Source organism: Thiomonas sp. FB-Cd, assembly GCF_000733775.1.
GTDB lineage: Bacteria > Pseudomonadota > Gammaproteobacteria > Burkholderiales > Burkholderiaceae_C > Thiomonas_A.
Map to the genome: position 1 here is coordinate 1 of NZ_JPOE01000005.1, position 115,343 is coordinate 115,343.

At 61.3% G+C, this 115,343-nt stretch carries 95 protein-coding genes, 3 tRNA genes and 2 pseudogenes; 57 read left to right on the forward strand and 43 right to left on the reverse strand.

Going from position 1 to position 115,343, the window contains the following annotated elements:
* Window positions 1-717: 717 nt before the first annotated feature.
* Entirely contained in the window at window positions 718-1,509 is a 792-nt protein-coding gene (locus tag CD04_RS0113610) for a metallophosphoesterase (protein ID WP_031407658.1), read from the reverse strand.
* 679 nt (window positions 1,510-2,188) lie between these two features.
* Between CD04_RS0113610 and CD04_RS0113615 the strand changes: the two genes are divergently transcribed.
* From CD04_RS0113615 to CD04_RS0113625, 3 genes are all read left to right on the forward strand, one after another.
* Window positions 2,189-2,470 carry a hypothetical protein gene (locus CD04_RS0113615; RefSeq protein ID WP_031407660.1) on the forward strand — a complete coding sequence of 94 codons (282 nt, stop codon included), beginning with the start codon at window positions 2,189-2,191 and terminating at the stop codon, window positions 2,468-2,470.
* A 199-nt stretch (window positions 2,471-2,669) separates the two neighbouring features.
* Entirely contained in the window at window positions 2,670-3,722 is a 1,053-nt protein-coding gene (locus tag CD04_RS0113620) for a replication-relaxation family protein (protein ID WP_081858019.1), read from the forward strand.
* A gap of 57 nt (window positions 3,723-3,779) precedes the next feature.
* Entirely contained in the window at window positions 3,780-4,109 is a 330-nt protein-coding gene (locus CD04_RS0113625; RefSeq protein ID WP_031407664.1) for a single-stranded DNA-binding protein, read from the forward strand.
* Window positions 4,110-4,186: 77 nt separating this feature from the next.
* Here the strand turns inward: CD04_RS0113625 and CD04_RS22715 are convergent, their stop codons facing one another.
* Window positions 4,187-4,996, reverse strand: a complete 810-nt coding sequence (locus CD04_RS22715; protein ID WP_051849295.1) for a type IV toxin-antitoxin system AbiEi family antitoxin — start codon at window positions 4,994-4,996, stop codon at window positions 4,187-4,189.
* A 299-nt stretch (window positions 4,997-5,295) separates the two neighbouring features.
* Window positions 5,296-5,925, reverse strand: a complete 630-nt coding sequence (locus CD04_RS0113635) for a helix-turn-helix transcriptional regulator (RefSeq protein ID WP_031407668.1) — start codon at window positions 5,923-5,925, stop codon at window positions 5,296-5,298.
* Window positions 5,926-6,168: 243 nt separating this feature from the next.
* Between CD04_RS0113635 and CD04_RS0113640 the strand changes: the two genes are divergently transcribed.
* The 5 genes from CD04_RS0113640 to CD04_RS0113660 all read left to right on the forward strand — a co-directional run bounded on the left by CD04_RS0113640 (window position 6,169) and on the right by CD04_RS0113660 (window position 13,321).
* A complete protein-coding gene (locus CD04_RS0113640; protein ID WP_031407670.1) occupies window positions 6,169-6,378 on the forward strand; it encodes an AlpA family transcriptional regulator in 210 nt (69 codons plus the stop codon).
* On the forward strand, window positions 6,371-7,360 hold the full coding sequence (locus CD04_RS0113645) for a helicase RepA family protein (RefSeq protein ID WP_081858020.1): 990 nt from the start codon (window positions 6,371-6,373) through the stop codon (window positions 7,358-7,360). The genes CD04_RS0113640 and CD04_RS0113645 overlap by 8 nt, the downstream gene beginning before the upstream one ends.
* A complete protein-coding gene (gene repC, locus CD04_RS0113650) occupies window positions 7,357-8,406 on the forward strand; it encodes a replication protein C, IncQ-type (protein ID WP_051849296.1) in 1,050 nt (349 codons plus the stop codon). The genes CD04_RS0113645 and repC overlap by 4 nt, the downstream gene beginning before the upstream one ends.
* A 269-nt stretch (window positions 8,407-8,675) precedes the next feature.
* Complete coding sequence (locus CD04_RS0113655) at window positions 8,676-9,932, forward strand: DNA repair exonuclease (protein ID WP_031407676.1); 1,257 nt, start codon at window positions 8,676-8,678, stop codon at window positions 9,930-9,932.
* 5 nt (window positions 9,933-9,937) lie between these two features.
* Window positions 9,938-13,321 carry a YhaN family protein gene (locus tag CD04_RS0113660; protein ID WP_031407678.1) on the forward strand — a complete coding sequence of 1,128 codons (3,384 nt, stop codon included), beginning with the start codon at window positions 9,938-9,940 and terminating at the stop codon, window positions 13,319-13,321.
* Between the two features lie 251 nt (window positions 13,322-13,572).
* Here CD04_RS0113660 and CD04_RS0113665 read toward each other — a convergent pair whose 3' ends face one another.
* Both CD04_RS0113665 and CD04_RS0113675 read right to left on the reverse strand, forming a co-directional pair.
* Complete coding sequence (locus CD04_RS0113665) at window positions 13,573-14,097, reverse strand: hypothetical protein (RefSeq protein WP_031407680.1); 525 nt, start codon at window positions 14,095-14,097, stop codon at window positions 13,573-13,575.
* A gap of 334 nt (window positions 14,098-14,431) precedes the next feature.
* The gene (locus CD04_RS0113675; RefSeq protein WP_051849297.1) at window positions 14,432-14,911 is read right to left on the reverse strand and encodes an AAA family ATPase; all 480 of its coding nucleotides are present in this window, start codon (window positions 14,909-14,911) and stop codon (window positions 14,432-14,434) included.
* A gap of 573 nt (window positions 14,912-15,484) precedes the next feature.
* On the opposite strand from CD04_RS0113675, the gene CD04_RS0113680 reads away from it, so the two are divergent.
* Window positions 15,485-16,627 (forward strand): DUF3883 domain-containing protein, encoded by a 1,143-nt coding sequence (locus tag CD04_RS0113680; RefSeq protein WP_031407684.1) that lies wholly within the window; start codon window positions 15,485-15,487, stop codon window positions 16,625-16,627.
* 122 nt (window positions 16,628-16,749) lie between these two features.
* Here the strand turns inward: CD04_RS0113680 and CD04_RS0113685 are convergent, their stop codons facing one another.
* Window positions 16,750-17,064: a PepSY domain-containing protein gene (locus CD04_RS0113685; protein WP_031407686.1), complete on the reverse strand. Its 315-nt coding sequence runs from the start codon at window positions 17,062-17,064 to the stop codon at window positions 16,750-16,752.
* A gap of 316 nt (window positions 17,065-17,380) precedes the next feature.
* Between CD04_RS0113685 and CD04_RS0113690 the strand changes: the two genes are divergently transcribed.
* From CD04_RS0113690 to CD04_RS0113725, 8 genes are all read left to right on the forward strand, one after another.
* Window positions 17,381-19,207: a class I SAM-dependent DNA methyltransferase gene (locus CD04_RS0113690; RefSeq protein WP_031407688.1), complete on the forward strand. Its 1,827-nt coding sequence runs from the start codon at window positions 17,381-17,383 to the stop codon at window positions 19,205-19,207.
* Window positions 19,204-20,457, forward strand: coding sequence for a restriction endonuclease subunit S (locus CD04_RS22720; RefSeq protein ID WP_051849298.1), 1,254 nt, complete (start codon window positions 19,204-19,206; stop codon window positions 20,455-20,457). The genes CD04_RS0113690 and CD04_RS22720 overlap by 4 nt, the downstream gene beginning before the upstream one ends.
* Window positions 20,454-21,641 carry an HNH endonuclease gene (locus CD04_RS22725; protein ID WP_051849299.1) on the forward strand — a complete coding sequence of 396 codons (1,188 nt, stop codon included), beginning with the start codon at window positions 20,454-20,456 and terminating at the stop codon, window positions 21,639-21,641. Before CD04_RS22720 ends, CD04_RS22725 begins: the two co-directional genes overlap by 4 nt.
* Window positions 21,642-21,700: 59 nt before the next feature.
* On the forward strand, window positions 21,701-22,501 hold the full coding sequence (locus tag CD04_RS0113705; protein WP_231480640.1) for a GIY-YIG nuclease family protein: 801 nt from the start codon (window positions 21,701-21,703) through the stop codon (window positions 22,499-22,501).
* Window positions 22,502-22,525: 24 nt separating this feature from the next.
* Window positions 22,526-25,627 carry a type I restriction endonuclease subunit R gene (locus tag CD04_RS0113710; protein ID WP_031407696.1) on the forward strand — a complete coding sequence of 1,034 codons (3,102 nt, stop codon included), beginning with the start codon at window positions 22,526-22,528 and terminating at the stop codon, window positions 25,625-25,627.
* A 24-nt stretch (window positions 25,628-25,651) separates the two neighbouring features.
* A complete protein-coding gene (locus CD04_RS0113715; RefSeq protein WP_156030296.1) occupies window positions 25,652-26,680 on the forward strand; it encodes a hypothetical protein in 1,029 nt (342 codons plus the stop codon).
* Window positions 26,681-26,781: 101 nt separating this feature from the next.
* Window positions 26,782-27,663 carry a viperin family antiviral radical SAM protein gene (locus tag CD04_RS0113720; RefSeq protein ID WP_197033132.1) on the forward strand — a complete coding sequence of 294 codons (882 nt, stop codon included), beginning with the start codon at window positions 26,782-26,784 and terminating at the stop codon, window positions 27,661-27,663.
* Window positions 27,664-27,747: 84 nt separating this feature from the next.
* On the forward strand, window positions 27,748-27,942 hold the full coding sequence (locus tag CD04_RS0113725) for a hypothetical protein (RefSeq protein WP_031407701.1): 195 nt from the start codon (window positions 27,748-27,750) through the stop codon (window positions 27,940-27,942).
* Between the two features lie 102 nt (window positions 27,943-28,044).
* Here the strand turns inward: CD04_RS0113725 and CD04_RS0113730 are convergent, their stop codons facing one another.
* The 10 genes from CD04_RS0113730 to CD04_RS0113775 all read right to left on the reverse strand — a co-directional run bounded on the left by CD04_RS0113730 (window position 28,045) and on the right by CD04_RS0113775 (window position 39,536).
* Complete coding sequence (locus CD04_RS0113730) at window positions 28,045-29,817, reverse strand: hypothetical protein (protein ID WP_031407703.1); 1,773 nt, start codon at window positions 29,815-29,817, stop codon at window positions 28,045-28,047.
* Between the two features lie 674 nt (window positions 29,818-30,491).
* Window positions 30,492-32,213, reverse strand: coding sequence for a site-specific integrase (locus tag CD04_RS0113735; RefSeq protein WP_031407705.1), 1,722 nt, complete (start codon window positions 32,211-32,213; stop codon window positions 30,492-30,494).
* 116 nt (window positions 32,214-32,329) lie between these two features.
* Window positions 32,330-32,405 (reverse strand) — tRNA-His (locus CD04_RS0113740).
* A gap of 56 nt (window positions 32,406-32,461) precedes the next feature.
* Entirely contained in the window at window positions 32,462-34,393 is a 1,932-nt protein-coding gene (locus CD04_RS0113745) for a SurA N-terminal domain-containing protein (protein WP_031407707.1), read from the reverse strand.
* Window positions 34,394-34,514: 121 nt separating this feature from the next.
* Window positions 34,515-34,590: transfer RNA gene (locus CD04_RS0113750), tRNA-Val, on the reverse strand.
* A 34-nt stretch (window positions 34,591-34,624) separates the two neighbouring features.
* Window positions 34,625-34,897: an HU family DNA-binding protein gene (locus CD04_RS0113755; protein ID WP_031407709.1), complete on the reverse strand. Its 273-nt coding sequence runs from the start codon at window positions 34,895-34,897 to the stop codon at window positions 34,625-34,627.
* A 197-nt stretch (window positions 34,898-35,094) separates the two neighbouring features.
* A complete protein-coding gene (locus CD04_RS0113760; protein ID WP_031407711.1) occupies window positions 35,095-36,213 on the reverse strand; it encodes a tartrate dehydrogenase in 1,119 nt (372 codons plus the stop codon).
* Window positions 36,214-36,235: 22 nt separating this feature from the next.
* Window positions 36,236-36,802: a CDP-diacylglycerol--glycerol-3-phosphate 3-phosphatidyltransferase gene (gene pgsA / locus CD04_RS0113765; RefSeq protein WP_038168636.1), complete on the reverse strand. Its 567-nt coding sequence runs from the start codon at window positions 36,800-36,802 to the stop codon at window positions 36,236-36,238.
* Between the two features lie 42 nt (window positions 36,803-36,844).
* Entirely contained in the window at window positions 36,845-38,809 is a 1,965-nt protein-coding gene (gene uvrC / locus CD04_RS0113770) for an excinuclease ABC subunit UvrC (protein ID WP_081858022.1), read from the reverse strand.
* Window positions 38,810-38,819: 10 nt separating this feature from the next.
* Window positions 38,820-39,536, reverse strand: coding sequence for a uracil-DNA glycosylase (locus CD04_RS0113775; protein ID WP_051849488.1), 717 nt, complete (start codon window positions 39,534-39,536; stop codon window positions 38,820-38,822).
* Between CD04_RS0113775 and earP the strand changes: the two are divergent.
* The 8 genes and pseudogenes from earP (at window position 39,528) to CD04_RS0113815 (ending at window position 50,056) form a co-directional block, all read left to right on the forward strand.
* Window positions 39,528-40,687 (forward strand): annotated as a pseudogene (gene earP, locus CD04_RS22010) (elongation factor P maturation arginine rhamnosyltransferase EarP). The gene CD04_RS0113775 and the pseudogene earP sit on opposite strands and share 9 nt — an antisense overlap.
* Before the next feature lie 101 nt (window positions 40,688-40,788).
* On the forward strand, window positions 40,789-41,343 hold the full coding sequence (gene efp / locus CD04_RS0113785; protein ID WP_031407719.1) for an elongation factor P: 555 nt from the start codon (window positions 40,789-40,791) through the stop codon (window positions 41,341-41,343).
* 635 nt (window positions 41,344-41,978) lie between these two features.
* Window positions 41,979-42,458, forward strand: coding sequence for a Tfp pilus assembly protein FimT/FimU (locus CD04_RS22730; RefSeq protein WP_051849300.1), 480 nt, complete (start codon window positions 41,979-41,981; stop codon window positions 42,456-42,458).
* On the forward strand, window positions 42,455-42,949 hold the full coding sequence (locus CD04_RS0113795) for a prepilin-type N-terminal cleavage/methylation domain-containing protein (RefSeq protein ID WP_031407722.1): 495 nt from the start codon (window positions 42,455-42,457) through the stop codon (window positions 42,947-42,949). The genes CD04_RS22730 and CD04_RS0113795 overlap by 4 nt, the downstream gene beginning before the upstream one ends.
* Window position 42,950: 1 nt before the next feature.
* On the forward strand, window positions 42,951-44,111 hold the full coding sequence (locus CD04_RS0113800; protein ID WP_031407724.1) for a PilW family protein: 1,161 nt from the start codon (window positions 42,951-42,953) through the stop codon (window positions 44,109-44,111).
* A 29-nt stretch (window positions 44,112-44,140) separates the two neighbouring features.
* The gene (locus CD04_RS0113805; RefSeq protein WP_156030297.1) at window positions 44,141-44,566 is read left to right on the forward strand and encodes a hypothetical protein; all 426 of its coding nucleotides are present in this window, start codon (window positions 44,141-44,143) and stop codon (window positions 44,564-44,566) included.
* A 127-nt stretch (window positions 44,567-44,693) separates the two neighbouring features.
* Complete coding sequence (locus tag CD04_RS0113810; protein WP_031404237.1) at window positions 44,694-46,397, forward strand: IS1634 family transposase; 1,704 nt, start codon at window positions 44,694-44,696, stop codon at window positions 46,395-46,397.
* A gap of 281 nt (window positions 46,398-46,678) precedes the next feature.
* A complete protein-coding gene (locus CD04_RS0113815) occupies window positions 46,679-50,056 on the forward strand; it encodes a PilC/PilY family type IV pilus protein (protein ID WP_197033133.1) in 3,378 nt (1,125 codons plus the stop codon).
* Between the two features lie 236 nt (window positions 50,057-50,292).
* On the opposite strand, the gene CD04_RS0113820 is transcribed toward CD04_RS0113815, so the two are convergent.
* From CD04_RS0113820 to CD04_RS0113830, 3 genes are read right to left on the reverse strand one after another with little or no spacing between them, the layout of a single operon-like run.
* Window positions 50,293-52,773 carry an adenosylcobalamin-dependent ribonucleoside-diphosphate reductase gene (locus CD04_RS0113820; RefSeq protein ID WP_031407732.1) on the reverse strand — a complete coding sequence of 827 codons (2,481 nt, stop codon included), beginning with the start codon at window positions 52,771-52,773 and terminating at the stop codon, window positions 50,293-50,295.
* Window positions 52,774-52,784: 11 nt separating this feature from the next.
* The gene (gene rmuC / locus CD04_RS0113825; protein ID WP_031407734.1) at window positions 52,785-54,251 is read right to left on the reverse strand and encodes a DNA recombination protein RmuC; all 1,467 of its coding nucleotides are present in this window, start codon (window positions 54,249-54,251) and stop codon (window positions 52,785-52,787) included.
* A gap of 16 nt (window positions 54,252-54,267) precedes the next feature.
* The gene (locus CD04_RS0113830; RefSeq protein ID WP_051849489.1) at window positions 54,268-55,287 is read right to left on the reverse strand and encodes a D-glycerate dehydrogenase; all 1,020 of its coding nucleotides are present in this window, start codon (window positions 55,285-55,287) and stop codon (window positions 54,268-54,270) included.
* 52 nt (window positions 55,288-55,339) lie between these two features.
* Here CD04_RS0113830 and CD04_RS23855 point away from each other — a divergent pair, with 52 nt between their 5' ends.
* The gene (locus tag CD04_RS23855; protein WP_156030299.1) at window positions 55,340-55,477 is read left to right on the forward strand and encodes a hypothetical protein; all 138 of its coding nucleotides are present in this window, start codon (window positions 55,340-55,342) and stop codon (window positions 55,475-55,477) included.
* A 58-nt stretch (window positions 55,478-55,535) separates the two neighbouring features.
* Here CD04_RS23855 and pncB read toward each other — a convergent pair whose 3' ends face one another.
* From pncB to CD04_RS0113845, 3 genes and pseudogenes are all read right to left on the reverse strand, one after another.
* A complete protein-coding gene (pncB, locus tag CD04_RS0113835; protein WP_031407738.1) occupies window positions 55,536-56,756 on the reverse strand; it encodes a nicotinate phosphoribosyltransferase in 1,221 nt (406 codons plus the stop codon).
* A 192-nt stretch (window positions 56,757-56,948) separates the two neighbouring features.
* Window positions 56,949-57,664 (reverse strand): annotated as a pseudogene (locus CD04_RS22020) (nitroreductase).
* A 10-nt stretch (window positions 57,665-57,674) separates the two neighbouring features.
* A complete protein-coding gene (locus tag CD04_RS0113845) occupies window positions 57,675-58,601 on the reverse strand; it encodes a histone deacetylase (RefSeq protein ID WP_031407739.1) in 927 nt (308 codons plus the stop codon).
* A 313-nt stretch (window positions 58,602-58,914) separates the two neighbouring features.
* Between CD04_RS0113845 and phaP the strand changes: the two genes are divergently transcribed.
* A complete protein-coding gene (phaP, locus tag CD04_RS0113850) occupies window positions 58,915-59,469 on the forward strand; it encodes a TIGR01841 family phasin (protein ID WP_031407741.1) in 555 nt (184 codons plus the stop codon).
* A 340-nt stretch (window positions 59,470-59,809) separates the two neighbouring features.
* Here phaP and CD04_RS0113855 read toward each other — a convergent pair whose 3' ends face one another.
* The gene (locus CD04_RS0113855; RefSeq protein ID WP_031407743.1) at window positions 59,810-60,814 is read right to left on the reverse strand and encodes a ketopantoate reductase family protein; all 1,005 of its coding nucleotides are present in this window, start codon (window positions 60,812-60,814) and stop codon (window positions 59,810-59,812) included.
* Window positions 60,815-60,960: 146 nt separating this feature from the next.
* On the opposite strand from CD04_RS0113855, the gene CD04_RS0113860 reads away from it, so the two are divergent.
* A complete protein-coding gene (locus tag CD04_RS0113860) occupies window positions 60,961-63,129 on the forward strand; it encodes an FUSC family membrane protein (protein ID WP_081858024.1) in 2,169 nt (722 codons plus the stop codon).
* A 61-nt stretch (window positions 63,130-63,190) separates the two neighbouring features.
* On the forward strand, window positions 63,191-64,408 hold the full coding sequence (locus CD04_RS0113865) for an MFS transporter (RefSeq protein ID WP_031407747.1): 1,218 nt from the start codon (window positions 63,191-63,193) through the stop codon (window positions 64,406-64,408).
* 223 nt (window positions 64,409-64,631) lie between these two features.
* On the opposite strand, the gene CD04_RS0113875 is transcribed toward CD04_RS0113865, so the two are convergent.
* The 3 genes from CD04_RS0113875 to CD04_RS0113885 all read right to left on the reverse strand — a co-directional run bounded on the left by CD04_RS0113875 (window position 64,632) and on the right by CD04_RS0113885 (window position 67,458).
* On the reverse strand, window positions 64,632-65,918 hold the full coding sequence (locus CD04_RS0113875; protein WP_031407751.1) for an RNA-guided endonuclease TnpB family protein: 1,287 nt from the start codon (window positions 65,916-65,918) through the stop codon (window positions 64,632-64,634).
* A gap of 96 nt (window positions 65,919-66,014) precedes the next feature.
* The gene (locus tag CD04_RS0113880; RefSeq protein WP_197033134.1) at window positions 66,015-66,446 is read right to left on the reverse strand and encodes a recombinase family protein; all 432 of its coding nucleotides are present in this window, start codon (window positions 66,444-66,446) and stop codon (window positions 66,015-66,017) included.
* A gap of 178 nt (window positions 66,447-66,624) precedes the next feature.
* On the reverse strand, window positions 66,625-67,458 hold the full coding sequence (locus tag CD04_RS0113885) for an alpha/beta fold hydrolase (protein WP_038168405.1): 834 nt from the start codon (window positions 67,456-67,458) through the stop codon (window positions 66,625-66,627).
* Between the two features lie 107 nt (window positions 67,459-67,565).
* On the opposite strand from CD04_RS0113885, the gene CD04_RS0113890 reads away from it, so the two are divergent.
* The 7 genes from CD04_RS0113890 to mtgA all read left to right on the forward strand — a co-directional run bounded on the left by CD04_RS0113890 (window position 67,566) and on the right by mtgA (window position 74,292).
* The gene (locus tag CD04_RS0113890) at window positions 67,566-68,039 is read left to right on the forward strand and encodes a CBS domain-containing protein (protein WP_031407756.1); all 474 of its coding nucleotides are present in this window, start codon (window positions 67,566-67,568) and stop codon (window positions 68,037-68,039) included.
* Window positions 68,040-68,207: 168 nt separating this feature from the next.
* Entirely contained in the window at window positions 68,208-68,846 is a 639-nt protein-coding gene (locus CD04_RS0113895; RefSeq protein ID WP_369792836.1) for a YqiA/YcfP family alpha/beta fold hydrolase, read from the forward strand.
* Between the two features lie 54 nt (window positions 68,847-68,900).
* Window positions 68,901-69,641, forward strand: a complete 741-nt coding sequence (fabG, locus tag CD04_RS0113900; RefSeq protein ID WP_031407760.1) for a 3-oxoacyl-ACP reductase FabG — start codon at window positions 68,901-68,903, stop codon at window positions 69,639-69,641.
* 45 nt (window positions 69,642-69,686) lie between these two features.
* Window positions 69,687-71,768, forward strand: a complete 2,082-nt coding sequence (locus CD04_RS0113905; RefSeq protein ID WP_031407763.1) for a ribonuclease catalytic domain-containing protein — start codon at window positions 69,687-69,689, stop codon at window positions 71,766-71,768.
* 54 nt (window positions 71,769-71,822) lie between these two features.
* Window positions 71,823-72,683, forward strand: coding sequence for a TonB family protein (locus CD04_RS0113910; RefSeq protein WP_231480641.1), 861 nt, complete (start codon window positions 71,823-71,825; stop codon window positions 72,681-72,683).
* Complete coding sequence (gene aroE, locus CD04_RS0113915; RefSeq protein WP_031407767.1) at window positions 72,680-73,537, forward strand: shikimate dehydrogenase; 858 nt, start codon at window positions 72,680-72,682, stop codon at window positions 73,535-73,537. Before CD04_RS0113910 ends, aroE begins: the two co-directional genes overlap by 4 nt.
* Before the next feature lie 38 nt (window positions 73,538-73,575).
* On the forward strand, window positions 73,576-74,292 hold the full coding sequence (gene mtgA, locus CD04_RS0113920; protein WP_031407769.1) for a monofunctional biosynthetic peptidoglycan transglycosylase: 717 nt from the start codon (window positions 73,576-73,578) through the stop codon (window positions 74,290-74,292).
* Window positions 74,293-74,348: 56 nt separating this feature from the next.
* On the opposite strand, the gene hemL is transcribed toward mtgA, so the two are convergent.
* On the reverse strand, window positions 74,349-75,635 hold the full coding sequence (hemL, locus tag CD04_RS0113925) for a glutamate-1-semialdehyde 2,1-aminomutase (protein ID WP_031407772.1): 1,287 nt from the start codon (window positions 75,633-75,635) through the stop codon (window positions 74,349-74,351).
* A gap of 71 nt (window positions 75,636-75,706) precedes the next feature.
* The gene (locus CD04_RS0113930) at window positions 75,707-76,573 is read right to left on the reverse strand and encodes a bifunctional hydroxymethylpyrimidine kinase/phosphomethylpyrimidine kinase (RefSeq protein ID WP_231480642.1); all 867 of its coding nucleotides are present in this window, start codon (window positions 76,571-76,573) and stop codon (window positions 75,707-75,709) included.
* 160 nt (window positions 76,574-76,733) lie between these two features.
* Between CD04_RS0113930 and CD04_RS0113935 the strand changes: the two genes are divergently transcribed.
* From CD04_RS0113935 to CD04_RS0113960, 6 genes are all read left to right on the forward strand, one after another.
* Window positions 76,734-76,886: a rubredoxin gene (locus CD04_RS0113935; RefSeq protein WP_031407776.1), complete on the forward strand. Its 153-nt coding sequence runs from the start codon at window positions 76,734-76,736 to the stop codon at window positions 76,884-76,886.
* A gap of 70 nt (window positions 76,887-76,956) precedes the next feature.
* The gene (locus CD04_RS0113940) at window positions 76,957-77,385 is read left to right on the forward strand and encodes a PleD family two-component system response regulator (protein ID WP_031407778.1); all 429 of its coding nucleotides are present in this window, start codon (window positions 76,957-76,959) and stop codon (window positions 77,383-77,385) included.
* Window positions 77,382-77,747 carry a PleD family two-component system response regulator gene (locus CD04_RS0113945; protein WP_031407780.1) on the forward strand — a complete coding sequence of 122 codons (366 nt, stop codon included), beginning with the start codon at window positions 77,382-77,384 and terminating at the stop codon, window positions 77,745-77,747. Before CD04_RS0113940 ends, CD04_RS0113945 begins: the two co-directional genes overlap by 4 nt.
* Before the next feature lie 95 nt (window positions 77,748-77,842).
* On the forward strand, window positions 77,843-78,361 hold the full coding sequence (locus CD04_RS0113950; RefSeq protein ID WP_031407782.1) for a chemotaxis protein CheW: 519 nt from the start codon (window positions 77,843-77,845) through the stop codon (window positions 78,359-78,361).
* A 94-nt stretch (window positions 78,362-78,455) separates the two neighbouring features.
* Window positions 78,456-80,633, forward strand: a complete 2,178-nt coding sequence (locus CD04_RS0113955; protein WP_031407784.1) for a methyl-accepting chemotaxis protein — start codon at window positions 78,456-78,458, stop codon at window positions 80,631-80,633.
* 62 nt (window positions 80,634-80,695) lie between these two features.
* Window positions 80,696-87,235: an Hpt domain-containing protein gene (locus CD04_RS0113960; protein ID WP_051849304.1), complete on the forward strand. Its 6,540-nt coding sequence runs from the start codon at window positions 80,696-80,698 to the stop codon at window positions 87,233-87,235.
* A gap of 38 nt (window positions 87,236-87,273) precedes the next feature.
* Here the strand turns inward: CD04_RS0113960 and CD04_RS0113965 are convergent, their stop codons facing one another.
* Window positions 87,274-88,767 carry a deoxyribodipyrimidine photo-lyase gene (locus tag CD04_RS0113965; RefSeq protein WP_051849490.1) on the reverse strand — a complete coding sequence of 498 codons (1,494 nt, stop codon included), beginning with the start codon at window positions 88,765-88,767 and terminating at the stop codon, window positions 87,274-87,276.
* A gap of 67 nt (window positions 88,768-88,834) precedes the next feature.
* Between CD04_RS0113965 and CD04_RS0113970 the strand changes: the two genes are divergently transcribed.
* The 7 genes from CD04_RS0113970 (at window position 88,835) to CD04_RS0114000 (ending at window position 93,682) form a co-directional block, all read left to right on the forward strand.
* The gene (locus tag CD04_RS0113970) at window positions 88,835-89,410 is read left to right on the forward strand and encodes a YqgE/AlgH family protein (RefSeq protein WP_031407789.1); all 576 of its coding nucleotides are present in this window, start codon (window positions 88,835-88,837) and stop codon (window positions 89,408-89,410) included.
* On the forward strand, window positions 89,403-89,819 hold the full coding sequence (ruvX, locus tag CD04_RS0113975) for a Holliday junction resolvase RuvX (protein ID WP_038168410.1): 417 nt from the start codon (window positions 89,403-89,405) through the stop codon (window positions 89,817-89,819). The genes CD04_RS0113970 and ruvX overlap by 8 nt, the downstream gene beginning before the upstream one ends.
* 2 nt (window positions 89,820-89,821) lie before the next feature.
* Window positions 89,822-90,346 carry a bifunctional pyr operon transcriptional regulator/uracil phosphoribosyltransferase PyrR gene (gene pyrR, locus CD04_RS0113980; RefSeq protein WP_031407794.1) on the forward strand — a complete coding sequence of 175 codons (525 nt, stop codon included), beginning with the start codon at window positions 89,822-89,824 and terminating at the stop codon, window positions 90,344-90,346.
* Window positions 90,343-91,299 carry an aspartate carbamoyltransferase catalytic subunit gene (locus CD04_RS0113985; protein WP_031407796.1) on the forward strand — a complete coding sequence of 319 codons (957 nt, stop codon included), beginning with the start codon at window positions 90,343-90,345 and terminating at the stop codon, window positions 91,297-91,299. The genes pyrR and CD04_RS0113985 overlap by 4 nt, the downstream gene beginning before the upstream one ends.
* Window positions 91,300-91,301: 2 nt before the next feature.
* A complete protein-coding gene (locus CD04_RS0113990; RefSeq protein ID WP_051849305.1) occupies window positions 91,302-92,636 on the forward strand; it encodes a dihydroorotase in 1,335 nt (444 codons plus the stop codon).
* Window positions 92,633-93,433, forward strand: a complete 801-nt coding sequence (locus CD04_RS0113995; protein ID WP_231480643.1) for a 1-acyl-sn-glycerol-3-phosphate acyltransferase — start codon at window positions 92,633-92,635, stop codon at window positions 93,431-93,433. Before CD04_RS0113990 ends, CD04_RS0113995 begins: the two co-directional genes overlap by 4 nt.
* A gap of 174 nt (window positions 93,434-93,607) precedes the next feature.
* A tRNA-Arg gene (locus tag CD04_RS0114000) sits at window positions 93,608-93,682 on the forward strand.
* Between the two features lie 231 nt (window positions 93,683-93,913).
* Here the strand turns inward: CD04_RS0114000 and aroC are convergent.
* The 4 genes from aroC to mpl form a co-directional block, all read right to left on the reverse strand.
* Window positions 93,914-95,017, reverse strand: coding sequence for a chorismate synthase (aroC, locus tag CD04_RS0114005; RefSeq protein WP_031407802.1), 1,104 nt, complete (start codon window positions 95,015-95,017; stop codon window positions 93,914-93,916).
* A 36-nt stretch (window positions 95,018-95,053) separates the two neighbouring features.
* Window positions 95,054-96,844 (reverse strand): ferrous iron transport protein B, encoded by a 1,791-nt coding sequence (gene feoB, locus CD04_RS0114010; RefSeq protein WP_031407803.1) that lies wholly within the window; start codon window positions 96,842-96,844, stop codon window positions 95,054-95,056.
* Window positions 96,841-97,119 (reverse strand): FeoA family protein, encoded by a 279-nt coding sequence (locus CD04_RS0114015; RefSeq protein WP_051849306.1) that lies wholly within the window; start codon window positions 97,117-97,119, stop codon window positions 96,841-96,843. The genes feoB and CD04_RS0114015 overlap by 4 nt, the downstream gene beginning before the upstream one ends.
* A gap of 223 nt (window positions 97,120-97,342) precedes the next feature.
* Window positions 97,343-98,710 (reverse strand): UDP-N-acetylmuramate:L-alanyl-gamma-D-glutamyl-meso-diaminopimelate ligase, encoded by a 1,368-nt coding sequence (mpl, locus tag CD04_RS0114020; RefSeq protein WP_031407807.1) that lies wholly within the window; start codon window positions 98,708-98,710, stop codon window positions 97,343-97,345.
* A gap of 123 nt (window positions 98,711-98,833) precedes the next feature.
* On the opposite strand from mpl, the gene CD04_RS0114025 reads away from it, so the two are divergent.
* The 8 genes from CD04_RS0114025 (at window position 98,834) to CD04_RS22735 (ending at window position 105,344) form a co-directional block, all read left to right on the forward strand.
* Window positions 98,834-99,487: a hypothetical protein gene (locus tag CD04_RS0114025; protein ID WP_031407809.1), complete on the forward strand. Its 654-nt coding sequence runs from the start codon at window positions 98,834-98,836 to the stop codon at window positions 99,485-99,487.
* Window positions 99,484-100,074 carry a TlpA disulfide reductase family protein gene (locus CD04_RS22025; RefSeq protein WP_038168412.1) on the forward strand — a complete coding sequence of 197 codons (591 nt, stop codon included), beginning with the start codon at window positions 99,484-99,486 and terminating at the stop codon, window positions 100,072-100,074. The genes CD04_RS0114025 and CD04_RS22025 overlap by 4 nt, the downstream gene beginning before the upstream one ends.
* A gap of 30 nt (window positions 100,075-100,104) precedes the next feature.
* The gene (gene aroQ, locus CD04_RS0114035; protein ID WP_031407813.1) at window positions 100,105-100,557 is read left to right on the forward strand and encodes a type II 3-dehydroquinate dehydratase; all 453 of its coding nucleotides are present in this window, start codon (window positions 100,105-100,107) and stop codon (window positions 100,555-100,557) included.
* Between the two features lie 47 nt (window positions 100,558-100,604).
* Window positions 100,605-101,063: an acetyl-CoA carboxylase biotin carboxyl carrier protein gene (gene accB, locus CD04_RS0114040; protein ID WP_031407816.1), complete on the forward strand. Its 459-nt coding sequence runs from the start codon at window positions 100,605-100,607 to the stop codon at window positions 101,061-101,063.
* A gap of 63 nt (window positions 101,064-101,126) precedes the next feature.
* Window positions 101,127-102,476 (forward strand): acetyl-CoA carboxylase biotin carboxylase subunit, encoded by a 1,350-nt coding sequence (gene accC / locus CD04_RS0114045; protein WP_031407818.1) that lies wholly within the window; start codon window positions 101,127-101,129, stop codon window positions 102,474-102,476.
* 66 nt (window positions 102,477-102,542) lie between these two features.
* Window positions 102,543-103,451 (forward strand): 50S ribosomal protein L11 methyltransferase, encoded by a 909-nt coding sequence (gene prmA / locus CD04_RS0114050; RefSeq protein ID WP_031407819.1) that lies wholly within the window; start codon window positions 102,543-102,545, stop codon window positions 103,449-103,451.
* 76 nt (window positions 103,452-103,527) lie between these two features.
* On the forward strand, window positions 103,528-103,815 hold the full coding sequence (locus CD04_RS25315) for a zinc-ribbon domain-containing protein (protein WP_031407821.1): 288 nt from the start codon (window positions 103,528-103,530) through the stop codon (window positions 103,813-103,815).
* Window positions 103,812-105,344: a DUF3426 domain-containing protein gene (locus CD04_RS22735; RefSeq protein WP_051849307.1), complete on the forward strand. Its 1,533-nt coding sequence runs from the start codon at window positions 103,812-103,814 to the stop codon at window positions 105,342-105,344. The genes CD04_RS25315 and CD04_RS22735 overlap by 4 nt, the downstream gene beginning before the upstream one ends.
* A 21-nt stretch (window positions 105,345-105,365) precedes the next feature.
* Here CD04_RS22735 and nagZ read toward each other — a convergent pair whose 3' ends face one another.
* The 10 genes from nagZ to CD04_RS0114110 all read right to left on the reverse strand — a co-directional run bounded on the left by nagZ (window position 105,366) and on the right by CD04_RS0114110 (window position 115,211).
* Window positions 105,366-106,421, reverse strand: a complete 1,056-nt coding sequence (gene nagZ / locus CD04_RS0114065) for a beta-N-acetylhexosaminidase (protein ID WP_031407825.1) — start codon at window positions 106,419-106,421, stop codon at window positions 105,366-105,368.
* A gap of 50 nt (window positions 106,422-106,471) precedes the next feature.
* On the reverse strand, window positions 106,472-106,879 hold the full coding sequence (acpS, locus tag CD04_RS0114070; protein WP_031407828.1) for a holo-ACP synthase: 408 nt from the start codon (window positions 106,877-106,879) through the stop codon (window positions 106,472-106,474).
* Window positions 106,876-107,664, reverse strand: coding sequence for a pyridoxine 5'-phosphate synthase (locus CD04_RS0114075; RefSeq protein ID WP_031407830.1), 789 nt, complete (start codon window positions 107,662-107,664; stop codon window positions 106,876-106,878). The genes acpS and CD04_RS0114075 overlap by 4 nt, the downstream gene beginning before the upstream one ends.
* Window positions 107,661-108,395, reverse strand: coding sequence for a DNA repair protein RecO (recO, locus tag CD04_RS0114080; protein ID WP_031407832.1), 735 nt, complete (start codon window positions 108,393-108,395; stop codon window positions 107,661-107,663). The genes CD04_RS0114075 and recO overlap by 4 nt, the downstream gene beginning before the upstream one ends.
* A gap of 150 nt (window positions 108,396-108,545) precedes the next feature.
* On the reverse strand, window positions 108,546-109,466 hold the full coding sequence (gene era / locus CD04_RS0114085; protein ID WP_031407834.1) for a GTPase Era: 921 nt from the start codon (window positions 109,464-109,466) through the stop codon (window positions 108,546-108,548).
* Entirely contained in the window at window positions 109,463-110,200 is a 738-nt protein-coding gene (gene rnc, locus CD04_RS0114090; protein ID WP_051849308.1) for a ribonuclease III, read from the reverse strand. The genes era and rnc overlap by 4 nt, the downstream gene beginning before the upstream one ends.
* A 25-nt stretch (window positions 110,201-110,225) precedes the next feature.
* Window positions 110,226-110,576 (reverse strand): DUF4845 domain-containing protein, encoded by a 351-nt coding sequence (locus CD04_RS0114095; RefSeq protein ID WP_031407838.1) that lies wholly within the window; start codon window positions 110,574-110,576, stop codon window positions 110,226-110,228.
* Between the two features lie 67 nt (window positions 110,577-110,643).
* A complete protein-coding gene (gene lepB, locus CD04_RS0114100) occupies window positions 110,644-111,564 on the reverse strand; it encodes a signal peptidase I (protein ID WP_031407840.1) in 921 nt (306 codons plus the stop codon).
* Window positions 111,565-111,582: 18 nt separating this feature from the next.
* Window positions 111,583-113,373, reverse strand: coding sequence for a translation elongation factor 4 (gene lepA, locus CD04_RS0114105; protein WP_031407842.1), 1,791 nt, complete (start codon window positions 113,371-113,373; stop codon window positions 111,583-111,585).
* A gap of 362 nt (window positions 113,374-113,735) precedes the next feature.
* Entirely contained in the window at window positions 113,736-115,211 is a 1,476-nt protein-coding gene (locus CD04_RS0114110) for a DegQ family serine endoprotease (RefSeq protein WP_031407844.1), read from the reverse strand.
* Between the last annotated feature and the right edge of the window lie 132 nt (window positions 115,212-115,343).

Sequence of the window (115,343 nt, forward strand, 5' to 3'; positions counted from 1 at the left end):
GGCGAGCGCAAGCTGACACTGCACTTGCTCTTGCTTTTGGCGCGCCAATTCACGGTTGACATTAGCCTGTTCAGCGAAAAATCCGCCGGGCCCCGGCGTCAAGTAGGCAGATGAAATAGCAAACCAATTTGGTGACGTGCCACATGGATTTCCTTGAACTTGACGCGCCGCGCTTGTCTCATTGCGAGGGGATGACGCGCAGGACGAAAGCCCCAATATGGCGCCTATCACGGCAAGGCTCAGCAGCAACCTCGCTCTTCCCATTTTTTCCCCCTCTCACCTGATTCACAAAACCCATCATTCACATCAACCCGACGGCAACCGACTAGAGCCCTAACGCCGCGGAGATAGCAGTTCCGCAACGCCGTGCTAGGTTACCCGCGCGCCGAGCGCATGCAAAGGAGCAACCGCGCCCGCCCACAGAAATGCGGTGCACATACGTGGCTCAACTCTCTTCCCTCTCAACAGCTCGTCGGCGCCGTCGCGCGCCCCTAATCGCCCAGCTTAATAGCGGACGTGTAGCTCCTGCATCGTTGCTGCGTACACCGTGAGGCGCAACCAGCGGCACCCTCACCATCATACCGGCAGGCCATCAAACACACCCGGCCTGCTGACACCAAAGGTCCTCACCTCGATGGGCCCGCCGGCGGACGGTCTGCGTCCACCTGACCGCCTGTCGGTCGGCATCCTCCAGCGGGCGCATACCCACCAGGCTCGTTACACATCAATCAAGCACACCCACTGAAACTCCGGGTTCTCAAATTCGAGCTGCAGCACGCTGTCAACCCTGCTGCGATTGCGCGGATAGCCACGCGGGTTGGCTACGACACGACAGTTGCCAACCTTGTAGTCAAAGCTATCGTGCACGTGCCCGTGTAACCAGAGGTCGGCCTTGCACACGATGTCGTCGAGTTCGCTGACGAAGCCCGCGTTCAAAGGGTCGCCCAGGTAGCGTGGATGCACGGACTGCGCGCTCGGACCGTGGTGGGTGACAACCACGGTCTTGCCGTCGAATGGAAGGGCAAGCTGCTCTTCCAGCCATCGTCGCGACTGCTCGTGGTCCTGCAGCGCCATCTCGGGCGTGAAAGCCTCGGCACCGACACGAATCGCAGAGTGGTCGCGGAGCCGGGAGCCGGCCACGTCCATCAGCTGACGCTGGGTACGGTTTGCGCGCAACCGGTAGTCGGTCCACAAGGTCGTTCCGAGAAAGCGCACGCCACCAAATTCCCAAGCACCGTTGTCCAGCACCGTGACTGAGGTGCCGCGCGCAGCGCGCTGGAGCTGCCCTCGCATCGTGGGCCAGTCCGTGCCGTAGTACTCGTGATTGCCAGGCACGTAGATGACGGGGACTGGCCAGTGCGCAAACAACTTCAGGCCCAGCAGGTCATTGGCAATGTCTCCGGCGAGCACGAGCACGTCCGCGCCGTAGGCGGGGCGAATGAGAGTCTCGCCAGGAAATTGGCGAGCGATGAATTCGAGATGGAGGTCGGAAGCGAGCTGGACTTTCATGGTTTTCTTGTAACGCGTAACCACGCGACACGGTGCACCGTGGACAGAGTGATAGCACAGAGCATCACCAAGTGACACATGTGCCGGTGGCACTGCTGGAATGAGTGATGAGACACCTGTGGGCACCCTCGCCATCGACGAGTACGCCATCCAAGTACTCCAGGCCCGACGGCTCCTCACGATTGCTCTCGATAGAAGTAGCTGGCGGACGGCTCGGCGTCCAGCCGAGTCCCTGGGCGGCGCATCTGCGGCGTGCAGGGGTCCCAGTGCTCTCGATGGCGGGCCAACGAAGGCAGAGTTGCCGCGACCGGGCACGGCAAGGCGGTGCGAACCGCCGCCGGCCCAGCGCAGCCCCCTCGAAGGAACGAGCGAGCGCCGCCAGGCGCGCGGCTGCAAGCAGCTCGGGCCCCGGGCTTTCAATGACCGAACCCAGGGGAGTCATTCGGCTGGGGCGGGAGCACGATTTTCAACGTTGAAAGTCTCCGCCCCAGGAGGCACCATCGACGGCACGGCTGCTTGAAAGACCGGGCCAGCTGCGAGGAGACGGCTGCTGGCAGGACAGTTGGTGCCGACGTCGAAAGAACAGTGGCCTTGCAAGTAGACCTGGGACGGCGGCGGTTCGCACCGGCGCAGCCGTGCGGAACGAACGCAAGGCCTTGAAGAACGTCGCGACGAAGGCGTGAGCGACGCGCGCCCAAAGCGCGCGAGGCTGCATGCGGGGGAAGAACACATTGCCCAATTCCCGCAGGTGGCCGTGCGTGAAGACCTCGACCAGACGAACGTCGGCATGGCAGCAGCGTGGTGCGCAGGACATTGGCCCCTGGTGGCGCGGTCATCGCTACACATTGGAAGCCGCCGCTGCCAGCAAGCACAGAACGTGGACAGCGGCCCCGAAAACGACACCGAGGAGCCTATGCCCAATGCCAGCATCAACGAAGACCCGCCCGCACCAAGCACGTGACACCGCTACCGGCACCACTGTGCCTCCGGCGCCATGCACCACGGGCACCACCGCGGGTGCCACTGCGAGCACGCGTAACGGCGTAACTGCTGTAACGCGTACCTGTGCCCCACTGCAGCCAATAGCACCCGTTACGGCGTTACAGAGTTACGCGCAATCTGCAACTAAGTCCCCACCGCCACGCGGCGCAACCGAGCGAATGTCCAGCCTCGCGCTCCGTGACGCCATTTACGAGAGGTCCCTGTTGCTCGCAGACCGATTTCGCGTCATCAGGACCATCGACATTGCCGCCGCCTGCTTTCCCGAGCGCACCTTCAAAGCGGCACTGACTGCGGCGCAGCGCGCCGTGCGCGGCCTCGTCAAAGCGGACCTGTTACGCCGGTACCGGACCGACCGCTTTCAAACGGTCTACGGCTTGACACAGCGCGGTGTCGATTGGCTCGCGGACCATGGCCACGATGCCGCGTCATCTGTTCGCCGGGTCAGCGACATGACGAACCCCGAGCATCGGCTTTGGGCCCAGTTTCTCGTCATCTGCGCGTGGGCACGAGGCCTTGACGCCGTCACCGAGGCTGAACTGCTGCAGCGTCTCAACGCCACGGCCAGGCCGGGTTCAACGAAGAGCGCCCAGGCAGCCACAACGCAGGGCTACATCACGGTTGACGTGCATCGCCATGGCGCAGCGGTGCGCAAGCACCTCCGCCCGGACGCAATCGCGTACGAAGACCGCGGCGGCGGAGCCGCTTGGTTCGAAGTGGACCGAAGCAAGAGAGGGAGCGACCGCCAGGCTGACCTTGCTGCGCTCATTGGTGCCATTGGCAGCAAGCTCGCTGATGGCAAGGTGCTTCGGCGCGTTGTTGTCATGTGCAAATCAGAGCGCATCGAGCGTGATGCGTTGCGCATCATCGAACAACTCGCCGCGGAGGCTAACGAGAAGGTCCTCATGGAGGGCCGGCAGCACATCAGAAGGTACGACGATGGCGTGTACGAAATCTGGACCGCTGTGCCGTTCAAGCGGGCCGATGGCCGCACGGCTCTTGTGGATGAGCGCATCGGGCACGTCATCGTGCAGATGCTGCCGACGTGGCTGCCCAAGGTACGCATCGACGCGAGCAACAAGTGGAGCACGGACGGCTGGTTTGAAGACAACTACTTGCCGTACAAGCGGCCGCCAACAACGGGGCGATGGGAGGCCCCAGTGTCGCCACTGTGGTCAGTCAACGAGTCAGCGGTCGAAGGCGCCGATGGATGATGGTTGCTACACGAAGTGGCGGCAACCATGCCGTCGTCATTCGAATGAGGACAAGACATGCAGGTATTTGGAAATTTGGCGACCGAGCCAGTTCGAAAGGAATCGAAATCGACAGGGAAGGCCTATTGGGAGTACCGGCTTTGTGAGAGCCAGCGCGGGGTCGATACCGAGCCCACTTGGTACACCGTACGGGTCATGAAGGACGCCGACCCAGGGCTCGCCAAAGGTGATTTCATCAAAGTCACAGGCAAGCTCAAGACTGACTTCTATTTATCGCGTGAAGGCAAACCGACGGGAACCCTGTTGATTTTGGCGTTTGAAGCCACGAAGCTGGCGCGCCGGGCGGCCGTCGAGGAGACTGCGGACGGTGAGGGGACGGAGGGGTAACGAACGCCGCTTTTTGAGATTGTGAGCCACCCTGCGGGGTGGCTCAATTTCTTCCTGCCGCGTCAACGTGGTCATCATCATTGCGCTCCCAGTTTCACGTTGTCGAGGACGAGCCAGGGGTGGATGGCGGCAGTGCGGGGTAGGTGCATCGACGCATGGGTCTGCAATGCGGTTATCGCGGCACGCGCGGGCAGTACCTTCCGCACCTCAGCCGCCAGCCGTTCCAAGCCCACGACCTCGAGAACATACCCCAGACGCTGTTTGAGCGCGACCTGCTGCTCTGCGGCCAAGGCTGTGCGCATCCCCGCAATCGTGAGTACAGGCTTCATCTCGGCAATGACTTCAGCTGCGCGGCGAATGCCGCCGATGCGTGTGTTGAAAGCGATGAGGTTGAGCGCTGTGGCCTCAGGAGTACTCACTGCCAAAAGGGCCGGAAGACCGGGCAACTCGGTCAATGGCGTCGACGCTGCGTGATGCTTGACATAGAAGTCCAGGTGGATACGGCCAACGTCGATGGGCCGAACGGCAAAGTCCGCGATGACCTGCGTGGCCTGGAGGGCCTGCTGCGTGGCTCCATGCAGGGCTGCGGCCGACAGCAAGCCGACGTAATAGCGCGTGTCGCGAAGCCGCAGATACGCATCAAGCCAGGCGGCCACGGGTGGCGCTCCTCGTGGCTGATGCTCAGGGGGTACGATGAGCACGCTGGATGGGCGACCTGGCAAGCGCACCACGCGAGGTGCGAGGCGTTCGAGTTGGCGGCGGGCGGCGAGGTAGGTCAAACGACAGCTCAACGTGACCTCTTCGACCGTGGTGACTAGGCGTCCTTGGGCTTGCAGCCGGTCGAGCTGGCGGGCGACGACACCATGCTCTTTGGATTCGGTTGACATCCAGATTTGTGGTGGACTTATGTCTGCAAAATGTACCGATAAACGGTACTCATTGCAAACAGTCCGATGCGCGCCCGCGCGTCATCTGTTGGTGTCATAGCGCCCGAACGCGCCCATAAAACCGGCCGCAGCGGAAGTTTGCCATGACTTGGCGGTCGCCCGCAACACAACGTCGGACCCTAGGGTACTTCGCCATCGGGCAGGCATTCATCATGCGATGAAGCAGCAATTGGAAAGGGGAGCTGAACCTTGCAAAATGGGGCGACCCCACCTCATCGGCGGGGTCGCTGCAATCAATATCAAACCTGGTGTCGACACTTCTTCGGCGCCGCATCTTCGCTCGCTTTCTGCGCGCGCATAGCCGCCATCTGACTGACAACATCCTCTGCATTCAGCTCATCTGCGAGCAATTTCCTGCCGGTGGCCTGCTCGTACATCTTGACCACGCAGTACTTCGACTGCGCTGACGCGGACCGCAGCTGAGCTGTAAGCAGCCCGGACCACTGAGGGTCATTGGCGATGTACTGCATCGCGGGCTCCAGCATCCTGGCGCCGAACCGGCCCATTTCAAAAAAATCGTCCGGCTTCAGCCGCCCCGCCATCATCAAAACTGTCAGCCGCGGCACGCGTAAATAGACCGCGCAGGCTCCGGCAAAGTCGTCAGAAATCTGGTCAACCTTGCGCAACCCGGACATCAATAAATTGATATAGGGGTAGCTGTAGCCGAGCTTTTCGGCCAGTTGCGAAATCGACTGACCGCGCTCTGCGGCACACCGCACCAGCGCTGCCATCAGCACACCACCAGGGCGCTTGAGCTGCTTCTCGTCAACTGTGCCGCTCCATGCGTCGCTGAAACGCGGTGTCTCACTGGTCACCTCACCTTGAGGGTCCGTGCCAACCGTCACTTTTTTGCTCGCTATTTTTGCCATTTCCTCGTCTCTCCTATGTCCTGGTTGCTCATCTCCGCTTGAGGGCGGCCCGTATTCCTCCTTCGTGTAGGAAGCGGCGCTCCATAGACGTTCCCGGTAGCGGATTGCAGGGGATAGGGTTGCGAGTGAATAAACGGGGTGCCTACACATGCCAGCTGAAGCCGAAGAGCGGTCTCAGCCGGCAGGAGCGGTCGGGGTCGGTCGACGTGTATGCCACTAAACGACCGGCCTGGGAAGCACGAAATGGAAGTACAAAAGTTGTTGGACTTGGCTGAACTGGCTGAGGTGCTGGGAAGGAGTCCAGAAACCATCAAGAAGGATTTGAAGCGGAACCCCCTGGCGGTACCGCCGCGACTGCAACTGCCGGGCACGCGACTGCTGAGGTGGCGCGCCCGCGACGTTGGCGCATGGCTTGGGCAATACGTGCAAGCCGTGGGAGGTCGCCATGATTGAGGCTGTCACTCCCCACACGGCGCAACCGGCATTCTCGGAATCCCTCGATGTGCGTGCGCTGCTCTCGACACCGCCGGCACCGCTCGACCACGTCCTTCCTGGTCTGCTGGCTGGTACCGTGGGCATGCTTGCGGGGCCCGGCGGGTCTGGCAAGACGATGCTTGAGCTGCAGCTTGCCATCGCCCTGGCGACCGGCACTCCGCCCTGCGCCGGTCTGTTCTCTGGGTTGATGCCGGCCAGCAAACCAGCCTCGGTGGTTCTCATTGCAGCTGAGGAGTCGAAGGAGGTACTGGCGCACCGCCTGCACGCCATCGCCGACACCCTCTTCGCGCGGCGAGAGCAGTTCGGCATCATCCTGCGGTTCGAGGAGTTTCTCGAGCGGCTACAGAAGAACCTGCGTCTGTACGCTGGGGGAACGCAGCCCTATGCCCTGCTCAACGCTGACAAGAGTCGCACCAGCGCGCTCAAGGACCTGGTCCGGGCCTGCGAGGGCGCTCGCCTGGTGTTTATCGACCCCGTGCGCCAGTTTCACGACTGCGACGAGAACGACTCGTCTGCGATGAACAAGGTGGTGCTGGCTTTGCGAGACCTTGCCGGGAATGTTGGCGCGGCGGTGGTCTTTGCCCACCACGCGAGCAAGGCGGCGACCTTTTCGGGGCAAGGCGATGCGGCGGGTGCCGCACGTGGCTCCTCTGCCTTGACCGACGGCGTACGGTGGCAGCTCAACCTCAGCCGGCTGTCGCGGGAACAAGCTCAGCGTGCGGGCGTGTCTGAGGACGTGCGCGGCCAGTTCCTGTTACTCGACGTCGCCAAGGCGAACTACATGCCCGCTCAGCCGACCGCACGTTTGCAGCGCCTGGCTGGTGGTGTCCTGGCGGTCATGGAGGGCACTGGCGGTGCGTTGACCCCGATTCGCTCCAAGACGCCCGGTGACGCTGCGCTCCGGGCGCGACAGCTCAAGCTTGCGGGGGTGCCCGCATGAGCTCGACTGCTCCCCAGCGCATCGTGCGCTATGACCCGGCGACAGGTTTGAGTCATCTGTTTCGACCGCTCGCAAAAACCAAGACACGTCCAACCCTTCATGTCGAATATTGCCCGGTTCCAGGCGGGATGAGGCTAGGCTTCAGTGCCCGCGAAGCGCTCGGCATGCCTGAGCAGACATTGCTGCTGGCGCTTCTGGAACTGGCTCAGGAGCAATATGCACACGTTGCGCGCGACGCGGTCGTCATTGACCGGCGTGCAACTGGCATTGGACAGGAGTTGTGGCGTGCCATGCATGGTGGTCCAGCTGCCATGGACGGCGAGACTCTGCACATCCGCACGTCCTGGTATGAGCTCGCCGGACGCTGTGGCAGCCGTGGAGGGCGCAGCCAGCAGTTGCGCGAAGAGCAGTTGCGGCGCCTGTGTGAGGTCACCGTCTGGGAGAAGGCCGACAACCTCCTGCACAGCGTGCGGCAATCCAAGCTCGTCACCCTTTGGGATGGCAACGATGTGCGCCTGCACCTGGCGGTGAACTGCCGCCTGGCCAACGCGGTCATGGGTGGGCCGTATGCGCAGGTTTCGATGCGCGAGCGGCTCGACTTGACGACGGACACGGCGCAGGCGGTGCACGCCTTTTTGTCGACCACGCTCCGAGCTGGGCGCTCGCTCAAGGTCAGGCTCGAGACCCTGATGCAGCGTCTCTGGGACGACAAGGGCGTGACGCCTGAGGGTACGCTGCGCGCCCGCCGCAAAGCGGTACGGGACAGCCTGATGGCGATTGGTGGACTGCATGGATGGCACGTTGAGTGGCCGCGCCCGGATATGGCCGACATCACCCGACGTGCCGTGCGGTCGCGGCAAAACCCAGGGACTATTGGCAACGCCAGGTCTGCTGTTGCGGCGCTGGATGATGGCTCGCAGGCCATTTCACCGACCCTTGGCGAGAGCTTCGACGCCACCCGATTTATGAGCCCCGTTGCCGATAGTCCATCCCCATGCACTATCGACAACGCTGACGTGGGTTATCGGCAACGCGGTGATGCATAAAAACTTCGCCGAAACATAGCCTTGCGCGTCTTCTGAGGGCCCGGACTAATTTAAACAAGCGAACCCAGGGGGCATGACAGCGCCCCTGGGTCGCATCCAGAACGGCCAAGCCCGGAACGAGGCCACTCAGGGCGCACCGAACCTCGCGCCCGCTCATCGCCAAGGTGCCCACTCCGGCCCCTCTCTGCTTGGAGCAACATGGCGCGTCAAGGCCAGGCCCAAGTGCGAGGGCTCGGCGGTAAGCTTTGGCAAACCAACCCGGAGACCGCATGCGCTTCATCCACGCCGCTGACATCCATCTTGACAGCCCGCTCACTGGCCTGAGCGCTTACCAGGACGCACCTGCGGAACTGCTCCGCACGGCCACACGCGACGCCTTCGAAAATCTGGTCAGCCTTGCCCTCGAAGAGCGGGTCGACTTTATGGTCATCGCTGGAGACCTTTACGACGGCAGCTGGCGCGATTTCAACACCGGCATCTTTTTCTCGGGCCAAATGGGCCGCCTGCGGCAAGCCGGCATTCCGGTCTATCTCCTTTATGGCAATCACGATGCGGAAAGTGAGATGACCAAGCGGCTTGCCCTGCCGGACAATGTGCATGCCTTCTCATCGGGCAAAGCGGAGACGTTCAGACACGCTGACCTTCAGGTGGCTCTGCACGGGCGCAGCTTCAAAGTTGCCGCAACAACGGAGAACCTCGTCCACACCTACCCCGACCCCATCCCGGGATGGCTCAATATTGGCGTATTGCACACCGCGCTCGAGGGCAACACAGCGCACGCCAATTACGCCCCATGTACGGTAGCGCAATTGCATGCCAAGGGCTACGGGTACTGGGCGCTGGGCCACGTGCACGACCACCAGCAATGGGGCGGCGCTTCGACGATTGCGTATCCGGGCAATCTCCAGGGGCGCCATATCCGGGAGACGGGACCAAAGGGTGCATTGATGGTGACCGCCCAAGGTCAGGACATTCAGTCGGTCGAGCGGGTCATCGTGGACGTGCTTCGCTGGGCGGCGCTGGATGTGGACGTCTCAAGAGCCAATACGCTTGCCGAGGTTGTGCAGTCGGTGCGTTTGGGCCTCGAAGCGCTGGTCTCCGGCACAGAGGGCTCCCTGACCTTGGCGGTGCGGGTGAGGCTGACCGGAAGCTCCCCTGCCCACGGCCACCTTTTTGGGCTTGAGCATCAGCTGCGCGCCGAAGTTCTGAACCAAGCCGCTGCCATTGCGCCAGGGCGCCTGTGGATTGAGAAAATCAAGCTGGAGACGCAACCCGTTGAGCCGCCTCTCCAGGTGGCTGCACGCGCCGACGCCGTTGCAGACCTGCAATCCATCCTGTCCACTGCGGAGGATGACCCCGAGTTCCTGCAGTCGCTGCGCGAGGATTTGATGCAAATGGTCGGCAAGCTGCCTTGGGATGTGCTGCACGCCCTGCCGCAGCTGGAGGCGATTCGAAACGGCGATGCCCGGAGCCTCGTGCGCAGCATCGTGCCATCCCTCGTGGCCCACGTTTCCAAGGCGGAGTAAGCGGCATGCGAATCCAGCGAGTCGACCTCATTCGCTATGGCAAATTCACGGGTCGAAGCCTCGAGTTGCCAAAGCGCAGTCACGACATCCACGTCATCGTCGGGCCCAATGAAGCGGGCAAATCCACGGTGCGTTCGGCCATCGTCGACATGCTCTATGGGTTGCCGATGCGCTCTGCCCATGCGTTCCTGCATCCGTTACCAGAGCTGCGGCTGGGCGGCCTGCTTGAGCAGGACAACAACATCCTGGAGTTCCACCGCGTCAAGGCCAATAAACAAACACTTCGCACGCCCCAGGACACGCCACTGACGGACGGGACCCTAGGTGGATATCTCGGCAACACGGACCGGGAATTCTTTTTGCAGATGTTCAGCCTCGACCATGAGCGGCTTGTCAAAGGCGGCGCGGCGATTCTGTCGGCGTCGAGCGACCTCGGTCAGATTCTGTTTCAGTCCGCTGCGGGAATCGCGTCGCTCGGTGATATTCGCGAAGCGCTCGAGACGGAGGCAAACAGACTCTGGGGCGCTCGCAAATCAGGCGACCGAGCGTATTACCAGGCGCTCGAGGCCTTTGAGGCAGCCACCAAGACGCTCAAGGACGCCACGGTTCGTGCCAAGGACTGGTCCGATGCCCAGGCCAAGCTTGCCGAGCTCGACAGCGCGCTTGGGGTTGCCAGGCAGCGACATACCGCCCTCAAGCAACGACGCCAGCAGTTGAACCGGGTCGTCGCCATCAAACCCTTCTTGTTTGAACTCGACCAACTGCGTCTTCGGCTTGATGCCTACGCGCAAACGCCGTCCCTGCCCGAAGGCAGCGCCACAACCCTCGCGGAGTCCGAACAGAAGGCGGCCGTCGCTGCGAGCGAAGTCCGGCACCACACGGCCGCGGAAGAGGCAGCCCAGGCCGCGCTTGGGGTGCTGCATGTCGAACGCAGTCTTCTGGACCACGCCACCGAAATTGTTGAGTTGAACAACCAGCGCCTGCAATACCGGGCCTATCCAACCGATATTGCGCGGCGGCAAGCCGAGATGGATGCGCAGTGGCAGGTCGTGGCGGCGCTGGTGCGGGAGATGGGCTGGGCTGAAACGGATGAGCAAGCGCTTCGAGCACGCATGCCCACCGCCATGACGCGTTCGAGCCTGGCGCACCTCATCGGCCGGCACGCCGGCCTCCATGAAAAGCGACAGGCCTCGCAGAAAGCATGCAGGGCCAAGGCCAGGGAGCTCGAAAGAGCAAAGGCTGAATTCGACAGTCTCCCAACCGAGCAAGTCCCAGTCAGACTGGTGGCGGCCTTGACCGCTGCCCAGAGTCTTGGCGATTTCGAGGGCGTCTTGCGTGAGCGGGAGGCGCTCGCAGCGCAGCGCCAGTCGGAAACCGACTCGGCGCGGCTTGCACTCCATCCCTGGAAGGGCCAGCCGGAGACCTTGCGTTCCATGGCTCCTCCATCCAGGGAGATTATCCAGGCTTTGGTTCTGGCCCAAATCCACGATGAAGCCGAGACCCGGGCCGCGGCCAAGCGCGTCGCCGAGCTCGAAGCCGAGGCCGAGACGCTGGAGCTCGATATCAAGCAGCTTCGCGACACACGCCATCCGGTGACACGCGAAGAGGTCCTTCGGGGTCGCCAGACTCGCGACCACACTTGGGCCAGCATCAAACTGGCGCCCCAACGACTCGTCGATGAGGCTCCCCTGTTCGAGCGTGAAGTGGCCGAGGCTGACGCCCTGGCCGATAGTCGGCATGACACGATTCAGGACGCAAGCGCCCTTCAGTCCAAACAGGCCCAACTTGAACGAATCACGCTCGCCATGCACAGAGCGCAGTCGGCCTTGAAGGCTCTGCGCGATGGCGTTCAGGAGCGACAGGCCCAGTGGGAGTCGCAAGCGCAGCGCTGTGGGCTCCCCGCGCTGGCCTTTCAATCGATGGGCAGTTGGTTGGACGCGCGAAGCCGAGCGTTGGAGTCGGCCGATGCGTTGACCGCCGCCACGCAGTCGCATGCAACGCAGCAACAGGCCATCGAGCATGCAAGAGCTGAGTTATCCAAGGCCCTGCAGTCTCTGGGCGTGCCGGTTCACGACGACTCACTCCACGCACTCATGGTGCAGTCCAAGAGCCATTTGAATGCCGTCACGCAAGCTCTTGGGCAGCGCCAAACAGTCATGCGGCAAATTGGTGATGCCACCCGAGACCTGGAGTCTCTTCGTCTCGAGCAAGAGAGCGACCAAGCCGCCTTCGATGCATGGACGTTGCAATGGATAGCGGCCCTGGAGAAGGCTGGTTTTGCCCAGTCGGACGTGCCGGACACGGTCGGGAGCGCGCTTCAAATCCTCCAGAAGATTGACGCAAGCCTGGAACTCATACGCAAAACCCAGGTGGAGCGCATCGAGACGATGCGAGCTGACCTTGCAGCCTTTGAGCGGGCCGCCAAGGCGCTCGCGGAACAGGCTGCCGCAGACCTTGCTGCCCAGCCTCCCGAGGCAATCGCTCAGGAGCTCGACCGCAGGCTGCGTACTGCCCAGGAAGCCGAGAGGGAACAGCGCCGACTGGGCGCCGCATTGGAGGTTGCCAAGCAGCACAAAGCTGACGCTCAGGCGCGGGTCGACCAAGCAAACGCTGCCATCCAGCCGATGTTCGAGCGCGCAGGAGCCGCGACTCACGAGGAGCTTCGCGCGGCCATCGCAGCATCGGACGAATGCAGGCAGCTCTTGGCGCGGTATGCCAAGGCCGAGGACTCGGTACGAAAGCTCGGCGAGGGCATGAGCCTGGACGCCCTGAGAGCGGAGTCCGACTCCATTGACGCAACCGCCGCTACTGCAGAGCTGAGCGACCTGGACCGGCAGGAGGAAGACCTGTTGAGTCAAGACCGCGAGCTGTCTGCAGCCAAGCAGGATGCCAAGACGCGGCTATCCGCCATGGCAGGCAGCACTGGAGGCGCGATAGCGGAGGCTCAGAGGCAGGAGGCGCTGGCGGGGATGGTGGATGCAGTCGAGCAGTATGTGAGACTGCACACGGCAGGCCGCCTTCTGCGTTGGTCTATCGAACAATACCGCGAACTCAAGCAGGGCCCCATGCTTGAGACAGCCAGCCGAATCTTTGCGCGACTGACTCTGGGCTCGTTCGAGCGGCTATCGGTCGACTTTGAGAGTGAACCGCCTAAGCTTCTGGGGCGTCGGCACAGCGGTGAGTCGGTGGGCGTCGATGGCCTGAGCGACGGCACACGCGACCAGCTCTATCTAGCGCTACGCCTGGCGGCGCTGGACCTGCATCTCGCGCAATCGCACGCGATGCGTTCATTGCCGATGACCTCTTCATCAATTACGACGATGCCCGGTCCAAGGCGGGGCTGGAGGCATTGGGGGAGCTCTCGACGAAGACTCAGGTCGTTGTGCTGACGCACCATGACCATCTGCTGCCAGCGTTCCGTGAGGTCTTTGGACGCGATGTGAACGTGGTTGAACTTTGAATCGTTCAGGGATAACGCCCAATGAGGCCCATATTTCGGCTTCGCTGCGGCTCCGACGGGCTGTGCAAGCGCCGCTGACGGTGTGGTCGACACAAGGGAAGGCGAGTCTGCGGATGTCAGATGACCGGCACGGCTGAGCAGCAAAGCCCCCACCTGCGCGGGGGCTTGGTCAAAGCTGGCCTACATCAACACTTGCTGGAGCGCATCGCAAATCGCAGCAAGTGCCCGGTGGCGGGGGCTGCCAATGCGGACCCGTTCAAACTGGCGCTCCGAGCGGGTCAGCTCTCGAAAAGTAGAGCGCGAGAACTCTGCCAGGGGCAATTGCAGGGATTCTTCGACGATGAGCACAATGCGACCAAAACGGAAATGCCCAGCCCAATATTCTTTGATGGCAACGTATCCATTCTCCGCAAATTGCTGGTCGAAGCGTTCGCTAATGAGCATGTTGAGCTCCTCGACCAACTGCGCGGGCGGACGAAGTACTGCTGTGTGTGTGTCAATATGCTTGCGAACAGCCACCGAGAAGCGCAGTAAGTCGGCAATTTTTCGGCAAGTAGCAGCAAATTCCTCTGCGTTTGCAATCTCCCAATCGGTGCTGTGAATGAAGTCAGTTCGTCCCTTGCGATGAAGGTGTAAGTACAGCTTGCCCAAACGTGCTTCGGTAATCCTCGTTGTGTGTTGCAGCGAAAGGGCAATCTCTTTCATCTCAACGACTCTCGCATGTGCTCGGCATCCAAAGGCGTGAGCACCGCAGCACGGCGATAAGCCTCTGTGATGTTGGCACTTGGCGAAAATTGCAGGCTTGAATTGATTGAGGCGGCTAAATTGGTCATCGATGGCTCCAGTGAGGTTGTTGGTAGTCGTGCAAGTGCATCTACCTACCCCGTGTAGGCCCGGTGTCCGGAAACTGTCCAGAATCATGGCGTAGAAAACATTTTTTTACACATTTCGCGATATGTGCCGTTCTCACGCTCTTGGACGCTGAAAGGCAGGCTCTTGAAATTGCCTGGCAAAGGGCTTGCCCGTTCGGCGGCACTTATCAAGTGCCCAAGACCTCCCACCGCTCCGCCATCCATTGCAGCGTCGACGCCGGCACCTTGTGCGCGCCGCACCAACGCCCTGTCGCCTCGACAATGCGCACATTGCGGCTCATCGCCTGATACGGCGCCAACTCTTGCAAGCTGGTAAAGGTGTTGCTGACCACCGTGCGCTTGCCTTCCATGAGGGCACTGAGGGTCATCGCTTGGCACCATGCGTGAGCGTCGCGCACGCGCACCGGGTCAAATGCATACACGCCGTCGCGCAAGAAAAACATGTCTGCTTCGTAGTGCTCGTAGCCGACCAACGCGAGCACCTTTGCCATCGTCGATTTGCCGCTGCCTGGCAGGCCGCGAATCAGCACAAGCTCGGTGTTAACCCTGGCTATTGAAGGGCGTGGCCGGTGCGCGTCACGCGGTGCGTGGGTGCCGCTGCCAGGGGCTGCGGTTTTTGTCGTGTTGAGGCTCAGGGTTGCGTCCATCTCGTCATCTCCAAAAAAGTGGTTGGTGACGAGTAAAGCAACCGGGTTTATGCGCCAGCCTTTACGGCTGCCTCTGGTATGGATTTAGGGCGGCGTCGGTTCTGAACTGCCGCCGAATGGACCGGCTGCGCCAAGGACAGCGAGTCAACTTGGCGACAGGCATGGGGTGCGCGGTAACGCTGTAACCCCGTAACCGGCAACCTGGGGCGCGTTACGCGGTTACACGGTTACGCCCATGCGTGACCTCACGCCCCGCGGGCATCGCCTAAATTGCCTTCAGCCGCCGTCATGGCCCTTTCGGTGCATGCGGCAGGCGCGTGAGCACGGTTTTCTGTGTCTAGGGTAAAAGCTGCATCGCAGCGGCGAAGTCCGCCCATCTCAAGACAAATACTCAGGAAAACCTCCAGAGGCATCAGGGCTCAATGCGCCGTGTATGCACTATGGGCCCGGCTCGGGCAGAACCGCCGCTGTGCTCGCAGCATCCTCAACCATGGAATGACCGTCGCAATGGATTTGCAGCTAGGCTACGGCTGAATACCCGCTCAAAGACCCCTATCTCTGCGAAGTGTCACGATGACTTCCCAGCTCTCGCGTCTTCAAAGCCCATCGGCCGTGCAGGCGGCACTTGACGAGTTTCGCCAACTCGGGCGCACAGGGTTTCTCGAGCGATACGGCTTTGGCAAGTCCCGCGATTTCCTCGTTCGTAATCCGCGCACCGGTGAGCTTTGCGACTCCAAGGCTATCGTGGGCGCTGCGTTCGGATTCCAATACACGTCAGAGGGGCCGCTAAGGCCGGCAGATTTCTCCGGCGGCGAAGCAACCGTGGTTCCGAAGCTGCAGAGCCTCGGATTCGAAGTGGTGCGCATCGGGGAGGACTGGACGCAACTGGAGGTGGACGCCACCGTCGCGGCGTATTTCGAGATGCTCGCTCTGGAGGCTAGGCAAGAGCCCTACAACAAGTCCGAGCGCAATGCCGCCCTTCGCCCACTGCTTCGAGGCCGGAGCAAAGCCTCGGTCGAACTCAAGCACCAGAACATCAGCGCAGTGCTGCAGGGCATGGGCCTGCCATTTATCGCCGGGTACAAGCCACGAGGCAACAGCCAACTCCTCCTGCGCAAATCGGTTCAACAATACATTCTGTCGAGGGCAGACCTAGTTGGCCAAGTGGTCGACGCGATGGAAGACGTGAAGACCCCGAGCGAAAAGACGTACACGGCGGTCTTGGTCGACGCGCCGCAGGTCGAGTCAGTCGCTCAGGTTGAAGCATCCTCGCGGCGGGAGCGCCTACCCAGGAAGCTCGATTACGTGGCACGGGACGAAAACAATCGCAAGCTTGGGCGTGCCGGGGAACAGTGGGTTCTTGGCTTCGAGCAGGTGCGATTGGAAGGAGCGGGCATGCCCGAGTTGTTCCAGCAAGTGGATTGGGTCTCGGACCGACTGGGCGATGGCGCTGGCTATGACATCTTGTCATACGACACGGCAGACAGTCCGCGCTACATCGAGGTCAAGACGACGAATGGACCGCACACGTCAGCTTTCATCATTAGCCGTAACGAACTCGACTTTGCCCGCGAGGCGGAAGATGCATTCCATCTCTACCGGGTGTTCCAGTTCCGAGCGTCACCCCTGCTCTATACGCTTCGAGGCGATGTGTCGAAGCAGCTGCATCTGGAGCCGATGGACTACAGGGCATCGTTCCAGAGGGCTCTGGTTTGAGGCTTCAATAGATGGCCCTGGACTCAGTCTAGGCAATAGTGGGGGTGTCCGGCAATGAAGACGAGTCTCGCTTGCCACCGCAGGCGAGAATCTCAACGACTTGCCAGAGCCCCACTCGCTCATCAGTCCTTGTTCGGACCTTCGACGCTGTTCTCCAAGACTGCGCCCGTCTTGGCGTCCACGCCGATTTCGTGCTCGGCCTGGCCGACTTTCACGTCAAACGAGTAGCGCAGACCGCTGCCGCCCTTTTCATGCTCCAGTTCCTGGTCCGTGATGGTGGCGCCGGGAATGGCCTTCAGGGCGGTGGCTCTGGCTTGCTCGAGCGTGACTTTGGCGTCCTTGGTGTATTGTTGACCATCAAAGGCATGGGCGGTGACTGCGGTACCCAGCCCGAGGGCAATCGCGCTGGCGGCAAGGAAGGATTTGCTCAATTTCATGGTGATACTCCATCAATGGTGTCGAACGATGCCTCTGCGCAAAGACGCAGAGGCGGCGCAATGCAGTTGCGTTGATAGGAGTGTCGTGACACAGACTTAGCTTATACCGAGTGGAGTATTAAGCGTGGCTTAGTCCCCTGGACGCCCATGCCGTTTGTGGCGCGTACGCTTGGTCACATTTGCGCCAGTTACATCTCAGCCGCCGCCCGTAAACTCAGATTGGAACGAGGCGTTGCGCCAAGCAGTAGCTCAAGATGAACGAGCAAGGCGGTGGCGCCTTCGGCATCCCTCACCCAAAACTAAAACGCCCAAGCCAATGGCCCAATCCTTCTCCGAACTCGCCAACTTCATCTGGTCCGTCGCCGACATTCTGCGCGGAGACTACAAGCAGGCCGATTACGGAAAAATCATCCTGCCCTTCACCCTGCTGCGGCGTCTGGATTGCGTGCTGGAAAGCACCAAACAGGACGTGCTGGAAGAGCACAAGAAGCGCAAGACCGAGGGCATGAATCTCGACATCTTCCTCACCCGCAAGAGCAAGCAGACTTTCTACAACACCAGCCCCTTCACCGTGCCGGGGCTGCTAGCCGACCCCCAGCACATTCGCCTGAACCTCATCACCTATATCGGTGACTTCTCGTCGGAGGCGATGGATGTGTTTGCCCAGTTCAAATTCCTCGACCGCATTGGCGAGCTCGACGACAAGAACCTGCTATTTCAAATCGTCCAGAAATTTGCCGGCATCGACTTGCATCCAGATGCTGTGCCCAACGAGACCATGGGTCTGGTGTTCGAGGAACTCATCCGCAAGTTTGCAGAAGCCTCGAATGAGACCGCCGGGGAGCACTTCACCCCGCGCGAGGTCATCTCCCTCATCGTCCACTGCCTGTTTGCAGGAGACGATGAGGCGCTGGCCAAGCCGGGCGTCATCCGCTCCCTCTACGACCCCACAGCCGGCACCGGGGGCATCTTGTCCGTCGGCGAAGCGGTCGCCAGGAGTATCAATCCGTCTGCCGTCATCCGCCTCTTTGGCCAGGAACTCAACGACGAGTCCTACGCCATCTGCAAGGCCGACATGCTCATCAAGGGCCAGGACCCCAAGAACATCGTCCGGGGCAACACCCTTTCGGCAGATGGCTTCGTCGCTGAGACCTTCGACTACGGTGCCGCAAATCCGCCCTTTGGCGTCGACTGGAAGAAGGTGCAGGACGTGGTCAAGGCCGAGCACGAGCGCCGAGGCTACGCCGGACGATTCGGCCCGGGCCTGCCGCGTGTATCGGACGGCTCCCTGTTGTTCCTGATGCACCTCATCTCCAAGATGCGCCCGGCAGCCGAAGGCGGTGGGCGCATTGGCATCGTGCTCAACGGCTCGCCCCTCTTCACTGGAGATGCCGGCTCCGGGGAATCCGAAATCCGGCGCTGGGTTCTGGAGAACGACCTCCTGGACGCCATCATCGCGCTGCCCAACGACCTTTTCTACAACACGGGCATCGCCACCTACATCTGGATTCTGGACAACCACAAGCAAGGCGACCGCAAGGCCAAGGTCCAGCTCATTGACGCCACGCGCATGTACGCCAAGATGAAGAAGAGTCTGGGCAACAAGCGCGTGTACCTGACCGAAGAGCAGATTGTCGAAATCGTTGAGACGTATTCCGGCAACCTCGATGGCGCCACCTTCGGCCTGGAGTACAAGGAGCCGGTCAAAGGTAACGGCCAAGGAGCCGCAAGCGGCCAGGCCGAGGATGAACCGCCACGCGTGGTGTCCAAAATCTTCCCCAGCACCTTCTTCGGCTACCGCAAGGTGACGGTGGACCGCCCTCCGCGGCCCGGCAAGGAGGTGAAGGTCAAGAAGGGGCAGAAGCCCTACGACCCGGACCTGCGTGACACCGAGAGCATCCCGCTGGGCGAGGACATTGCCGCCTACATGCAGCGCGAGGTCCTGCCCCATGTGCCTGACGCTTACGTGAACGAGGGCGTGTGCGACGAGAAGGACGGCAAGGTCGGCAAGGTGGGCTACGAAATCAACTTCAACCGCTACTTCTATGTCTACAAGCCGCCGCGCCCTCCGGAGGTGATTGCCGAGGAAATCAAGGCGATGGAGGCAAGGTTCCTGGAGTTGATGAAGGGAGTGGTGGCGTGAGCAGTCTCACTCCGTTTAGCAGTAACTTGCCCTTGCGGCCGCTGAAATTTGTGGCGCCTCTTCGCGGTGAGAAAGTTGACGCGGTCCCTTCGGAAAGCGAATACCTTGGACTCGAGCAATTCGAGTCCTGGACGGGCCGGTTGTCGGGGGTTGAATTGCAGCAACCGCCGGAAGGTGGCGCGAATGTCTTTGCGAAAGACGATGTACTGTTCGGGAAACTTCGACCCTACCTTGCCAAGGGCTGGACAGCTGACAGGGCTGGATTCTGCACGACGGAAAGCCTTGTCTTGCGACCGCAAGAGGCCGAGCCACGCTTCCTAAGGTATTGCCTGCTCACCTCGGAATTCGTAGAGGCAGTGAACGGTTCAACCTACGGTTCGAAGATGCCGAGAGCGGACTGGTCATTCATCGGGGCGCTAAAGGTGCCGTGTCCCCCGAAACTCCTGCAAGAACGCATCGCCAACTTCCTCGACGAGAAGACGGCGCGGATTGATGCTTTGATTGCAGAGAAGGAGCGGTTGGTTGAGCGGTTACACGAGTACTGGGCGGCGATGTCTGCGGAAATGGTTGTCCGAGGTATACGGCCTTGTGCAACATATATTGAGACGGGCATCCCATGGCTGGGTGAAATTCCAAGCCATTGGCAATTGAGGTCAATGAAGAGTCTATTTCGCCTAGTCGCCGAAGCCAGCGTTGACAACCACGGATTGCAACTGTTGTCGCTCTACACCGATATTGGAGTTCGCCCGAGACAGGAGTTGGAAGAACGTGGGAATAAGGCGACGTCTACTGATGGGTACTGGATGGTCAGAAAGGACGACCTTGTAGTCAATAAGCTCCTGGCTTGGATGGGTGCAATCGCGGCGTCTAGCTACGACGGTGTCACGAGTCCAGCCTATGACATTCTCAGACATCAGGTACCTCTGAACGTTTGGTTCTACGATGCATTGTTCAGAAGTGGCATCTATTTGACGGAACTGAAGAGCAAATTCCGGGGCATCATGGACATGCGTCTACGCCTCTACTTTGAGGAATTTGGCGTAGTCAAGGTGCCTTTTCCTCCCAAGCATGAGCAGGATGAGATTGTTCTCGCCCTTCGGCAAAGGAAGGAGCGCGTAGATGGCTTGATAAGTCACTGCCGAGAACATATCGCCCGCCTCCGCGAATACCGCTCCTCGTTGATTTCCGCCGCGGTCACTGGCCAACTGAACATCGATGATTTCAAAGCTCGTCAGTTGGAGGTTGCGTGAGCATCGACAAGCGCTTCGCTCTCATCGACCGTGATGGCGACCGGCGGTATCCATACATCAAGGGCGAGAGGGGAACGGGCCGCCACGGCTTTGCGATAGGCCGTGACCGGCATGGGAAGGCGGAATACACGACGGACCTTCGACGAGTCATCCAAGCTGTCGTCCTTGAAGGGCTCGGGGTTCGAGCTAGGCCAGAGGAGTCAATCAAGGGGAAAAACGGCAACACCGTGGGACTCTCGCAGAGGGCAATCGAGAGCTACTGGCTAGCACCCGAGTTCTTTCCACTTGTCGCCCAGGCCAAATTTCAGCCAATCAATCGACAAGAGGCAAAAGGGCACGCCGAGTTTGCCAAGGCAGAGGCTGCGTTGGTGTTTTTGGAGGCGCTCACGGCAGACAACTATTCGGCCGCGCTAGACGCACTTGTTGACAAAATTTCGACTGCTCAACGCGCAGTGCTCGTCGGTCACGCATCGGCCGGAGGTCGAACGCTGTCGATGAGTGACATCGCGGAATTGGGTGGCTACGCATCCTATGAAGCTGCGAACACGCAGTACGGCGAACTCGGCAGACTCTTTGCCGACTACTTCGACCTGGACTCGCTTGAGAACGCGACTCAAGCGATAGCGACCATCGCCCCTCCCGGGGCTGATGGGCAGTGGCGCTGGAAATTGCGCCCACAGCTCGTGCAGGCCATGCTGGACCTTGGGCTCATCGAAGGCAAAGTCGACGCCTTGGGCAGAGGCGATGCGGAGCGAGAAATTGATGCAGACCCTCGAACGCAGGGCGTACCCGCGACGACTCGCCAGGCACTTATCAACGCACGTATCGGTCAGGGCGGTTACCGGCAAAGGATGCTGCATATCTGGGGCGGAAAGTGCGCCGTGTCTGGTTGCGGCCTCGAATCGGTGCTCATCGCTTCGCATGCCAAGGCGTGGAAAGACTCCAGCAACGATGAACGCCTTGATGAATACAACGGGCTGCTTCTCGCTGCATCTATCGACAGGCTCTTTGATAGCGGTCTCATAGCGTTCGGGGATGACGGTGCGCTTCTCGTGGGCTCCAAAGTCTCCAGGGAAGACCTTGCCGTAATCGGACTGTCTGGTTCGGCACGGCTTCGTTCCATCCACCCGCGCCACAAACCCTACCTTCAAGAGCACCGCAAGAAATTCGGATTTGACAAATGAGCGTTCGGCCTCAAACCATCCAAATCTTCCTTCCATCCGGCAACCCGAGTGGCATCCGCATGGCGGAAATCACCACCCGCATCGTGCGAGTCTTCGAGGTGCCCAGGCGGCTTCTGGATGATTTTTTGGCGATGCCGGAGGCGTCCCAGGTCGGCGTCTACTCCCTGGTCGGGGATGGCGACGATGCGGATATGCCGAGCCTGTACATCGGCCAGACCGGAAACGTCGGCAAGCGTCTCGCTGAGCACAACGAGAAGAAGGACTTCTGGAGTCGGGCATTGGTTATTGTGTCATTGACGAACAGTCTGACGCAGACACACGTGACCTTTCTCGAGTGGCAGTGCATCAAGGAGGCGAAACAGGTTGGTCGCTATCAACTGGAGAACGGGAATGGGGGCTCGAAGCCGCACACTCCCGCTCCCTTGGAAGCTGACTGCCTAGAAATCTACGACACCATGCGCGTGCTGGTTGCCACGCTCGGTCACCCTATTTTCGAAGCCGTGGCTAAGCCCGTGGGGGAAACCAATGCCAAAGAACTTTTCTTTTGCACAGCGGGAGGAGCGAATGCCCGCGGCGAGTACACGGCGGAGGGCTTCGTCGTCCTCAAAGGGTCCACTGGGCGATTAGAGAACGTCCCCTCCATCGCTGGCAAATCGGACGAGCGCTTCCGTCAGAAGCTGCTCGATGTGGGCGTCATGGCTGCGGAGGGTGACAAAGTGGTGTTCACCAAGGACCACTTGTTTCGCTCGCCCAGCATGGCGGCAGTGGCCCTGCTCGGACGGACAGCTAATGGCTGGGAGACATGGAAAGCATCTGATGGTCGCACGCTGCACCAAGTCATGCGACAGCCCGCCTCCTGACGACAGACGTAACACACAAGAAAAATGCCCAAGCTCTCCAACGTCCACACCGAACGCATCTTCGAGAACGAGCTCTGCGACCACCTGGCCAGCCACGGCTGGACTGTGCGCACGCACCTTCAGAACGCCACCGGCTACAGCCGAGAGCTGGCTCTGTTCCCAGATGACCTGCTGGCGTTCGTCAAGGAAACGCAAAGTGCGGAGTGGGACAAGTTCAAGGCCTGGCACAACGGCAATTCGGACTCGGTCTTTGTCAAGCGCGTGGCCGAGCAGTTGGACAAGCACGGCACCCTGCACCTGCTGCGACACGGATTCAAGGACCGGAACGCCCGCTTCACCCTGTGCCAGTTCCGCCCGGCACACAAGAAGAGCCCAGGGCTCTGGGCCTGGTACGAGCAGAACCGCCTGTCCGTCATCCGCCAGCTGCATTACAGCCTGCATAACGAAAACAGCATCGACCTGGTGCTTTTCGTCAACGGCCTGCCAGTGGCCACCGCCGAGCTCAAGACTGACCTGACCCAGAACATCACCGACGCCATCCAGCAGTACAAGAAGGACCGCCCACCGAAGGACCCCAAGAGCCGCGAGCCCGAGGCCCTGCTCCAGTTCAAGACCCGCGCCCTGGTGCACCTCGCCGTGTCCACCGACGAAGTGTTCATGGCCACCAAGCTCGATGGCCACAAGACCTTCTTCCTGCCGTTCAACCTGGGGCGCCCCGATGGCTACGGTGGCGCAAGCGCTGGCAACCCTCCAGCTCCACCCGAATATGGCTACCCCACCTATTACCTCTGGCACGACGTCTGGTCCAAGGACGTCTGGCTCGACATCCTGGGCAACTTCCTCCACTTGGAGGTCAAGACCGAGGTGGATGCCAACACAGGCGCCAAGTCGACCAAGGAAACCCTCATCTTCCCGCGCTTTCACCAGCTCGACGCCGTGCTGCGTCTGGTCAAGGCCGCCGGCGACGAAGGGGCCGGGCACGCCTATCTGGTGCAGCACTCGGCGGGCTCGGGTAAATCCAACACGATTGCCTGGAGCGCGCACCGACTGGCCAATCTGCACAACGCCCAGGACGACAAGGTTTTCGACTCGGTCATCGTCATCACTGACCGCAGGGTGCTGGACCGTCAGCTGCAGGACACCATCAGCCAGTTCGAGCACAAAGCCGGGGTGGTGCAGAAGATTGATGAAAACAGCGCCCAACTCGCCGAGGCGCTGAACAGCGGCACCCAGGTCATCATTACCACGCTGCAGAAGTTTCCCTTCATCATCGACAAGGTGGGCGCGCTCAAGGGCAAGCGCTTCGCTCTCATCATCGACGAGGCCCATTCCAGCCAATCCGGCAGCGCCGCACAAAAGCTGCGGTCCGCGCTCACCAAGGACGACAAGCCCCAGCAGACCGTGCAGGTCGAGCTCGAAGGTGAACTGCTGGACGTCGATGTCGACGTCGACATCGACCCGGAGGACCTCACCTCCGAGGACGTCATCAACGGCGTGCTCGAAGGCCGCAAGCGCCCGGAGAACGTCAGCTACTTTGCCTTCACCGCCACGCCCAAATCCAAGACGCTGGAGCTCTTTGGCCGACCGGGCGCGGACGGCAAACCCGAGGCCTTCCATGTGTATTCGATGCGCCAGGCCATCGAGGAGGGGTTCATCCTGGACGTGCTGCGCAACTACACGTCCTACAAGATGTTTTACAAGCTGGGGTCGATGGCCGACGACAAGCTCGTGCCACAGAAGAAGGCCAAGAAGGTCCTGGCCCGCTACGCCGTGCTGCACCCCTACAACATCGCCCAGAAGGTGGTGGTCATCGTCGAGCACTTCCGCCAGCACGTGGCCGCCAAGATTGGCGGCAAGGCCAAGGCCATGGTGGTCACCGACAGCCGCAAGGCCGCGGTGCGCTACAAGCTGGCGATGGACAAGTACATCAAGGAGCGCGGCTACGACAAGGACATGCGCGCCTTGGTGGCTTTCTCCGGCAACGTTGAAGACCTGGACTCCGGACCCGACCCGTTCAACGAATCCAACATGAACCCCGATATCCGCGGCAAGGACCCGGCCGAGGCGTTCAAGGAGAACGTCTACCGGGTGCTGCTGGTGGCCAACAAGTACCAGACGGGCTTTGACCAGCCGCTGCTGTACGCCATGTATGTCGACAAGCGCCTGTCGGGGGTGCTGGCCGTGCAGACGCTCTCACGCCTGAACCGCACCTACCCCGGCAAGGACGAGACTTTCGTGCTGGACTTTGTGAACAAGCCCGAGGAAATCCTGGCTGCGTTCCAGCCCTATTACCGCACGGCTCAGTTGGAAGAAGTGACGGACCCCAACATCGTGCATGAGCTCCATATCAAGCTCGACCAGGCCGGGGTCTACCTGCCGAGTGAGGTGGAGTTGTTTGCCGAGGCGTTCTTCGACCCCAAGCGCAAACAGGCCGGGCTGCACGCCTATCTCAAGCCAGCGGCGGACCGGTTCGCCGAGCTGTCGGAGACCACGCCCGAAGACGCCAACCAGTTCCGCAAGGACCTGGGGACGTTCCTGCGCGTGTATGACTTCCTGTCGCAAATCGTCCCCTACGACGACCCTGACCTGGAGAAGCTCTACGCCTTCGGCAAGAACCTGATGCCGCGCATCCTCGAACGCGGTTCATCGAGCATCCTCGAGCTGGACTCCGACGTGCGCCTGACACATTACCGGCTACAGAAAATCGGCGAGCAGACCCTGGACCTGGCCTCTGGCGAAGTGGTCAAGCTCAAGCCCGTGTCCGAGGCGGGAACAGGCGCGGCAGATGAGGACGAAAAAAAACAGCTTGCCGAAATCGTGGGCGTGATGAATGACTTGTTCTCAGGCAATCTGACCGAAGGCGACATGGTCGGCTACGTGACCACCATCACGGAAAAGCTGATGGAAAGCGAAGCCCTGGCCGAGCAGGCGCGCAACAACAGCGAGCAGCAGTTCGCCCTTGGGTCTTTCAAGGACATCATGACCGACGCCATCATTGACAGCCAAGACGGGCACAACGCTATTGCGGGTCAGTTGCTCAAGGACGAGCGAGTGTTCACGGCGATGCTGGGGATGCTGGCAAGGCAGGTCTACAGGGCGTTTTCCACACGCAACTTGAGCACTTAAGAAGGCCTCTTTCTCATACCACTCATGCACCGCAACGAAGCTGCTGAAAATTTTGCCCAAACCCAAGCCATCGAATGCGCCGCGGACTGGCTCAATGCCGCAGCGTATTTACTTAATAGGTTTATCGCCTCATCAGGACCAATAAATTTCGACGAGCCATCAACGGACTCCTTTCAAAAAATTCTGCATCCTCAAACATGTCGGATTCGCCGCTATATTGCCGCGTTATCGAGACTTACCTTTGACGCGGAGAAGCCGACAATGACTCCGCAGACGGATGGCGCTCATTCGATTCTCAAAAGTCTATTTGAGCTGTATGTCGAGGCTGCACTTTGCCTCACCTATAAAGATATCTTTGGCATTGAACCGGACCCCGCCGGCCACTATCTTCATCAGCGAGTTTATCTGTACGCTTCTTTCGTCAAGATGCGCTCCAATTATCAAAAGTACTTCTCATCAAGGGAACTTATAAACAAACTAACCAAACCAGAAACTCTTGCGAAAATACCGCGACCGGAACGCGAATATCTGATGCGCGGGCAAGGTGCCGCGGAAGCCGAACTAAAAAACACTGCAATATTACTGCAATATTCGGATACCCGCTATTCCAAGGTAAATCACTGGTTTCCCGAACGCGACATGCATGGAGCCTATTTCACTCACCGCGAGAAGGACAAAAGTCATGAGCGGGCCAAGGATGTCGGCTCCGTTGCATGGCGTTGCAAGGCAATTCTTGCAAAGCACTATCCAGTCCCGGCCCTTCGGGACCTGTGGCCAATCTTTTACGACAATTATTACGATATCCTCAATCAGCGGACACATCCAAGTCTTGGCTTTGACGAGACGTTTCGGACTGAGGCTGAGAGAATTTTTGATTATGCAGAGCAGCTTGTTGGGACAAGGTTGATTTTCCAACGATGCATCACTCCCATGTTGAGCGAAGCATTTTCGAAATGGTGGCGCCCTCCTGATGAACTCATAAGGGCGCTCAATGAATACGACAAAGCCGCGACAGAGCTCGTATTGAATTTTGGGCCGCAGGTGCGCCGATAGAAGGCTTGCTAAGCTGCCCTGGCCGAGGCATAATGAAAAAGTGCCTCGACGAAACTTCAGAGTTGACAACCACTCATTGGTCAACTTTCTGGAGAGTTTCAATGAGTGCAGCATCAGCGCAAGAGTCGTCCATCACGGCTTTGAATTTTCATGTGTGGCAACCATGCAACATGGCTTGCCGGTATTGCTTTGCGCAGTTCGATGACCAAGTTCCGCAATTGCGAAGGGATAAGCAGGAACTTAGAGAACGTGCGCTAGCCGTCGTCGAGGCGGCGGCATCCGCTGGAATTCAGAAGCTTACGCTTGTGGGCGGCGAGCCCACGCTCTGTCCGTGGCTCAAAGACCTCTTAGAGGCAGCCATTACCAGGGGCATGGTGACAATGATTGTCACCAATGGCACCAAAGTCGATGAGGCGTGGCTGCAGAGGCACGCCGAATGCTTGAACTGGGCAGCCGTCAGCGTAGACAGCTTGGATGCGGGTACAAATTCGCGGATTGGGCGGCGAGTGGGCGCGGGGAGTGCACCCGATAGGGATTACTACGGGAAGCTCTTTCGTTTGCTCAACGCAGCTGGCATTCGGACGAAGGTTAATACCGTCGTATCTGCTCAGAATTGGCAAGAAGATTTTGTGCCCTTCTTGTCCAAAGCGCGGCCCGAGCGCTGGAAAATCTTCCAAGCCCTCCACATTCGAGGTGAGAACGACTCCGCCTTTCCTGAATTCTCCGTTTCGATTGAACAGTTCCAGTCGTTTATTGAAAGGCATGAAAAGCTCGAACGCCTACTCACCATCGCCGCGGAGGGTAGCGATGACATGCTCGGCTCTTATTTAATGGTTGACCCCTTGGGCCGCTTCGTGACTAACATCGGCGGAATCTATGCATACAGCAAGCCCATCTGGGATGTTGGATGGAAGGCAGCGATTGCAGAAGCACAATTCGATTCGAAAAAATTCGTTGAACGCGGTGGCATATATAACTGGTAATGTCTAGTTGAGGCGCAGAGTGTCCCGCGAGACCGTCGCCACGGGCTACAGCTTTGCCGATGCTTGGCGGCGGGCTCGCTGGAGATGGATAGCGACACCGAATCCCGGCTGCGCATCACGGAAGGCGACGGCTTCGGGCGCATCCGCCCTGTGCAGGTGGCGGATGGGTCGGGGGCTGATGCCAAGCGAGAGCGGGTGGACAGTGACACGGTTCACCCCGCTGTTGGACCGGAGGGCGACAAGCGATGCCTGCCGCTGCCGCAACTTGAAGTTCGGTGACAGACACGAACGTGCCATCGCGCAAAAAAATGGGGTGCAGCCTCACGGCCGCACCCCGCATCACAATCAGTTCACCCGCACCCGCCAACCTGCCCTGCCCGCTTACGCGGCCATGGGTTCCGGAAAGTCGTAGTCATCGCCTTGCGGCTCCAGCACGTCGCGAGGCATGTCGAGCATCACCACCCGCTGAGGCACCCTGGCGAATTTCTGGGTGGAGGCCATCGCGCCTGGCAGGCGCATCAGCACATCCTTCCATCCACCGAGAGCCCAGTCAGTCCCGGTCATCAGCCGTTTGATTCCCTGGTGCTGCTCGGAACTGCACACGGCGAGTTTCCAGCTTGCGCTGGGACGGACCCACAGAGCGCGGACGCCGAACTCCTCGAGCTGTCTGCTCAACTGCTCGCGGTGTTCGTTGTCCTGGGCGTGCACGATGTTCGTGAGCACGTCACGAATCGTCATGTGCGCCTTTTCCTTCGCCCCATTGACCATGCGGAACATGGCCACCTTGCGGCTGAGCAGGACGCCGAGGCAAGCCTCAGCATCCCTCTCGACCACCACGTGCGCGGGCACGCCGAGGTCCATTTCGGCGATGACGGCACGCAGTTCCTCGGGCGAAGCGATGCCCTTGCGGGTCAAGGCGACGTAGCCCGCAACGAGCGGCGCGTACTTGTCCGCGATGCGAGCTTCGTGCCCGAGGGCGATGAGCATGGAACGCGCATCAGCCAAGGCCTCGCGCATCACATCCCACCGGTCCACGAGCAGGCGCCGAAGGCGTGCACCCAACGCCACCGCATCGCCACTGCGGGCGATGTCAAGTAGTGGTTCGTATCGCACGCGCGATGCCTCCGGTAGCGGCTGCAGCACAAGCCTGACCGTCCGACTCTCGGTTGCCGCATTGAAGGCCGGCAAACCGATGCCCGTCACCAGCACACCAGCCGGGGCATTGAAATACCGCGTCCGGCCACCGTTGACCCGCATGAGTCGCGCCACGGAAGTCGCGCTGAACTGCAAACGCAGAAGTTCGGCGAACTGCTCGAGGGCAGCCTTCTTCGACCCTCGCGCTTCGACCTCGTCAACGATGAGTGCCGCCGCCGAATGTTCCAGCGCATAAATCGTCTGGGCCATCGTCGGCACACCATCGCGGCGGATGGCCTGCGGCCCCAGCAACGCACCGAGAAACTCGATGAGCGTGGTCTTGCCGGAGCCACGCTCCGCGGTGATGGCCAGGATGGGGCGGTGGGAGAGGACGGTCCCAAAGAAAGCCGAGACAACCCAACCCACCACCTTCATCCAGTCGCCCAGCGCGGAAAGACCGAAGCTGGCCAGCACGCGCAGCACGCTTTGGACATCGTCCTCAGACGCGCAGGGCGTGTCCAAGGCAAAACCAAGGTCCGCACCGCTTTGATAGACGGGCTGCCCTTTGCGACGCTCCAGCGAGACCGGCTTGCCGCTCGGGGAGGTGACTTGTTGGCCAAAATTCACCACCAGGTCATCGCCCTCGCGGTACAGGCCGGGCCCGCGCACGTCTTTGAAGTCGAAGAGCCCCAGGCGGTCGCATTCCTCGGCAATCGCCTCGGTGAGCGCCTTGGCGTCCTCGACCTCCTCGCGCAGTTCTGGGTCGTACACCGTGCAGGTCTTGCACGCCTCCCGGCCAAGCCAGACCTGGAGTTTGCCGATTCGTAAATCGTTGGCGCGCAGTGTCACGAGTTGGCCGGTTTTCAGCGACAGCACGACATAGCTGCCTTCCAGCGTATGCCCCATCGGCACCCAGCCGCCTTCGGGGACAACAAGATTCGCGACATGTGCGGCAGTGGCGATGCGCTTCTCTGGGGAAGGAATTTTCTTCGGCGTGCCAAAAAAACTCAGGATTTTCATGTTTTCTCTCCATCGGGGGCTCGGGATGAGCCCCAATGACCGACGAGTTCTGCACCCCCTGATACAGGCGCAGAAAACAGCTCTTGGCTACGCATCGGTGGTCTCCACGCATCTTGCGTCGTACAGATATGCGAGACCTGACTGCGCAAGCGCAGTCGATTCCAAATCAAGGGAGGCGCTTTTCAGGGCGCGTCCCTGGCGCTCTTCGTCAGCTGCCGCATCAGCACGATGCGGAGTACGGGGTGTCTGATTGTGAAAGAACGTTTGTCACGTCGTACCCGTGTAACCGTGACGACCTGACATCGCGCTGAACGCAGGGCCAGAATAGGCCGGCCGAACCCCCTCGCCTAGGGGGCGATACCCAGCAGAAGCACAAAACCCTCGATTGCGTGAAAAATTTCACGCAATCGAGGGCATCTCGACAGGCTATCTAAACCGCCTTCCTACACTTGTCTCCCCCCGACCCCATCTGGAGACCCGCCTCAATCGAGCGTCGTGTCGCTGCTGGTCGATGGCGTCGTGCTCCGCCTGGCGCTGCACCAGCCGTCCGTTCATGCTCCGCGAGCGACTCGACATGCCCGCTCTCGCGCCTGCTGCTGCCAAAAGGCACGTAGGAGTTCGTGGACGTGTGATAGGCCCAGAGGCACCCACGCGCGCCCCATTCTTTCCCTGTTTCAGTCCTCGCCCTTCAGGCTTACGGAGCCGCGTCCCGGCTCCCATGGCCGGGCAGGGATGGCTGCGAACTGTATGCGGGAGAAGTACATAGCTAAGCGATTGAACGGCAGGTCAGAGCCGTAACCATCGGTCACGTGGCCGTCCCCAGTTGTGTGTCCAAGCAGGCGCTGAAGGTACTTGCTCGGCACCCCGGCCGCCTCGAGCGTGTCCTTCATGCAGTGGCGAAACGAGTACAGCACCTTGCGCTTGTCGGTAATGCCGAGCGCGCGCTTGTAGCGCCCGAAGAACTTCGAGAACGAACCCGAAAGCTTTCCGTGGAAGTCTTTCTTGAGTGCCGGGAAGAAGACGGTCGCCTTGCGCTCGCGCAGCCATTCGACATACCGCAACAGACCCAGTTCGATGAGCCTCGGTGCCACCGGCACGCGCCGGACAGACACAGCGTTTTTGAGCGTGCGGCGGTGCGACTCGGGCACCTCGTTGTCGAAGAGGTCCACGTCGTCATCGGACAGGCGGTCTACGATGCTCAACGACCAACCCAATTTCGGGTCGTGGACGAGGTCACTCAACGCCAGGCCGGCGAGCTCCTCCGGCCGAGCTCCGGTGTAAAACATCAACAGCGGAATCCAGTAGCTGGCCTCGCCTGACTGCCCCCTCGACCGCTTGTGCTGCGTGAAAACCTCAGAGCCAAAAATTGTTTGCAGGTCGGTGACATCGAAGGGAAGACGGCGCTTCTTGCGCTTCTTGGCGCTGCTCTCCTTCACGCCCAGAGTCCCAGCCGCTGGATTGCTCTTCAGGACGTGCTTCCCTACGGCAACTCTGTAAATGCCCCGGATTTTGGTAAGACGCTCGTTGAGCGTGGAGACTTCGAGACGAGGCCGCATGTCCTCCACAAAGGCCGTCATCAGCTCCGGCGTAACTTCTCCGGGCATTTGCACTCCCCGGGCCTTCGCAAATTTCTGTAGGTCGCGCCACGGTGTCTGCGACGCAATAGTGGTCGGTTTCGGTCGATTGTCGACATAGACGCGCCAAGTCTCAAACGCCATGTCCCATGTGGGCAGTTTGGGGTTTACCGGCGCACGCTCAGGCGCAATGATGGTCAGCGGATGCTGCACGGCCGGCGCGACCTTGTCTGTATCGACGATATCGCCGCGCTGCCGCTTGAGCTGGTGCTCGAGCGTTTCGATGACGGTGCGGAGAAAGGCGTAGCTGGCGCGTTTAGCCTCGTCCAGGTCGGGGTTGAAGTCCAGCCCGCAGAGGTAGAGGAAACCGTGCAGCGCTGGAAAAATGTTCAGGCTCTTTCCCTGGGCCAGCATCCGCCCAAGCTCGGCACGCTGCTCGGTGAGCTTCTCGCCCAACTCATCAAATTCGTCATCGTCGAGGCCCGCTTGGCGCCGCTGCTCGTCGGTCATCAACACCTGCCGTAGCCAAAACTTGGCGACGGCCTGGAGTTGCTCGTCATCAAGCTTGGCAATGCTCTTCGGCGTCAGCGATGCCTGACTCAGGTTGAGTTCCTGACGTTTCTGACGAAACTCCGCGTCAATGCGGGTGTTCTCAGCTCGAGCCAGTTCCTTGGCAAAACGGCGGTCTGCCGTGCCGAGGCTTCGGACAATATGCTCTTGATGTGGGGGGTACGCCGCACGGAGGGCAGCGGGGATGCGGCGACGCACGTACAGATTGCCGTGCTTGCCACGTGCATAGACATTTTCCGAAATTGACTTCAAGGCCTGCTCCACAAGGGTTGTGTGACAGACCGTGTAGCAACCGACTTTTAGCCTTAAAGAAGCAAGGCCTTGATTCCGTGAGAAATCAAGGCCTTGCGCGTACTGCTAATGTTCTTTGGGGTGGCTGATGGGACTCGAACCCACGACGACAGGAATCACAATCCTGGACTCTACCAACTGAGCTACAGCCACCACAGAACTGGACATTATATGCGGCTCGGCGAGCCACATCATGCCAGCCGAACCGCTCAACCGGTCGCGCGTGCGGGAATTTTGTAAAGCACCTCAACTCCATAGCGCTTTTTGAGGCTGTCGATATAGGCCTCGGTCACCGCTCGCGAGAGAATTTGACTCATCGTACCCTGCTGGGCCCGCAATTGCTCCGCATCCGGCGTTGAATTGCTGACGCTGTCGATCGAAACGATTGCATAGCCCTGACCCGGAAGGACGACTCCCGTCAGCGCAGGAAGCGTGGCCGGCGACAATTGAAAAGCAGCAGCTACCACGGGTGGGGGCACGGCTGCATCCTTGGATGGTCGATCCTGCGAAATTTCGAGGGGTGCACCCCATGGCGGCTGTGCCTTGCCTTGCTTGGCAGCGATCAAGGCTTCCTCGCCGGCTTTGGTTGCGAGATTCGCTGACTGCACCCGAACGAGCAAGTCGCGTGCTTTGGACTGCGCCTGAGAAAACCCAAGCGTGGTGGCGGGCTGATAACTCACGATACGGCCTGACACCAGGGTGTTGGACCCGATATCCACGGCAGGGATGTTGCGCTTGTCTCGCACGCTGTTCTCACTGAACAACGCCTGCAGAAACTTTGCATTGGCAAGTGGGTCAGTCTTCGCATCCCCGGGGTTTGGTGTCGGAGTGACACCTTGTGCCGTGCGCACCTCGAGGTGCAATTTGTCGGCAACATCGGCAAAGCTGCGGCTGTCTTCGTAAACCATGTTTTTGAATTGATCGGCCACGTCGGCAAAGCGCGCCTGAGCCGCTTGGTCCTCCAACTGGCTCTTAATCTCGCCCTGAACCTGCGCAAGCGTCTTTTGCTCGGCTGGCTTGATGCCGGTGAGCTCAATAATGTGATATCCGTACTGGGACTTGACCGGCCCCACAATCTCGCCCACTTTGTGCATCGCGAACACTGCGTCGGCAAAAGGCTTAACCATGCCATCGCGCGTGAAGTAGCCGAGGTTTCCACCATCCGGCGCTGAGCCGGGATCTTGCGAATCGCGCTTGGCAATGGCAGCGAACTGCGCCGGATCGCTATGCAATTGCGCCAGAATCTTGTCGGCCTGCGCCTTGGCCGCTTGCTCCTGAGCAGGCGTTGGGTTCGGCGGCAACGCGATCAGAATATGGCTCGCCTTGCGCTGCTCGGGTGAATTGAACTGTCCGATGTGCTTCTCGTAATACGCCTTGACCTCCTCCGGCGTGACCGTGACAGACTTCCGCACAGCAGTTGGGTCCAATACAACGTACTGAACGGTTGCCTGCTGGGGCACTTGAAACGATTGCAGATGCGCCTTGTAGAAGGCCTCCACCTCGGCAGCGGTGGGCTGCACTTGCGACGCGTAGTCACTTGCCTGGTAAAGCGCGACTCTCACCTGTCTCCTCTGATTCTGCCAGGCATAAAGCTGCCCCGCGATGGCCTTGCTTTCGATGACCGACTCGCCAATGCCGCCCAGCGCCTGTTGCAACAACAGTTGCTCACGTACCTGCGCCTCGAACTGCCCGGTACTCATGCCTTGCGCTTCAATCAGTTTGCGATACGCGTCCAAGTCAAAGCTGCCGTCGCGTTTGCGCAGGGCGGCGATCTGCGGAATTTGCAGGATCGCCTGCTGCACGTCACTGTCGCTCACGGCCAGATGCTGCTTGCGCACAGCCACTTGCAACACCAGCTGCCGAATCATGCCGTCGAGGGTACGCATCTTGGCCTCGGGCGTATCGAGCGACTTGATATCAGCAGACGCGCCGAGCGCTTGCTGCATGCGTGCCACTTCACTGCGTTGGGCAGCGTCAAGCTCCTGCATGCTGATCGGGATGCCATCCACCTTTGCCGCCACGTTGCCGCTGCCGCTAAAGCGGTCATAGCCCTGGATACCGAAGAGCACGAACGACGGGAAAATCAGCAAAAAGAGGATGAGTTGCAGCAGCTTGGTGTGCTTGCGGACGAAATCAAACATGGAGAGGCTCGCTGGATGCGTTCACATCGCGAAGTGCAATGGGAGGATATCTGCCAAAAAACAAAAGGCGAACCGTCGTTCGCCTTAATTGCCGCCGACGCTCGGCGCCGCAGCTTGCAACTGGTGGGTGCTGAGGGGCTCGAACCCCCGACCTACGCCTTGTAAGGGCGCCGCTCTACCAACTGAGCTAAGCACCCGCAAATCTGCGTGCAAAGCCGCGCGCTTTCAAACTTAATTCAGAGCGTCCTTCAGCCCCTTGCCCGGACGGAATTTGGGCACCTTGGCCGCTTTGATCTTGATCGCTGCACCAGTACGGGGATTGCGCCCCGTGCGCGCTGGGCGCTTGGTTGCTGCAAACGTGCCAAAACCGATGAGGGTGACGGTACCGCCCTTCTTCAGGGTGACCTTCACACCTTCGATCATCGAGTCCAGGGCGCGGGCTGCAGCGGCCTTGGAGATTTCTGACTTCTTGGCAATGTGCTCGATAAGTTCTGTTTTATTCACTCTAGCCCCCTCGAGAGGATGGTTCAACAACAAAAAACGCCGATGTGCCCGAGGCACGATGCGGCACGGAATTGCTCCTGGTGCAAATGGTTGTGCAAATGCGCCTTTTGAAATACTCGCTGCGGCTTCGTCATCCGACGACAGCCGCGATTTTACGGGCATCAGCAGTCGCATTAGAACGACCCACCCCTGCCCTGTCAATCGCGATTAGCCTTGCCAGCCGCTGTACGGATGACTTGCTCAATTGCCACCCCCATTTCCTGCGTCGAGCATACGCCGCCGAGATCGGGCGTGCGCGGAGCGCCGCTTGCGGGATCAAGCACGTGCTCAATGGCATCAATGATGACGTCATGCGCCTGCGTGTGGCCCAAAAAATCCAGCATCAGCGCAGCGCTCCAAATTTGTCCGATCGGGTTGGCGATCCCGCGTCCGGCAATGTCCGGGGCCGACCCATGCACGGGTTCGAACAGTGACGGGTAACGACGCTCTGGGTCCAGATTCGCAGAGGGCGCGATGCCCAGCGTGCCACACAGCGCGGGCGCCAAGTCGCTCAAGATGTCACCGAACAAATTGCTCCCGACGATCACGTCAAAGTCCTGCGGACGCTGCACGAGACGCGCGCACAGCGCGTCAATGTGGAACTGATTCCAGCGCACGTCGGCATGCGCTTGCGCCACCGCGCGCACGCGTTCATCCCAGAATGGCATCGTGATGGAAATACCGTTCGATTTCGTGGCGGAGGTGAGCAATCGCCGCGGCCGACGCGCGGCCTGCGCGTATGCAAAGTGCAACACGCGATCCACGCCAGTGCGTGTCATCACCGTTTCCTGAAGCGCCAATTCGCGCTCGGTACCGGCAAACATGCGCCCGCCAGCGTTGGAGTATTCGCCCTCCGTGTTCTCACGCACGATGAGCAAATCGATGTCGCCAGGCTGCATGCCCGCGAGTGGCGAGCGCAGACCACGCATGAGGCGCGCCGGACGCAGGTTCACGTACTGATCAAACTCGCGGCGGAACTGCAGCAGTGAACCCCAAAGCGAGACATGGTCGGGCACCTTTGCGGGCCACCCAACGGCTCCGAAGAAGATGGCATCGAAACCGGCCAATCGCTCCTTCCAATCCTCCGGAAGCATACGGCCGTGGCGCAGGTAATAGTCACAGGACGCGAAATCGAAGTGCCGTATATCAAGCGCAATCTCGAAACGGCGAGCTGCCGCTTCCAGCGTGCGCAAACCCTCTGGCACGACCTCGCGGCCGATGCCATCGCCAGGAATCGCAGCAATACGCAAAGCGCGTTGCGACGGAGTGTTTGTCATAGGAGTCGCTTCTTTCACCAGTTCATTCCGATAGCTTGATGCCAGTCAGCGCCAGTTTGAAGTAATACATCATCGACCAAAGCGTTAGCACGGCCGCAATGTCGAGCAGCCAAGTGCCCCACGCGGACGTGGACAGGAAGCCGAACAGGCGCCCGTCATACAAGAGAAAAGGAATGGCCACCATCTGGGTGGCCGTCTTGACCTTGCCCAACCAGTTCACCGCCACCGCGCGCGAGCGCCCGATGCGTGCCATCCACTCGCGCAGAGCAGAAATGGCGATCTCGCGGCCAATGATAATGAGAGCCACCAGCGCACCAATGCGCGACAGCTCCAGAAGCACCAGCAGCGCGGCGGAGACCATCAGCTTGTCAGCCACGGGATCGAGAAAAGCGCCGAAGGCCGAGGTTTGTTGCCAACGCCGCGCGAGGAAGCCATCGAACCAGTCCGTGATGGCGCTTAGGACAAACAGCACCGTGGCGACCAGGTTCTTTGCGGGCATCGATAGCCAAGGCTCGGGCAGGGCATACACACCAATGATGAGGGGAATAGCCGCCACCCGCAGCCAAGTCAGAAATGTCGGCACTGTCATGGTGGAGCGCATTATTTCACTCACTCGGGCAACGCTGCCGGTTCAGTGCAAGGCCGCATAGATCGTCTGCGCCAGTTCGCGTGAAATGCCGTCCACCGTCATCATGTCCTCAACACTCGCCAAGCCAACGCCTCGCACTCCGCCAAAGCGCGCAAGCAGCCGCGCGCGACGCTTCGGTCCAATGCCGGGAATGTCCTCAAGCTTCGAGCCCCCAGTGCGCGCCTTGGCCCGCTGGGCGCGCATGCCGGTGATGGCAAAGCGGTGGGCCTCGTCGCGTATTTGCGCCACCAACAAGAGCGCTGGACTGTCCGGTGGCAGCGCCACCTTCGAACGGCCATCGGCAAACACAAGTTCTTCAAGCCCGACCTTTCGCCCCTCCCCTTTCTCCACGCCCACCAAGCGCGAGATATCCAGGCCCAGTTCCTCAAACACGTCGCGCGCTGCCGACACCTGGCCACGCCCCCCGTCAATCAACACGAGGTCGGGAAGGCGGGCATCCGCATCCTCGGCGAGCCGGACATAGCGACGTGCGAGGACCTGGCGCATGGCGGCATAGTCGTCACCGGGCGTGATGCCGTCGACCCTGAAACGCCGATACTGCGACGGCTGCATGGCATGGTGCTCAAACACGACACATGACCCCTGCGCCGCTTCGCCCGCGGTGTGGCTGATGTCGAAGCACTCGACACGTATCGCCTCCAGGTTCTGCGTGTCCAGCCCCAGCACCTCGGCCAGCGCGCGGGTACGCTCGTGCTGGGCGCCCTTCTCGGCCAGCAACCGAGCCAGCGCCAGCTGCGCGCCCTGCTCCGCCATATCCAACCAGCGCCGGCGCGTTCCCCGTGGCGCCGTGATCAGCTGGCAATGCCGACCGCTGTGCTCCTGCAAAGCGGAAATGATTTCAGGGTCAATCGGCAGGCTGCTGATCACCACGGCCGGCAACGGCAAGTCCAAGTAGTGCTGGGCAATGAAGGCGTTGAGGACGGTTTCTCCGATTGGATCGCCCACGGCTTGCAGGATATCGGGCTCGTGCAAGGCCTGAAGCCCCTTCGCATGGCTGGGGAAATAGGCTCGGTCGCCCAGGTGCCGACCGCCACGCACCATCGCCAGATTCACGCAAACGTGACCCCCTCGCACGCCCACGGCCAAAATGTCCACATCCTGGTCGCTGTCGACCTCCATGCTCTGCTGGTGCAGAACGCGCGACAGGGCACTGATTTGGTTGCGTACAGCCGCGGCCTCTTCGAACCGCAATTGCAAGGCCAGTTCATGCATGCGTGCCTGCAGATCGCGTAATACCCCATCGTGCTCGCCGCGCAAAAAACGCTCGGCGGCACTCACGTCCGCGGCGTAGTCCTGCTGCGAAATGCGCCCGACGCAGGGCGCCGAGCAGCGGTGGATCTGATGCAACAGGCACGGTCGGCTTCGGTTCGCAAATACCGTGTCCTCGCAGGTCCGCAGCAGGAAAATCTTTTGCAAAATGGCAATGCTCTCTTTCACAGCCCAGGCGCTGGGATAAGGCCCAAAATAGCTGTGCCTGCGATCCACCGCGCCGCGAAAGTAGCCCATGCGTGGAAAGGCATGCCCGGTCGTCAGCTTCAGGTATGGATAGGACTTGTCATCGCGAAACAGGATGTTGAATCGCGGGTGCTGGGTCTTGATCAGGTTGTTTTCCAGCAGCAACGCCTCTGCTTCGGAACCCGTCACCGTGGTTTCCATCCTTGCGATGCGCGAAACCATATGCCCGATCCGGCTGCCACCGTGCTCCCTTTGGAAATACGTGGACACCCGCTTTTTCAAATCCCGTGCCTTGCCCACATAGAGCAGTGTGCCGTCAACCGAGAAGTATCGGTACACACCGGGCAGATGCGGCAATGCGGCGACTTGGCGAGCCAGGGCTGCAGCGTCGGCTGAAGCGCGCTGCAGCGAATCCTGCGGCACGGCCGTGTCAGCCGAAGGCTCACGCTTTGTAACCGGAGATGCGCGGTTGGAATCGTCTGTCGCAGCCATGCGGCCCACCCTAGCGCCCGAAACCCAAACCTGCACCCGCCTCAGCCGCCGCCTGCGCAAATACGGAGCGAAACATGGGCGCCGTCAAGCGTCCCGTGTTCTGGTTGTAGCGGCTGCAATGGTAGCTATCGTAAAGAATCAGACCGTCCAGTTCGTGTCGGGCCCCATGGCTAAAGCGGGCGGCCGAAGGTTTGTGACCCAAGGCCATCAGGACCGCACCGTGCCCGACCGTGCCAAGAGCCACGATGACCCGCAAATGCGGCATGGCTGCAAGCTCCGCACGCGCAAACACGTTACATGTACGCACCTCAACCGGCAGCGGCTTGTTGTCCGGCGGAAGACACTTCACGCTGTTACAGATGCGGCAGCCCACCAGTTCCAACCCATCCTCTGCGGTGATGCTATGCGGCTCGTCCGTTACCGCCACCGGCGGATTGCGCCGCGCCAGACCCAGCTCCGTGAGCGTTCCGTACAGCAGCGGCCCGGCGCCATCGCCCGTGAACGGCCGGTTACTGGCGTTGGCTCCATGCAAACCCGGAGCAAGGCCCACGATCAGCAAGGGAGCAGAAATCGGGCCAAATGAGGGAACGGGCAGACACGCATAAGAGGGGTGGCGCGCACGCACAGCGTCGCGATAATCTGCCAAGCGTGCGCAACGGCGACAATGCGCGTCGTACACCAAACCATCCGAAACTGCGGCGCTTGCGCCACCTTGCTGATGAATCATCGGGAAACCTGGGATCTGTTCTGTCATGTCGTGGACAACTTCGGCGACATCGGCGTGGGCTGGCGCCTTGCGCGCCAACTCGCGCATGAGCACGGCCGCAACGTGCGGCTGTTCGTCGATGATTTGAACACGTACCGCCTCATCTGCCCTCAGATCAACCCGCGGCTTGCGCAGCAAAGCGTAGACGGCGTGCAAGTCTTCTCCTGGAGCAGACAGCTCCAACTCGAACCTGGCGACGTGGTCGTTGAACTGTTCGGCTGCAGGCTTGCCCCACCCTACGTCGAGCGCGCCCAGCAACGCGGCCCTGGCAGGGTACGCTGGATCAATTTGGAGCATCTCAGCGCGGAGCAGTGGGTTGAAGGCAGTCATCTCAGACCCTCACCACAACCCGGTGGCATCAGCAAGCTGTTTTTTTTCCCCGGCTTTACACCCGCCACGGGTGGCCTCATCCGGGAGGCTGATTTGCTGACCCGGCGCGACGCCTGGCAGGCCATGCCCGCAGCGCGACGCATCGCCTTGCGGTCATTGAACCTCCCACCTCCACCGGAGCATGCCCTCACCGTATTGCTGTTCAGCTATGCGCGCGACCGGCTGGAGTCGTGGCTCCAGAGCCTCGCCGCAGACGATCGGCCGACAATGCTGTGGATCTGCCCTGGTCCGATTCTGAGTGCGGTCAACGACTGGCTTCACATGGAACTGCTCATGGGGCAGACCACAGTGCGCGGAAGCCTCACCCTGTGCTCGCTGCCCTACGTGCCGCAGGAGCGTTTCGACGAACTCCTTTGGGCTGCCGACATCTGCATCGTCCGCGGGGAGGATTCGTTTGTACGTGCGCAATGGGCGGCGCGACCCATGGTTTGGCACATCTACCCCCAGCACGATGATGCGCATGACAAGAAGCTTGGCGCCTTTATGGATCTTTACCTGAAGGATGCCCCCCCGAGGTCCGCGACACCGTGACCCCGTTATGGACGGCGTGGAACAAAGGGCTCGACCTCGAAAGCGCATGGTCCGAATTCATCGCCGCCCTACCTCAACTGCGGCGCCACGCCCATCGCTGGTGCAACCACCTGGCCGCCCAGCCTGATCTCGCTCATCAGCTGATTGCCGCCGGGCGCGTCGAGCAAAGCAGCCCCGCGCCGCTCCTGTAGGCGTCTTTAGCCGCAGTTGGACCAACCACGGTCGGCAGTTGCCTCCAGCCCCGGCTAAAATGGCGTGTTGACTTTCCAACAGACACCTTTTCACCCGATTTATGAAACTCGCTCAAGAAATCCGCGCCGGCAATGTCATCATGGTGGGCAAGGACCCCATGGTGGTGCAGAAGACCGAATACAGCCGGGGAGGCCGCAATGCCGCCACCGTGAAAATGAAACTCAAGAACCTGCTGACGAGTGGCGGTACTGAGGTGGTCTACAAAGCCGATGACAAGCTGGATCCGATCGTGCTCGACCGCAAAGAATGCAGCTACTCCTACTTCGCCGACCCGATGTATGTCTTCATGGACACGGAGTACAACCAGTACGAAGTGGAGAAGGACAACCTGGGCGATGCGCTCGACTATTTGGAAGACGGCATGCAGGTCGAGGTCGTCTTCTATGACGGAAAGGCCATTTCCGTTGAAATGCCGAACAGCGTCGTGCGCGAGGTCATCTACACGGAACCGGCGGTGAAGGGGGACACGTCTGGCAAGGTCCTCAAGCCCGCCAAGATTTCGACCGGCGCCGAAATTCCCGTTCCCATTTTCGTGGCCATCGGGGACAAGATTGAAATCGACACGCGCACCGGGGAATACAAGGGCCGCGTTTGATGCCCTGTTGCAATGCCGTGCGGCCCAGCATTGCCAAGGTCGCGACGGGTAGGTGAACTGACCTGCCCCGTCTTAGTACCGCGCCGATATAGAAGAGGCTCCCGCCTCCTTGGAGATTGCCGTTGTGGCCTGCAGGCCACAACGGCGGCCAAACTTGGCGAGTGAAAAGTCTCCCCTGAGATGGGGCGTGCCGTATCTCGTTGTCGTCTCGCCGTCCACGGGCAATGTACTGACGGGCCTGACGCGGCCCCACCCAATATAGCCTGATCGTTCGGCCTGCTTGGCTGCGCAACCGCGTGAGGCCGTTGCAGGAGATCCCACGTTCCACAGCTATGCGCACACACTCCCGGCTGAAAGCGTCCCCGCGATCTGAGAGCTGATCGCCCCTGGGACAGACCGCGCCGAATGCCCAGACAACTCCTCAAACTCATCGCCAGGGATTCACGAGTCCTCCCGGAGCACGACGAGGATGCCGCGATGTCTCCCCCACGTGCCCTGTTGTCGAAATTTGACGCCGAAGCATAACGTTTGTCGGCCGATTCCTACCTTTCATCGGACGGTCCTTGCTCCAAGATGCATTAACACCCAACATCCAAGGGAAGAGGTTTCCTGTGCACATTCATCATCTCGAGCGCATGACTAAGACCGTGAGAAAGAGGGGTTTCACCCTGATTGAGCTCCTCGTCGTCATTGCAATTGCCGCCATTTTGTTAGCGATTGCACTTCCCAATCTTCAGCCGCAGGTTGCGTCGGCCAACGCCAAGTCCGTCGCCACCAAGATGGCCGATGCCCTGCAGTTCGCCAGGCAGTACGCCCTGAACACGTCGACTCTTGTCACGTACACACCGAATGGGTGCAGCTATTCGGTCGCAACACCGCAAGGGGTTCAGCTTCTCGCCGGGCCGAGCAGCATCCCTTCAGGCGTCGCTTGCCAGCCTATGGGGCAAGTGCTCTTCTTCCTCGGGGATGGGTCCGTCGCCCTGTGTTCGCAAGGCACGCAGGGTCTGTCTTGTAACGCGCCGACAGGCACCATCAGTTCCGCCGTCGCCGGTGGCGGCAGCACATGGCAGATCTCCGTTTCGCCTGGAGGCGTCATCTCGACGAGCGTTTTATGAACCATCCTCCGCCCCTCGTGACCATGGCGCACGCGACCAAGAAAGAACCCTGGGCAGCATGCAGGCAACGCGGCCTCACACTTCTTGAAGTGCTGGTCGCCATGCTCGTTTTTTTGGTCGCGGCAAGCGCCCTCGTGCTTCTCATCAACAATGCCTACATAGCCAATGCGCAGGCCTTGCGCACATTCTCGGCGACGACTACGGCGCAAAGCCTCATTGCCACGATCGAGGGTGACCCGGCCGATCTGGGAAGCCTCAACGGCATCCAACTCGGCTCAAGCGGCGCGAGTGCATCGACAGCTCCGCAAGTCATTCAGACATGGTGGACTGCGCAGACCCAGGCATACCCGGATTTGAGCAGTGTGGGACTGACGACCAACCCGACGACCTGCAATTCCACAGCACCGTGCCAGATCACCGCGGTTATCGCGGTCAAATCGGCCTTTGGCGGGAGCATCCAGCACACATTCATTCTGCAGGACGGATTTTGAGATGCGACGCCTCCAAGGTTTCACCCTGATCGAACTTCTGGTTGGTTTGGCCCTCGCAACATTGCTCGGTCTGCTTATTTTCATTTCATTCACGAGCCTCGAATCCAACGGCATACGTGGTAGTGACACCGCACAGCTGCAGACCAACGCGCGTGTAAGCATGACGCTGCTGTCTGACGACATTGCGCGAGCCGGATTCATGATGAACGGCCCTTCGGGGCAAAGCCGGTGCGCCCGGCTCCTGACCTACAACAGTAATCTCAATACCACGCAGATGACCAATCAGTGGCCTCTCTCCGCCACTGTTGAAACAACGGCAGGCTTGGTCCCGGGAACGCCGTCGACCGCGTTCAACTACGCCGCCCCCGGTGGTGCCGCGACGGATGCGATCTCGATCTTTTACGCCTCCGGTTTTGGACTGGCCAATCAAGCCATGCCCGGCGGCGTGCGCGTCGTCAAAGCCACCAACGGAACCCTGGTAAACGCTGCACTCTTTGTCGCGAATACGTCAGCGTTCAATGTCGGCGACGTGGACATCGTGGTGCTGCCAGCGCGCAACCTGTGCATCCGCTTCCAGGTCACCGGCACTGGAGGAGCGGCGAACAACATCGTCCACAACTCAGGAAAGAGTCCCATCAACCCTCCAAACGGCTTCACTGGCGTGTCGAGTCTCGCCAATCCCCCAATCAGTCCAGCACTTACCACGGCTGATCTTGCTCAAGCCTATGTCCAGAATTTTGGCCAAAGCCAGGGCGCCACGGGACCTATTCTGGTCACCTACAGCGTGCGGCCTGATCCGAATTCCGCCACGACCCCTGACCTCTGGCGAACCGTCGTCAACGCCACCGGCCAAATCGTCAGCGACGCGCCCATTGCCAAAAACGTGGTTTTGTTGCATGCGCTGTTCGCACCCGTCGTCAACGGACAACTTCAGGGATTTGTACCTTGGTCGTCGATTGTTTCGAGCAACCAGCAGGGACAAGTTGGCGCCGTGCAGTTTGCCTATGTCGTGCGCAAGCCCAACACCGCATCGCGTACGAACAACCCCGCCACGCTTGCCGTGCTGGACGAAACATTCACACCGGCTTCCGGAAATCTTTATCAATATCAGGTTTTCTCACAGACCGTTTACCTGCGTAACGTGGCATGGAACCAATCATAAAGGCGCGTCGTCAGCGCGGAGCGGCGCTCTTGATCGTCATCGCGCTGTTCCTCATCATTTTGCCCGTCGCCTTGCTGGCGATTTTTGGCCGGACGCTTCAAAACGACACATTCTCGGGCTCCTATCTATGGCGAGCCCAGGCGCGGGATGCGGCGAATGCGGCGATGGCGACATTGCGCGCCAACATCGCGCAGTCGATTGGTCAGAATAGCCTGCTGGAATATCAGCCTACCCCACCGCCTTGGTATATCGGCAACGCCCAAAGCCAGCAGCCGAACTCGCCATATTACGTGGTGCCGAGTTCGGCCAGCTTCTGGTCGACCTGCCAATCTCAAAAGCTTTGCAATGCGACGACGGTGACGCTGCCCAACGGCACGGGCAGGACGCAATTCCAGGTTCTGCAACTAGTGACTCCGACCGCCGGAGTTCGACAGTTTGAGTCAAAAATTGGCTGAAAACGCCGACCCCGGCCTTGACGGAACAAAGGGTTAGCATCGTTTTTGGAAAAGTACGTGTGGTGGCACGTTTTTCCACATTGTGAGGCTGTTGCCATTTGCAGATGGGTTGGTGTATTGTGGCGGCATGTTTATCAAGATCACCACCTCCGGCGGTCGCCGCTATGTCCAGCTCGTGGAGTCCTACCGGGATGAGAGCGGGCGGGTGAAGAAACGCACGGTGGCCACCCTGGGGCGCGCCGACCAAGCTGGCAGCCAGCTTGAGAGCGTGATCCGCGGCCTGCAGCGACTTCGCGGCGACATGCCGCCGGAGGCCGGCGCGGTGGCGACCGTGGCCGACGTGCGGTTCGAGTCCAGCCGCGCCCTGGGCGACGTATGGGCGCTGACCGAGCTGTGGGACGAATTGGGATTCGGCGAGCTGCGCCGGGTTTTTGGTCGCACGCGCAGCCGCATCGACGTCGAGGGGCTGGTGCGCCTGATGGTGCTCAACCGCCTGTGCGATCCGACATCCAAGCTCGGGGTGCTGCGCTGGCTGCAGACGGTGGCGCTGCCGCGCTTTGCGCCCAAGGAAGTGACGCACCAGCAACTGCTGCGGGCGATGGACGCGCTGGTCGAACACCAGGACCGCGTGCAGGCGGCGCTGGCCGGGTTGCTGCGCCCGCTGATCGACCAGGACCTGTCGGTGGTGTTCTACGACATGACCACCATCGGCGTGGAGGGCGAGACCGAGCTGGCCGGCGACCTACGCCAGTTCGGCATATCCAAGGACGGCGGCATTCGCCGCCAGTTCATGCTCGGAGTGGTGCAGACGGCCGAGGGACTGCCGCTGACGCATCGGGTCTGGGAAGGGAACACGGCCGAGGCACCGACGCTCAGCACCGTGGTTCAAGAGGTTCTGGCGCTGTACCCGGTCAAGCGCGTGGTGCTGGTGGCCGATCGCGGTCTGCTCAGCCTGGACAATCTGGAGTGGCTGCGCGGGCAACGCGTGGGCGGCACCGAGCAGCCACTGGAGTTCATCCTGGCCGTGCCGGGGCGGCGTTATGCCGAATTCTCGGAGATTCTGGAGCCGATCCACGCGCAGCGCTGCGCGGCAGCCACCCGCGAGGTCCTCGGCGAGACCCGCTGGCAGGACATGCGCCTGGTCTGGGCCCACGATCCGCGCCGCGCCCTGGAACAAACCGCAGCGCGCCGCCAGCATATCGAAGAACTCACGCAGGAAGCCCAGCGGCGTGCTGGCAAGCTTGATGCGCAAGAAGGCGGCACCGCCTTCAGAGGCCGGCGCCTGAGCGACTCCGGTGCTAAGGCCTGGCTGTACCGCGCGGTCTCCGAGGCGCATCTGGGCTCGATCATCAAGGTCGACCTGCAATCGGATCTGTTCACCTACGTCATCGACGACAAGGCGCTGGCGCGTGCAGAACTCAACGACGGCAAGCTGTTGTTGGTGACCAATGTGCCAGAGTTGTCGGCGCTTGAGGTTCTGCGACGCTACAAGAGCCTGGCCGACATCGAGCGCGGCTTCAAGATTCTCAAATCCGAGATCGAGATCGCCCCGGTGTTCCACCGCTTGCCCGACCGCATCCGTGCCCATGCGCTGATCTGCTTCATCGCTCTGGTGCTGTACCGCGTCATGCGCATGCGCCTCAAGGACGCCGGCTCCAAGCTGTCGCCCGAACGTGCACTCGAGCAACTGCGGCGCATCCAATACCACCAGGTCCACCTCGGCGGCGAGCGCCGCGACGGCACGTCCTCGCTCAGCGACGCCGACCACGCCATCCTCCAAGGACTCAAGCTCCCGAAACCCGCCATCGACGACCAACTCGCACTCCTGTAGGGGCACGTTTCAACGCTCACCCTAACGATATCGCGTACTTACGACCGTAACTGTCGAACTCCGGCGACCGGCGTCATCGACCCGACGCTGTGCAACACCCAAGGTTATGTGGCTGTTTTCTACAACGTATGGGTGCAAGCCACGGCGACGAACAACCCCGCTGCAGGATCATCGACGACGCAGGCGGTCTACCGCGCCTGCGTCAGGCAAGGATGAAGGCAAGAGCGCTTGAAGCCAACCATCAGCGCCATCTTGGGAACCCATTGCCGGAGAACAAAGACATGAAAAAACTATTTCGTTGGGGAGTTTTGCTTACGACCTCCCTTGCATTGAACATGACCCCTTGGGCCATACCCCAGAGCAGTGCGGCCACTGCTCCCCGGCCCCAAATCGTGATCGCCCTAGGGAATTCCCAATCCATGGATGGTGACCTAAGCGGGGCGATCATGACCGGCTCGGGTCAACTTTCATCAGGTTTGAGTAGCCTCGCCAACAGCAGTTCGCCGGTGAACTACACGGTGCCTTCCGGCTTCACGCCACCACTGACGCCAACACAAACCGCATCAGCACCCTATACCGTAAGCCAAAATGGCACGTTTTTTGATAATGGCGCCAGCCGTTTGAATGTAGCCAAGGCCGGCGTCACCTCCGTGTTGCAGCAATACCTCCCAAGCATGGACTTTGCCCTGGAAGATTACAGCACTTCGGATAAAAATCTTGATACGACATGGGTCTATTACATGTCTCCCAGCGGTGGATTCCAATTCGCCAGCACCGTGCCGACCAATGGGTTCACGAGTTATGCGGCGTATCAGAGCTTTGTCGCATCCCCCTCCTATCCGCAAGCTAGTCCTGCGCCGACGCGCTGGGTTGTCAACCCTTGCTATAACTATCCTAATGCCTCGTCCTCGGTCCAGAGTTACTGCGCATCGATCGCGGGGCTGTACGGCTCGACCACACTGTCCGGTAGCACGTACATGCAAATCAGCGCTTCGAGCGACGATCCCAACATCAATGACGTCTTGTACTCCGGCTCCTTGTCAGGTATTTTCGTATCCTTTAACGGGCCCAATCCCTCCTCCCCATATCCGCCAAATTTTAGCCTGAGCGATTATGAGTCTGGGAATATTTACGTCTCGTATAAGTCGACTTCGCCCGACAATGGCCCTTTTGGCACCAACCCAACCAACGCCGGCTATGTTCCCTATTCTTCACAAGTGATGTATGCCCAGCGAGGGTTTGGTTATTACGTGCAGAGTTTGAGTCCCAACGCAGGCAATATGGTTGTGTCGATGACAAATCTCGGCAGCAATCCATCTTCTTCATCGGTTAATTCAGCGCTAAGTCCCTTCGTTGCAGCGATGCAACCCGAGACGAACAACTCATCGTCGACAGAAATCAAGTCCCTCGCTTACCAGTCACCGCTGGCCGGCCTGGTGCAAGGCGCCGGCAGTGCTCTCAATGGCCTGACCGCCTCTTGTGCGGGGCAATACGTCATTCTCGTGACCGACGGTTTGCCGACGATGGACACCGCCGGCAATAACTGGCCACCGCTGGGTAGCGCCGCAGGGCAGGGGTACGGGGTCAATGCGGCGTTCTATGGCGTGGCCGGAAAGGCCGCCTATGGGATCAACAATGATTTGGGCAATACCGGAGGTACTGTGGGCGCGCTCGACGTCGCCAACACCAACGATCAGGCATTGATCGACACCATCACAGCCATCCAGAGCCTTGCCCAAAAAGGCATCAAGACCTACGTTGTCGGCCTCGGTGCCGGGGTGGATGCGTCAGCCAACCCTGCTGCGTCCTACGCGCTCAACGCGATGGCCATCGCAGGCGGCACGGCGCATGAGTACCCGGCCAATAACGTCCCCGCATTCACGTCAGCATTGAGCACGATCGCTGCGACGATTTACGGCAACGTCATCGCTTCTGCACCCGCGGTTCCGGGCTATGTGCAAAACGGCTCTCTCGCCTACGTTTTGGCGTCCAACAACGTGTACGGCAACGAGCAGGGCATCTTCGACGCCTTTTCTACAGACGCCAGCGGAAACGTGTCAACCCAGCCAGTCTGGACACTTCAAATGACAGGCCAGCAGCGTACAGCGGCGCTTCTGACCGATCAGGGAACCGGCTCGACCACGATTCCCTTGACGCAAGCGTCCGCCCCGATGTTCGGAAGCCCGACAAGCCCGAACGCACAGACCATCATCAACTACACCATCGACCCGTCCTATAACAGCGGCCAATATTTGGCTGGACGAGCGAGCGGAAGCTTCCTAGGCACGGTCACATCACAGGCGGACAAGCCACTTATTTTGAGCCAGCCCAACAATCCCTACTTCATTACAAACGGCGCCTATCGGACGTTTGCCCAAGCGAACACAAGCCGCGCCCCACTCGTCTTGTTTACGGCCAATGATGGGTTTCTGTATGCGGTGTCGACCGGGTCCACGACCAGCGCGGGCACGTTGCAATGGGCTTGGATGCCTTCCGTGCTCTTGCCCCAACTCCAGAACTACACGACGTTCCAATCGACCTTGCCGATGAATGGCGGGTTGACCACCGTCGACAGCGCCGATGCCAATGGAAAGTGGGCAACGTATGTCGTGGGTACGGCACAAAGCGGAGCGCTGCACTATGACTTGAAATTAACTGGATGCAGTTCGTCGACGAGCTCGTGTACGCCGACGGTCTCGAACGTCTGGTTCGACAACCAAAGTGGTGCCACATCGCCGCCACAATCCGCGCCCCAGGCACCGGCAACGTGGTGGGACAGTACTGGGGTTGCCTACGCTTACTACTTCACCACGTCAGGGTCGACCTCCTACTTCAACCTCATGCGTCTTTATGACGGATCGACGAGCAAGGTCAAAGTCAGTTTCACTCCATCATCGACGACCTATGTTGACGTCCTCGGCGGAAAACTCTACGTCGGAGACACGCAGGGCAACATTTGGTCTTTCGACTTGACAACGGGGACAACTGCAAGTGGTGTGACCGGCCCGACCCTGGTCGGAACCGTACCGAACGAAACGGCGGCCGGGCCCATTCGTTACCAAGGCTACGCCCAGACGTCGAGTGGCATCTACATTTGGGCAACCACCGACCATCAGGTGACGGTGTTCAAGTTCACCGGCGGCGCCGTGACATCGAGCGCCACGGGCTGGACCCCATGGTGGTGGTCGAGCACTTCGGGCTCGGGTTACTTCTCGAATGGTGGGACGGTGACAACCAGCACGGACCCGGGTGTGCTTTCGACGGCGGCACCTTACTGGATCGATACAGGCGGAACAATCACCGACAAATCGGCGGTTGAAGCGGGCACTTTGATCGTTCCGGTGACGGTCAGCCCACCGACATCGTCTTGCGGTGTAGCAACCGCGAAGTACGATTTTTTTGATTTGGGTACTGGAACATTTCCACAGAAGAAATTCCACGACCTCAATGGCAACGTCATCACGAGCAACCCCGTGATCGGTCTGGGTACAGCCTATTCGCCGGCCATATCGCAAAATGGCAACGGTTCATCGATCGTGTATGGCACGGCGTCTCAAAACCAGCAAGGCAAGATCGGCTTTCAGGTGGCGGCAACGAGCGGAATCCACGTGGGGCCAGGCATCATGGGATGGCAGCCCCTGTGGATGCTCCAACCATGACGCATCTCATCATATCTTTGAAATCACATTGTCCTGAATGCGCCTGAATCGGGAGCCGCCAAGACGGCCGATCAACGCCTTGGCGGCTCCCGAAGATCTCGTCTGGCCGGGTCCGCCAAGGTCCTGGCACTTCTGCAAGACACGGGCGGCCTGAAAACGACGAGCGATATTCCGTTTTGTCCGTCTGAATCCACAGAGGCTACGGTTCACCCCGCCAAACCTTGGCGCCTTGGAATTTAGCCGCAACTGCCGATGTACCCACAGTTATCGCAACGATCGCAGCCATCGACCCGTCGCAAGAACGGGCCGCCGCAGTCTGGACATATGCGCCCGCTGGCCAACAGATCGGGCGCCGCCCCAGGGTGCTCCAGGTCAATGCGCAAACCGTCAGGCGCCGGGGATCGCTGAGCAAGGACAGCGATCGGTTGCTCACGGCCGTCCTCCCGCAAAAAACCACGGCGTCTGAGCATTTCCTGCAGTGCGTAGGCGATCGCGGCCACTTCCGACTGGTGGAAACGTGGAACGCGACTTCCATCCGCCTTGATGACCTCCCCGCAGCGCACCGGACCCTTATCCCACACCACCTCGCGCATGTTCTGCAGCGACTTCGCGACCGAACCGCCCGATCGCGCCACCAGCGACAGCAACCGCATGTTCGAGGCAATCCACTGCTGCCCCTCGTCGCGCTGGCCTGCAGGCATGAAAAACTCGATTGGCCGCTCAATGCGAACTGGCCTGCCATCCACCAAGCCCTCGACTTCCGCGAACGAAATCGACAGGTAAACAGTCTTCCGGCCCTCTGCGGTCATGTAACTGACCTTCGCCGTGACCGCCTGCAAGTCACCCGCCGGTCGGCCCTCGATTCGGCGGGTGAGCGGATCGGTATCCGCAGGCTGCGGGGTCAGCGACGAAGATGCTTCGGAAGGAGTGGCCTGCAACACGGCACCCAGCACACTGTTCGGCCGGTACGTGGCCAAACCCTTGAGCCCTGCCTTCCAGGCCTCGAGGTAGAGATCCTTGAAATTGCCAAAGGGATAATCTTCGGGAACATTGACCGTCTTGCTAATGCTGGTGTCGATGAACGGCTGCACAGCAGAGAGCATTCGCATATGGTCCTGCGCCGACATCTCCAGGGCTGTCACAAACGCCGGCGGCAAGGCGCTGACGTCGCCGCCCAAATCCCGCCATAACCGCCACGCGTGGTCAGCCACTTCATATTCGCGCAACGTGTTGTCGGACATCCGCTTTTTTCGCGTGTAGGCCCAGGAAAACGCAGGCTCGATACCGTTGCTGGCGTTGTCAGCGAAGGCCAGGCTAATGGTTCCAGTGGGTGCCACGGCCAAGAGGTGAGAATTGCGCAAGCCGCCTTTGGCGATCGCCTCGCGCAAGGATTCGGGCAGACGCTTCACGAACGCACTGGCGAGATATTTTTCCGCATCAAATAGCGGAAAAGCGCCCTTTTCCCGGGCGAGTTCGACCGATGCTGCATACGCGGCATCGCGCAAATGGCGGCCCATTTCCGCAGCGAAGGTACGGGCCGGCTCGGCGTCATACCGCAGCCCAAGCATGATGCAGGCGTCGCCCAGCCCCAGAAAGCCCAGACCGACGCGCCGCTTGTTCCGCGCCTCCGCATGCTGCTCGGGCAATGGCCAGTAGGTCACATCAAGCACGTTATCGAGCATGCGCACCGCGCTTCGCGCCACCGCCACGAAGGCGACGAAGTCGAAGCGAGCCTTTGCAGTAAATGGCTGCTGGACAAAACGTGTCAGATCCAGCGAACCCAGGCAGCAGCATCCATAGTCGGGCAGGAACTCTTCGGCGCACGGGTTCGTCGCCTCAAACGTTTCGCAGTAGTACAGATTGTTCTCGCGATTTGCCGTATCGAGAAACAGGATGCCCGGCTCGGCGTGATCGTACGTGGATCGCATGATCTGATCCCACAACGTGCGCGCCGGGATGCTGCGATACACCCAAAGACCGTCTTGGCGCTGGTGGGCGCCTGCGCCAATCTGGGCGTCGCTTGGACGCGCTTTGTGCACAAGTTCCCAGACCAGATCGCGCTCGACCGCTTGCATGAATGCGTCGCTCACGCCCACCGAGAGATTGAAATTCTTGAAATCCCCCTTGTCCTTGGCGTGAACGAAGGCCTCAACATCAGGGTGATCGATGCGCAAGACGCCCATTTGCGCCCCGCGCCGGCTGCCCGCCGACTCCACCGTTTCGCATGACGCGTTGAACACCTGCATGAACGACAGCGGACCGCTGGCGTGCGAATGCGTGCTCCCCACCATGCTGCCAGCGGGGCGGATGCGGCTAAAGTCATAGCCGACGCCCCCGCCGCGACGCATGGTCTCTGCAGCTTGCGCCAGCGCCTTGTAAATTCCAGGCTTGCCGTCCACGTCGTCCGAAACGGAGTCGCCCACGGGCTGCACGAAGCAGTTGATCAAGGTGGCCCGAATGTCCGTGCCGGCCGCTGACATGATGCGTCCAGCCGGGACGAAACCCGCCTGCAGCGTCTGCAAGAACTCCGTCTCCCGCTCTGCAGGATTGGCCTCGACTGCGGCCAATGCGCGAGCAACGCGTGCGTGAATGTCAGTCGCAGTACGCTCCTCGCTCTTTGCATATTTTTCTGCGAGAACATCCAGACTGATGCTTTGCGGCTCCATGCCGTGCTCCTTAGCTCGTGCAGCGCGCAGGTCCTTCGAGGACCTGCTCATGTCAATGCAGGTTATAGCGTGTCTTCGGTCAGCGTGGAGTCGGCATCGGTCAACCCGAGAACAGACTGCGTCTCGTCCGCTGGCAATGCCTCCACGCTGCGGAGTTGCCGGTGCATGGCGCGCGTGCGCGTTTCAGCCGCACCGATGGTATTGCTTGCTTCGTCCAGCTTCTTGCGCGTCTTCGCCAGCACGTCGCCAAACTTGGCGAATTCGGTCTTCACCGCCCCCAAGACCTTCCATACTTCCGTCGATCGCTGCTCGAGCGCCAAGGTACGAAATCCCATGTGAAGGCTGTTGAGCAATGCCAGAAGGGTGGTGGGACCCGCGAGCATCACACGGTGCTCGCGTTGCAGCGACTCCACCAGTCCGGGGCGTCGCAGCGCCTCCGCGTAAAGACCCTCGGTCGGCAGGAACAGAATGCCAAAGTCGCTCGTATGGGGCGCCGCGATGTACTTGGCATGAATCGTCTTGGCTTCCTCACGCAGGCGCAGTTCCAGCGCTTTGGCTGCAAGATCCGCTGAAGGTTTATCCGCGCGGTCTTGTGCATCAAGAAGCCTCTCGTAATCCTCGCGCGGGAACTTGGCGTCAATGGGCAACCACAGCGGTCCGTCGCCCCTCCCGGGCAGGCGAATGGCGTACTCAACACGCGCGCCACTTCCCGGTACAGTTTCCACGTTCACGCCGTATTGCTCTGGGGTGAAAACCTGCTCAATCAGCCCGGCGAGCTGAATTTCCCCGAACACCCCGCGCGACTTCACGTTCGAAAACACCCGCTTGAGATCGCCCACGCCCTGCGCCAAGGTCTGCATCTCACCCAAGCCGCGATGCACGAGCTCCAGCCGCTCGGCCACCTGCTTGAAACTCTCGCCGAGGCGCTGCTCCAGGGTCGCATGGAGCTTTTCGTCCACGGTCAAGCGCATTTGTTCAAGTTTTTTCTCGTTGTCGGCCTGCATGTCGCGCAAACGCAACTCCACCGTGCCGCGCACTTCATCCAGCTTTTGGTCCGCGCTCTGACGCGATTCGACCAGACGCTGGTCCGTCGTCTGACGCAACGCGTCCAGGCGCTCGACGAGCTGTGCCTGGAGAGACTGCAGGCTTTGGGTGTTCGTTTGTGTCAGGTGACCCACCTGCTGCACCAAAGTGTCACCCACGGATTTTTGCAGACTCTGCAATTGCAGCGCCACGGCATCGAGCTGGGTGTTTTGGGTCCGGGTGCTCTCGGCCTGCTGGTTGAGCAGCATCTGCTGGAACTGCGAGAGTTGCGCAGCCTGCTCAGTGCGCAGGCTTTGGGTAGCCGACTGTACCGCGCCGCGAAGCTCCCGCTCCAAGCGTTCAAACGGCGTTGCAAGTTCCTTGACCAGGTTCTGCCGCCCCTCGGCTTGTGCGCGCTGCCGCACGACCAGCACCCAGCCCAAAACGACGTTGACAAAAAGAAGGGCAACGATAAAAAGAAGCAGCGATATCGCTTCGGTTGTCATGGATTGCGCGTGCCCGTCAGGCGTTGAATGGTGTGAGAGGAGGCCTGCCTTGCAACACAGCGATCAAGTTGTCCACCGCCAACTTCACCATCGCGCGCCGGGTTGGGATACTGCTACTGGCGATATGCGGCGTGAGCACCACGCGGGGCGCAGCCAGCAGCGCCGGATTGACGTGGGGCTCACCTTCAAAGACATCCAGGCCCACTGCCCCCAAATGCCCACGGTGCAAAGCCCGCACGAGAGCCTCTTCATCAACCACGCCTCCGCGGGCGACGTTGATCAGCGTGGCCCCTTGCCGCATTGCCGCAATCTCACGCTCGCCAATCAGGTGACGCGCTGTGGGGGAGTAGGGTAATGCCAGCAGCACGTGATCGCTTTCGTGTAGCAGATCGTCGAGACCACGGTAGGCGGCGCGGCATTCGTGCTCAACTGTCGAAGGAAGCGGTTTGCGGTTGTGGTAGAGCACCTTCATCCCGAAGCCGAATGCGGCGCGGCGGGCAATTGCTTGACCGATGCGACCCATGCCAACGATGCCCAGCGTGGTGCCATGAACGTCGCTACCGGCGAACAGGTCATAACTCCATTTGTGCCACTTTCCAGCGCGCAGATAGCGCTCCGCATCGCCGATTTGGCGCGCTGCCGCAAGCAATAAAGCGAAGCCGAAATCAGCTGTCGTTTCGGTGAGCACGTCCGGCGCGTGAGTGACAATCACGCCGCGCACTGCACAGGCATCAAGGTCGATGTGATCGACACCGACCGTCATCGTGCTGATCACGCGAAGATCAGGACAGGCGTCAAGCAACGTCGCATCGATGCGCTCGCTATTGGTGATGAATGCGCCATGCTTGTCGCGCAGCCGCGCGCGCAGCACCTCAGGCGGGTCGATACGGTCGTCCTGCGTGTACTCAACGTCGGCGACAGCCTGCAGCTTCTCCAAAATATCGGGAAACACAGCACGCGCAACAAGCACCCGCGGACGCGTACCGCCCCCAAGGTTGAGTGAAGCACTGCGTGCGCCAAAGTCTTCTTCAGTCATTGTTGCCATGTTGAGAGTTGAAGGCCAGGCCATCCCATCAAGAAACGGTGCCATGCCGAGGCTGAACGGCTCCGCACTGGCCTGGACGATGAATTGCGGCGTCGGTGCGCTCGCCAAGGGGTTCCGCGGCTGCAAGCTGACGCTTGGCTCCTCGGGCGTGCCTACCGCCGGCTTCTGCGCGCGCGATTGAAGAACGCCCTCTGGTCCGGTAGGTTGCCATGAGCAAGATGATAGAGGTGCCGTTGCGCTCAGCCGCCCTCGGGCTCTGTCTCCGGCAGCATGGTTTCAGGAGGAATCTGGAACACCTGGCGCAGATAAGTGACATAGGCCGGATCAAACACCTGATTCTTCCCTGGCGAGTCGCTAATCTTGGCCACGGGTTGACCATTGCAGCGCGTCATCTTGATGACCATCTGGGCAGCCGGGTACCCGAGATCGTGCGTGAGATTCGTGCCGATGCCGAATGCAAGCTGGGCGCTGTCCTGGAACAGGCGGTACAGCTGCACAACCCTGTCGACCGTCAACGCATCGCTGAAGATCAAGGTTTTGGTCCGCGGATCGATCCGATGTTTCCGATAGTGCTCGATGACGGCCTCGGCCCATGCGATGGGGTCACCCGAATCGTGCCGTGCGCCGTCGAAAAGTTTGCAAAAGTACAGATCGAAATCACGCAGGAAGGCCTGCAAGCCGTATGCATCCGACAAAGCGATGCCAAGGTCACCGCGGTACTCATGGGCCCAGGTTTCCAGAGCAAACGTCTGGCTATCGCGCAAACGCGGACCCAGGGCTTGGCAAGCCTGGAGGTACTCGTGCGCCATTGTGCCCAGTGGCGTAAGTCCTAAGCGCATCGCGAACATCACATTACTGGTCCCAGCCAGTTGAACGCCGAGACCCGCCTTAAGCCTGGTCAGCACTTCCTCGTGCCAGATCCGCGAGTAGCGCCTTCGGGTGCCATAGTCAGCGATGCGAACACCGTCGAAACCCGGCGCCTGCAGAGCACTGATCTTGTCGCTCAAGCGCTGGCGCCCTGCGGCGAGGTCGGGCGCGGGTTGCATGCCGCGGTAATACACCTCTTCCATGATGGCCAACAGGGGCACCTCAAAAAGGATCGTATGCAACCACGGACCGCTGATACGCAGATCGATGCCACCCGTCGGGCGCCCCGTCGCATCAACGGCGGGCTGCACGTTTACAGCACGCGCATTGAGGTGGAACAGGCCAAGAAAGTCAATAAAGTCGCTTTTGATGAAACGCAAGCTTCGCAGATAGTCCAGCTCTTCCTCGGTAAAGCGCAGACTGCACAGATGAGCGATCTCGCCGCGGATGGCCTCAATATGCGGGGCGAGCAATACACCCGGCGTGCGGCAGGTAAACCGGTACTCCACCTGAGCGGCAGGGAAGTGATGCAGGGCGACCTGCATCATCGTGAATTTGTAAAGGTCCGTGTCGAGTAAGGACTCGATGATCATCGCAATGCACTCAGTTTTTTGTCACAAGATGCTCGGTGTCGCGCCGCACCCTCGAATCGGCTGACGGCATCTTCCGTGCAGGCCACACTGCTGGGTTTTGCGTTTGTGCATTCTCGATCAGCCGCCTCCCCCATTCCAGCACCCGGCGCCGGGCACCGCGATGCCCGCCCCATCGAACGCAGCCCGCACCGCTCATGTTTCGTAAAAGCGCGCGAACTCGGCTACGGGAACACGTTCGGAGACCAGGGAATTCTCGACGGCCCGGGGTCAGCATGGCCGAGAGACATGCCGCACACCACTTGCTGCTGCTCGGACAAACACAATTCCTGTTCGATGATGCGGTGGAACTGTGTGAAGGCAGCCTGGGGGCAGGTGTCTAGCCCCCTGGCGCGAGCGGCAATCATGATGTTTTGCAGAAACATGCCATAGTCCAGCCAACTCCCCTGTTCCATGATGCGCTCAATCGTGAACATCAACCCCACCGGCGCGTCGAAAAACAGATAATTCCGACGATGCTGAGCGTGCATGGCCAACTTGTCGCCCTTGTGAATGCCCAGCAATCCATACAGATCCCAGCCCACCTTGCGCCGACGCTCGATATAGGGTGCAACCCATTGCCGCGGGTAATAGGCGTATTCCTCGCTGTGCTGCGCAGCCTGTGCGGGATCGTCATACGCGCTGACAATGCGGTGGCTTAGACGTTCCTTCGCGGCACCGAGGAGCACGTGCACCTGCCAGGGTTGCGTGTTCGTACCGGAAGGCGCGCGCGAGGCAACGCGCAGGATGTCTTCAATCACGGCCCGTGGCACCGGCGTGTCCAGGAAGCGGCGGATCGAGCGCCGCGAGATGATGGCTGCGTCTACGGCTGCTGCATCAGTGGAGAGCAAATGACGTGTCGGAGGTGTCATGCGACCGAGTTTAGGGCCTGCGCTCGCGCCATGCGCTCCAACGGGCATGGGCCTGCAAAGCGAGCTGCACGGTGCAGCTCTGGATGGCGACGGTATCGGCAATAGGCTGCGCGTAGCCTCCCGCCATGGCCACGGCGACTGGAATGCGGCGACGCCATGCGGCGTCGAACACGGTTGCGTCGCGCAACGCAAGGCCCTCCATGCTCAGGGCTAGCCGGCCCAGGCGATCGCCTGCATACGGGTCCGCGCCAGCGAGAAAAATGATGAGTGCGGGGTCAAACGCCCGAAACATCGTCTGCAGTGCACCCTCCAGCGCTTGCAGATAGGTCTCGTCGGACGCCTCATCAGCAAGCTCGACATCCAGATGACTCCTGCACTTGCGAAACGGAAAATTCTTAGCCGCGTGGACCGATAGCGTGAAGACGTGCGGATCGTTGCCCAAAATGGCTGCTGTGCCGTCGCCCTGGTGGACGTCCAGATCGACAACCGCCACCGGTAAGCGCTGTGCGCCGCGCTCTTGCTGAAGCACACGCACGGCCAGCGCGACGTCATTGAACACGCAAAATCCACGGCCCCGATCGGCGTGAGCATGGTGAGTGCCTCCAGCAAGGTTCATGGCGATGCCCTCGTCCAGGGCAGCGACCGCCGCAGCCAGAGTCCCTCCGGCAGAGTGCAAACTACGCTGCACCAGAGCCAGCGACCAGGGAAAGCCGATCTCCCGCTGTTCCGCTGCGCTCAGGTGACCGTCGCGCACGCGCCACAGATAACTTGCCTCATGCACCAATTGCAGATCGCGCCATGTCGCTGGGGGTGCATCCCGAAGTTCCAGACCCTGGAGGCCCTTCACCGCCTCGCGCAGCAACGCGTACTTTGACGCCGGGAACCGGTGCCCGGGAGGCAACTGCAAGGGGAAGTGGTCGCTTGTGTAGGTTTTCACAATTTGCTGCGATACAACATCATTCTGGGGAACCCAAATGCGAACAATCCACGGATGCGATCAAATTGGCCAGCAGCACAACCCGCCGAAGATCCGCCTAACGCTTTGTTTAACAACGCATTTCATCGCTCTCATCACGATTTGTTGCGTCGCACAAAAAAATTCTTGACATCCTGGATCAAGGCTCTAGAATTCGAATTGTGCATTGCACCAATAAGCATGCGACGAAAGAGATCGGTGTCATCGAATTGACTTGGTCCCGGGTCAAAATGCGCATGCAGTCCTGTTCAACTTTAGAAGCGTAGGAGCCCCCATGATGACCCCCGAACAAATGATCGCCGCACAGAAGTCGCAACTCGAAGCCATCTTTGCCCTAAGTGGTAAAGCAGTCGAAGGCTTGGAAAAGATGGTCGAACTCAATATGCAGACATTGAAGACCGCCATGCACGAAACGTCGGATGCCACGATGGCAGCGCTGTCGGTCAAGGATATTCAAGAATTGACCGCGTTGCAGCCGAACCTGGCACAGCCGATGGCCGAAAAGTTGCTGTCGTATTCGCATCATCTCTACGAGATCGCATCTGGCACGCAAGCCGAATTCGCCAAGGCCATCGAAGCCAACGTTGCCGAAGCGCACAAGAAGATGCAATCCGTGGTGGACACTGCCGTCAAGAATGCCCCGGCCGGTAGCGAAACTGCCGTGGCGATGATGAAAAGCGCATTGAGCGCGGCCAACAACGCCTACGACACCGTTCAAAAGGCCAGCAAGCAGGCCGCTGAAGTGGTTGAAGCCAATTTCAATACTGTCACCAATACCGCCATGAAGGCTGCACAAAGTACGACGCGTGGCAAGCGCGCCGCAGCCTGAGTGATGTAACGATCAAGGCTGCCCACTCAGCCTGAACAATTGTCTCCTCGGTACTTCCCAGTACCTTCTAGCCGGTCAGATCTGACCGGCTTTTTTTTGGGCATCGCAGCGGCCCGCTTTGCGCGAATGGCTCAACGCCAGGGTTCGGCTTGATGGTTCGGCAACGTCCATCCTTTGGACATCGCCGGATCAGGGCCAAGACAGACCGCTCGCTTCGCCCCTCAATCGCGGGGACGGGGTCAACACGCGCAGCCCTCTCCGGGAGCCCCACTCAACCCGCCGCCCTACTGCCACCCGGATCGGATCTGGCTCGCCGGACCGTTGTGTGGAAGGCCACCTTTCATGCTCCGGAAACGGATTGACTTGTGCGCTTGTCCAACTCGCTCAGCAACGCGAGCAAAGCTTCGGACAGCGGCGTGGCGAGTCCGGCACGCCGCGCCAGTTCCACTGGCGCGCCCAGCAAGGCCTGAACTTCGAGCGGCCTTCGACTCTCCAGGTCCTGGAGAGTCGAAGGCTTGACAGGGCCAATGGCGCGCCCGATTGCGATGCGTCGATCAGGATCGACCTGCGGATCGCAACCGAACGCCTGTGCGAGGGCGATGAGCTCAATCATCACCCCGCGCACCAGGTCCAGCAGACCCGCATTGGCGCAGATCTGATCCATGCGAGCGCGAGTGAGCGCAGCAACCGGATTGAACGCAGCGTTGCCAATGAGTTTCATCCACACGGCGTCGCGGATCCGATCCGTGCTCTGCGGATCACAACCCGCACCGCGCAAAACATCGGCCAGCGCGCTCACCCGATCGCTTGCCCGGTGCGTGATTTCGCCGATGATGTACCGGTACTGCCCATTTGCCGTAATGTGGCCCGGTGCCGTGAGTTCCGCAGAGCCGTGGACAACACACCCGATCAGATGCGCTGCATCCAGCTCGCTTGCCATGCTTCCGTCTCCATCGAGGCAGGCAATGCGGGCCCAACTGCCATCGCGCTCGCGAGCAAAAGCACTGGAATCATGCTGAAAGTACCACCAAGGTATGCCGTTAATTGCAGGCAGAACCATGGTGTCTGGTCGCAACATTCCCCGAAGACGGGGCAACAGCGACGGGATTTGATGCGCTTTAACACCCAGCACGACCAGGTCCTGCGGCCCGAAGTCCTCCGGTCGATCACTTGCGTGCGGATGCACGGTCGTTGTACCGGACGGGTCATGCAGCGTCAGCCCCTCACGCACGATGGTCTGCATGTGCACACCGCGCGCGACAACACCTACCGCATGCCCCGCATGGGCAAGCTTCACCGCCATGCTGCCGCCAATCGCACCGGCCCCCACCACGACGATCTGCATCCCTTGGCTCCAATAGTCGCTTAGCATCGTACAAACTTTCACCGCATCCCTATGGCACGCGACCGACAGCACCATGCGCAGTGGGCGAAGATCACGCCCAGGTTTTCTGAACCAATGCCGCGGCGCCGCCTACAACCTAACCCGCCATGAATCCCCTACCTGCGCTCAGCCGTGTCGTGTTGAGCCGTTCATTCACCTCAGGGCTTATATCAGCCATCGGGGTCTTGGCTATGGGGCTTCTCGGCTATGCCGTGGGCGGGATGGCCTTCGCGGTACCGCTTGGCAGCGGGGCCTTGACCATCTGTTTCGCCGATAACCCAGCACCACTGCGTGTGAAAACGGTGGAACTGCTCTTTTCCACCTTTGCCGGCGGGCTGTACTTTGCGCTCGTATGGGCGAGTCTCGGCCGCCCATGGCTGCAGTTGCTGCTGGTACCGCTGCTCGGATTCGGCGCGGGACTCGTGAGCCTGTGGGGCAAGCGTGCCGTGGCAATGAGCTTCAGCCTTCTTTTCATCGCCATCATCACCCTGGGGGCGTACGCTGCGCCCGACCTTCCCAGCTACGTGCTCGGCGTTACGAATTTCCTGGTTGGCGGGCTGCTGTATACCGGCTATGCGCTATTGCTGAGTCGCATCTTGCGCAACCGCACCAAACAGCAAGCGCTCGCCGAACTGCTCGATGCTCTTGCGGCTTACATGGCTTGGCAAAGCGACTTCTACCAGCTGCAAACCGCCGACGATGAGACCGTAGGCCGGGCGGCCGCGCTGCAGGGCGCGGCCAATGATGCACTTCAGTCCGCGCGTGACCTGGTTCTGCGCGAACGGGAGCGCCCACTGGATGCGGTGTGGACGCGCATGCTTCTTGACATGCTTGACCTCTTCGAGGCGCAATTGGCGGCCCAAACGGACTCCCTTTTGTTGCGGCAGCAATTTGAAGGCACCGATGTGCTGGATGCGCTTCATGCTGGCACAGCGCAGACCGCATCCGCGCTCTCGGCGCTGGCGCTGGCGCTACTGCACAGCCGCGAGCTCGACGCACCGGCGCCCGACCCCGCGCGCTGGATTGCCGTGGGCCGGCAGGGAGATGATCTGCTGCGTGCAGCACGCACCCCGCAAACTGAACAGGCCCGAGCTGCTCTTGGTTCGTTACTGCACACTTTGCGTGAAATCGACCAATGGGTCCAGAGTCTGCAAGCCACCTACGCCTCGCGCGACAAGGCCGTGGACCAGCCCGCCCTGCCCGACGTGAACCTGTTCGTGAGCGCTTGGCGTTACGAACCGCGCCAGCTCCTCGCGCATCTTCGCCTACGCTCCCCCATCTTCCGGCACGCGGTAAGACTCGGGCTTTCCCTTCTCTGCGGCCTCTTGGTGGCGCGCCTTCTTTTCGCGCATCAGACGCATGATTACTGGATCTTGCTGACCATCGCGGTGATTTTGCGCCCGAACTATGGCGTCACACGTCAGCGCCTTAAAGACCGGCTATTGGGCACGCTGATCGGTTGTCTTTTCGTGGCTTTTTTGCTGAACCTTCATCTCGGCCTTCCCACATTACTTGGGGCGCTATTCCTAGCCTTGACTTTTGCGCGCACCTTCGTCACAACCAATTTCCGCTTCACGGCAATCGCCGCTAGCGTCCAATCGCTCCTTCTGGCGCGGCTGCTGGAGGGGGATGTCCGGTTCTTGGTCAATCAGCGACTGATTGATACCGTGATTGGCGCGGCGCTGGCATGGGGCTTCAGCTATCTGCTCCCGCGCTGGGAGTACCAAGATGCACCGAGCCAGGTTGCCGCACTGATGCGAGCTCAACGAGACTATGCCCAAGCGGTGCTGGCAGTCGAGCAATCCGACGAACGCACCTTTCGCATCGCGCGTAAGCACCTCTTTGACACCCTTGCCGCCATAACCAGCCTTTACGTTCGCATGCTCGAGGAACCCGCTCGGCAGCGGCGCGCGCTGCGCAGCCTCGGTCGGCTCATCACCCATAGTTATCTTCTCGCTGCGCATCTGGCATCGATGCGTGTCCTGCGCGCAGTGCGCGCCAAGCGCCTGACGCGGCAGGCAATTGATGCGTTGATCGCGCCGACGCGCAATGGGGTGCTGCAGCAGCTTGCGCCCACAGGCTCCGATACGCTTGGTGGACTCCCGATTTCACCTGATGCTTTCGTAGCACCTGGCATTGCAGATGCCGGTGCAACCGTGGATCCGCTCGCGCGTCGCCTGCAGCTGATTGGGCACGAGGCAGCGCTCATACGGGAGATCAGCCAAAGCGTGAAGTTCGAGCTCCATACCCCTGCACGCGACGGGCCATCCAATTGACATCTGCTCACAAACCCCACTGCCATTAGGCTTGCGGGCTGGTTTGCTGACTCCCTCGTCCATGTCCTCTTCAACTCTTGCCACGCCTGCGCCCAGCGCGCCGGCGATGCAACGCGCTTTCTTGCCGCTGATGGCCATCGCCTGCGGTGTGGCCGTGGCCAACATCTATTACGTGCAGCCTTTGTTGGAACAGCTGGCTGTATCGTTTCATAGCACGGTGGCGAACATTGCTTCAATCCCCACCGCAACCCAGGCTGGCTTCGCTTGCGGGCTGATTGGCCTCGGGCCCTTGGGCGACCGCTATCCGCGCCACCGCGTCATCCTCGGCATGGGTGCAGCCCTGGTTGTCATGCTGAGCCTGGCGGCAATGGCGCCCTCCGTGACCGTGCTCGCCATTGCCAGTTTCGGCGTGGGGCTCATGGCCTCGATCGCGCAGCAGATCGTGCCATTGGTGGCGCATCTTGCGCCGGTACAGAAACGCGGGCGCGCCGTAGGCTTGGTGATGAGCGGGTTGCTGATCGGAATTCTGGGCGGCCGAGTTCTGGGCGGCTTGGTGGGTCAAGCCGCCGGTTGGCGCGCGGTATTCGGCATGGCCACCCTGCTGAACGTATGCTCGCTCGGAATGCTGTGGCGAACCCTCCCTCGTTTGCCAGCCGACGACACCTCGGCGCAAACCTATGCGCACCTTGTCGCCTCAACCTTGAGCCAGTTCGGCAAATACGCCGAACTGCGTGCGGCTGGCATCACCGGTGGCCTTTTCTTTGGATCATTCAGCGTCTTCTGGGTGGGGCTCACGCCTTTGCTCCACAGCCCGGCCTACCGACTCGGGCCGGCAGTCGCGGGGTTGTTCGGAATCCTCGGTCTGACCGGGGCGCTGGTGGCCCCCTTTTCCGGACGGCATGCTGACCGCCCCGGAGGCCCGCGCCGGGTGTTGTTCGCAGCCGTGATCTGCGTCTTGGCCTCTTGGGGTCTGTTCGCCGCAGGTTCCCACGGCCTGTTCTGGCTGGTCCTGGGTGTGGTCGTGCTGGACGCGGGCGTACAGGGCGCCCAGATCGCCAACCAATCCCGCATCTATGCGCTGGATGCAGCCTCACGCAGCCGCATCAACGCGGTGTACATGACGCAATATTTCATCGGCGGCGCTGTTGGCAGTTTCGCCGCCAGCCACGCTTGGGCACTAGGCGGCTGGCCAGCAGTTGTCGCCACGGGTGCGGCATTCTCGGCTGCCGCTCTGCTCGTCCATGCACTGTGGAATCCAGACGCTCCCGCAAAAGCGTAAGCATGCACCATTGCGCGCATGGGCATCGCTGACATCGTGTCTCCCTCCAACGCCCAATTCCAGACGCGCCTCGCCATGCTGCACATGCGCTTGAAGCCCTCCGCTTGCCCTAGCGTCGGCCGCATGGCGAACAAATGGCAATCTTGTGGGTTAGCTGCGCGCTTACTCGTACTCTTCTTGCGTCGAACGCCAGACCAATTCGCCGGTATGAACTCTCCCGCCGCTAAACGCATGGCGTTGTAGCGGGGGTTTCGCGGGTCACAGACTTGGACTTGCCACGTTGCCGTGGCAGAGGTTTGGGTCTCGCCGCCACGCCCGTCCCAGACGTGTCCTGCGTGTTGAATGCGTCGATGAGCACCACCATTGCGCTGTTCTGGTCGCGCGGCGCCGTGTGCCCGCAGTGCGGGCACCCATGCACACGCTGCGCCAACGTCTTGGGAACGAGTTCCCAGCACGCCGCGCAGCGCTGCGACGGTTTGAGCTGGCGCGTATGGCTCAGATGCAGTCGCGTACCAGCTTCTTCCGCTTTGTACGCGAGCATCCGATGCACCATGCCGAACCCTGCCGAGAGGATCTCCCGGTTGAGTCCGGCCTTTTGCCGCACGCGACGGCCCGGTGCATCCACCGTGCCCTTCGCGCTGCGGCTCATGGTCTTCGGGGCCAATTGCTCGGTCGCCAGGACGGCGCATTGCCGCACCATCCTGGTTGTTTCCTTCTGCACGAAGTCCCGGCGCAAGTTGCCAATGCGATCGTGCAGCCGGGCGATGCGACGCCCGAGCCGTTTGAAGCGCAGCGATCCGTTCTTCTTCCTGGCGCGCTGCCGCTGCAGCGCGGCAAGGTGCGGCAGTTCCTCGCGCAGCCAGCGCGGGTTCGCGATGGGCGGACCCTCGTCGAACGTCGCCCAGTCGTTGATCCCGAAATCCACGCCACGTCGAAAATCAGCGGTGCGCTCACGCGCACAGGCCGCATCGGGCACGCGCAGCGTGACCGACACGAACCACCCACCACCTTTGCGCGTGAGCGTGATGTCGTTGGGTTTTGCCTGATCGCCGAAGCGGTGACGGCCGCGCGCCCGAATGGACATCGCAGCCTCGCCGCTTCCCAAGCGCAGCGTGGCACCACGGCCGCCGTGCTGCATGAGCTTCCATCCCGCCGGATCGGGATAGGCGAAGCCGGAGAACCGCATGCTGGATTTGAATCGCGGGAATCCGGGCGTCTGCCCCGCCTTGACGCGACGAAAGAATGCGGCAAAGGCCAGATCGAGCCGCCGCAGCGTCTGCTGCAAGGCATGACTGCCGAGCGCGATGAACTCGGGCCGATCGGCCTTGATCTGCGGCAGGACGTTCTGCTGGTCGAAGGAGCTGATCGATTTGCCCTCCTTGCGCCAGGCGTCGATGCGCTCTTCCAGCGCCGCGTTGTACAACTCGCAGTGCAGCCGCGTCCAGTCCTCAAGCCGCGCAGCTTGCGCGGCATTGGGGTACAGCTTGAGCGTGACCTTGCGGCGTTGCATACTGGTATTTTATCCAGCCTGGAGAGGAACAACAAGCGAAAACCGCCCGCTTGACCCCGTCCTGCCCGGTCGGCTTCGCCTGAGCGACGCTGTGCGTCAGGCCGGGCGAGGAAGGGGAATGCGCGGGCATGTGTTCAACGCCTCGTCCAGATTCTTTCGGAAGTTCCGCAATCCGTCCAGCCTGGAAGAAAAGCAATGCACGACGGTCATCAAGTCCTCGACCATTCCCCGCTCGGGCGACAGTCGCTCCTGGTTGAGAACCAGCACATCACAGCCATTGGCCCTGACGTCGTGCTCAAGCCAGCCAAAGCCAAAACGGGTGAGCCGATCGCGACAGGCGAGAATCCAGCCCTTGACTTCCCGTCGTCCGATCGGATCCATCAGCGCCACAAACCGTCTGCGCTTGCAGGCCAGCCCGCCGCCCACTTCCTCGACGAACACCACATTCGCCAGGCCCTTGGCCACGACAGACTCTTCCAGTACCTTGCGCTGGTTACCCAAGTCCGGCTTCTGCGCCGCGCCCGCCACCCGGCGTCGCTTCGGTGGGTTTCTGCGGCTCGCGGCATGGCTACACCACGCACTTCACAGCCGAGCCGGGCGTGTCCCGCCTGCCCTCCTTCCTCCTTACTTGCAAGTTAGATAGACAGTACAGTACAAATCAAATCAAATCGCGCCCAAGCCCCAAAGGATGCCTTCGGCATCACCGCTATCCTTCCCCCGCCTCAAGGAGCGGACTTCTTGCGCGCTTGCTCAACAGACGCAGCAGGGCCTGCAACACGCCGTCCGTGTCTTCGCTCATCAGCGCATGGCCGCAGTCCAGCAGGTTGACGCCTGCTTCAGGCAGCGCCTGCTGCAGCCGCGCAGCCGCCTTTAAAGGCGTCATGCGGTCATTTGTACCGAGAATGAAGGCCACTTTGATCTGCCCGCGCACACGCTCGGCCATGGCCTCGCCTTTGCCGTATTCGTCGCAGGCGGCCAGATCTGCCGCAAGCAAATTGCCGTCGCCCCAGCCTGATTGCACGGATTCCATCAACGCCTGCGTCTGCGCTGCTGCCAAGGGGTCCAGCGGTAAGCCGTCACGCTGCTTGTGGGACCACAGCGCCATCTTGTGCATCGCCTCGCTCGGCTGAGTCTGAGCCAGTTCCAGGAGCGTGGGGGCCACGCGCATAGGCCACGCGGTGCCCACCAAGGCTAAGTGAGTTACCGACCCAGGCACCAGCGCTGCGGCGTGCAGGGCGACCAGCGAACCCATGCTGTGCCCCACCAGCGCGCACTGAGCGATACCACAGGCCTCAAGCACCGCAATCAGCCAATCGGCCATTTCAGGCACGCTGGTCAACAGCGGACCGGCACTTTGGCCATGCCCAGGCAGGTCTGGTGCATACACGGCGCAGCCCGCCTGTTGCAACCCCGGCAGCAAAGGCAACCAGACGCGGTGGTCGTTGCACGCACCATGCAACAGCACGACCGGGGTTGACTCACCGGGTCTCACACTGCCCTCTTCCACATGCACTGTACGACCGTTAACTAGACATCGCATCCTGGTGCTCTCCTCGACGATCTGGTATTTGCGGATGGAATACCGCCATCCCCTGCACTATATTGGTCAAACAAGGACTTCGCCCATCGGTGCACGAGGAGACAGCCATGCAAGTCAGCGACATTTTGCGTGTAAAGGGAGGGACGCTTTTTACTGTGGCTCCTGACACACTATTGCTCGAAGCGGCCAAAACCATGACGCAGCATGACGTCGGCTCCTTGGTGGTGATGCATGGGGGCCGCTTAACCGGCATGCTCACATTCCGCGAGGTCATTGCGGCGCTGGCAGGCAGCGCGCCTGCGCAGGAGCGCGTAGGAAACGTGATGCAGACCAACCCGGTGCGCTGTGCCCCACACACAAGCTTGGACGAACTGCGCCGGCTGATGCTTGACAGCCATACACGCTATATGCCGGTCATGGATGATATGACCCTGCTTGGCGTGATTTCATTCCACGATGTAGCCCGCGCGGTGGTTCAGGAGCAGGATTTTGAAAACCGCATGCTCAAGGCCTATATCCGAGACTGGCCACAAGACGACGCGCAGGCAGCCTCCGGGCAGGGTGCCGTGCGCGGCATCTGACCCCCAAAGGCCGTTTTGCCAGCCATCAGCGTGGGCGACCCGGCTGTCTAAAGAGGTGCGATGCGGGCAAGGCGCTCGGCACCTGGACTCGAGCATGCGGCATCGATCTGCTAGTCAGCCGCTAGCATTGCGGGTTTGCCGCGCGCGCTGTGCGCCGTGATGACCCGCATGACCACCCCTTCCCACCTGCTCTACCTGCATGGCTTTCGCTCATCACCCCTGTCGGCCAAGGCCCAGCAGACGGCGACGAGATTGCTCGCGATCAACCGCGCGCGTTGCTCAGCAGTCCTGCCCCCGGTCGTCTGGGTGTGCCCACAGCTGCCACCCTCGCCCAAGCAGGCGATTGGTGAAGTGCTGCAGGCGCTACAGGGTGTCGAGCCCCAGCGTATCGCGTTGGTGGGGAGCTCGCTTGGCGGCTTTTACGCCACGTGGTTGGCCCATCACTTGGGCTGCCGAGCAGCGCTGCTCAATACCGCCGTCAACCCGGCGCGGGACCTGCGCGCGCAGATCGGCGAGCTCAGCGCCTGGCATGACCCATCGCAGCACTTTGTCTTCACACACGAGCATGTTGAAGAGTTGGAAGCGCTGCAGGTGGGCGACCTCTCGCGCCCCGTTCCTGATCCCTGGCGATTCCTGGCCGTGATTGCGCGAGACGATGAGGTCCTTGACTGGCGCGAAAGCGCCGCCCGCTATGCAGGTAGTGCCCTTCGCATGGCGGATCGCGGTGGCCACGCCCTCGAAAACTACGCGCAAGACCATTTGGACGCCGTGCTTGCCTTTCTCGGCATCAACCCGGCGGCCGCCTGAAACGTCCCCGGCCGAAGCCGCTGATTGCATCCCAATTCCCAAGGAACTCGACCCATGCGTTTGCAGGACAAAGTCGCTCTCATCACTGGTGCCGCGCAGGGCATTGGACTGGCCACGGCCCGGAAATTCGGCACCGAAGGTGCCGTCGTAGTCATCTGCGATCGCGATGCCGCGTCTGTGCAAAATGCGGTTGCGCAAGTTCAGGCTGGAGGCGGCTTGGCCTGGGGTCAGGCCTGTGACGTGACCAATCGCCCCCAGGTTGACGCGTTGGTGGCCGCAATCCACACCCGCTATGGGCGGCTGGACGTTCTCGTGAACAACGCGGGCATCACGCGCGATGCGCGGCTTGTCAAGATGACCATTGACCAGTTCGACGCCGTGCTCGATGTCAACCTGCGCGCCGCCTTCCATTGTGCGCAGGCCGTGGCACCCGGAATGATCGAGCGCGGCTGCGGCGTCATCCTCAACGCGTCCAGCGTGGCGGGCATCTATGGCAATTTTGGTCAAACCAACTATGCCGCGAGCAAAGCAGGCATCATCGCATTCACCAAGACTTGGGCGCGCGAACTCGGCCCTAAGGGTGTACGGGTGAATGCCGTCGCCCCGGGCCTCGTGCGTACGCCGATGCTTGACACCATTCCGGTTGAAGTCATGGAGATGATGAACGAACATGTGCCGCTCAGGCGGCTGGGCGAACCCGAAGAGCTGGCCAATGTCTACGCCTTTCTCGCAAGCGACGAGGCCAGTTATGTGAATGGCGCGGTGATCGAAGTCGCGGGTGGCATGACCATTTGATCCGCCATTGCAAGAATTGACGCTGAAAAAACCGATTCGATTACTGTGACTTATATCCTTTTTGAAGATGCCGGGAAACTTGCTGCCGGACGTGTCCTGAGTCAGGCCGAGACCTCGATGCAGGTGGAACTGCCGAGTGGTAAACGCCAAAAAATCAAAGCGTCGCAGGCGCTTCTGCCTTTTGGCGCACCCGACCCGGAAGAGCTGCTCGCGTGGGCGCAAGCCCAGCAGGACGGCATTGACCTGGACCTCCTTTGGGAGTTTGCGCCGCACGATGAATTCAGCTTTAGCCTGATAGCCGACGATTACTACGGTGGCAAACCGACACCGCAGCAAAAAGCCGCTGTGTTGCTGCGCCTGCATGGCGCCCCACACTACTTCCAGCGGCGGGGCAAAGGCCAGTTTCGTAAGGCCAGTCAAGAAACGGTGCAGGCAGCACTGGTCGCGATCGCGCGCAAGCAGGCGCAACAGCGGCAAATCGAAGAGGATGCGCATGCCCTGGTGCAAGGCCGCTGCCCGGATTCCATCGGCGCCAAGCTCTACACCCTGCTGTTCAAACCGGACAGGAACAGCCTGGAGTACAGGGCGCTGGCGCTTGCCGTCAAGCAAAGTGGTCAAGGTGCGCTGCAATTGCTGCGACAGGCCGGGGCAATTGGCTCACCGTGGCACTTCCACATGCAGCGTTTCTTGCTGGAGCATTTTCCCAAAGGCACCGGTTTTCCCGAAGTTCCGCTGCCCGAAGCGGATGCGGAAGGATTGCCGCTCGCTGCGGTGAAAGCCTTTTCCATCGACGATTCGGCCACAACCGAGATTGATGATGCCCTCTCCGTGCAGCCGGTCGATGGCGGTGGGCTGCGCGTGGGCATCCACATTGCGGCGCCAGCGCTGGCCCTATTGCGCGACAGCGCATGGGACCAAGCAGCACGTGCGCGCATGTCGACCGTGTACATGCCGGGCGACAAAATCACCATGTTGCCGGACGATCTCGTGACGCTCTTCACGCTCGCTGAGGGCAGCAGTCCGCCGGCCGTGAGCATCTACTTCACGCTGGACGCGAGCCTCGCAATCGTGGCGCACGAGACATGCATCGAACGCGTGCCTATCGTGGCAAACCTGCGCCATGATTTGTTGGATGACCAGGTCACCGAAGAATCGCTGAACCGCGCGGTGCCATCGCAGACCTACCCTTTCGCCTCCGAACTGGCCCACCTTTGGCGCATTGCCCAAAAGCTCAAAGCCGGGCGCGAGGCTGTGCGTGGCCGGCCAGAGCGAGCGGGCGGTGTGGATTACACCTTCCGCGTCACAGGTCTGGAGCCCAATGAGGCAACGGCACGGGTGGCCATTGTGCCCCGCAGGCGCGGATCGCCGCTGGACCTCATCGTCGCCGAGCTCATGATTCTTGCCAACGCAACCTGGGGAGGCTGGCTGGCCGAACTGGGGCTGCCTGCAATCTACCGCAGCCAAAGTGGCATGGGCATCAATCTTCGCACACGCATGGGGACCAAGCCCGCACCCCACCAGGGTCTGGGTGTGCCGCAGTATTGCTGGTGCACGTCGCCGCTCCGACGCTATACGGACTTGCTCAACCAGAGCCAGATCATCGCCGCAGTACGCCACGGTCGAGCGGCCTTGCTTGGGGCGCCCTACAAACCCAAGGATGCTCAGCTCTACGCCATCGTTGGCGCATTCGAGGATGCCTACAAGGCCTACGCCGAGTTCCAGAACGGGATGGAGCGCTACTGGACCCTGCGGTACTTGCAGCAGGAATCAATCACAGAGGGCCAAGCGAGCGTGATGCGCGACGGCCTGGTCCGCGTGGAGGGCCTGCCACTCGTGCTCCAGGCGCTAGGCGCACAGGATCTGCCACGCGGAACCGGCGTGCGGGTGCAGTTTGGCCAAGCCGATCTCATCACCCTCGAGCAGCCGTGCAAAGTGGTGGAAGTCCTGCAGGATCGGGGCACCGCAGCAGGCGTTCCAATCTCCGCCGAGGAACCAGCAGAGGAGGAAGACACACCCGCCTTGGTCACCGGGCTGCACCTGGCCGTCGACGAGGGGGAGGTCGAGGTCGAACTGGAGTCTGGGACCGATGCACAGGCCACAGCCGGCACGACCACGTCTGCAGCCTGAGCAGGTTCGAGCACTCTCCCGTTCTCGCATATGCCGGCGCTGCGCACCATCCATTTGAGCAAGCTGCAATGGGCACTGGCAGCGTCCGTGGCTGTGCATGGCGCCTTGCTGGCGCTGAAGGCTGGTGCACCCCAGACGTTTAACCGCATGTTCTACGACACGCCACTGTCTGTTGTTCTCGTCAACCAGTCAACTCTTGAAGCACCCGACAAGCCACAGGCACTCGCGCAAGTGAACCTCGCAGGCGGCGGCGATGCGCAGCGGGGCCTCGCCACCACGCCCTTGCCGGCTACGGCTGCGGTTGCTGAGGGCAATGCCCTGGAAAATCAAGCCCGCGCGCTGGCGCGGGAGGAGCAAAGGCAACGTGAGCTCGTGACCCGCGTGAAGAGCCAACTTGTGCAGCTCCAACGCATGGCGTCTCAGCAGACCAAGGCCGATGCTCAGGCGCTGGAAGATCGACGCCAGCGCCTGCTGGATCTACTTGGCGCCATCGAGCGGCGCATCGAACAACAAAACACCAAGCCCCGTCGGCGCTTCGTCGGCCCCAACACCCGGAGCGTGCCCTACGCCGTCTACTACGACAAGATGCGTCAGAAGATCGAGCATCTTGGGACAACCGACTTTCCGGAGCAGGCCGGACGCAAGCTTTACGGCAAGCTCATCATGGCCATCACAGTGGACGCTTCAGGGCGACTCGTCAAAGCGGAAGTGGTGCGCAGCTCTGGCGATCCAATGCTTGATCGGATGGCACGCGCCATCGTCGACGGTGCTCAGCCATTTGGCGACTTCAATGCCAGCATGCGACGCGATGCCGACCAGATTGTCATCATTGCGGCGTTCAACTTTACACGCGAAAGTGGCCTGGAGACACAAATGCAAGCCCAGCCGCAAGATGCCTTGTCTAAAGCGCCATGAGCCATACGGATCTCTACGCCGTGCTCGGCAACCCGATCGCGCACAGCAAGTCACCCCGCATCCACGCCTTGTTCGCTGCACAGTGCGGACACGATCTGCGCTACGAAGCGCGCCTCGTTACGCTGGATGGTTTTGCCGAGGCCTTGGCCGCATTCCGCGCTGAGGGTGGGCAAGGCTGCAACGTCACCGTGCCCTTCAAGTTCGAGGCCGCCCGCCTGGCGCAGCGGCGCTCCCCACGCGCCGAGCAGGCGCAGGCGGCCAACACGCTGGGCTGGAATGACCTAGGACAGCTATGGGGCGACAATACGGACGGCATCGGCTTGGTCCGTGATCTTGCGCGCATCCTCATGCGCCCCGAAGATGGCCTTCTGGCCTCACAGCGTGTTCTGCTTCTGGGGGCGGGCGGCGCCGCTGCCGGAGTATTGGGCGCGCTCATCGAAGCGCGCGCGCAAGCAGTCACGGTATGGAATCGCAGCCCCGAGAATGCCTTGCGTCTCGTCGCGCGCCATGCTTCACTGGCACGCACGCACGGTGTGGCGCTTGAAGCTGCTGCGGTGCCTCCCTTGGGGTTCGACGTGGTGATCAACGCCACCGCGTCCAGCCTTGACGGCACCCTTCTCACGCTTCCGTACGGTCTTCTTCGCCCAGGCGTACTGGCCTACGATTTGATGTATGGCACCGCGCCCACGCCCTTCATCACCCAGGCCCGGGAAGCGGGTGCGCAGGGGCACGACGGCCTTGGCATGCTGGTGGAACAAGCCGGGGAGAGCTACTGGCTCTGGCGCGGCGTGCGCCCCAACACAAGGCCCATTCTCGCGGTGCTGCAAGCCGAACTGGGCGGACGCAACGATTGAGCCTGCAGCGTACTCGCAGCCCTTCCCGCAAGCTCCTCATGACCAAGCGATCCGACAGCCCAACCCTGCGCTCCATCCTTTGGCTTTGCATCGCGGCAATATTGATCCTGCAAGCCTATTTCGCCCTGCGCATCTTGGCGTGGACGGTGACGACGCCCTCGAGCACTGCCTTCATGCGGGCGGCGCAGCTGCGCATCCTGCGTTCCGGCGATGATGTGCCATGGCAGCACGACTGGGTACCCTACGACGCCATCAGCCCCTGGCTCAAGCGCGCCGTGGTGGCGTCGGAGGATGCCACGTTCCTGACAAATGACGGCGTGGACTGGAAAGCGATCCACGAAGCCTGGATCAAGAACCATAGCGTGCGCGACGAGCACCTGCACCGCGTCGTCGGAGGCTCGACCATCACACAGCAGTTGGCCAAGAACCTCTTCCTCTCACCCCAGCGCAGCTACGTGCGCAAAGCTCAAGAACTGGTTATCGCCTATATGCTCGAAGGGATCCTCGGCAAGCGTCGCATTCTGGAAATCTACCTCAACAGCGTCGAATGGGGTGAGGGCATCTACGGCGCCAAGGCCGCGGCCGAGCATTACTTTCATCAGCCCGCATCACGTCTGTCGCACTTGCAGGCGGCGCGCTTGGCTGTCATGCTGCCCGCCCCTCGCTTCTTTGAGCACCATCTTTTCGGCCCCTATATCAACGCTCGCACGGGTGTGATTGCCGCACGAGCCTATCAGGTGCAGATACCGCGCTGAGACACGCCGAGGGGGTCGCACGTCCCCGTCGGCTATTGCGCGCCCCTGTCGGTGTCTCAACCTCGCGCCAGTTCCGCGAACGCTCCATCAGCCGCCGCGAGTGTTGCGGCGATTACGGCCTCGTCGTGTGCCGCCGACACGAAGCCGGCTTCGTACATGCTGGGGGCGAGATACACGCCACGGTCCAGCATCGCGTGGAAGAAGCGCTTGAACAACTCCACATCAGCGCGCGCAATGTCCGGGTAGTTGCGTGGAAGGTCCGTGGCGAAATAAAAGCCGAACATGCCGCCCTCGCTGTCCGTGCGGAAGCCAACGCCGTGGCGGTTGGCTGCCTGCTCCAGGCCCTGCATCAAGCTGCGTGTGGCCGCTGCCAGCCGATCGTAGAAACCAGTGCGCTGGATGAGCCGCAGCTGCGCCATCCCGGCCGCCACGGCCACGGGGTTCCCCGACAAGGTGCCGGCCTGATAAACGCCACCGAGTGGAGACAGTTTGCGCATCACTTCGGCCCTGCCCCCAAAGGCTGCCAGCGGCATGCCGCCCCCGATCACCTTACCCATCACGACCAAGTCAGGCCGCATGCCATAGACCTGCTGCGCACCGCCCAAAGCGACTCGGAACCCCGTCATGACCTCGTCCCATATCAGCAGCGAACCATGTTCAGCACATAGTTCATGGAGGCGCCTGTGCCAGGCGCTGCTGCCGCGAATAAAGTTCATGTTCCCGGCAATGGGCTCAACCATGACGCAGGCAATCTCATGCCCGCGCTCGGCGAACAGCTCTTCGATCTGCGGGATATTGTTGAACTCGAGCACCAGGGTATGCTTGGCCAAGTCGGCCGGCACACCTGCTGAACTTGGATTGCCAAAGGTGAGCAGGCCCGAGCCTGCCTTCACAAGCAGGCTGTCGGCATGGCCGTGGTAGCAACCCTCGAACTTGACGATGGCATCCCGCCCGGTGAAGCCGCGCGCAAGCCGAAGCGCGCTCATCCCAGCCTCGGTGCCACTTGAGACCAACCGCACCATTCCCACCGAAGGCATCAGCGCACATATGGCTTCGGCCATGTCGATTTCATCGGCCGTGGGCGCACCAAAAGACAATGAGCGCGTCGCGGCACGTTGCACCGCCTCGACCACCTCAGGGTGGGCGTGACCCACGATCATGGGCCCCCACGATCCGATGTAGTCGATGTAGCGGCGCCCCTCCACGTCAATCATGTAGGGCCCCTCGGCGCGGTCGATAAATCGGGGTATTCCACCCACCTGGCGAAAGGCACGCACCGGGGAGTTGACTCCGCCAGGTATGGTGCGCTGGGCGCGTTCAAAAAGCTTGGCGTTACTGGTCATGTTGGAAATGTCCCAAGAAAAGACGGCCCGCGCCGGGCAGCAGCAAGGCGTGGTAACCCCAGTGGAAAGCGCTACTGCAGGCTCACCGGGGAGATGGAATCGTCGTCGGCCTCTGGGCCGGTCTGCGCCCAGAAAAAGCGATCGGGCACGAGATGTCCCATACCAGGACGGTATGCGAAATCCAGGCTTTGGTCCAGAAATTCCAGTGCCTCGTGTACCGCTTGGTCAAGCTTGGCACCCGTGGCGAGCAACGCTGCCACGGCAGCCGACAAGGTGTCGCCGGCGCCAGAGAAACCGGCGTCGAACATCTCGAATCGTTCCCGCAGCAACTGGCGCCGTGGGCTGAGCAAGACGTTCTCGACGTGATTCTCGGGCACGAGAATGCCGCTGACCAGCAGGTACTGCACGCCCATGCCCTGCGCTTGCTGCATCAGGGCCTCAGGTGTTGGAGGCTCTTCGCGCTCCACGTCGGGGAAAAGGAACTGGGTGAGCGCGGTGTGATTGCCGCAAAGCACGCGTGTTTGAGGCAACACCAATTCCTGCATGGCTTTGATGTACTCCTCGGCTTGGGCTTCGTCCAAAGCCTGCAGATTGCCGATATACGTGACAAGCGGCACCTGCGAATAGTCCGCCAGAAGTTCGGCCACGGCGCTGACCACTTCCACGCTGCCGAGGAATCCCACTTTCCATGCCGCCAGCTCGACATCTTCAAGCACGGCGCGTGCCTGCTCAACCACGGCGTCGGCCTCGACTTCGACGATATCGAAAATCTCGGCCGTGTCGCGCACCCAGATGCAAGTCGTCACGGGCAATGCGTGGCAACCCACAGCAGCGCACACGGCCTGGTCGGCGGCCAGTCCAGCGGCGCCGCTGGGGTCGGCCGCATTGAAGGCCATCACGGCCGGCGGGGATTCTGGTGCTTCAGTCGAATTGGGCATGATGGAATCGGGATGGATGAGAACGAACAAAGGACGCGGCCATACCCGCAGCCGCACTTGGTATGCAGGACGCCACAACGCCCGCCTACCTCTTCATAGAATGATTGAATCTTATGCCAGAGGACGATACGCTGTGACACAACCCGATTACAAGACGTGGATGTGCCTGATCTGCGGCTACATTTATCAAGAACAAGAAGGTCATCTGGAAAGCGGCCTTGCTCCAGGCACGCGCTGGGCGGATGTTCCGATCAACTGGACCTGCCCGGAATGCGGAGCCCGCAAGGACGACTTCGAAATGGTGCAGATCTGAGCGCCTGCTGCGGGCCTCGTGGGTTTTGTGCCTCGGTTCTTCACCCCTTCATACTCTTTGGAGACCCTGCTTGAGTACGGCCAACGGTTCCTTCAAGGTGTTGGTGATTGATGACAGCAACACCATCCGTCGCAGTGCGGAAATCTTCCTCAAGCAGGCCGGCTACAAGGTCTTGCTGTCGGAAGACGGTTTCGATGCGCTGTCCAAAGTCAACGACACCATGCCTGACATCATCTTCTGCGACATTCTCATGCCTCGCCTTGATGGTTACCAGACTGTGGCGATCATCAAGCGCAGCCCACGCCATGCCGCAATTCCGGTGGTGATGCTCTCATCCAAGGACGGCGTGTTCGACAAGGCGCGGGGCCGGATGGTCGGTGCCGAGGCGTATCTCACAAAGCCGTTCACCAAAGATCAGTTGCTGCAAGCCGTGGACAACTACCGCCACGCAGCAGACGCTTCCAGCACCACTTCCAGCACCAGCACAACGAACCCATGAGTATCCGCAAAATCCTCATCGTCGACGACTCGCGCACCGAGCTCTACTTCCTGTCCGACCTCCTGAACAAGAATGGCTACACCGTCAGCACCGCCGAAAACGGCGAGCAGGCGATGGCACAGCTCGCAGCGGACAAGCCTGACCTGATTCTCATGGACGTCGTGATGCCGGGGCAAAATGGCTTCCAGCTGACCCGTCAGATCACCCGCAATCCGGCTTACAGTGAAGTGCCCGTGATCATGTGCACCAGCAAGAATCAGGAGACCGACAGGCTCTGGGCGATGCGTCAGGGTGCGCGCGACTTCGTCACGAAGCCGGTGGACCCGCACGACCTGCTGAGCAAGATCATGGCACTTCCCTGATGGCGCATCCATGCTGCTGCCCTTCAGCATCACCCCTCGTTTGATTTCACAACGCCCCCGGGCCGTTCCGCGCCGCCTCAATCCTCCTTCATGCCATGGCACGCAGTAGTCTGATTGAATTTCAGGGGCAGCTAGCCTCGCGCCTGCAAGCCGCACAGCAGACGCAGAGCGAATCGCGTTGGTTGGCCGTGCTCGCCGGCCCACAGCGCTTTCTGCTTCCGCTATCCCAGTCCGGCGAGATCTCGGCGTATGAAGTGCCTGCGGCTTTGCCGCACGCACAGCCGTGGTTTGCCGGTCTGGTCAACCTTCGGGGCGTACTTTGCGGAGTCGTCGACTTGGCAGCTTTTCTCGGCATTGCACGGGCGAGCGCGATACGCAATCATGCCCAGAGTCGCTTCATTCAGTTTTCCCCCCAGCTGGAAATCAACGCCGTCTTGCTGGTTGACCAACTCGCAGGTCTGCGCACCCCCGGGCAGTTCATGGTGGATGAAAGCGCCCCTGCAAGCACCGAATCGTGGCTTGGCATGGGCCTGCGCGACGCGTCCGGCTCAAGATGGCGTGAGCTCAATCTGGCGGCTCTGGCCGACGACCCACGCTTCCTGAGCGTTGTTTAATTGACACACGCGTTCGCGATACCGCCTCGTCAGGCCCATCGTTCAATTTCCCATCCGATCATTTCCCCACATCAGACGTCACGCCGGAGTCCCCATGGCCCTGTTTTCCCTGTTCGGTTCCAAGCATCCCGTTGAGGCATCCACCGCCATCACCGACGCTAGCGCATCCATGTCATCCACCGTGCAAATGGAAGGGAACCCCACAGAGACGAGCCCCGCCACGAATGGCCCCTCACCCCTTCCTTTGATCGGCAATCGGCCTGTGGGCGAGCAGCAGCGCTTGCTGGCCGTGGTGCTGATCGTCGCCGTGATTTTGGTTGGCCTCGGCCTGGCCGTCACGCTACGCGTTGCCTCGAGCTCGGCCAAGCGGCTGGACACGACGGGCGACGCTCTGATGCAGTCCCAGCGTGTTGCCAAATCCATCAGTGCCGCCTTGCTCGGATCCAATGAGGGTTTCGGCGAACTCAAGACCAGCGCCGAGGCGCTGAACGCCGACATGCAACACCTGAGCGGAGACGCAACATTGGGTGCGGCTGGTTCGGATTTGGCCAAATTGCAACCCCTCGTAAACACCACGGTCGAAAACGCTCGGGCCGTGGTGAAGTTGGAGCCTGTGCTGACCCAGACGAACAATGCGCTGCGCAAGGTGAACCGCCAATCCGACAGCCTGCTGGAAACCACCGAAACGATCACGTCGCTGATGCTGCAGCAAAATGCCCCGGCCGCCGACATTGCGGCAGCAAGCCAGCTCAATATGCTGACCCAGCGCATTGGCAAATCTGCGAATGAATTCCTGTCCTTTGAGGGCGTGAGTCCCGAGGCCGTGTTTGCGCTGGGCAAGGACCTCAACACGTTCAACGACCTTTCCAAGGGCCTGCTCGATGGCGACGCCAATTTGCAGCTCAGCGCCGCGCGGGACCCGCAACTGCGCGCGCAGCTCAGCGCCCTGGCGAAGAATTTTGGGGCGACTCGCCAGCTTGCAACATCCATCTTGGCCAATCTGCAAGGCCTGAGCAGCGCTCGCGTGGCCCAAGCTGCCGTCGTGAAGGACTCGGTGCCCCTGCTGGCAGGTCTTCAAGATCTGCAGCAGCAGTATTCGTCCCAGGCCGGCGTGAGTATGCCCGCCCTGCTGTTCCTCGTCGCCATGGCCTTTCTAGCACTGTTGGCCCTGGTCGGTTTGGCACGCCTGTACGTCCAGGAAACCCGGCAACGGACGCTGCAATCCGAGCTGCAGCGCCAGCAGGCCGAGCGCCAGGAATTGGAGGCACGGCGAACCAACGAAGCCAACCAGTCGGCGATCTTGCGTTTGATGAATGAACTGCAGAACGTGGCCGAAGGCGATCTCACGCAGCAGGCGACGGTGACTGAGGACATCACCGGAGCCATCGCCGACTCGGTGAACTACACCGTCGAGGAGCTGCGCAACCTGGTGTCTCAGGTGCAGTCCACCGCCGACCAAGTCAGCCGCGCATCCACGCAGGCACAGACGACGTCCGGCAACTTGCTGAAGTCATCCGAGCAGCAACTGGTGGAAATCCGCGAAACGGGCCAATCGGTGCTCGACATGGCCGAGCGCATCAATACCGTGTCGGCGCAAGCCCAGCAGTCGACCGACGTGGCGCGTCAGTCACTAGCCGCCGCCGAGCAAGGCCTGCAGGCGGTGCGCAACTCCATCGAGGGCATGAACTTGATCCGAACCCAGATCCAGGACACGTCCAAACGCATCAAGCGCCTTGGCGAATCATCCCAGGAAATTGGTGAGATCACGGAGCTGATCTCTGACCTTACCGAACAGACCAACGTGTTGGCGCTCAATGCTGCCATCCAGGCGGCCTCGGCAGGCGACGCGGGCCGCGGGTTCTCCGTCGTGGCTGAGGAAGTGCAGCGTTTGGCGGAGCGCTCGGCTGAAGCGGCCAAACAAATTGCGGCGCTGGTCCGCGCGATTCAAACAGACACCCAGGACGCCGTGGCGGCCATGGAGAAGAGTACTCAAGGCGTGGTTGAAGGCGCCAAGCTGTCGGATAACGCCGGTGCCGCGCTGGCGGAGATTGACCGCGTGTCGCGTCAACTTGCCGATCTGATTCAACGCATTTCCGAACAGACGCTCACCGAGGCGCAATCGGCCAACAAGGTGGCTGGCAACATCCAGCACATCTTCGCGGTTACCGAGCAGACCAGCCAGGGCACCCGTTCCACCGCCGATCTTGTGGCCGAGTTGGCGCGTGTGGCAGAAGCGCTGCGTGAGTCCGTATCACGATTCAAGATTGCCTAACCGGCCAGCTTTCGATCAAGCAACACGACCGCCCAACTCCCCGCTCACGCGCGCCACATGGCATGAACCTCGCCGTCTCGACAACGCCCTCCCCCCTGCAGCTGGACGCCGGACCTTTGGCCTGGGTTATTGAGCAGGTGCGCGATAACCTTCTGGCCGCCCTCGCTGCCGTACGCAAGAACCAGCAGTTGCGCGTGCTAAGCCAAGGCGATGACTCCCAATTGGCCAGCGGAAGCCTGCTGCACGCCCGTCATCAAGTCCACCAAGCTGCGGGCGCCATCGATCTACTTGGCTTTTTCGCTGCGGCGCGTCTGGCCCAAGCGGCGGAACGTGTGCTCACGCGTTACATCGATCATCCCGAAGGCTTCGACGATGGCGCACAATCCACACTGCAATCCGGGCTGCACGCCCTGCTTGACTACCTTGATGCCCAACGCAGCGGCAAACAAGAACCCGCGCTCAAGCTCTTCAAGCAGTACCGCGATCTGGTGGAACGCGCCGGCGGTGAGGCCGCCCACCCGGCGGATCTGTGGGACGTGGACTGGACCTGGCCGGCGCATGACGATCGCCAGCCGCTTGCCCAGCCCCTGCAGCAGCGCGATCGAGCAGAGTACGAACGCGCGCTGCTTGACGTCTTGCGCCAGCGTGACCTGCCCCAGGCCTCTGCCGCACTCATCGCTGTAGCGCGCAGTGCCCAAGCCAAGGCCAGTGGTCATGAACGCACGCTTTGGTGGCTGGCGGAAGGATTTTTCGAGGCGCTCGGCGCTGGTCTTGTCCCTGCCGATGTCTATGCCAAGCGCCTTTGCAACCGCCTCAACCTGCAATTAAAGGGCTTGCTTGCGGACCAGCAACTGCCCTCTCAGCGCCTTGCCCACGAATTGCTGTTTTTTTGCGCCCAGGCCATCGGTCGGGCGCCAGACGAGTCCACCCTGCCCCTTGCCTTGCGTGCCATCGGCACGGCCATGCACCTGGGTGACGAGCAGGCCGTGGACTACCAGCGGGCGTACTTCGGCCTGCTCGATCCGGGGCTGATCCAGCAGGCACGCAAACGCATCGTGCAGGTCAAGGACGGCTGGTCCCAACTCAGCAACGAAGACTTCTCGCGGATTGGAAAGCTTGTTGACTCGGCGCAACTCCTCACCCAGTCGCTGCGCGAGATTGCAAAGGGTTCGGAGGTGCTGCCCGCCGCGATTGAACGCATGGTGCGAGCGATCTCGGAACAACGCGATTTGCTCACCCCCGATCGCGTCCTTGAGGTCGCCACATCGCTGCTTTTTCTGGAGGCCTCGTTTTCGCATTTCCAAGTCGACGACCCCGAGTTCCTGCCCCGTGCCCTGGAGCTTGCGCAGCGCCTGGAGCGAAGCGCCGCGGGTGCCGCCGCCGGCATCTTTGCGCCTTGGATGGAGGATCTCTATCGCCGGTCGTCTGAAAGCCAGACCCTTGGCAGCGTCGTGCACGAGCTGCGGCATGACATGGGCACTGTTGAACGTCTGCTTGACGCCTATTTCCGCGACCCCAGCACACAGCCCGAGCTGGCGCCCGTGCCCAAGCTGCTGGCGCAGATGCGGGGCGTGCTATCTGTGCTTGGCATGGACGTCGGGGCTCAAGCACTCAGCTCGATTCGAAACACGATTGAGGAGATCATCAGCCGGCCGCCCGCCGAAGAGCAGGCCCGTGCAGCCGGAGGCGTGTTCGACCGATTAGCAGGCAATATCGGCACGCTGGGCTTCATGGTGGACATGCTGGGCTACCAGCCCGAGCTCGCCAAAACGCTGTTCAGGTTCGATGCCTCCACAGGGGAACTGCGCGCGATCGTGCCCAGCACCCCTCACACTGCGCCGCCAAGTTCGCGCCAAGACCTGCAGCGGCAAGCTGCCCTGCTGGCTGACTCCCTCGATCAAGGCCTTGGCACCGAGCAAGCGGCAGGGCGTATTGATCGTCTGCGCATGGAGGCGACGATCGCCCGGGAGGCCGATCTTTCGGCACAATTGGGGCAGGTGCGTGAATTGCTTGATGCCGGCCACGACGGCCGTACGGCGGCCGAATCGTTGCGCGCCACGGCGATCGAGTCGGGCGCCCACGCCGCGCCGGCGTTCGCGCCAACGGCCATCCCTTCGGTAGCCACCCACACGGCCGCAAGCGACGCGACACCAGCGTCGGTGACGCCTGCTGCAGACACCACCACGCCCCCGTTTGCCGCCACCGAGGAAGATGACCACGACCTGCTCGACATTTTCCTTGAGGAAGCTGAAGAAGTGATCGTCGCAGGCCATGCGGGCGTGCAGCAACTGCGCACTCACGCAAGCGACGATGGGACGCTGAACGCTGTGCGGCGGGCCTTTCACACCCTCAAGGGCAGCTCGCGCATGGTTGGCCTCAGTGACTTTGGGGAAGCGGCCTGGGAGCTGGAACAGGTGTTCAACCAGGTTCTGGCCGAACAGCGTTCTGCCTCCGCTGCCGTCCTGGAATTGGCAGAAAGAGCTTTCACTGACCTCGAAGCCTGGACTCGAGCCCTACGATCTGGCGACGCAAGCGCTTTTTCGAGCGCGGCACTTTGCGAGGCCGCTCGCGCCATGCGTGGTCTGCCGTCAGTCCACCCTGTCGCATCCCCAAGCCCGGCAAAGGCAGCCTCCACCGATGCACAGCCCGCGCAAGTCCAGACGCAAGAGGCCCACCCCGAGCAAGGGGTTCCGGAACCCGAGTTCGTCGACACTTGGCCAACAGGGCTTCCTCATGACGTCCCAATGCACGATGAGACGGCGGATCTCCCTGCAACCGCGTACGCCTCCGCAGACCATTCTTCACAGCTGTATTCAGCACCGGATACGCCTCATGTTCGTGGTGAGCAGCGTAGCGACGTCGAGCCGTTTGAACTCGTCTCCTGGTCGCCAGCAGCACCTGAGTCGTCACTATCCGAGGCCGAAGCGGCAAGTGCTTCTGCGCCGCAGGACGCCTCAGCCGTCGGCTCGCCAACCCTGGCGTTTCCCCCACTCGAGTTGCCCGACGCCGCACTGTTCGAACTCAATTTCGCGCCGGAATCAGCCGAGCCCGCAATTCAGTCCGCCTTAAGCCCAGCGCAGACTCCTCCCCATGTTCCTCCGGCCGAGCAAGGCCATGAACAGCCGTCCGCATTGAGCGCATCCGAGTCAGGCATTGACAGCGCTGTCGGCACACCGGGGGCTTTCCACACGTCAGCCGCGGAAGTGTCTGGAAGCAGCAACGTGGAATTCCACGAATTCGATGCTCAAGCTTTCGACAGCCTATTTGCACCCGCTGAGGCGGTGGCTCCGCAGGACCTCCCGCCGCTGGTCTCGGCGTCAGATATGGGCTCGAGTTTGGGCCAGCCCAGTTCTGTGGAAGTCCCGGCAAACGGTACGCCTGGCGGTGATCAACCCGTTGCGATTGATGCAGCGGCGCCAGTTTTCGTCCACGAACGCGACGAGACCGCACCGCCCCCCGCCGCGCAGAGTCCGAGCGCGCAGCCTGCCGAGCCTCCGGTCTCGACCCCGGCACCGCAAGGGCAACCGCCCGTGGCCCAGATCTTCACGCTAGAAGCGCACCGCCCCACTCAGCCGGCGCCCGACGAAAACATCAAAGTCGTGGGCGACCTGCGCATTCCCATTCCCCTGTACACCATCTACCTCAATGAGGCGGATGAACTCGTACGCCGGTTGGGCAACGACATCTCCGCTTGGTCGCTACAGCCATCCACTCCCATCGCTGAGGAAATCGCCGCCGCTGCCCACCAGTTGCGGGGCAGCTCGCGCACGGTCGGCCTGCAAAGCGTGGGGCAGATGGCTGAGTGGCTCGAGCAGGCCTTGGCATTGCAGCGCGAACAGCCCTCCGCACTGCAGCCACAGGACCCTGCTCTTCTGGTGCAAGTAACTGACGACATTCGGCGTTTACTGCATCAATTTGCCGCCGGCTTCCTGCGCCCCCCGTTGGAGGATCTTGTCGAAGCCCTGCAAGCCTTCGTTTACCGCCTGCAGCACCACAACGTCTCAACAAGCTCGACACTGCCCGAGGACGCCGCACGAGCGGCTGCACCTGCGGTTTCGGAAACCCCGGAAGCTGAGCAGGAATCCGTCACTGTCGCGACGAACCCTGTTCCGGCCCCCTCCGAGGCTGTCATTGCGGTAGCTGACCTCACGCTGCGCGACAGCATCGACCCCGAACTCTTTCCTTTTTTCGAAGACGAAGCCAGCGAGATCCTGCCTGGACTGTCAGGTGCGCTACGGCAGTGGGAGAGCCACCCGGATGACAGCACAGCACCCAAAATGGCCATGCGATTGCTGCATACGTTCAAGGGCAGCGCGCGCATGGCGGGCGCCATGGCTCTGGGGGATCTCGCGCATAGTCTCGAGTCGGACATCGAGGCGCTACTCGCCACCGACTCGGACGTCCCAAGCGAACAGTCTCTGCTTGAACTCATCGCTCGCCAGGATGCCCTCAACGCCCGCTTCGAACGCCTACGCGAGGCGAGCAGCCGCGGTGAAGCCGAACTCGGGGAACTGCACGTCGAACTCGGCCTGCAAGAGCAGGACGTTGCCCGCTCCGAGACGACGCCGCAACCGGCCGAGATCGCACCGACCACCACGATCGCAGAGACCGCTGATGCCCACGGCACCAGAGACGCCGTGGCGACGAGCGGTCAACCGGCGCCGCAGCCTTTGACCCTGACCCGCGTCGCTGGGGCCAACGTTCGTGTTGCGGCCCAGCCGGTGCGCGTGCGGGCGGCGTTGCTGGACCGACTGGTCAACCAGGTGGGTGAGGTCAGCATCGCGCGCGCGCGCCTGGACAATGAGTTCGGTCTTATCCGTGCCAGCACACGTGATCTCGGTGACAACCTGGAGCGTCTGCGTGCTCAAGTGCGCGACATCGAGCTGCAAGCTGATGCCCAGATGGCTGCACGGGCGCAGGCAGCGCGCGAGGACGGGCGCGACTTCGACCCGCTGGAGTTCGACCGCTTCACGCGATTCCAGGAGCTCACGCGCATGATGGCCGAGTCGGTGAACGACTTGGCCTTGGTGCAAACCACCCTCAGCCGTACTCTGCAGTCCACCGATGACAATTTAATTCGGCAAGCGCGCCTCACGCGCGAGTTGCAGCGCGACCTTTTGCGTACGCGCATGGTCGAGTTCGACAGCATTTCCGAACGGCTATACCGCACGGTGCGCCAAGCGGGCAAAGACGCCGGCAAATCGGTGCGATTGGATATACAGGGCGGCACAATTGAAATCGACCGGGGCGTGCTTGACCGCATGGCCCCGACTTTTGAGCACATTCTGCGCAACGCCGTCGCGCACGGCCTGGAAAGCTCGACGGTGCGCGAGGCCGCCGGCAAGCCCCTAGCAGGCACCATCACCCTCCGTTTGCACCAGGAGGGCAGCGAAGTCGTGGTGTCCATCGCCGATGACGGCGCCGGCCTCGACTACGCAGCGATCGAACGCAAGGCACGCGCGACCGGGCTGCTCCAGCCCGATGAAAGCGTCGATGAAGCCCAGCTGCGCGAGCTGATCTTCCGCCCTGGTTTTTCGAGCACGGAGCAGACCACAGAGATGGCCGGCCGTGGCGTAGGCCTGGACGTCGTGCGGACAGATACCCGAGCATTGGGCGGCCGGGTCGAACTCGACTCCGTGCCCGGTCAGGGCACCACGTTCACCCTGGTGTTGCCGCTGACCACTGCAGTCACGCAGGTTGTGCTTCTGCGAGCTGGCGAGAAGGCATATGCCGTGCCGGCAAGCTTGGTGGATTTGGTGCTGCGTCTCAAGCCTGCGGAAGTGGCCGCTGCCAATCGGCATCGCCAGCTCGACCACAACGGACAGCCTTTGCCGTTTTATTGGCTCGGTGCCCTGACGGCTGATTCCGGTGCGAGCGCCGATCAGCCCGGGCGCACCACACCGGTTGTACTCATCCGCAGCGCTGCGCAGCGCTTGGCGCTTCAAGTCGACGAGGTGTTGGGAAACCAGGAAGTTGTGGTCAAGAACCTGGGGCCACAGCTCTCGCGCGTTCCTGGTTTGGCCGGCATTTCCGTACTCCCCAACGGAAACCTGGTTTTGATCTACAACCCGGTGGCACTTGCCGCGGTGTATGGCGAACAATCGGTACAGCGCATGGAAGAGGCGGCGCTCGACGTGGCACCAGTCGCGCCAGGCGCAGCATCGCCCGTCAGCACCTTGGGAGGATCGTTTATCCCTCAGGCGACCACGCCCGCGCACGCAGTCGGTAACACGGTGCTTGTCGTGGATGACTCCATTACCGTGAGGCGCGTTACTCAGCGCTTCCTCAGCCGCAATGGTTACGTCGTCGTGCTGGCCAAGGACGGGTTGGACGCGCTCGAGCAGTTGCAAGGCGCATTGCCCGATGTCGTGCTCACCGATATCGAGATGCCGCGCATGGACGGCTTTGATCTCACGCGCAACATCCGCGCCGATGAGCGTACGCGTCACCTGCCCGTCATCATGATCACGTCGCGCATCGCCGATAAGCACCGAAACTATGCGCAGGAGCTGGGTGTGAATCACTATCTGGGCAAGCCCTATTCGGAAGATGAGCTTCTAGGCCTGATTCGCAACTACATGCCGCAAAATACGGTGCACTGAACGGGCGAAGGCCGCTGCGCGCCCGGCAGCGGCATCGGTCACGCTTGTGGGTTGTCGCGACGGCTCACAGCCGCATAGCGCTTTAGCGTGCGCTCGCGCGCGCGCGAATGGTCCACCACTGGAAGGGGGTAATCCGTGCCCAGGCGCACACCCGCTTGCCGTAGAAGTAAAGGCTGGGCCTGCCAAGGCGCGTGGATGCATGCGTCCGGAAGTCCTGCGAGCTCCGGTACATAGCGCCGGATGAAACGTCCCTCCGGGTCAAACTTCTTACTCTGCGCAATCGGGTTAAAAATCCGGAAATACGGTTGCGCGTCACACCCGGTTGACGCCACCCACTGCCAGCCGCCGTTGTTGGCTGCCAGATCGAAATCGTTGAGCTTCAAGGCAAAATAGCGCTCGCCGCGGCGCCAGTCCAGTCCCAAGTCCTTGACAAGAAAACTGGCTGTCACCATTCGCAGTCGGTTGTGCATGTACCCTGTGGCATTGAGTTGGCGCATGGCCGCGTCCACCAGCGGGTAGCCTGTGCGGCCTTCGCACCATGCAGCAAAGAGCTCGGGATCATCGTCCCATTGGAGGTTGTCGAACTCGGGCTTGAATGCGTGCGCCACAACCTGTGGGTAGTGGTGCAGGATCTGAACGTAAAAGTCCCGCCAGACAAGCTCTGACAGCCAAATGGCAGCGCCGTGGCTGCCTGCTTGCATGCGTCGCCAAGCCTCGCGCGCCAATTCGCGCACGCTAATGGTGCCGAACCGAAGGTGCACGGACAAATAGCTCGGCCCCTTGGCTGCCGGATAGTCGCGCGCATCCGCATAGGCGTCGATGCGCTGCAGGAAATCGGCGAACAAGGTCTGCGCCCCACTGCTGCCTGTGGGAAGTCCTGGAGGAAGCGCAGCCGCCGGATCGAAGCCAATGGCCGTCAGGGCGGGTAGCTTTGGGGGCTGCTCGAAGGACAGGATGTGCTTGGAAAGACCGGTGCATTCCAGCCCAGCGAAATCGGCAAGATCCCGATCACGCACGTGCTTGAACCAAGCATTCTTATAGGGCGTGAACACGCTGTACGGTCGGCCTTTTCCAGTCATAATTGCGAGCGGATCGACCATGACATGATCGCAAAAGGCGTGGAACTCCAGCCCGAGTCCGGCCAGTAACCCAGCGACCTCGGCATCGCGCTGCACGGCCAGCGGCTCATAGTCACGGTTGGCGTACACGGCCCGGGCTTGAATTCTTGCCGCAAGACGGGGAATGCACTCCGCCGCCCTGCCATGCTCGACAAGCAGCGAGGACCCCATGTGGCGCAGAGCCTGATCGACTTCGGCCAGGCTTGCGTGAATGAACGCCAGCCGCCGGTCGACGTGCGCTCCCTGCTCCAGTAGCGGCTGCAGGATATCGGGGTCGAACACAAAGGCGAGCGCCACCCGCCGCGCGTGGCGAAGCGCATGATGCAAAGCGGCATGGTCACTCAGCCGCAGGTCGCGTCGCAGCCAGACCAAGGCCGTGCCGTCATGGATGGGATGTGTTGCAGAGGCATGCATGGCAGCGGCGCTTGTGGTCATCGGGACCAGCCCCCATGGGCCGGACGCGCAGCGATAATATGGCGCCATGAATCCCCGTGCCGACGCTTCCAATTTGAGCAACCAGTTTCTCATCGCCATGCCCGGCACGGCCGACTCATCGTTTTCCGGCGCGGTCATCTACGTGTGCGAGCATTCCTCTCGCGGCGCCCTTGGGTTGGTGATCAACCGACCAACCGATATCACGCTCAAGGATCTGTTCGAACGGGTCGACCTACGACTGGACGAACCCCGCCTCGCGGAGCAAACCGTGTACTACGGTGGACCGGTGCAGACCGAACGGGGGTTCGTGTTACACGACGCCACGGAGCACACCTACGCGTCCACGCTGCAAGTGGCAGGTGGCCTGCAGATGACCACCTCGAAGGACGTGCTGGAGCACATTGCAGCAGGTCAGGGCCCGGCACGCTTTTTCGTGGCGCTGGGCTATTCGGGCTGGAGTGCCGGGCAATTGGAGGATGAGATCGCCCACAACGGATGGCTCACGGTTGAGGCCGACGCAAGCATCGTCTTTGATGTCTCGGTTGAGCACCGCTTCGATGCCGCAATGTCGCTTATGGGGATTTCCTCCGTGAGTCTGTCACAAATTGCCGGACATGCCTGAAACCCTGGCGACGCAGCCCCACACCCCTTGCTTGGTGATGGGGTTTGACTATGGCGAAAAACGCATCGGCGTAGCCATTGGCAACACGCTCACCTCGGGCGCCCGCGCGCTGCAAAGCGTGCGCGCCGACCGACGTGACGCCCGGTTCGAGGCCATTGGCAGGCTGATCGCGCAATGGGAGCCGAAGCAGCTTGTCGTTGGGCTGCCGCTGTCGCGGGAAGGCGCCGAGCAGTTACGCACGACCCAGGCACGGCGCTTCGCCCACCAATTGCATGGCCGATTCCAACTGCCGGTTGCCATGGTGGACGAGCGCTATACCTCGCGCGCCGCCGAAGATGCCGGCGCCGATGACGTCGACGCCGAATCGGCCCGGCTCATTCTGGAACAATACCTGCAGAATCCAACCTGAATATGCTCACTCCCCCAGACGCGGAAGCCCTGTACGCCAGGCTTCTTGAAAAAATGCGCTCCTGGATCGCCGATCACGCGATACAGCCAACCATCGTCGGCATCTATTCCGGCGGCGCGTGGCTGGCCGAGCGGCTTCATGCCGACCTGGCACTTGCGTCCCCCCTAGGCGTCGTCTCGTCCACATTCCACCGCGACGACTTCGCCACCCGCGGCCTGCACCCAAGCGCCAATCGCACCGCCCTGCCATTCGACGTCAATGGTCGTGCCATCCTTCTGGTCGACGACGTGCTCTACACGGGTCGCACCACGCGCGCCGCGATCAACGAACTTTACGACTTCGGTCGCCCCGCCCGCGTGGATTTGGCCGTGCTCGTGGATCGTGGGGGACGAGAGCTGCCCATCTGCGCCCAAATCGCCTCCACCCAAATCGCGCTACCCGCTGATTGCATGCTGACCCTTGTGCGCGATGACACCCGTGCCGACACGACGCGACTGGTGTTCCGCATGGAGGCCAGGCCGCGATGAGCACGCACCCCCAACTCAACCGTAACGGCGAACTGCGCCACCTGTTGTCCATCGAAGGCCTGCCGCGCGACGTCCTCCTGCATATCATGGACACCGCGCAGGGTTTCATGAGCTTTGGGGACCGCGAGGTCAAGAAGGTGCCGCTGCTGCGCGGCAAGAGCGTGTTCAATTTGTTTTTCGAGAACTCCACGCGCACGCGCACCACCTTCGAGATCGCCGCGCAGCGGTTATCTGCGGACGTTTTCAACCTCGATATTCAGCGCTCATCCACGTCCAAGGGAGAGTCGCTGCTTGACACCATAGCGAATTTGGAGGCGATGGACGCCGACATTTTTGTCGTGCGTCACGCACAAAGCGGTGCGCCTTATCTCATCGCCCAGCACACCCCACCGCATGTGCATGTCGTGAATGCAGGCGATGGACGCCACGCGCACCCGACGCAGGGGCTTCTGGACATGGCCACCATCCGCCACTACAAACCCGATTTTTCCTCGCTCACCGTCGCCATCGTCGGAGACATCGTGCATTCGCGCGTGGCGCGCTCGGCGATCTTCGCCCTCACGACCCTGGGCGTACCGGAAGTGCGGGTGGTCGGCCCGAAGACGCTGGTACCCGGCGACTTGCGCCCAATGGGTGTGCGCATATGCCACGATATCCGCGAAGGTCTGCAAGGCGCGGATGTCATCATGATGCTACGCCTGCAAAACGAACGCATGTCGGGTGGCCTGCTGCCTTCGGCAAGCGAATTTCACATGACATATGGGCTTACCCCCGAGCGGTTGGAGCTTGCCAAACCCGACGCGATTGTCATGCATCCCGGACCAATCAACCGCGGCGTGGAAATCGCGTCCAGCGTTGCCGACGGGCCCCAAAGCGTCATTCTGATGCAAGTGCGCTTCGGCGTGGCTGTCCGTATGGCCGTGCTATCGATCATTGCCAACACCGCTGCCTGACCATGACAGAGCCCCATTCATTCCTCGTACGCGGCGGCCTGCTGATTGATCCGGCAAGCGGCCTGCACGCACCCGGCGACGTCGCCATCGCAGGGGAGGTCATCGTCGCTGTGGGCAGCGCGCCCCAGGGCTTCGTACCTGACGTAGTCCTCGACGCCAGCGGGTGCTTGGTAATGCCCGGTCTGGTGGATCTGTGCGCCCGCTTGGGCGAGCCTGGCGGCGAGGCCGCCGGCCTGTTGGATTCGGAACTCGCCGCAGCCGCCGCAGGCGGGGTCACCCGGGTGGTGTGTCCGCCCGACACCGACCCGGTGCTTGACGAACCCAGCCTTGTGGAAATGTTGCGTTGGCGCGCGCGGCGTATCAAGCGATCGCGTGTGTACCCCCTGGGTGCCCTTACCAAAGGGCTGGGTGGTCAAGCGCTGGCCGAAATGGCCTCCTTGGTCAAGGCCAGCTGCATCGGCTTGTCGCAGGCCGACACACCGGTTGCCGACACCCAGTTGCTGCTGCGTGCGCTGCAATACGCAAGCACCTTCGGTTACAAGGTCTGGCTGCGTCCGCTCGACGCCCATTTGGGTCGAGGGGTGGCCGCAAGCGGCGCCTACGCCCAACGTTTGGGACTAGCCGGTTTGCCGGTAATGGCTGAGACCATCGCCTTGCACACGATCTTTGAGCTGGTGCGCGCCACAGGCTGCGCGGTGCACATCAGCAAGCTCTCCAGCGCAGCAGGGGTTGAACTGCTGCGACGAGCGAAGGCTGATGGCCTGCCGCTGACAGCTGATGTATCGATCCACAACCTCCTCCTCACCGACTTGGACATCGGTTGGTTTGACCCCCGCATGCGCCTAGACCCGCCGCCGCGCCAGCAGGCTGACCGCGACGCTTTGCTGCAAGGCCTCGCAGACGGGACCATCGATGCGCTGTGCTCCGATCACACCCCGGTGGGCAGCGACGACAAGATTCTGCCATTCGCCGAGGCTGCGCCGGGGGCAAGCGGCCTGGAGCTTCTTCTACCGGCGGTCTTTGAGTTCGCACACCGCAGCGGCTTGGCCTTGCCGCAAGCGCTGGCATGCGCCACCAGCCGCGCGGCAAGGGCGGCGGGGCTGGCGCCCCTTCACCTACAACCCGGGGCTGCTGCCGAGCTCATTGTGGTTGACCCGACGGGTCGCTGGACGGCCAGCCCGGAGCAGTTGCGCAGCAAGGTCAAGCACACGCCCCTGGCACAGATGACCCTCACGGGGCGCGTGCGCGCCACCATCATCGACGGGCGGATCATTTACCAGGACGGGGCTTCTCCGCACCCAGCAGGGGCCCGGTTTAGCACAGCCCAAGGCACATGATGGCGGGCGCCTTGCGTTTGCCGTGGATGCTCATGCGCATGGGAGTATTGGTGGTGCGAGGGCTCATTACCCTGCGCCGCTTTTCGCTGCGCACGCCGGCGCAGCAGCAGGATGCCATCCAGGAGTGGTCGCGGCGCCTTCTCCATGTGTGCCGGGCACAATTGGAGGTACTTGGGGAGCCGCACAAGGCGCCTTGCCTGCTGGCCGTCAACCACGTGTCGTGGCTAGACATCGTTGCCCTGAACGCTGCACACCCCACGCGGTTCGTCGCCAAAGCCGACATCAATCGCTGGATCCTGCTTGGCACATTGGCACGTGGGGCCGGAACCCTGTTCATCGAGCGCGAACGACCGCGTGACGCCATGCGTGTCATGCACGTCATGGCCCAAGCTCTACGCAATGGGCAGCTGATCAGCGTATTCCCGGAAGGCACGACGTCAGACGGCCGCGAGATCCTCCCAATGCACGCCAATCTTTTCCAAGCTGCCATAAGCAGCAAGGCGGCCGTGCAACCCGTACTCTTGCGCTATCTGGACGCGCGCACGGGGCGCTACAGTCGGGCGCCAGCCTATGTGGGCGACGAAACGCTGCTTGGCACCCTTTGGCGCATGGCCTGCGCCGGCCCGCTACGGATCAAGATTCAGTACCTGCCCATCATCTCTGGCGACGACCGCCGCGCTTTGGCAATCGCAGCGCGTGCGGCACTCCAAGCGGAACTCAGGCCTCGGAATAAGACCGAAGCCGATGCAACTGCGGCTGAGCCTGCGCCTCTACAATCGTCGGCTTCCCCGCTGTAGCGCTATGGAAGGGACAGCTGGACGCCTCGCCGGTCAATGCCGTTTGTATTGAGAGCGTGTCTGTTCCATTGCGAAAACAGCAAACCGCAAAGCGCCAGCCAATTTGCATATCGGCTTTTGTTGTTCTTGCGCAATATATGCACGATGCATTGCTAGACTTTGCGTCGCCTTTCTCTCGCCATAGTTCAATGGATAGAACGGGCCCCTCCTAAGGGTCAGATGTAGGTTCGATTCCTACTGGCGGGACCATCGCAAGAAATGCCAATGTTTCCCATTGCCCTCGCTTCCCCATTAAAGTCATTTCTTTCATGGACTTATACATGGTACAGCGGTCGGGCGAGCAAAGGTGCCGTCCAACGATGAGACTGCGCCAGGAGGCATCTGCAATGTTTTGCGCCCGACCTCAGGCCCTCCGAGCTTAGCGGACGCCTGTTTCCTCATGAGTTGATCAACAGGCTGGGCAGCTCGTCGCCCACGCGATCAAGTCGCTGCTTGCCCAGGAATGGGCTGCCTATGCAGATCGACGTCCCCGCATTGCGCGCGGTGGCGTAGCGCGTGATCCATCAGCACGATAGCCAGCAAGGCCTCGATGATTGGGACGGCGCGAAGCCCCACGCATGGATCGTGGCGACCGAAGGTTTCCACCACGGTTGGGTGGCCCTCGCGGTCGATCGAGCGGCGAGGTTGCCGGATGCTCGACGTGGGCTTGATCGCGATGGAGACGGTGATGGGTTGGCCGCTGCTGATTCCGCCCAAAACACCACCAGCATTGTTGCTGAGAAAACCCTGCGGAGTGAGTTCGTCACCATGCTCGCTACCCCTTTGTGCCACGCTGGCAAAACCGGCTCCGATTTCAACGCCCTTGACAGCATTAAGCCCCATCATGGCGTGCGCGATGTCAGCGTCGAGCTTGTCATAGAGCGGCTCACCCCACCCAGGAGGCACGCCTGTGGCTTCCACATACAATCGCGCGCCGCAAGAGTCGCCGGCCTTGCGCAACCCGTCGAGATAAACCTCGAGATCGGAGACGACTGCAGCGTTGGGGGCATAAAAGGCGTTGCGCGGGACCTCGTCCCAACTTGCAAAAGGAATGGCTACCTCCCCGACTTGCTGCATACAGCCCCGAATGCCGATGCGATGGTGCTGGTGCAACCATTTCTTCGCAACGGCGCCGGCACCCACGATCGGCGCAGTCAGGCGCGCCGACGAACGTCCGCCACCGCGAGGGTCACGCAGACCATACTTGCGCCAGTAGGTGTAGTCCGCATGCCCGGGGCGGAAGGTGTCGAGAATGTTGCCGTAGTCCTTGCTGCGCTGGTCGGTATTACGAATGAGCAGCGCAATGGGCGTACCCGTCGTTTTGCCCTCAAACACGCCAGAGACGATTTCCACTTGGTCCGCCTCCTGGCGCTGGGTCACGTGACGCGATGTCCCAGGGCGACGACGGTCCAGATCGGGCTGGATATCCGTTTCGGATAGTTCCATGCCGGGTGGGCATCCGTCAATCACACAACCAATGGCGGGGCCATGGGATTCACCAAACGTGGTGACGGCGAAGAGCAAACCAAGCGTATTTCCTGACATAGCCCGATTGTAGGCGGCCCCCGTGTGTTGGAAGGCCTACGCCAAACCCAGGAGCCGTGCCGTTTGATAGAAGGCAAGCGAGACGATCCAGGCCAATCCCAGCGACCAGCCAAGACTCAACATTGTGTAGGCGCCACTCCCCGATTCGCTGCGTAACGTGGCCACCGTGGACAGGCACGGCGTGTAGATCAAAGTAAAGAGCATGAAGCTATAGGCTGCGGCCGGGCTGATCTGCCCTGCAATCGCATGTTGCAGCGCTTCACCCTGAAGACCATAGACCACGGCCAAAGACCCAATGACGATTTCCTTCGCGACAAAGCCAAAAATCAGCGCAATGATGAGGCTCGGGGGGATGCCTAGTGGCGCGAATGCGGGATGCAACACATGCCCAACCCACCCGGCGATGGTATGAGGACTCGCAACCGGCTGCCCTGGCGGAAGATGGGTCAGCATCCACACCAGCACCACGCCAATCACAATGAACTTGGTTGCGCGATGGAGGAAATGATAAATCTCGCCCCAGGCGCGAAGCGCAATCTGGCGCAGCGTGGGCAGACGATACGGTGGCAACTCCAGCACGAAGGGTTCGTCGCTTGGGTAGCGCACCTTGAAGATCAAAGCGCTCACAAACGTCGCGGCAAAGCTTACGCCGTACAGGCTGAGCAAGACCCAGGGGGCCACGCGCGGTGAAAACAGCGCTGCGATGATGAACAGGAACACCTGAAGCCGGGCTGAGCACAGGGAAAACGGAATGATGAGCATGGTCAACAAACGCAGGCCGCGGGAGCGCATGATCCGCGTGCCCATGAGCGCCGGCACGTTGCAGCCAAACCCCATGAGAAGCATCACAAACCCGCGTCCATCCAGACCCATGCGTGACATCAGGCTGTCAGTCAGAAACGCCGCGCGGGAAAAATAACCGCTCTCCTCGATCACCGTCATGAACACGAAAAACAACATGATCACGGGCACAAAAGCCGCTACCGTGCTTATGCCGTTGTACAAACCATCCAGAAGAAGTCCGCTCAGCCACCCCGGGGCCCAACCCAGCAGAGGTTGCAGCGCGTAACTGCGCACCTGCCCGAACGCCCAGCCCAAACCACCCTGAAGCGGAGCACCAAGCGTAAACACGGCGTTGAACACCAGCGCCATCAACAGCAGAAACAGCAGTGGGCCAAAACATGGATGCATTGCCCAGCGATCCAGCCGCTGGGCCCATGTGTCGGGAAGACGGGCGGGCATGCGCACGGCGGCACCGAGTGCGGTGCGTGTACCCTTGTCGACATCGTGCCGCGCGGCCAGTCCTGCCTGGGCTTGCACCAGCGGCACCGGTGTGGTTGCGTCCAATGTCCGCGCAAGCCGTTGCAAGGCTTCAGCGTAGCCACGCCCGTACTTGGCGCTCAGCGCTGCCACCGGCATACCGATTGCTGCCTGCAGTCGGTCCAGGTCGATGCCCACTCCGTAGCGCTCGGCCTCGTCCGCCATATTGAGCAACACGAAGCAAGGAAAACCGCTCTCCCGCACCTGCAGCGCTAGCGGCAACTGCCGGTCAATCTGCGTTGCATTAAGCACGATCGCAACCAGATCAACGCTCTGGGTCTGCAGGAAGCGCTGAACCACGTGCTCATCTTCCGTTAATCCCTGCAGGTCGTAGATCCCCGGAAGATCCACGACCTGCACCATGTGCCGGCCCAGCGGAATGCGTGCTGAAGCGAGCTCGACGGTCAGGCCAGGCCAGTTGCCTACCCGGGCGGATGCGCCGGTCAGGCGGTTGAAGATCGTGGATTTGCCTGTGTTCGGCATCCCCACCAAGGCAAGGCGCTTCATGCCTGTGTTGGGTGGATGGAAGACACGGCCACGCCCGATCCCAGCGCCTGGAGCCTGCGCACTTCCACATGTCGCGCATCGCCACGACGCAGAAATAGTTCTGTGGTGCCAATGCGCACATGAATGGGACCACCCAGATGCGCCCGTCGCACGACACACAGAATGTTGCCTTCACGCAGCCCCAGGGCAGCGAGGCGGTGCAACAGGGCCCCATGCGCGCGCACTTGCGTGACAACCGCGTAGTGTCCTGGATCAATCGAGTCGAGCGAATGCATGATGGTTCGTCTTACGGAGCCGGCAGCATTCCCGCACAGAGTCAAGCCAAGCGGGAGCGCGTGCAAATGAAAACTTGGTTACGGCGAAGGATGAATGAATCGCAATGAAATGCGAATCATTCTTATTTTATCCCATTAGCAACGGGATGTATCCGCCATGTCCCGAAAACGCACCCAGTTTGCGAAAAATCTGATCCGCACGCACGTCCCAGCCTCAAGGGCCTCAGGAGACGTTCGGCGCACTCTGGCGTTGCTGGAGCGCCAGCAGCAACTTGGCGTGGATGCCGCCAAAGCTCCCGTTACTCATGACGAGCACATGGTCGCCGCTGCGCGCTTGGGCGAGCACATCGGCCACCAGAGCATCCAGGTCAGCATGCACGTGGGCGCGCTCGCCCAACGGCCCCAAGGCTTCGACAAGATCCCACTCCAGGCCGCCACTGTAGCCAAAGCTGAGTTCCGCATCATCCAATGCCTCGGGCAGGCGACTCTTGATCGTACCCAGCTTCATGGTGTTCGAGCGTGGCTCGAACACCGCAAGGATGCGTCCCTGCCCTCGTGTGGCACGGCGCAACCCGGCAATCGTCGTCGCAATGGCCGTTGGATGGTGGGCAAAGTCGTCATAAACCGTCACACCAGCGGCAACCCCTCGCCATTCCATGCGGCGCCTGACCCCATGGAAAGCCGACAACGCGTCGCAAGCATCCGCTGCTGGCACGCCAGCGTGCCTTGCCGCGGCGATCGCAGCCAAAGCGTTGGCCCGATTGTGGGCGCCCATCATGCGCCAATCCACGGCACCTTGGTGCGTGCCCTGCCAGAACACTTCGAACTGCTGGTCACTGCCCTGCGCCATCCATCCCTCAGGTGCCGCGAAAAGCTCGGTCTCGCTCCAGCACCCGCGCGCCAGCACCCGCTGCAGCGCTGCATTCTCGGCTTGGACAACCAACCGCCCACTGCGCGGCACCGTGCGCACCAGGTGATGAAACTGCAATTCGATTGCGGCAAGATCGGGAAAAATGTCCGCATGGTCGTACTCGAGGTTGTTGAGCACGGCCGTGCGCGGACGGTAATGGACGAACTTCGAGCGTTTGTCAAAAAACGCGGTATCGTATTCGTCGGCTTCGATGACGAAGAATGGCGCCTCGCCAAGCCGCGCGGACTTGTCGAAGTCTGCCGGCACGCCCCCCACAAGAAAACCCGGCTGCAGGCCCGCGCAATCCAGGATCCAAGCCAACATGGATGTTGTGGTCGTCTTGCCATGGGTGCCTGCCACTGCCAGAGTCCAGCGCCCGCGAAGCACATGGTCGGCAAGCCATTGGGGGCCGCTCGTGTAGGGCAAGCCAGCATCCAGGATCGCCTCCACCAGTGGATTGCCACGCGAGATCGCGTTTCCGATCACCCAGAGATCGGGCCGCAACGCCAGCTGGTCCGCGCCATACCCTTCGATGAGGCGGATCCCCAGTCGCTCGAGTTGGTCGCTCATGGGCGGGTACACGTGGCTATCGCAGCCCGTCACTTGGTGTCCACCCGCTTGGGCCAGCGCGGCGATGCCCCCCATGAAAGTGCCGCAAATGCCGAGTATGTGAATATGCATGGGCGCATTGTAGAAAGCCTGCCTCGCGCTCCGATCAGAATTCGATCCTGCAGTAGCGAGCCACCGCCCGGCCGCATACCCACCAGGCGCGTGGCCTCAGATCCGGCGGGTACACTGTCTTGCATGGATGCTTTACGGGACGAACTCGCCGCGGTGGCGGCCCGACTGATCGTGGAAGACGGGCTGGACTACGCGAATGCCAAGCGCAAGGCCACGCGCCAAGTTCTTGGACCCGGCGCCCGCGTGGAAGTGCAACCGGACAATGCAGACATACAGGATCAGGTCAAGCTGTACCTCGCACTGTTTCACGGCGACGATCACCCGCGCCTATTGTGGAATCTGCGACGAGCCGCGTTGAGCCTCATGGAGGAATTTGCCGAATTCAGGCCGCATCTCGCGGGTGCTGTATGGAACGGAACAGCGACTGCTCATTCTGGCTTGCATGTCCTTTTGTTCGCGGACGACAGCAAAGCGGTGGAGATCCACTGCATCAACCGGGACATCGCATACAGAGCCGGTGAGGCCGCGCACTATGCAGGTAGGCAACCGGTGGAGCGGCTGGAGTTCGAGTGGCCTCTGCCGGGCCCCCCGGTCCGGGGACGTCCGCCGACTGTGGCTGCTGCGCTCAGCCTGTACCCGCTGAAAGACGAGCGGGGCGTGCTTCTGCGCAATCCTCGCTCCTCCGGCAAGCAGGCCGAGCGGGGAAATTTGCAAGCGGTACGAGCCTTGGTGCAAGCCGGTCCTGCGCACCCCTCCAATCCTGACATTGAACGATGAAATCTTCAACATCCTGGGCGATTGCCCTGCTGGCAGCGGCCGTTGGCGCCGCAGGTGGTTACTGGTATGGCCTGCGTACACAGTCCAACGCGTACGCCGAACGGGCGATGGCTCGAGCCGCCGCCCTCGCATCGACAAACGCTCCCGGGAACACCCCGGCACCCGGCAACACGAATGGGCTGTTCAGTGCCACCCTCGATGACCTTCGAGGGCAGTCGATCAAGCTGGCAAACTACCAAGGCAAGACATTGATTGTCAATTTCTGGGCCAGTTGGTGCCCGCCGTGCATCGCAGAAATGCCCGATCTTTCCCGTTTTTATACTGATCATGGCAGCAACCGCATCCAAATGCTCGGCATCGCGATCGATAATCCAACTGCGGTACGCAACTTCCTCAAGGACCATCCAGTCAGCTATCCTGTGCTTCTCGGCGGCATGAATGGTGCGGATCTCAGTACGGAGCTGGGTGACGCTCAAGGTGGCTTGCCCTTCACGGTGGTCATTGACGAGCAAGGGCGCGTCGTGTATCAGCACCTTGGTCAGACGTCCTACGATGCACTGCAGACGATCGTGTCTGGAAATCCCTGAAGTCGTCCCCTGCGCCATTTACAACCATCTATGCACCCTCCCAGCGTTCTGATCCTCCATGGTCCCAACCTGAACTTGCTTGGCACGCGCGAGCCGGGGATTTACGGCCTCACGACACTGGCCGACATTGATCGAGGTCTGAGCGAGCTGGGCTCGGAGCTTGGGGTCAAGGTGCAGGCCTTCCAAAGCAACCACGAGGGCGCCCTGATCGACCGCATCCATACCGCGCGCGAAGATGGAACACGCTTCGTGATCATCAATCCTGCCGGGTTCACCCATACCAGCGTTGCCCTTCGCGACGCGCTCGCCGCTCTCGACCGGCCGTTTGTCGAGGTTCACCTTTCGAACGTGCATCGCCGCGAGGCGTTTCGCCAGCACTCCTATTTTTCCGATCTTGCCGAAGCCGTCATCACAGGGTGCGGGGCGGCTGGCTATGGGTTTGCGCTGCGTTTCGCAGCCGAAAGATTGTCGGCAAAAGCTTGAATTTGGTAGTATTTCAACCCCAATTCGCCACAGATCACATCGATATCATGGACTTGCGCAAACTGAAAACGCTCGTTGACCTGGTCTCGGAATCCAATATTTCCGAGCTTGAGATTACCGAAGCGGAAGGCAAAGTCCGCATCGTCAAAACGCCACCCGCACCGCTCCAGCCGGCCCCGGTGCAATACGTCACGGCCCCGATGCCTGCACCGCAGACCGCGCCTTCTGGATCCGGCGCAGAGCCTGCCGCTGCACCAGTTGCAGCGCCCAGCGCGAAGGTGATCAAGTCTCCGATGGTTGGCACGTTCTACCGTGCATCGTCCCCAGGGGCGCAGCCGTTCGTCGAAGTGGGAGATTCCGTCAAGCAGGGGCAACCGGTGTGCATCGTCGAGGCCATGAAGATCCTCAATGAAATCGAGTCAGACATTGACGGTGTCGTGAAAGAAATACTGGCCGAAAACGGCCAGCCTGTCGAGTATGGCCAGCCGCTTTTTGTCCTGGAATGACAACTGCGTTTCGTCCTGCACGCTGTCCCTTCTGCATGGCCGTATACCCCTACCCCATCACCCATGTTCAAAAAAATCCTGATCGCCAATCGCGGTGAAATTGCGCTGCGCATTCAGCGTGCCTGCCGCGAGTTGGGTATCAAGACCGTGATGGTCTACTCCGAGGCCGACCGCGACGCGAAATACGTCAAGCTCGCCGACGAAGCGGTATGCATTGGCCCGCCGCCTTCGGCGCAAAGCTATCTGAATATGCCGGCAATCATCTCGGCTGCGGAAGTCACCGATGCCGAGGCCATCCACCCTGGATATGGCTTCTTGTCGGAGAACGCGGATTTCGCCGAGCGAGTCGAGCAGTCGGGCTTCACGTTTATCGGGCCGCGTCCGGACTCCATTCGCCTGATGGGCGACAAGGTGTCAGCCAAGCAGACCATGATTAAGGCGGGTGTGCCCTGCGTGCCCGGTTCAGACGGCGAATTACCTGACGATCCACGGGAAATCACCCGCATGGCTCGCGCTATCGCCTACCCGGTGATCATCAAGGCGGCCGGCGGCGGCGGTGGGCGTGGCATGCGGGTCGTACATACCGAAGCAGCGTTGCTCAACGCTGTGGCCACGACCAAGGCTGAGGCGCAGGCTGCGTTCGGCAATGGCGCCGTGTATATGGAGAAATTCCTCACCAATCCACGCCACATCGAGATCCAGGTGCTTGCCGATGAGCACGGCAACGCCGTGTGGCTGGGCGAGCGCGACTGCTCCATGCAGCGGCGCCATCAGAAGATTCTGGAAGAGGCTCCAGCGCCGGGCATCCCCCGGCGACTGATCGAGCGCATTGGGGCGCGCTGCGCCGATGCGTGCCGCAAGATTGGTTACCGGGGTGCCGGCACCTTCGAGTTTCTCTATGAGAACGGGGAGTTTTATTTCATCGAAATGAATACCCGCGTGCAGGTGGAGCACCCGGTGACGGAACTCACGGCAGGCGTAGACATCGTCGTTCAGCAGATTCTTGTGGCGGCGGGCGAAAAGCTCACGCTTCGCCAGCGCTCCATTGGCTGCAATGGCCATGCCATCGAATGCCGCATCAACGCCGAAGATCCGGTGAAATTTGTTCCCAGCCCCGGGCGTATCACCACCTGGCACGTGCCGGGTGGCCCAGGCGTGCGGGTCGATTCGCATGTCTACACCGGCTATTTTGTGCCACCGAACTACGATTCGATGATTGCCAAAATCATTGTCCACGGTGCCACGCGCGAGCAAGCGTTGGCGCGTATGCGCACAGCCCTGTCTGAAATGGTCGTGGACGGCATTGCAACCAACATCCCGCTGCACCGCGAGTTGCTGGTGGACGCGCGATTCATGGAAGGTGGCACCAATATTCACTATCTTGAAGAGTACATGGCGGCCCGCCAGGGCTGAGACCCGGCCTGTCGCGTCCGCCGCTCGCACTCAAGCCCGCCACAATCTGGCCCCTTGCGCCGCTCTATGGCATACCGTGAAGTCACAATTCCCGCAGACGATGACCTCGCCGAATCCCTATCGGATGCGTTGCTCGAGCAGCATGCTCTGAGCGTCGGGGTCGAAGATCGGGAAGCTGGCACTGCAGACGAGCAGGCCTTGTTCGGCGAGCCCGGTATGCCTGCGCCCCGCTCTGCCTGGCAGCACAATCTGGTGCGCGCGCTTTTCGACACGGAAGCACAGGCCGACGCGGCGCTGCTCACCTTGCTGAGTGCCGGACTGCTGCGTGACTTGTCCGGTGTGCACCAAATCGATGTTCCCGAGCAGGACTGGGTTCGCCTGACTCAGTCGCAGTTCACACCTGTATGTATTGAAGATCGGCTGTGGATCGCGCCGAGCTGGCATGCGGCACCTGCGGATGCGCCGCTGGTCATTCAGCTCGATCCAGGTCTGGCATTTGGCACCGGCACCCATCCCACGACCCAGCTCTGCCTGAGCTGGCTCGTGAAACATGCGCCGCTTGACGGTCTGACGGTGCTGGACTACGGGTGCGGCTCCGGCATCCTGGCCATCGCCGCTGCGCGTCTCGGCGCGCAGGCGGCGACTGCCGTCGACATCGATCCCGTCGCGGTCGATGCAACGCTGGCCAACGCACAGGCCAATGCTGTGCAATTGGAGCGCTGCTGCCACGTGGACGCACTGCCTGCCGAGCGTTTCGACCTGGTACTGGCCAACATCCTGGCTGCGCCGCTCAGACTGCTGGCGCCAATGCTGGCCGACCGCGCCAAGCCCGGGGGCAGGCTCGTCCTGTCCGGCATTCTGAGTCGCCAGGCTGATGAGCTGATCGCCGTCTATGCGCCCTTTGCGCGCCTGCAGATCTACGGCGAGCAGGATGGGTGGGTCTGCCTTGCAGGCATGGCACATGAGCACGACTGAGCAGTACCACCCGAGTGTGAACACTTAGGGCCGGTTTGGCCTGCTGTTGGTCGGCCGCTTCTTATACTGTCCAGTCATGTCCCTTGCCACACGCTGCCCCCACTGCAACACCGCCTTCCGGCTGGTGCGCGACCAGTTGCTGCTCAGCCAAGGCTGGGTTCGCTGTGGGCGCTGCGGTGAGGCCTTCAATGCGGCCGAACAGCAGTTCACGTTTGATCCGGCGCCCGGCGGCGTCGATCCGACTTCCCGAGTTTCCGCTGTCCCCGCGGAGAGCTCGACGCTGCTGGGCCATGTGCCCGATGACGCGAACGACAACAGCAAGCCCCCCCATCGTCCGCTGATCCGGCGCCCCCCCCTGGCTTGACGTCGGCCAACGCCGCTGCGGGGCCGCCGCGCGTGCTCGGCGCAGTGCCATCGATCACCGCTTCACCCTGGCAGGTCGGGGCGTTCGCCTATGCACCCTTCGCGCCCAAGCCCCCTGCGGTGCCTCCGCCTCCGCCCGTCCCTGCATCGCATGATGCGAAGGACGAGCCAATCGAAGCGCAGGCCACCGGGGCAAGCGGGTCAATTGCGGCCGCAGACCGCGGATTGAGGCCTCTTGCGGCCGAAGACGATCGTGACTGGCTGTTGGAGGCGCTTGCCAGCGAAGCGACCGCTTTGGGGTTGACGTTGGAGGCTGACATTGCAAAGGCTCCGGTGGCCAACGCCGATGCCGCCATTCAACTCGGCAGGACCGTACACGACCAAGAGGCGCAGGCTTCGCCGTCTTCAAGTCCTTCCGCGGCGGAGTTGCTGCGCGCGCATACCGCCACCGAGGATGATCTCGCCACATTTTCAGCCGAGGCTGAAGCGGCCTTGCGCAGCGCAAGCCCCACGCCGGCGCCGGCAACCGTGGATGGTGGCATGGGCGCATCATCGCCCCAGAGCCCCATGGAAGATGCCCTGGTGGAGCTTCCTTCGCCTCCTGTCAGCGCAAGACCGCGCATCGAGTCAAACACGGAGCCCGGCGAACATCACCTGAACGCCATGCATCCGCACAGCCTGCCCTTGGATATTGGGCATGTGGAAAGCCGATCTTCAAGCAGTTTTGACATTGCGCCAGATCAGGAACTGGATGAAGAGTCGCGCTTTGACCTCGGCGCCGCGCTCCATTACGAATTCGAACCCGAGCTCGAACCAACGTTCGATGCCGACGCGAAAGACAGCCCGCGTGCTGCGCCCGCAGGTAGCGACCCGGCACTGGCACCGGCCCAGGGCGCCCCGGTACCACGTGCAGAGGAAGGCGGGCATGCGCCTTCGGCCTCTCCGGCGTCGGTGCTGGATGTGGCCCCAGCCGTCCCCCTGCTCGAACCCCAGTTCTTGCGCCAGGCGCGCGCCAGGGAACGATGGCAACGCCCCGCCATCCGCGCCTTGCTTGCGGTGCTATCCCTACTGCTTGTCGCGGCCGGCGCCACGCAGGCGGCGTGGACATGGAGGGACGCCATCGCCGCTCGCTGGCCTCAGACGCAGCCGGCCCTGGCCCGGCTCTGTGCGATAAGCGGCTGCACACTTGCGGCGCCGCGCCGGCCGCAGGCTCTCGTCATCGACACGTCTTCCATGGCACCTGACGCGCAAGGCGTCCTCAAGCTGACGGCTTCGCTGCGCAACCGCAGCGCCGAGCCCGTCGCCTATCCCGCACTGGAACTCACGCTGACTGACACCCAGGACCGGATCGTCGCGCGCAAAGTTGTTGAGCCTGGGGACTATCTTCGGCCACTCCCTGGCAATGCAGATGCTGCTCGCCAGCATATCCTGCATGGATTGGCTGGCGGCGCCGAGCTGAGCATCCAACTCAATCTGCACCTCAGCAAGGACCAGGCCAGCGGCTACACGCTGTATGCCTTCTACCCCTGATCGCGGCGGGCCTGGGACAAGTCAAACCCGCGCCAGATCATCCAGAGCGCCCGTGTAGGCAGATGTGCGTACGAGGACATCCCAAGGCAACGGCGGGCGGGTGGCCAGCAAGGCCAACCGGCGTTGGGCACTGTCCGGGTCCGGGTGCCAAACCCCCGAGATGACTGCCTGTTCCAGCCCATGCAACACGGCATCGATTGCCGCACCCTTGTCAACCACGCTTTGGTTGCACAGCATGACCAGGTCGCACCCGGCTTGGAGCGCCATCAGGGCTGCAGACGTATCGTTCCGGGCCTGCGCGCGTGCGCCCTGCATGCTGAGGTCATCGCTGATAATGGCACCGGTGAAGCCCAGCCGGCACCTGAGGATGTCCTGCAGCCATCGGGCGCTAAACCCAGCCGGAAGATCGTCCACCTTCGGGTAGACCACATGCGCGGGCATTACCGCCTGCAATCCATGGCGCAGCCAGCCGTAGGGGGCCGCGTCGTGTCGCAAGATGGTTCGCAGCCCGCGGGTATCGCGCGGGGTGTCCACATGCGAATCCGCCCCAGCCCAGCCGTGGCCTGGAAAATGCTTGGCGCAATGTGCAAGGCCCGCACGCTGCATGCCGCCGATCAGACTTTGCGCCAGCAAGCTGGTTACGCGCGCGTCCGCGTGCAGGGCACGGGTGGCCATCACGCCTGAGCGCCCCCAATCCAAATCGAGCACCGGGGCAAAGCTCAGATCCACGCCACAGGCACGCAACTCGGCACCCATGACATAACCGCAGGCCGCCGCGCTCTGCACGGCTCCCATGGGATCTCGCATCCACAGCCGGCCAAGCGCCGCCATAGCCGGCAATGGCGTGAAGCCCCCCTCGCGGAAGCGCTGCACGCGCCCACCCTCGTGATCCACGCTCACCAGCAAGTCAGGCCGCACCGACTTGATGGCGGCAACGAGTGCGACCAGCTGCTCGCGCGAGGCCCAGTTGCGGGTGAACAAAATCACGCCGCCAACCTGTGAATTCTTTAGGCGACGCCGGTCCAGCGAGGAAAGCGTAGTACCGGCGACATCGATGATCAGGGGGGCGTGAAGCATGGTGTGCAATGGGTAGATGGCCAGAACGGCAGGTCAGCGTTGGAGTTCGCTCAACCGCGATCGCAAGTCTCGGCCACCACAAATGCGGTTGCCGAGATTGTCTCGTCAGATACGGAGACGTGAAAGCGCAGCCTCCGCTCGGCGCACCAAGCAGCCAGCTCGCCTTGAAGAACGATGATGGGCGATCCCTTCGGACCGTTGAGAATTTGGCAGGCGCGCCAAGTCATCGGCATGTGGATACCCAATCCGATGGCCTTGGAAAAGGCTTCCTTGGCCGCAAAGCGCGTGGCAAGGTAGCGTTCGCCACGTGCGGGGGCCCGCGCCTGGCGCGTCGCGAAGACTTCCAGTTCCTGATCCCCCAAGATGCGCTCGGCAAAGCGCTCGCCATGCCGCTGCCAAGCGCGGCGGATGCGATTGACATCGCAAATGTCTGTGCCAATGCCGTAAATCCCGCTCATCGAGACGGAACAGGGGGCTGCGCTGCTCGGGCTCGAGCAATCACGGCCTTGAAGTCACGTACCGAGCGCTCCATTCCCACAGCCAAGGCATGGCCGACCAGGGCATGACCGATGTGCAACTCCTGCACCCATGGTTGCGCGGCAATCGAAGGGGTGCTGGCCAGCGTCAATCCGTGGCCGGCGTTGGTCTGCAGGCCGAGCGATTGTGCCAGCGCGATGCCTTCGTGGATGCGCGTCAGCTCGGACTGGATTTTTGCCGTATCGCCCGCTTCGTAGGCGTTAGCGTACGCACCGGTATGCAGCTCCACACAGGGAGCTCCAGCTTGCGCTGCAGCCTCCATTTGCTGCCGGTTTGCCTCGATGAACAACGAGACGCGGCAGCCGATGGCAGCAAGCGTGGCACAAGCATCCCGCACGCGCGCAAACTGACCCGCCACATCCAGCCCACCCTCGGTGGTGATCTCTAGCCGTCGCTCGGGTACGAGACAGACATACTGCGGCCGTACCTGCGCAATGATGCCGAGCATCTCCTGCGTCACGGCGGATTCAAAATTCAACGGCACCGCGATCTCGGCCTTCATTCGCTGCACGTCGGCGTCACGGATATGGCGCCGATCTTCGCGCAGGTGAAAAGTGATGATGTCAGCCCCGCCGTCCACTGCCATCTGCGCCAAGCGCACGGGGTCCGGAAAGTTGCCACCGCGCGCATTGCGCAGCGTGGCCACATGATCGATATTCACCCCCAGCAAGGGCCCGGGCACGGTGTTGGAGACAAGGGGGTTCATAGCTTGTGCAGGTCAATCAACAACTGGCGCGTACGCAGGGGTTGTGTACCAAGATGATAGTGAAGCAGCTCGCGCATCAGGCTTTTGGCTGCGCGAGCCGCGCCGGGTTGACCCCAGTCGCCAGCCTCAATGGCCAAGAGCTGTGCTCCCGGGTAGATGCCAACCTGCCCATGGGCCTGGCCTGGAACCAGGGGCAACACACCGAGCTGCGGATCCACCGCATAGAGGGCTTCGCCCTGCACGCGCTCTTCCGATTGACTCTCGCGATCCAGCGGCGGCAGATGGCCAAGTTCGCGCAAAAGAGTGATCTCGAAGCGCCGCAGCAGTGGCTCCACCCCTGCCGTTAGCGCATGCGCATCCGCCCCCAATTGGGCCACCGCCTGGTGATACGCATCGAAGAGTGCCTCGTGTGCGTCTTCCTTTGCCAATAGGCGCACCAGCAACTCGTTGAAGTAAAAGCCGCAGAGAAGTGACAGACCTGTCAGCGGTGGTACACCTCCGCTCCACTCGGCACGCGTGAGTGTGCGTACCTCGCCTCGCCCGCTCCAGCTGGCTGCAAAAGGCTGAAACCCCAGAAGCACGGTGCGCAGTTGCGAGGTAGGCCGCTTGGCACCCTTGGCGACCAACGCCAAGCGCCCGTGGTGACGGCTGAATACATCAAGGACGAGGCTCGTTTCCTTCCAGGGATGTGCGTGCAACACATAGGTCGGCTCATCATGCGCGCGTTCAATGCGTCCTGCGACGCGTCGCCTGCGCGCAGCCGGACTGGATGGTTCAGCATGCCCGCCCGGCGCCTCCGTCGGCGAGGGTGTCAAACCCGGTATCTCCATTGGATGAAGCGTGATCCGGACTTTTCGGGAAATCGGCGCAGCAAGTGCGGGCTAATCTTCATACCCGAAAGCTCGCACGGCGCGTTGGTCGTCAGCCCAGCCCGAGCGGGTCTTCACCCACACTTCCAGAAACACCGGCGCATTGAACAGGCGCTGCATTTCCACTCGTGCTTCGGTTGAAATGCGCTTGAGCCGCTCGCCGCCGGCCCCGATGACCATGGCCTTGTGGCCCTCGCGCTCGACCACGATGGCAGCAGCGATCCGCCGCAGCTCACCCTCCTGTTCGAATCGCTCAATCAACACGGCACTGCTGTAGGGCAGTTCGTCGCCTGTGAGGCGAAAGAGCTTTTCACGCAGAATCTCCGCAGCCAGGAAACGCTCGCTTCGATCCGTGAGTTGCTCGGGGTCGAAAGCCCACTCGGTCTCAGGAAGGTAGGGCGCAATGATGCTCAGCAGGCGCTCGACGTCGTTGCGTTTGCGGGCGGAAATGGGGACGATTTCCGCAATCGGTTTTCTCGCACCAAGCGCCTGCAGCCAAGGCAGAAGGCTTACGCGCGACAGCACCCGGTCGAGCTTATTGGCCACCAGAATAACCGGCTTGCCCGCCGGAATGAGATCGCCCACGCGCTCGTCGTCGGGATTGAGCTGACCCGCCTCCACGACCCAAAGCACAAGGTCCACCTCAGCTAGCGCCGCAGTCACCGTTCGGTTCATCGCACGATTGATCGCGCGTGTGTGACGCACCTGGAAGCCAGGCGTATCGACGAACGCATACTGCACGACCCCCTCCGTGCGCAGGCCAAGCAAGCGGTGGCGAGTGGTCTGCGGCTTATCGGATGTGATGCTGAGCTTTTGCCCGACAAGGGCGTTGAGCAAGGTTGACTTACCCACGTTGGGCCGCCCGACGATAGCGATGGTACCGAAGCGTTTGGCTCCAGATGGGACGGACGATGTCGTTGCTGTGCCCTTCATGTGCGCGGCTCCTGGGATGCGCGACCCTTGTGAGCGGGCTTACCCGCCGACGCGGGGGCGGCCTTTAACAAAGGAAGCATGCGCTCGGCTGCCTGCTGCTCGGCTGCCCTTCTGCTTGCCCCCTCACCCAGAGTTCGCAGGCCCAACTCGGCAACATCGCATTGCACCTCAAACTGCTGCTGGTGTGCAGGACCACTGGTGGTCACCACATGATAGGTCGGCACCTTGAGTTTGCGACCCTGCAGGATTTCCTGCAGGCGCGTCTTGGGATCCTTGGCGCTCGCCTGCATGTCAAGCGTATCCAGGCGTGGGCGGTATAAAAGCTCAGCCAGCGCCTGCGCCTGCACGAAGCCGCCGTCGAGGTATACGGCGCCCACGATCGCCTCCAGCGCATCGGCGAGGATGGATGCACGGGTGCCGCCGCCGCTGCGCTGCTCCCCCTCACCCAGCAACAGGCACTGGCCAAGGCCCAAATCCTGGGCGAGCTCGACTAGCGTTTCCTCACGCACGAGGCTTGCGCGCAGGTAGGAGAGGTGGCCTTCGCTGGCTTGACCATCCGCATACAACAGCGATGCCACGGCAAGGTTCAGCACGGAATCGCCGATGAATTCCAGCCTCTCGTTATTGCGCGCGCTGTAGCTGCGATGCGTGAGTGCCTGGCGCAAAAGGGATTGATCTCGGAACGCGTAATGCAGTCGTGCCTGCAATTCGGAAAGACCGGAAGGAGATGCCACGCGGAACAATGCCTCGTCTGCGCGACTAGTGGGATTTTCCGGCGAACTTCAGGACCAGATAGGCAGGGCCGGCCAAATGGATTTCCTTGTCGTAGGCGAAAGAAACAACCACTTTCCCATCAACCTTGGTGATCGTCAGATCCTTGCCCGACACCGTGTTGATGTAGTCGACTTCCGCCATCTTGTCGAAGGCATTGCGGATGTCGCCCACGGTGGGTCCGGCCTTGGCCGCGTCATCGACCGCGCGCTGTACGGCAAAGGATTCCTGCACGGCCGGCACGGCCTGCATGCCGATGACGACAAGAAAAGCAATGATGGCCCCCCAGAAAATCAGGCCGATCAGGGTGATGCCACGTTGTTTTGCTGCACGGGTCATGAAAAACACCTCGTCGAAAGGATACGAACAAGAGCGTTGCGGGCAAGCGGCATTAGGCGCGATCGGTTCAGTGGATCGGCCCGATGTTCTTCAAGCCACCGAAGTTCATCCAAACAAAGAAGGCCTTCCCAACGATATTGCGCTCGGGCACGAAGCCCCAATAACGCGAATCGAGCGAATTATCGCGATTGTCGCCCATCACGAAGTACATTCCCGCTGGCACCTTGCACACGAAGCCATCGGCGTTGTAGTGGCAGTGGTCCCGGTGCGGAAAATCGTCGGGGCCACCGATGACGTAGGGTGGAGCCTGCGGATTGATCAAAATCCGGTGTGCCGTGTCGCCCAAAGTCTCAATATATTGTTGGTAGTAGACCATGGAGCGCGGATCAAACCATTCGCCGTCGGGCTTCTCGGCAACGGGCTTGCCGTTGATCAAGAGCTGCTTGTTTTCGTACGACACCGTGTCACCTGGCGTGCCCACAATGCGCTTGATGTAGTCAATGGCAGGATCTTTGGGAAGACGGAACACAATGACGTTGCCACGCTGCGGGTTTTCGCCGGGCGTGACTCGGTCATGCATGAGTGGCAAACGCAGCCCGTACACGAACTTGTTGACGAGGATCAGGTCACCGGGCACGAGGGTAGGCTCCATGGAACCCGAGGGGATCTTGAACGGCTCGGCCACAAATGAGCGCAACAGGAAGACGAACGCAATGACCGGGAACAGCCCTGCTGTCCACTCCAGCCACCAAGGCTGGCGCAGCAGCCGTTCACGCGTGGCGGCGATCTGCTCGTCACTCAAGCTGGCATCGGGCGCGATGCCCTGTTTGCGCAGTTCGTCGCGCCGTGTACGCAAGGCGTTCCCGGCTGCATTCGCAGCAGCAATGCGCTGACGTGAGAACCGGAATTTCTCGGCGATCCAGAATGCGCCCGTGACGAGCAGGAGGATGAACAGCAGGAGGGTGAAATTGACAGCCGGGGCTTCCATGTGGCGGGGCGAGTTGCTTTAGTCTTCGACTTTGAGAATGGCGAGAAACGCTTCCTGAGGCACTTCAACGGTGCCGATCTGCTTCATGCGTTTTTTGCCAGCTTTTTGTTTTTCCAGGAGCTTGCGCTTGCGCGAAATGTCTCCGCCATAACACTTGGCAAGCACGTTCTTGCGCATGGCTTTGATTGTCTCACGCGCGATGATGTTCGCCCCGATTGACGCCTGAATGGCGACGTCGAACATCTGCCTGGGTATGAGTTCGCGCATCTTTGCTGTGACTTCGCGGCCGCGGTATTGGCTTTGCGCACGGTGCACGATGATGGATAGCGCGTCGACCCGTTCACCGTTGATCAGGATATCCACCTTCACCACGTCGGCGGCTCGGTACTCGAGAAAGTGGTAATCCATGGAGGCGTAGCCGCGGGAGATGGATTTGAGCTTGTCGAAGAAGTCCAAAACAATCTCCGCCAGCGGCATCTCATACGTGAGTTGCACCTGCCGCCCCATGTAAGCCATGTTTTTCTGCACCCCGCGCTTCGCGTTGCACAAGGTCATGACGGGCCCCACATAGTCCTGCGGCATGAACAGCTTGACCTCGACGATCGGCTCGCGGATCTGCTCGATACGTCCCACGTCTGGCATTCGGGACGGATTATCCACAGTCAGAACTGTGCCATCGCGCAACTGGACCATGTAGACCACCGAGGGCGCGGTGGTGATGAGGTCCATGTCGTACTCACGCTCCAAGCGCTCTTGAACGATATCCATGTGCAGCAGCCCCAAAAAGCCGCAGCGGAAGCCAAACCCAAGCGCTGACGACACTTCTGGCTCAAACTGCAGCGCCGCATCGTTGAGCTGAAGCTTTTCAAGTGCATCGCGCAAGGCGTCATATTGGTTGGACTCGACCGGGTAAAGCCCTGCAAACACTTGCGGTTGCACCTCCTTGAATCCCGGCAGAGCCTGCGCAGCAGGCCTGTTCGCCAGCGTGACCGTGTCGCCCACGCGCGCGCCCTTGAGTTCCTTGATCGCCGCGATAACGAAACCCACTTCGCCAGCGGCAAGTTGCTGGCGCGCGACGGACTTGGGCGTGAACACACCGAGCTGTTCACAGCTGTATTGCGCACCGGTTGCCATGAGCAGGATCTTGTCGCGCACTTTGAGCACGCCATCCACGACACGCACGAGCATCACCACGCCGACGTAGCTGTCATACCAGGAGTCGATCACCAGCGCCTTGAGCGGTGCATCAGGGTCACCCTTGGGCGGCGGAATACGTGCAATCACCGCCTCCAGGATATCGTCGATCCCCATGCCGGTTTTGGCGCTGGCCAAAAGGGCATCTGAGGCGTCAATCCCAATCACATCCTCGATTTCCTGCCGCGCAGCATCTGGATCCGCCTGGGGAAGATCCATCTTGTTGAGCACCGGCACGACTTCCACGCCCAGCTCGATTGCCGTATAGCAATTGGCGACCGTCTGCGCTTCCACGCCCTGACTGGCGTCCACCACCAGGAGCGCACCTTCGCAGGCTGACAGCGAGCGGCTCACCTCATAGCTGAAGTCCACGTGACCGGGCGTGTCGATGAGATTGAGTTGGTAGATCTGCCCATCGCGAGCCTTGTAGGACAGGGCTGCCGTCTGTGCCTTGATGGTAATGCCGCGCTCGCGCTCGAGGTCCATGGAGTCGAGGACCTGGCTTTCCATCTCGCGGTCCGACAGACCGCCGCAACGCTGGATCAAGCGATCGGCCAATGTGGATTTGCCGTGGTCGATATGGGCGATGATGGAAAAATTGCGGATCAGTTGCATGCAATCTCGGTTCAACTCGCAGGCACCCTGCGGCTTGGACTTATATGGCCCTGCGACCGCGCGACCGGCAGTGTAGGCATGGGACTCGCGCGCAGGATGGGTTGTGGCTTACGGCGCCACAGGACAGACCAAAAAAAAGGCGCGGCAATTCAGGTCGCGCCTACCAACAAAAATCGTTTGGCAACTGCTTGTTGGACCTCTATTTTAAGCGCGCCTGGCGTTCAAACCCGCTCAAGACCACACCGCCCACATCCAAATGCGTAGAAAAATTTGTCCTATTGTCACAAAAAAGCGTGAGCAACGATGCGAACGGACTCAACTAGAGATATATCAATGAAAAACATGTAATCACCAGATCCGCATCACCTCGCAAGAGGGCTCGGCCTGACGAGGATAAATTGCGCGGTATCGCCGCGGCGCACCAGCAATGCAACGGGTTTCCCCGGCGGCAACGAGTTCGCGATTTCCTTGAACTGCTTGGCGCTGGTGATCTCAATATTGTTCAGGACCGTCACCACGTCACCGACCCTTAGTCCGTCCCCGCTGGCCGAGGCCTGCAACGCTTCGATCAAGACGCCCGATCGCACGCCCAGTTCTTTTTTCTGCGCATCGTTCAAATCCACGACCGCCACGCCAAGTGGACTCTTCTCGGCTCCTGTCTTCGGTACCGGCGCAGGTTTCTCGGTCGCCGCATCGGACTCCTTGGCCCAGGCGCCCACGGTCACTTGCAAAGTGCGCTCGGCCCCGCGGCGGAATACCTGCATCGGCACGCGCGTACCCGGCTTGACCTCCCCAACGATACGCGGCAAGTCAGTGGCGCGCTCGACAGTTTTGCCGCCGAACTTGGTAATGATGTCTCCGTCTTGAACGCCCGCCTTGTCGGCGGCGCCACCGGCCTCCACGCTTCGCACCAGAGCGCCAATGGGCTTGCCCAATCCAATCGACTCAGCCAGTTCGCGGCTCACGCCATCAATGGCTACACCAATCTTGCCGCGCACAACATAGCCGGTGGTTTTGAGCTGGTTCGCCACACGGATGGCCTCGTCAATCGGAATGGCGAAGGAGATCCCCATGAAACCGCCTGTTCGGCTGTAGATCTGTGAGTTGATGCCGACGACCTGCCCCTGCATGTTGATCAATGGCCCCCCCGAATTGCCCGGGTTCACCGCCACGTCGGTCTGGATGAACGGCGAATAGTCCCCCGTATCCCGCCCCTTGGCGCTGACGATGCCGGCGGTCACCGTATTTTCCAGCCCAAACGGCGATCCGATGGCCACCACCCATTCGCCGACCTTGATTTTTTTCGAGTCGCCGATGCTCACGATTGGCAAATTCTTGGCGTCGATTTTCAAGACCGCCACATCTGTGCGTTTGTCAGTGCCGATCACCTTAGCCTTGAACTCTCGCTTGTCGGTGAGCGTGACCATGACTTCATCGGCGCCATCAACCACATGGGCATTGGTCATGACGTATCCGTCGGCACTGAGGATGAAGCCTGATGCGACGCCCGTGGGCTGTTCCTGCCCCTCGCCCTTGGGCGCCGAACCGCTTCCCGGAGGGGCTGCGGGCGGCACGGGAATCCCGAAGAAGCGGCGCAGGAATTCACGTGTTTGGTCGTCCATCTGCGGCGACTGATCCAGCGCTGCCTTCTTGTACGTGCGAATGTTGACCACGGAAGGGCCGACCTTCTCCACAAGTCCCGTGAAGTCAGGTAACCCGCAGGAACCAGGGCAGTTCGCCCCCGCCGCGGGAGCGGCGAAGGCAACGGGGCCAAATGGGGCGACCAAGCCCAGACAGAGGACGAGTGCGGCAAAACGTGTATTCACGAATAACTCCATTGATGGGTATGCGCCCGCCGGTTGGGGACGCCAACCATCTGAGCGGTGCGGTGAAACTTCAGGCTGCCGGGCGCCCCTGCACTGGCGCCAAACGAAAGCAACGCGCTCAGGATAAACGATGCGCCAAATTGC

Excerpts from the sequence above, each read along its gene's own strand:
- feoB (WP_031407803.1), bottom strand. The coding sequence starts at position 96,844 with ATGAAGCGCCTTGCCTTGGTGGGGATGCCGAACACAGGCAAATCCACG.
- CD04_RS22715 (WP_051849295.1), bottom strand. The coding sequence starts at position 4,996 with ATGTCAACCGAATCCAAAGAGCATGGTGTCGTCGCCCGCCAGCTCGAC.
- CD04_RS0113830 (WP_051849489.1), bottom strand. The coding sequence starts at position 55,287 with ATGACTGAAGAAGACTTTGGCGCACGCAGTGCTTCACTCAACCTTGGG.
- CD04_RS0113680 (WP_031407684.1), top strand. The coding sequence starts at position 15,485 with ATGACTTCCCAGCTCTCGCGTCTTCAAAGCCCATCGGCCGTGCAGGCG.
- CD04_RS0113885 (WP_038168405.1), bottom strand. The coding sequence starts at position 67,458 with ATGCGATGTCTAGTTAACGGTCGTACAGTGCATGTGGAAGAGGGCAGT.
- CD04_RS0113635 (WP_031407668.1), bottom strand. The coding sequence starts at position 5,925 with ATGGCAAAAATAGCGAGCAAAAAAGTGACGGTTGGCACGGACCCTCAA.
- fabG (WP_031407760.1), top strand. The coding sequence starts at position 68,901 with ATGCGTTTGCAGGACAAAGTCGCTCTCATCACTGGTGCCGCGCAGGGC.
- CD04_RS0113865 (WP_031407747.1), top strand. The coding sequence starts at position 63,191 with ATGTCCTCTTCAACTCTTGCCACGCCTGCGCCCAGCGCGCCGGCGATG.
- CD04_RS0114075 (WP_031407830.1), bottom strand. The coding sequence starts at position 107,664 with ATGAACCCCCTTGTCTCCAACACCGTGCCCGGGCCCTTGCTGGGGGTG.
- CD04_RS0113690 (WP_031407688.1), top strand. The coding sequence starts at position 17,381 with ATGGCCCAATCCTTCTCCGAACTCGCCAACTTCATCTGGTCCGTCGCC.
- lepB (WP_031407840.1), bottom strand. The coding sequence starts at position 111,564 with ATGGAAGCCCCGGCTGTCAATTTCACCCTCCTGCTGTTCATCCTCCTG.
- CD04_RS23855 (WP_156030299.1), top strand. The coding sequence starts at position 55,340 with ATGCCGAGGCTGAACGGCTCCGCACTGGCCTGGACGATGAATTGCGGC.
- accB (WP_031407816.1), top strand. The coding sequence starts at position 100,605 with ATGGACTTGCGCAAACTGAAAACGCTCGTTGACCTGGTCTCGGAATCC.
- CD04_RS0113775 (WP_051849488.1), bottom strand. The coding sequence starts at position 39,536 with ATGATTCATCAGCAAGGTGGCGCAAGCGCCGCAGTTTCGGATGGTTTG.
- CD04_RS0113895 (WP_369792836.1), top strand. The coding sequence starts at position 68,208 with ATGACCACCCCTTCCCACCTGCTCTACCTGCATGGCTTTCGCTCATCA.
- CD04_RS0113820 (WP_031407732.1), bottom strand. The coding sequence starts at position 52,773 with ATGAGCAGGTCCTCGAAGGACCTGCGCGCTGCACGAGCTAAGGAGCAC.
- CD04_RS0113860 (WP_081858024.1), top strand. The coding sequence starts at position 60,961 with ATGAATCCCCTACCTGCGCTCAGCCGTGTCGTGTTGAGCCGTTCATTC.
- CD04_RS25315 (WP_031407821.1), top strand. The coding sequence starts at position 103,528 with ATGTCCCTTGCCACACGCTGCCCCCACTGCAACACCGCCTTCCGGCTG.
- CD04_RS0113875 (WP_031407751.1), bottom strand. The coding sequence starts at position 65,918 with ATGCAACGCCGCAAGGTCACGCTCAAGCTGTACCCCAATGCCGCGCAA.
- CD04_RS0113715 (WP_156030296.1), top strand. The coding sequence starts at position 25,652 with ATGCACCGCAACGAAGCTGCTGAAAATTTTGCCCAAACCCAAGCCATC.
- CD04_RS0113945 (WP_031407780.1), top strand. The coding sequence starts at position 77,382 with ATGAGTATCCGCAAAATCCTCATCGTCGACGACTCGCGCACCGAGCTC.
- CD04_RS0113725 (WP_031407701.1), top strand. The coding sequence starts at position 27,748 with ATGGATAGCGACACCGAATCCCGGCTGCGCATCACGGAAGGCGACGGC.
- CD04_RS0113620 (WP_081858019.1), top strand. The coding sequence starts at position 2,670 with ATGTCCAGCCTCGCGCTCCGTGACGCCATTTACGAGAGGTCCCTGTTG.
- pncB (WP_031407738.1), bottom strand. The coding sequence starts at position 56,756 with ATGATCATCGAGTCCTTACTCGACACGGACCTTTACAAATTCACGATG.
- aroQ (WP_031407813.1), top strand. The coding sequence starts at position 100,105 with ATGCACCCTCCCAGCGTTCTGATCCTCCATGGTCCCAACCTGAACTTG.
- CD04_RS0113995 (WP_231480643.1), top strand. The coding sequence starts at position 92,633 with ATGATGGCGGGCGCCTTGCGTTTGCCGTGGATGCTCATGCGCATGGGA.
- nagZ (WP_031407825.1), bottom strand. The coding sequence starts at position 106,421 with ATGCTTCACGCCCCCCTGATCATCGATGTCGCCGGTACTACGCTTTCC.
- CD04_RS0114025 (WP_031407809.1), top strand. The coding sequence starts at position 98,834 with ATGGATGCTTTACGGGACGAACTCGCCGCGGTGGCGGCCCGACTGATC.
- CD04_RS0113675 (WP_051849297.1), bottom strand. The coding sequence starts at position 14,911 with ATGGACGCAACCCTGAGCCTCAACACGACAAAAACCGCAGCCCCTGGC.
- CD04_RS0113665 (WP_031407680.1), bottom strand. The coding sequence starts at position 14,097 with ATGAAAGAGATTGCCCTTTCGCTGCAACACACAACGAGGATTACCGAA.
- CD04_RS0113640 (WP_031407670.1), top strand. The coding sequence starts at position 6,169 with ATGGAAGTACAAAAGTTGTTGGACTTGGCTGAACTGGCTGAGGTGCTG.
- CD04_RS0114095 (WP_031407838.1), bottom strand. The coding sequence starts at position 110,576 with ATGACCCGTGCAGCAAAACAACGTGGCATCACCCTGATCGGCCTGATT.
- aroE (WP_031407767.1), top strand. The coding sequence starts at position 72,680 with ATGAGCCATACGGATCTCTACGCCGTGCTCGGCAACCCGATCGCGCAC.
- CD04_RS22025 (WP_038168412.1), top strand. The coding sequence starts at position 99,484 with ATGAAATCTTCAACATCCTGGGCGATTGCCCTGCTGGCAGCGGCCGTT.
- mtgA (WP_031407769.1), top strand. The coding sequence starts at position 73,576 with ATGACCAAGCGATCCGACAGCCCAACCCTGCGCTCCATCCTTTGGCTT.
- CD04_RS0113655 (WP_031407676.1), top strand. The coding sequence starts at position 8,676 with ATGCGCTTCATCCACGCCGCTGACATCCATCTTGACAGCCCGCTCACT.
- lepA (WP_031407842.1), bottom strand. The coding sequence starts at position 113,373 with ATGCAACTGATCCGCAATTTTTCCATCATCGCCCATATCGACCACGGC.
- CD04_RS0113950 (WP_031407782.1), top strand. The coding sequence starts at position 77,843 with ATGGCACGCAGTAGTCTGATTGAATTTCAGGGGCAGCTAGCCTCGCGC.
- CD04_RS22730 (WP_051849300.1), top strand. The coding sequence starts at position 41,979 with ATGACTAAGACCGTGAGAAAGAGGGGTTTCACCCTGATTGAGCTCCTC.
- CD04_RS0113685 (WP_031407686.1), bottom strand. The coding sequence starts at position 17,064 with ATGAAATTGAGCAAATCCTTCCTTGCCGCCAGCGCGATTGCCCTCGGG.
- repC (WP_051849296.1), top strand. The coding sequence starts at position 7,357 with ATGAGCTCGACTGCTCCCCAGCGCATCGTGCGCTATGACCCGGCGACA.
- accC (WP_031407818.1), top strand. The coding sequence starts at position 101,127 with ATGTTCAAAAAAATCCTGATCGCCAATCGCGGTGAAATTGCGCTGCGC.
- pgsA (WP_038168636.1), bottom strand. The coding sequence starts at position 36,802 with ATGACAGTGCCGACATTTCTGACTTGGCTGCGGGTGGCGGCTATTCCC.
- CD04_RS0113720 (WP_197033132.1), top strand. The coding sequence starts at position 26,782 with ATGAGTGCAGCATCAGCGCAAGAGTCGTCCATCACGGCTTTGAATTTT.
- CD04_RS0113745 (WP_031407707.1), bottom strand. The coding sequence starts at position 34,393 with ATGTTTGATTTCGTCCGCAAGCACACCAAGCTGCTGCAACTCATCCTC.
- CD04_RS0113990 (WP_051849305.1), top strand. The coding sequence starts at position 91,302 with ATGACAGAGCCCCATTCATTCCTCGTACGCGGCGGCCTGCTGATTGAT.
- CD04_RS0113955 (WP_031407784.1), top strand. The coding sequence starts at position 78,456 with ATGGCCCTGTTTTCCCTGTTCGGTTCCAAGCATCCCGTTGAGGCATCC.
- CD04_RS0113935 (WP_031407776.1), top strand. The coding sequence starts at position 76,734 with ATGTGCCTGATCTGCGGCTACATTTATCAAGAACAAGAAGGTCATCTG.
- CD04_RS0113985 (WP_031407796.1), top strand. The coding sequence starts at position 90,343 with ATGAGCACGCACCCCCAACTCAACCGTAACGGCGAACTGCGCCACCTG.
- CD04_RS0113890 (WP_031407756.1), top strand. The coding sequence starts at position 67,566 with ATGCAAGTCAGCGACATTTTGCGTGTAAAGGGAGGGACGCTTTTTACT.
- era (WP_031407834.1), bottom strand. The coding sequence starts at position 109,466 with ATGAAGGGCACAGCAACGACATCGTCCGTCCCATCTGGAGCCAAACGC.
- CD04_RS0113705 (WP_231480640.1), top strand. The coding sequence starts at position 21,701 with ATGGCGGAAATCACCACCCGCATCGTGCGAGTCTTCGAGGTGCCCAGG.
- prmA (WP_031407819.1), top strand. The coding sequence starts at position 102,543 with ATGGCATACCGTGAAGTCACAATTCCCGCAGACGATGACCTCGCCGAA.
- hemL (WP_031407772.1), bottom strand. The coding sequence starts at position 75,635 with ATGACCAGTAACGCCAAGCTTTTTGAACGCGCCCAGCGCACCATACCT.
- efp (WP_031407719.1), top strand. The coding sequence starts at position 40,789 with ATGAAACTCGCTCAAGAAATCCGCGCCGGCAATGTCATCATGGTGGGC.
- CD04_RS0114110 (WP_031407844.1), bottom strand. The coding sequence starts at position 115,211 with ATGGAGTTATTCGTGAATACACGTTTTGCCGCACTCGTCCTCTGTCTG.
- pyrR (WP_031407794.1), top strand. The coding sequence starts at position 89,822 with ATGCTCACTCCCCCAGACGCGGAAGCCCTGTACGCCAGGCTTCTTGAA.
- acpS (WP_031407828.1), bottom strand. The coding sequence starts at position 106,879 with ATGAGCGGGATTTACGGCATTGGCACAGACATTTGCGATGTCAATCGC.
- aroC (WP_031407802.1), bottom strand. The coding sequence starts at position 95,017 with ATGTCAGGAAATACGCTTGGTTTGCTCTTCGCCGTCACCACGTTTGGT.
- CD04_RS0113710 (WP_031407696.1), top strand. The coding sequence starts at position 22,526 with ATGCCCAAGCTCTCCAACGTCCACACCGAACGCATCTTCGAGAACGAG.
- ruvX (WP_038168410.1), top strand. The coding sequence starts at position 89,403 with ATGCCTGAAACCCTGGCGACGCAGCCCCACACCCCTTGCTTGGTGATG.
- CD04_RS0113730 (WP_031407703.1), bottom strand. The coding sequence starts at position 29,817 with ATGAAAATCCTGAGTTTTTTTGGCACGCCGAAGAAAATTCCTTCCCCA.
- CD04_RS0113760 (WP_031407711.1), bottom strand. The coding sequence starts at position 36,213 with ATGACAAACACTCCGTCGCAACGCGCTTTGCGTATTGCTGCGATTCCT.
- CD04_RS0113810 (WP_031404237.1), top strand. The coding sequence starts at position 44,694 with ATGTTTATCAAGATCACCACCTCCGGCGGTCGCCGCTATGTCCAGCTC.
- CD04_RS0113815 (WP_197033133.1), top strand. The coding sequence starts at position 46,679 with ATGAAAAAACTATTTCGTTGGGGAGTTTTGCTTACGACCTCCCTTGCA.
- CD04_RS0113645 (WP_081858020.1), top strand. The coding sequence starts at position 6,371 with ATGATTGAGGCTGTCACTCCCCACACGGCGCAACCGGCATTCTCGGAA.
- CD04_RS0113855 (WP_031407743.1), bottom strand. The coding sequence starts at position 60,814 with ATGCAGATCGTCGTGGTGGGGGCCGGTGCGATTGGCGGCAGCATGGCG.
- mpl (WP_031407807.1), bottom strand. The coding sequence starts at position 98,710 with ATGCATATTCACATACTCGGCATTTGCGGCACTTTCATGGGGGGCATC.
- rmuC (WP_031407734.1), bottom strand. The coding sequence starts at position 54,251 with ATGACAACCGAAGCGATATCGCTGCTTCTTTTTATCGTTGCCCTTCTT.
- CD04_RS0113970 (WP_031407789.1), top strand. The coding sequence starts at position 88,835 with ATGAATCCCCGTGCCGACGCTTCCAATTTGAGCAACCAGTTTCTCATC.
- phaP (WP_031407741.1), top strand. The coding sequence starts at position 58,915 with ATGATGACCCCCGAACAAATGATCGCCGCACAGAAGTCGCAACTCGAA.
- CD04_RS0113930 (WP_231480642.1), bottom strand. The coding sequence starts at position 76,573 with ATGCCCAATTCGACTGAAGCACCAGAATCCCCGCCGGCCGTGATGGCC.
- CD04_RS0113625 (WP_031407664.1), top strand. The coding sequence starts at position 3,780 with ATGCAGGTATTTGGAAATTTGGCGACCGAGCCAGTTCGAAAGGAATCG.
- CD04_RS0113960 (WP_051849304.1), top strand. The coding sequence starts at position 80,696 with ATGAACCTCGCCGTCTCGACAACGCCCTCCCCCCTGCAGCTGGACGCC.
- uvrC (WP_081858022.1), bottom strand. The coding sequence starts at position 38,809 with ATGGCTGCGACAGACGATTCCAACCGCGCATCTCCGGTTACAAAGCGT.
- CD04_RS0113795 (WP_031407722.1), top strand. The coding sequence starts at position 42,455 with ATGAACCATCCTCCGCCCCTCGTGACCATGGCGCACGCGACCAAGAAA.
- CD04_RS0113610 (WP_031407658.1), bottom strand. The coding sequence starts at position 1,509 with ATGAAAGTCCAGCTCGCTTCCGACCTCCATCTCGAATTCATCGCTCGC.
- CD04_RS0113800 (WP_031407724.1), top strand. The coding sequence starts at position 42,951 with ATGCGACGCCTCCAAGGTTTCACCCTGATCGAACTTCTGGTTGGTTTG.
- CD04_RS0113965 (WP_051849490.1), bottom strand. The coding sequence starts at position 88,767 with ATGCATGCCTCTGCAACACATCCCATCCATGACGGCACGGCCTTGGTC.
- CD04_RS0113660 (WP_031407678.1), top strand. The coding sequence starts at position 9,938 with ATGCGAATCCAGCGAGTCGACCTCATTCGCTATGGCAAATTCACGGGT.
- CD04_RS0114015 (WP_051849306.1), bottom strand. The coding sequence starts at position 97,119 with ATGCATTCGCTCGACTCGATTGATCCAGGACACTACGCGGTTGTCACG.